Consider the following 113,636-nt stretch of genomic DNA (forward strand, 5'->3'; position numbering starts at 1 on the left):
ATCGTCGTGACGGCGTGGTCGTACGCGGCGCTCGGGCTGATCGTCGGTTTCACCGCGCTGCCGCTGCTGGTCGTGTGCCTCTTCGCATCGTTGCGCAGGCCCGTTCGTTAGGGTCTCCCGGTGCGCATCACCATGTTCCGCAAACTCATGGCGGGGGAGTTCGGCCAGGTCAGGGCCGAGATGATCGCCCGTGACCACGTGCTGTCGTCGCTCGGCGGCCGTACCGCCGACGATGCGCTGGAGGCCGGAACCGGGGCCAAGGAAGTCTGGATCGCGGTCTGCGAAGCGTTCGATGTTCCGGGAAATCGCCGCTGAGCAGGCGCCGGGAGTGTCGCGTGTGCTCGAACACGTGTTCGGCTACAGTGGCTCCGACCCCCGGCTTCGCAGAATTGTCAGACCCCGCCAGTAGCGTCAGGTCCAACATGACGAAGCAACGGCAGACGACAAAAGGTGGACCCAAGATGGCACCCGCAGCACCCGACCGGGACAAGGCGCTCGAGCTGGCCCTGGCGCAGATCGACAAGCAGTTCGGCAAGGGCTCCGTGATGCGGCTCGGCGAAGAGGGCCGTGCCCCGATCGCCGTGATCCCGACCGGCGCGATCGCCCTGGACGTGGCGCTCGGCATTGGTGGCCTGCCGCGTGGCCGGGTCGTCGAGATCTACGGTCCGGAGTCGTCGGGTAAGACGACCGTGGCGCTGCACGCCGTGGCGAACGCGCAGAAGGCCGGCGGTATCGCGGCGTTCATCGACGCGGAGCACGCGCTCGACCCCGAGTACGCGAAGAAGCTGGGCGTCGACACCGACGCGCTGCTGGTGTCGCAGCCCGACACCGGTGAGCAGGCGCTCGAGATCGCGGACATGCTGATCCGCTCCGGCGCGCTCGACATCCTGGTCATCGACTCGGTCGCCGCCCTCGTGCCGCGTGCCGAGATCGAGGGCGAGATGGGCGACAACCACGTCGGTCTGCAGGCCCGGTTGATGAGCCAGGCGCTGCGCAAGATCACCGGCGCGCTGAGCTCGTCCGGCACGACCGCGATCTTCATCAACCAGCTGCGCGAGAAGATCGGCGTGATGTTCGGCTCCCCGGAGACCACGACCGGTGGTAAGGCGCTGAAGTTCTACGCCTCCGTGCGTCTGGACGTGCGCCGCATCGAGACCCTGAAGGACGGCGGCGAGCCCGTCGGCAACCGCACCAGGGTCAAGGTCGTGAAGAACAAGGTCGCGCCGCCGTTCAAGCAGGCCGAGTTCGACATCCTCTACGGCAAGGGCATCAGCCGCGAGGGCTCGCTCATCGACATGGGCGTCGACCAGGGCATCCTGCGCAAGTCCGGCGCCTGGTACACCTACGAGGGCGACCAGCTGGGCCAGGGCAAGGAGAACGCCCGCAAGTTCCTGCTGGACAACCCGGACATCGCGAACGAGATCGAGAAGCGGATCAAGGACAAGCTCGGCATCGGCGCCACTCTCGACGCCGACGAGACGGTTCCCGCCGCCCCGGTCGAGTTCTGAGGTCGTGAGGGTTGGACGAGGCTGAAGAGCAGCGCAAAGCGCGGGACATCTGCTATGCGCTGCTCACCGCTCGGGCCCGCTCCCGGCAGGAGCTGCACGACGCCCTGCTGCGCAAGGGGATCAGCGCCGGCGCCGCCGAGGTCGTCCTCGGCAAGTTCGACCGCGCCGGCCTGATCGACGACGCGCAGTTCGCCGAGATGTGGGTGCGTTCCCGGCACACGTACAACGGCCTGGGCCGCCGCGCCCTGGCCATGGAACTGCGCCGCAAGGGCGTGGCGGACGAGGTGGTGGCCGAGGCCGTCGCCGTGGTCGACAGCGAGGCCGAGGAAGAGCGTGCCCGCGAACTGGTCCGTAAACGCCTGCGCACCATGTCCGGCGTGGACGAGACCGCGAAGATCCGCCGGCTCGTGGGTGCGTTGGCGCGCAAGGGTTATGCGGAGGGTCTCGCCTATCGAGTGGTGCGCGACGAGCTGCGTACCGCGGGGGCCGAGGCCTCGGCACTGGACGAGCCCTGGTCGTAGGCCGGGGCCGGTCCCCGTTCGACGTGCCGTAACCGATCACGCCGCTTGGGCGGTTGGCTCCGAGTAGCCTGAAAAGCGTGAGCACTACTCCCGACGCGCCGTCCGCCGTGACCCCCACGGTCTCCGACCTGCTCTGCTTCGACCTCTACACGACGTCGCGAGCGGTCACCGGCTTCTACCGCCCGATCCTCGACAAGGCGGGCATCACCTACCCGCAGTTCCTGGTGATGCTGCTGTTGTGGGAGAAGGACTCGAGGCCGATCCGGGAGCTCGTGCACGAGCTCGACCTGGAGTACAGCACGCTCTCGCCGTTGATCAAGCGGCTCGAGAAGAGCGGTCTGCTGGTGCGCGTCACGCACCCCGACGACGAGCGTTCCGTGCTCGTCCAGCTCACGGACAAGGGCCGTGACCTGCGATGGATCGGCGCCGAAATGTTCAACCAGCTCGGCAAGGCGCTCGGCATGACCCTCGAGGAGATCACCATCCTCCGCAGGGCGTTGAACCGAGTGAGGCACGGCGCCGAGCGTCAGTGAGCTGAAACACATCGCGTGCGAGGTAATCCGTCGGGTAATTTACATCGCGCACGATCTAATTGGGCGCGATGAACCACCTCCCACGGTGGCCGACGAGAGAGTGAGAGACCGATGCGAGTTCGCAAGGTGTTCGCGGTTCTGGGGACGCTCCTGGCGCTGGCCGCCGTTGTTCCGTCCGGTGCCGGTGCGGCGGAGGACACGGAGAAGCAGGGCACCACGAAGCCGACCATCGTGCTGGTGCACGGCGCGTTCGCGGACGCGTCCAGCTGGAACGGTGTCGTGGAACGCCTGCAGCGCAAGGGATTCCCGGTCGTGGCGGTGGCGAACCCGCTCCGGTCCGTCACCGGTGACGCGAACTACCTGCGCCAGGTGCTCGCCTCGATCGAGGGGCCGATCGTCCTCGCCGGACACTCCTACGGCGGCATGGTCCAGTCGGCCGCGGCGCTCGGCAATCCGAACGTGAAGGCGCTCGTCTACGTCGCGGCGTTCGCGCCGGAGAAGGGCGAGAGCGCCCTCGAACTGTCGAACAAGTTCCCCGGCAGCACCCTCGGAGACACGCTGTCCACCATCGACATCGGTGACGGCAGCAAGGATCTGACGATTCAGCAGGACAAGTACTGGCAGCAGTTCGCGGCCGACGTGTCCCGCAGGGACGCGGCGCTGGCGGCGGCGACGCAGCGACCGATCAATGACACCGCGCTGACCGAGAAGGCCGGCGAGCCCGCGTGGCACGCCGTTCCGTCGTACTTCGTGGTGGCGGGCAAGGACAAGAACATCCCGATCGCCGCGCAGAAGTGGATGGCCGAGCGCGCCGACGCCCGTGCGGTCGTCGAGGTCAAGGGAGCCTCGCACTCGGTGGCCGTGTCGCAGCCGGACACCGTGGCCGACCTGATCGTGCGCGCCGCACGGTAGTGAAAGGCCGAGAAAGCCGGGACGCGGGCAGGGGCGTCCCGGCTTTCTCGTGTCCGTGGCCGGCTACGGCTGGGGCTTCGCGATCCGGCAGCCGGGGAGCGTCAGGTCCAGCGTCGTGCGCGGACCGAAGCAGGAGACGAAGCCGAAGGTCTGCTGGCCGTAGTTGGTGCCCCGGCGGACGGTGATCTTGCCGTCGGCGTCGACCTCGCACGGGTTGTTCATCGTGCAGCGGCCGCCGCTCTCGTTGCCGGTGTTGTTGACTCCGACGACCTTGCCGCTCGCGTCGTCGATGATCGGCGAGCCCGACGTGCCGCCGATGGTGTCGCACGACGGCGTGTAACGCAGCGAGTCGTGCCAGGTCCAGCTCGCTTCCTTGACCTGGTGGACGAAACCGTCGAGCTGACACGAGTAGATCTTCGTCCAGTAGCCGGAGACGATCCGGATCTCCGACTTGGCGACGGGCCGCGACGCCGACAGTTCGAGCGCGCGGCCACCGTGCTGCTGCTGGATCTGCTGGTACGTCTTGTCGAGCTGGTAGAGCGCGGCGTCGGTGCCGGTCATCGTCGCGTAGACGAGCTTGGTGCTGTGCAGCGTCGCGATCTCCGCGCCGGATCCGCCGAGCAGCTTGAAGGTGCGATCCACCGGCTGACCGACGAGCACCTGGCCCGGCTTCATGAGCTCGACGCAGTGCCCGTTGGTGAGCACGAGCGCCTTGTCCGCCGGCGCCGAACCGGGCAGGCGGACGACCGAGCCGGAGCAGTTGTTGAGCTTCACCGTGCCGGTGAAGTCGACGGAGGCCTGCGCGGGTGCCGTTGTCACGCCGAGTGCGGCGATCGCTGCCAGCAGGGTTCCGGCGAATCGTCGAGCCATGTACGGATCGTAGTCGCTTAGCTACCTTCGGAAGTCGGCCGACTGGCCGGTCGTAACTCGATCGGGTGGCGCTGATGGTTGGGGCTAACGGGTGAACCGGACCGATCGACGTCGTGGTCACACATCGCAACCGCCAGGAGCCGTGATGACCTTTCCGACGCCGCCCGTCTACGCCCAGCCTCCGGTCGCACCGCCGAAGCCCGCAAAGTTCGGTGCGCTCGCTTGGACAGCGGTGATCCTCGGGATCGTCGGCGTCGTCTGTTCGTGGGTCATCTTCCTGAACATCCTCACCGCCATCGCGGCGTCAGTCGGGATCGTGCTCGGCGTCATCGCGTTGTTCGGCACCCGCAGGATTCTGGCGATCATCGGCGTCGTCCTGTGCGTCGCAGCCATTACCTTCACCGTGATGGCGACGCAGGCCGCGGTCAAGATCCTCGAGGGCAGTACCAACCAAGGACAGGTCGTCGATGCCGGGCAGACCCCGAAACAGGAGGCGCTCGCCCAGAATCCGACCTGGGGCAAGCGGTACTCGTGGGCGAACGGCCTTTCGGTCGACGTCGCCGCGCCGACCGCGTGCACACCCGGTCAGTACTCGGTACCGCAGAGCATCGCCCGTGCGGTGAGGTTCGAGATCACCATCACCAACGGGACGAGCGCCGCGTTCGAGACCGCGTTGATGTCGATCGGCACCGACGCGCAGTTCAACGGGCAGAAGGCCGAGATGGTGTTCGACTCCAGTGGCGGCTGCGACAGCACGTTCGACTCGGCGACCGTCCTGCCGGGCAAGACCTACACCTTCCACGTCGCGTACTCGGTCGGTGCGCAGCCCGGTGAGATGCAGCTCGTGTTCGAGCCGACCTTCAACTCCGACAAGGCGGCGTTCGTCGGCCAGGCGTAAACCGTTCGCTCGCGAGCGAACGGACGGGATACAAATCGGGGCATGTTGCGCAAGTACCCGCGAACGCCCCACCTAGAGGGCTCGCGCCTGCAACCAGGCGACGAGGACCTCGACCAGGTGCCGTTCCGCGCGATCGCGGGGCGGCACCTCGTCGTCGAGGAGAAGCTCGACGGTGCCAACGCGGGCATCAGCTTCGACTCCGGCGGTGTGCTGAAACTCCAGTCACGCGGCCATTTCCTGGCGGGCGGGCCGAGGGAACGCCAGTTCGCGCCGTTGAAGGCGTGGGCCGCGACGCACCAGGGCGTGCTGTGGGAAAGGCTCGGCACGCGGTTCGTGCTCTACGGGGAATGGTTGTACGCCAAGCACACCGTGTTCTACGACGCGCTGCCGCACCACTTCTGCGAGTTCGACCTGCTCGACCGCACGACCGGAGAGTTCCTGTCCACACTGGAACGCCGTCGCCTGCTCTCGGGCACGCCGGTGGTGTCCGTACCGGTGCTGCACGAAGGGCCGTTGCGCCGCTTGAAGGACCTGACGGCGTTGCTCGGCCCGTCCACGTGCCGCACTCTTCGGTGGCGCGACGAGCTGGTCGACGCGGCGCGGGCGGCGGGGCAGAACCCGGAAGTCGTTGTCGCGGAGACGGATTCGGACGACGACATGGAAGGCCTCTACATCAAGGTGGAGGAGGACGGGCGCACCGTCGAGCGCTACAAGTGGGTGCGGCCGACGTTCCACACCGCCGTGCTGGACTCGGGCAGCCACTGGCAGGACCGCCCGATCCTGCCGAACCAGGTGGTGGCCCGTGTTTGAGCAACTCTGCCCGACTGGTCCAGAGTGGACTCTCGACTGGGACGCCGTGCGCTCGGCGTTCCCGTGGGTGCGCGCACTCGAAGGCGTGCCGCAGGACCCTGTGCACCACGCAGAGGGTGACGTCGCCACGCACACCCGGATGGCGTGCGAGGCCCTGGTGTCGCTGCCCGAATGGCGGTCGCGTCCCGAGGCGGATCGAGTGCGCCTGTTCGCGACAGTGCTGCTGCACGACGCCGCGAAGCCGTTCCACACGCAGATCGCCGACGGCCGAGTCACCGCCCACGGCCACTCCCGCGCCGGAGACCTGCTGGCGCGCAAGCTGTTGTGGGAGATGGGACGCCCGATCGCCTGGCGAGAGTACGTCGCCGCGCTGGTGCGCCACCACCAGGTACCGTTCTGGGCGCTGGAACGCCCCGACCTCGACCGCATCGCGTTCCGGGTGAGCCTGCTCGCGCGCAACGACGACCTGGCGACGCTCGCCCGCGCCGACATCCTCGGCCGGATCTGCGGCGACGCGGACTCGGTGCTGGAGAACATCGCGCTGTTCGAGGAGTACTGCCGCGAACGCGACTGCCTGGACCGGCCGCGTGCCTTCCCGTCCGACCACGCCCGGTTCCAGTACTTCCGCACGCCCGGCCGGGACCCCGGCTACGCCGCTTACGACGACACGCGTGTCGAGGTGACGGTGCTATCCGGCCTGCCGGGCGTCGGTAAGGACCACTGGATCGCCGCCCACCGGCCGGGCTGGCCGGTGGTGAGCCTCGACGCGGTGCGCTCAAGACTGGGCATCGCGCCCGACGGCGACCAGCGCGCCGTCGCCGCCGCCGCGTTCGAGGAAGCCCGAACACTGTTGCGGGCGGGGGAGCGGTTCGTCTGGAACGCGACCAACATCTCCCAGCAACTGCGCGAGCGCTGCATCGGACTCGCTGCCGACTACCGCGCCCGCATCACCCTGGTCGGACTCGAAGCGCCGAAGAACGTGATCCACGCTCGCAACCGCGCCCGCCCGGAGCCTGTGCCGGCCGCCGTGATCGACCGGCTCGTCGGCAAGTGGGAGGCGGTGGACCTCACCGAGGCGCATGTCGTCGAACGGGTGGACACCGCACTGCCCTCAACCCGTTCTTGACTCAAGATCCATATATCAGTTCAGCCGGCCTTGAGCAGGCCCGCGATCAGCGCCGTGGTTCCTGCGTCATCTGACGCAAGCCGCGGCGTGCTCGCGCGTTCGCCTTCGTTATGTCAACCCGACATCGTGCTGACCAGCGGTTTAGCAATGACTCTTTTGACGACGTCGTCAAAAGAGTCATTGCCAAGGGGCCAGGAACTCGCCCGGCGGGCTGCGGAGGGCCCGTCGGGCGCTGATATATCGGTTGGCGAGGGCGGCAGCCGATATGTCGGTGGGCAAGGGTCAGCGGCGGTGTTCTCCGTGGTGGCCGACTGCGCGGACCAGCCAGAGGGTGCCCGCGCCGGCGACCACCAGGACGGCGATGCCGGTGAGGAAGCCGATGCTCGTGGACGAGTCGTCGGGTTGCGGTGGAGGGCTGCTGTTGGACTTTTGCTGGGTGAGAGCCGGGATGTCGGTCATCTGCAGCGAGTTCGCCTTCACGAGGCCGGTGCTCTCCAGCAGGAGCATGTGCTTGAGCAGGATGGTCAGGGCGGTCTGGGCGGCGATGCGCGCGGGGACGTTCTTGGTCGTCGCGCGGGCGTGGGCGACCTGGCTGACGAGCGAGCCGTCGGCCGCGCGTGACAGGTTCGCGTACATGCTGTCGAGTTCCTCGCCCGAGCTGGACGAGATGGCGTTCGCCCACGACTTCTGTTCCGTCGTCGGTTCGGAGGGCAGGTCCACGCCGATCTGGCGGGCGGCCTCCGTGACCGCCTGAGCCAGCTGGGTGTGCTCGGCGGCGAGCTGGCCCGCGACCTTGCGGACCTTCGCTTCGCGGGCTCGGTTGGAGCTTTCTCGGCTGGCCGGTTTCTGCCACAGCGAATGCTGGGTGAGCAGTACGAGCAATTCCCGGTCCGACGGTTCGATGTTCTGGCCGATGACGCGGACCGCGTTCACCTGTGCCTTGGCTGTCACCAGTTCGAACGCGGACGGGTCGGCCTTGCCGGTGTTCTCCAGGACCGTCATTGTACGAATCAGCATTTGCGAGGCCTGGTGCGCGAGCGTTCGAATTGTGGTGTTCTGCGTTGTCGCTCGCGTTTGCACGGCCATTACGAGAAGCCCGCCCTGTGCCTGCCGGACGATCGTCGCGTAGGCGCGGTCGTGGTTGTCCCCGGTGCGTCCTGCCATCTCATCGATGAGTGACTGGTGTTCACTGCTGACGTCGTTCGGCAGGACCACTCCCAGTCCTTCGGCGGATTTCAGCAGATCGATGTCGAGTCGTGAATGCCCTTCGAATACGTCCCGTCCGGCATTGCTTGTGCCGACGTCCGTGGAACGTGCGGGAGCTTCTTTGCTCACCGGCACCAACCAAGAGTTTGCTTGCCTCAGAGAAACCATGAACGAACGGTCTGACGGTTGTACTTCTGTCGATTGCGCATTAGCCGGGACGGCTCCGATGAAAGCCCCCAGAAATACGACAGACAGGATGGTGAACAGCGCTACGTGCTGTCCCAGCGTGTCCAATCGGTGACGCATAGTGCCCGTTCCCTCCCGCGATCGAGCTGCCTTCGAAGGTGATACGCGCAGGTAGGGTCGGGGTTCACCGGGCATGCCCAGATGTGTATGTGACGTGGATCACACAACAATTCGCGAACCATTTGGTCCTGATTTACGTACCCGAGAGGTTTTCGTGTTCGCGATGTAGGATCTGGGCGATTCCGTGCTCGGCCACCGAGTCGCTAGGACTGCCGCCCGAAGCGAACCTGTCGCCGATACCTGGGGAGGTTGTCAGCTTCGTGGTTGATCAGGGCAAGGTCGCACAAGCCCACCAGGACGAAGAATTGCTCACGTTGCTCTACGGGCAGTTCCAGCGGATGTTGTTCTCGCAGGTCCTGTGCCTGACCAACTACGACCGCCAGTGGACGGAAGATGTGGTCCAGGAGACGTTGATCAGGGCTTGGCAGAACTCCGCGCATCTCGTTCGCGAGCCGGGTATGTTGCGCGGCTGGCTTTGTACTGTGGCTCGTCGCATTGTGATCGACGGATGGCGGAGCCGTCAGGCGCGCCCGCAGGAAGTTGAATTGCTGCGTCCGGACATCGCTGAATCCCCGGACGACACGGAACAGACACTTTCAGTAATGGTCATTACTGAGGTAGTACGCCAATTGAGTGATGAACACCGTTCGGCGATCTACGAAACGTATGTCATGGGGCGAACGGTGAGGGAGGCCGCGATCGTTCTGGGTGTCCCGGAAGGAACCGTCAAGTCCCGGTTGTACAAGGCGATGCACACGATCCGCCGGGCGCTGCAGGACAGGAGCTAGTGATGGTGACCCATCAACCACATCACGAGCACGCGGGAGCAGGAGCAGACCAAGATCAGGACGACGAAAACCGCACGAGCCCGGAAGGGCCGTGCGGTGATGTGGCGGCGTATGTGCTGGGCGTGCTCGACCCGGCGCAGCACGTCAGCTTCTCCCGGCACCTAGCCGGGTGTGAGACCTGCCGGCTTGATGCGGCCGACTTCGGCGTGTTCGTTCCGGTGTTGCGGCCGGTGTTGACCGAAAGTCCACCCGGCATGCGCGAGCCGTGCGCTGTCGCCCGCAGCATCCTGCTGGTGGCGGCGGGCGTCGTCGTCGCCATCGCCGCGGTGCTGTCGGTTGTGGACTCGCTGGCCTCGCACGCCGACAACCCCGTCGACGTCGGCACTCTCACGCGCGCGGAACCTGTCCACGCCGAGAGGTTTCCGCTGGTGGGACCCTTGTGAATCCTGGCGGGAACCGATGAGCAGACAGGCGAGGCGGAACCACCCGCGCACCAGCCTGGCGAAGATCATCGCGCTGTACCCGCTCACCACTGCGAACAGCTCACAGTTCCGTTGGTCGTTACCTGTGGGTAAGTTTGCCCGACGGCGAAGCGCAGGTCTCTACGGTCGGCACCGAAGGAACACCGAAACCTTCGACCTGCGGTCCTCTCGGTACCGAAGGCAGGGGTGAACAGAGGTGACATCTCCACTACTCGGCCGGGACTCGGAACTCGCGACTCTCGGACGTTTGCTGGACGACGCGGTCCAGGGAACTGGCTCGTGCGTCGTCGTCACCGGTGGGTTCGGCATCGGCAAGACGGCGGTCCTCGACGCGCTCGCCGCCGACGCCCGCCAACGCGGGTTCACCGTTCGCCTGGCCAAGAGCGCCCGCCTGGAGAGCCACCTCCCCGGCGCGGTGGTGCGGCAGCTCGCACCGTGTCTCGCGAACGAGCACGACCTGGAAGAGCTGTACGCGCGCGCCGCGAACTCCGCACGCAAGTCGCCGATCCTGATGGTCATCGACGACGTGCATGTCGCCGACACCTTCTCCAAGCGCGCGCTCGCGTACCTGCGGCCACGGCTGCAGGAGATGCCGGTCGTCATCGCGCTCGGCGCGTCCCAGGGCTACCTCGCCACGGACGAGGTCACGCTGCCCGAGATCGCCGGCGCCCACCCGAACCGCCTCGACCTCGCCGGCCTCGACGTCACCGCCGTCGAAAGCCTCACCGAGAAGTTCCCGGGCCGGGACGCGAAGCGCTGCCACGAGCTCACCGGCGGCAACCCCTATCTGCTACAAGCGTTGCTACGCGAGGAAGGCGAGGGTTCGGCCGCGGTCGGCGAGATGATCGGCATGCGGCTGCGCGAGTACACCGGCGCCGCCGAGGTCGCCCGGTCCGCGGCGGTCCTGGACGGTGACGCCGGCCTCGAACTGCTCTCCGCGCTCACCGGTTTCGACGCGCTGCCCGCCGTCGACATGCTCGTCCGCCTGGGCGTGCTCGCGGACACCGACCCGCTGACGTTCCGGTATCCCTTCGTGCGCAACAGCATCCTCGCCGACATGCCGATCGCGGTCCGTTCCGCCGCGCACTCCCGCGCCGCCTGGCTGCTGTTCGAGTCGGACGCTCCGGACGAGCGCGTCGCCGAGCACGTGCTGAAGGCCAGGTCCGTGCGCTTACCGTGGTCCGTCGACCTGCTGCGCGAGGTCGGCGGCGTCGAGCACCTGGAACGGGCGCTCGAAGAGCACCTGTCCGACGAGGACCGTTTGGCGATCGAGGTCGAACTCGGACACACGGAACACCTGCAGGACAACGCACTGGGCCGCGACCGGGTCCGTGACGCGCTGGTGCGGTGCGAGGATCCGAACCTCGCCGCGAACGTCGCGCTGGCGTTGATCCAGCGCATGTGCACGGGTTCGGACGCTCACTTCGCCGTCTCTCTCGCGATCATGGTCGTCGCCCGGTTGCTGCCGGAGGACCGCGACAAGGTCTGGAACCTCGTCTGCACCACCTATCTCCTGGCCGCCAACCGCGACGCGCGCATGGCCAACTGCGCGGGCAAGTACTTCGAGGACCTTGTCGGTGACATCCCGCAGGCCCCGAACCTCAAACGCGCCCGGTCGGCACTGCTCGCGGTCGGCAACGCGCGCAGCGGCGACTCGTACACCGAGGCCGTCGAGTACGCGCTGGAGGCACTCGAAGGTGAGTGGATCGACGTCTTCGGCGCGTCCTACATCTTCACGTTCCTCGTGCCGGTGCTCGGCGACAATCCCGAGCACATCAACAAGTTCTGGCTCTCGCACAGCACCGCGCCGGTCTCGCACGACCCGCACCTGCGCCGCGGGATGCTCAGCATGATCGCCCGCGCCTGCGCCTTCCACAACAGCGGAGACCTGGCGCGCGCGTACACGTTCCTGACGCCGCCGGTCTCGACGGGCAACAGGGAGTGCCCGGCCGTCGTGCTCGCGACCGCAAAGCTCGCCGAGGTCTGCATCGAGATGGGCCAGTTCGACGAGGCGGCCCCGCTCGTCGCGGAAGACGGCAACCTGTTGCAACACATCAACATCGTCTACGCCCGCGGCCGGCTCAAGCTCGCGTCGTGCCACGCGGAGGGTGCGCTGGAGGACCTGCTGGAAGCGGGCCGCCGGCTCACCGCACGCGAGATGCCCAACCCCGCGCTCATCGCGTGGCGGCATCACGCCGTGCGCGCATACCTGGCGCTGGGCAACCGTGACGATGCTGCCCGGCTCGCGCACGAGGAACTCGACCTGGCCAAGCGGTGGGGGTCGACGAGGGTGATCGGCACGGCGTTGATGAGCGTCGGCATGAGCACCGACGACATCGACATCCTCACCGAGGCCGAACAACTTTTCGCCTCGTCACCGCACCGCCTGCTGCACGCCCAGTCGTTGTACTGGCTCGGCCACCATCTGCGCCGCAAGGGCCGGGCCGACGAGGCCGCGGACCGCCTGCGGAGGTCGTTCGAACTGGCCCGCCAGCTGAGCGCGCACCCGCTGGCCAAACTCGCGGGCAACGAGGTCCGCGACGAGGACGACCAGGTGCAGGGCCTGACCAAGCAGGAGAACCGGGTCGCGCGGATGGCGGCGCAGGGCCTGACGAACCGGCAGATCGCCGAAGACCTGCACCTCACCCGGCGCACGGTGGAACTGCACCTGTCGAGCGCCTACCGCAAGCTCGGCATCACGGGACGAGCTGAGCTCGTCGCCGCTTTGTGGTCCTGACGGCGACCAGCAGGCCCGTGTGCCGGTCTTGTGATTGAGCCGAACTTCCGGTCCGTGATCTGGGTTATCCGAGTTGTGAAGCCTCGCGCGCAAGGGCCTCGATGCGGTCCCAGTCGCCCTGCACGAGCGCGTCCTTGGGAGCCAGCCACGAGCCGCCGACGCAACCGACGTTCGGCAGCGCGAGGTAGTTCGGCGCGGTCTGCGGGGTGATGCCGCCGGTCGGGCAGAACCGCACGTGCGGGACCGGACCGCCGATCGACTTCAGGTAGTCGACCCCGCCCGCCGCCTCGGCCGGGAAGAACTTCAGCGCGGTCAGCCCGCGCTCGGCCAGCCGCAGCACCTCGGACACCGTCGCCGCGCCCGGCAGGTACGGCAGCCCGGTCGCGTCCGCCGCGTCGAGCACCCGGTCGGTCGTGCCGGGAGTGACGAGGAACGCCGCGCCGGCCTTCGCCGCCTGCTCCGCGTGCTCCGGTGCCGTGACGGTGCCCGCGCCGATCACGATCTCCGGGACTTCGCGCGCGACGTTCTCGATCGCGGCCAGCGCGGCAGGGGTGCGCAGCGTGAGCTCGATGACGCGAACGCCACCGCGCAGCAGTGCCTGAGCGAGCGGCACCGCGTGGTCGGCGTCGTCGACCACGACGACGGGGATGACGGGCGACAGACCGAGGAGGTCCGCGCCGGTGGTCACCCGAAGATTGTCACCGTTGGTCACTGCTGCTCTCCTTGCCGAACTGGGCCGAATCTGGGGCCGGGTGTGGAACTGAAACCGATATATCGCATATCAGTCTGCCTGTCGTCCCTTGCGGACTGCCCTCACGCCCGCCGTCCTTACACCTGCTGCTCCTAGCCGGATGCAAAAAACGTTTGCGGACGAAGTCAAAAGACTCATTGCAATGGCATCCGGGCAGGTGGCAGGGCGGTTGCGGACGGGCTGGGCGGTGAGGTCGGCGCGGTCTGCGGACGAGTTGGCGGGCTGGGTTTGGCCGGGCTTCGCCGCGCCTTTGCAATGGGTCTTTTGACGACGAAGTCCAAAGAGTCATTGCTAAGGCGCAGGTCAGCTGTGGTGTTAGGGCCAATATATTGGTGGTGCGGGAGTGGGACGGCTAGTGGTGGGTGACCGGGGCGAAGTGGTCGGCGGTGATCGGGCCGAACACCGTCGCACCGCGGTCGGCCGGTCCGACGCTACGGCGCAGGGCGGCGAAGAGTTCGCGGCCCGTGCCCATCCACTCGCGGCTGGTCGGCGGGAAGTCCACCAGCGGGCGGGTCGCCAGCTCCTCCGCGGGCACCCGGACCTCCAGGGTTCCGGCGGTGGCGTCCAGACGCACGACGTCGCCGTCGCGGACCCGGCCGAGCGGACCGCCGACCGCGGCTTCCGGGGTCAGCTGGATGGCGGCCGGGATCTTGCCCGAGGCGCCGGACATGCGGCCGTCGGTCACTAGGGCGACCTTGTAGCCGCGGTCCATCAGGACGCCGAGCGGTGGGGTGAGCTTGTGGAGTTCGGGCATGCCGTTGGCCTGGGGGCCCTGCTGGCGGACCACCACGACGACGTCGCGGTCCAGTTCGCCCGCCTTGAAGGCCTCCTGGAACGCCTCCTGCGTGGTGAAGACGCGGGCCGGGGCCTCGACGACGTGGTTCTCCGTCGCCACGGCCGAGACCTTGATGACGGCGCGGCCCAGGTTGCCGGCGAGCATGCGCAGGCCGCCGTCCGAGGCGAACGGGTCGGAGGCCGGGCGCAGGACCTCTAGGTCCAGGGAGCGGCCGGGGCCGTCGACCCAGATCAGTTCGCCGTCGGCCAGCATCGGCTCCTGGCGGTAGCGGTCCAGGCCGTGGCCGGCGACGGTGTTGACGTCGGCGTGCAGGAGGCCGGAGTCCAGCAGCGTGCCCACGACGAACTGGACGCCGCCCGCCGCCTGGAAGTGGTTGATGTCGGCGCCGCCGTTCGGGTAGACCCGCGCGATCAGCGGCACCACCGAGGACAGGTCGGAAAAGTCGTCCCAGCTCAGCTCGATGCCCGCGGCGGCCGCGATGGCGACCAGGTGCATCGTGTGGTTCGTCGAGCCGCCGGTCGCCAACAGGGCGACGACGCCGTTGATCACGGCCTTCTCGTCGACGACGTGTGCGATCGGGGTGTAGCCCTCGCCCTTGGCCATCTCGACGGCGCGGCGGCCCGCGTGCTCGGTCAGGGCGCGGCGGAGCGTTGTGCCGGGCGGTACGAACGAGGCGCCCGGCAGGTGCAGGCCCATGACCTCGACGACCATCTGGTTCGAGTTCGCGGTGCCGTAGAACGTGCAGGTGCCGGGGGAGTGGTACGAGGCGGCCTCGGCCTCCAGCAAGTCTTCGCGGGACGCCTTGCCCTCCGCGTACAGCTGCCGGACGCGGGCCTTCTCCTTGTTCGACAGGCCGGACGACATGGGGCCCGCGGGCACCAGGATCGACGGCAGGTGCCCGAACGACAGCGCGCCGATCAGCAGGCCCGGCACGATCTTGTCGCACACGCCGAGCAGCACCGCGGCGTCGAACATCTCGTGCGACAGGGCCACGCCGGTCGACATCGCGATGACGTCGCGGCTGAACAGCGACAGCTCCATGCCCTCGCGGCCCTGGGTGATGCCGTCGCACATCGCGGGTACGCCGCCCGCGAACTGGGACACGCCGCCGACAGAGCGGACCGCGTCCTTGATCCAGGACGGGTACTCCTGGAACGGCTGGTGGGCCGACAGCATGTCGTTGTAGGACGACACGATCGCGACGTTGGACTTGCGCAGTGCGCGCAGCGCGGCCTTGTCGCCGCCGGTGATTCCGGCGAAGCCGTGCGCGAGGTTGCTGCAGGCGAAGCCGGACCGGGACGTTCCGTCCTGCGCGGCGGCGGCCACGCGCTCGAGGTACGCACGGCGTGAATCGGCGCTTCGGGCGGCGATCCGGCGTGTCACCTCTGTCAGAACAGGATGCAGTTCGGTCATGGGGATCTCCGGGGTCATCACGGGCCGTGGTGGGGCCCTTACGAGACGACAACGGTGGCGTCCCACAGACGGGCGTGACGCCACACACAGTAAGTCATGGCTGGTCGCGGACACAAAAACGATTCAGTAGATGGGAGGCGACCAGTTTCGAATCTTGGCGTGTGGTGCTTGTCACATGGCTTGAGATTGGGCAGAGTGCGGGGCACGACCTTGAACGGAGGTGTCCCATGAACTCCACGGAGATCGTCGAGCTGCGCCGGGTCATCGGCCAGATGCGGCATGCCGTCAGCAACCTGCGCACCAGGTACGGCGACGTGGCAGCCGTGCAACGCCTGGCCAACGACGTGGAACGCATGGACATCGACGCCACCGAACTCGTCGACCTGAGCACCCCGAGGCAGCGCGAAGCGCCTCAAGTGGAACGCGAGGTCGTGGTCGTGCCAGACACGCCTTACGACGAGTCGCTCTGGAAGGACGCGGACGACGAAGGACTCGGTGGGTACCGGAACCGGACCTGACCCAGTCCCTACTTACGGCCCTCGCAGACCGCGGGGGCCGTTACGCGTTTCCTCCACAACGACGTGGACCCCCAGAAAGGTGAGTAATGGCGAGGGCAGAGATCGCCGCCAGGACTCTGCGCACGGACCGATGGTGGTTGCCGCCGCTGACGACATTCGTCGGCTTGCTGCTCATCTCGATCTACGCGGCGTTCCGCACGTTCCAGGGGGACTACTACTGGGTCGACCAGTACCACTACCTCACACCGATGTACTCGCCGTGTCTCACCGAGGAGTGCGTCCCCGCGGCCTCGCACTTCGGTCAGTGGTTCCCGGCGCTGCCAGGCTTCCTGACCCCGCCGCTGCTGATCATCCCGTTCCTGCTGGGATTCCGCATCACCTGCTACTACTACCGCAAGGCTTACTACCGCGCTGCCTGGGCGTCGCCGCCCGCGTGCGCGGTGGCCGAGCCGCACAGCAAGTACACCGGTGAGACCAGGTTCCCGCTGATCGCGCAGAACCTGCACCGCTACTTCTTCTACGCGGCGTCGCTCCTGTTGCTGATCAACATCTACGACGCGGTCCTCGCGTTCGGCACCGGCGTCGGCCTGGGCAACATCATCCTGCTGGCCAACGTGAGCCTGCTGGCCGCGTACACGCTGTCGTGCCACTCGTGCCGGCACATCGCGGGCGGGCGGCTCAAGCACTTCTCCAAGCACCCGGTCCGGTACTGGATGTGGACGCAGATCTCGAAGCTGAACAACCGGCACATGCAACTCGCCTGGGCCTCGCTGATCTTCGTCTGCCTGACGGACCTGTACGTCGCGCTGGTCGCCTCGGGAACGATCTCCGACCTCCGCTTCATCAACTAAGGAGTGGTTTTGCCCGAGCTGGAAAGGCATTCGTTCGACGTTCTCGTGATCGGCGCGGGTGGTGCCGGTCTGCGAGCCGCGATCGAGGCCCGTGAGCACGGCCTGCGCACCGCCGTCCTCTGCAAGTCGTTGTTCGGCAAGGCCCACACCGTCATGGCCGAGGGCGGTATCGCCGCCGCCATGGGCAACGCCAACGAGAGCGACAACTGGCAGGTCCACTTCCGCGACACCATGCGCGGCGGCAAGTTCCTCAACAACTGGCGCATGGCCGAACTGCACGCCCAGGAAGCGCCGCAACGGGTCTGGGAACTGGAGACCTACGGCGCGCTGTTCGACCGCACCAAGGACGGCCGGATCTCGCAGCGCAACTTCGGTGGCCACGAGTACCCGCGGCTCGCGCACGTCGGCGACCGCACCGGCCTCGAACTGATCCGCACGCTGCAGCAGAAGATCGTGTCGTTGCAGCAGGACGACTTCAAGGAGTTCGGCGACTACGAGGAACGCCTGCGGGTGTTCCAGGAGTTCACCGTCACCGAGCTCGTCAAGGACGGCGAAAGGATCTCCGGCGCGTTCGGCTACTGGCGCGAGTCCGGCCGGTTCGTGCTGTTCGAGGCACCGGCGGTGATCCTCGCGACCGGCGGCATCGGCAAGTCGTTCAAGGTCACCTCGAACTCCTGGGAGTACACCGGCGACGGCCACGCGCTCGCGATGCGCGCCGGTGCCTCGCTGATCAACATGGAGTTCATCCAGTTCCACCCCACCGGGATGGTCTGGCCGCCGTCCGTCAAGGGCATCCTCGTCACCGAGTCCGTCCGCGGTGACGGTGGCGTGCTGCGGAACTCCGACGGCAAGCGGTTCATGTTCGACTACATCCCCGAGGTGTTCAAGGACAAGTACGCCGACAACGAGGAAGAAGCCGACCGCTGGTACACCGACCAGGCGAACAACCGTCGCCCACCGGAACTGCTGCCGCGTGACGAGGTCGCCCGCGCGATCAACTCGGAGGTCAAGGCAGGGCGCGGATCGCCACACGGTGGCGTCTTCCTCGACGTGTCGACGCGTCTGCCCGCCGAGGAGATCCGCCGCCGGCTGCCGTCCATGCACCACCAGTTCAAGGAACTGGCCGATGTGGACATCACCGCGCAGCCGATGGAGGTCGGCCCGACCTGTCACTACGTGATGGGCGGCGTCGAGGTGGAGCCCGACACCGGATCCTCTTCGGTACCAGGGCTCTTCGCGGCCGGTGAGGTCTCCGGCGGCATGCACGGTTCGAACCGGCTGGGCGGCAACTCGTTGTCGGACCTGCTCGTCTTCGGGCGCAGGGCCGGTGCGGGTGCCGCGGAGTACGTGCGGGCGATGGCCGAACGCCCTGTCGTGGCGGAGGACATCGTCACCGAGGCGCGGGCCACGGCACTCAAGCCCTTCCAGCAGGAAGGCGGCGAGAACCCGTACACCCTGCACATGGAACTGCAGCAGTCCATGAACGACCTCGTCGGCATCATCCGGAAAGCCGGTGAGATGGAAGAGGCGTTGCAGCGGCTGGAGAAGCTCAAGGAACGCTCGCAGGCGCTGACCGTCGAGGGCCACCAGCAGTTCAACCCCGGCTGGCACCTCGCCCTCGACCTGCGCAACATGCTGCTGGTGTCGGAGTGCGTGGCGAAGGCGGCGTTGCTGCGCACCGAGTCCCGCGGCGGTCACACCCGCGACGACCACCCGTCGATGGACGCCGAGTGGCGCCGGAAGCTGTTGGTGTGCAAAGCCGACGGTGACGGGGCAGAAGTGACGGAGAAGCCGCAGATCCCGATCCGGCACGACCTGCTGGACCTGTTCGACCGCAGCGAGCTGGAGAAGTACCTCACCGCCGAGGAGTTGGCATGAGCTACCAGGGGAAGTTCCGGGTGTGGCGCGGCGACGACTCCGGCGGTGGGCTGGAGGACTTCACCGTCGAGGTCAACGAGGGTGAGGTCGTCCTCGACATCATCCACCGGCTGCAGGCCACGCAGACGCCGGACCTCGCGGTGCGGTGGAACTGCAAGGCGGGCAAGTGCGGCTCGTGCTCGGCGGAGATCAACGGCCGGCCGCGGCTGCTCTGCATGACCCGGATGTCGATCTTCGACGAGTCGGAGACGATCACGGTCACGCCGATGCGGACGTTCCCGATCATCCGCGACCTCGTGACCGACGTGTCCTTCAACTACACCAAGGCACGCGAGGTCCCGTCGTTCACGCCGCCGAAGGACCTGGCACCGGGCGAGTACCGGATGCAGCAGGTCGACGTCGAGCGCTCGCAGGAGTTCCGCAAGTGCATCGAGTGCTTCCTGTGTCAGAACACCTGCCACGTGGTGCGTGACCACGAGGAGAACAAGGAGGCGTTCTCGGGGCCGCGGTTCCTCATGCGGGTCGCCGAACTGGAGATGCACCCGCTCGACACCGCGGACCGCGTCGACCAGGCGCAGGACGACCACGGGCTCGGTCTCTGCAACATCACCAAATGCTGCAGCGAGGTGTGTCCCGAGCACATCCACATCACCGACAACGCGCTCATCCCCATGAAGGAGCGCGTCGCCGACCGCAAGTACGACCCGATCGTCTGGCTCGGCAACAAGCTGTTCAAGCGGTCCTAGCGACGGCCTGCGGTATGACCAGCCCGGACTCGTAGGCCATCACCACAGCCTGCGCCCGGCTGGTCAGCCGCAGTTTCGTCATCACGCGGTTGAGGTGCGTCTTCACCGTGCCCTCCGTGACCGTCAGCCTGGCCGCGATCGCCGTGTTCGTCAGCCCGGTGCCGACCAGCCGCAGCACCTCGCGCTCGCGGTCCGTCAGCTCGTCCAGACCCGCCGAACTCCGCGGCGACACAGCCGAATCGCCCCTCAGGTACGCCGCCACGAGCCTGCGCATCACCGTGGGACCGAACTGCATCTCGCCCGAGGCGACGGCGGTGATGGCGGCGATCAGGCGCGCCGGCTCCGACTCCTTCAGCACGAACCCTGCCGCGCCCAGCCGCAACGCCTCGTGGACGTACTCGTCCAGGTCGAAGGTGGTCAGCACCAGCACCCGCGCGGACGCCGCGACGCGTTTGAGCGCGGCCAGCCCCGGCAGGCGGATATCGAGCAGGATCACGTCCGGTCTCGACGACTCGGCCAGTGCGGACGCGGTGACACCGTCCCCTGCCTCGCCGACGACGGTCAGATCAGCTGAAGCGTTCAGCAACGCGACCAGGCCGGCCCTGAACAACGGCTGGTCGTCCACTACAAGCACGCGCGTCACAATGCCCCTCACTCATGTGACGTCACCGCGGTAGATCCCCCACCACGAGCGTACCGCGAAAGTTGACGGGAGATCCACTCTTCGTGAGACGCCCCGGTTCCGTTCGCGCCGATACGTTCCGGACCATGCGCACCGCATCCGCCGACCTGCACGCCGTCCGCACGATCACCGTCGACGGCTCGGACGTCTACCTCCGGGTCACGGCCAGTCCGGTCGACCTGCGGATCCGGTGGTTCCGTGACGGCGACCACCGGGTGGCGGGCAGCCCCGTGCTGTTCCCGGCGGGTGACCGCTCGCGCCGGCTGCTCGGCACGAACTTCCGTGCCGGCACCACGTTCTGCCTCGACGTCGTAGGGGAAGCGAGGCAGGACTGGCGCGGTGTCGTCGACTGGAACGTCTGACCTTCCGAAGGTCTTCGGAAACAGCGAACGGGGCGCGTCCGATGTGGACACGCCCCGTTCCGCTGGTGCTCCGTCAGCCGGAGGCCGAGGCGTCCATCAGGACGGGCTTCTCCGCCTCGGGGTTGTCGGTCTTGATGACCTTCTTGCTGCGGCGGTTGCGCTTCTCCAGGTACGTCGCGAGCCACGTCAGCAACAGGCACAGTCCGATGTAGACCAGGGCGACCACGATCATCACCGAGATCATCGGGCGGCCGAAGTTGACCGCGTCACCACCGATGCGCGTACCCCACCGCAGCAGCTCCTCGAAGGTGATGAGGAAGCCGAGCGCGGTGTCCTTCAGCAGCACGACGAGCTGGCTGATGATGGTCGGCAGCATGGCCCGCAACGCCTGCGGCAGCAGCACGAACGTCATCACCTGCGTCTTGCGCATGCCCAGCGCGTACGCGGCCTCGCTCTGGCCCTTCGGCAGCGAGTTGATGCCCGCGCGGAAGATCTCCGCGAGCACCGAGCCGTTGTACAGCATCAGGCTGATCACGACGGCCGTGAACGCGCTCAGCTTCACCCCGACCACGGGAAGGCCGTAGTAGAAGAAGAACATCATGATGACGAGCGGGATCGCGCGGAAGATCTCGACGATCACCGCCGCGGGAGCGCGCACCCACGCGTGGTCGGACAGTCGCGCCGCCGCGAAGATCGCGCCGAACACCAGTGCCAGCACCGCGCCGACGGCGAACGCGCTGAGCGTGTTGCCGATCGCCTCGACCAGCGAGAGCTGGATCTGCTTGTAGTTGATCCAGTCGAGCCTGCGGGCGGTGAACTGGTCGGTGACGATGAACCGCATCACCACGTACACCAGCGCCGCGATCACCGCCGCGATGCCGATGACGGCCATGATCTTGTGACGGACGCGGGCCTTCGGACCCGGGACGTCGAACAGCACCATGCTCATCGGGCCACGCTCCACCGCTTCTCGAAGACCTGCTGGACGTACGTCAGGGGCATCACCAGGATGACGAACCCGAGTGCGACCCACAGGAGTCCGATGAGGACGTTGTCACCCTGATCCGCCAGCTGCTCGCGGATGTTGCCCGCCTGCACGACGGCGAAGCCGGATGCGACCGTCGTGTTCTTCAGCAGCGCGATCATGGTGCTCGTCATCGGCGGCACGACCGAGCGCAACGCCTGCGGCAGCACCACGTTGCCGAGCATCTGCGTGAACGTGAGACCCAGCGCGCGGGAGGCCTCGGCCTGCCCGACCGGCACCGTGTTGATGCCCGATCGCACGACCTCGCAGACGAATGCCGCCGTGTAGAGCGACAGCGACACCACCGCGGCGGTGTACGGCTCGATCCTCATGATGTCCAGCAACGGGTACGCGAACACGAAGAACACGAAGACCAGCGTCAGGGGCGTGTTGCGCACGACCGTCACGTACGCCGTGCCGACGCCGCGGAACACCGGCACCGGGCTGACCCTCAGCGCCGCGAGGAGCGTGCCCAGCACCAGCGACAGCACCGCGGAGACCGCGAAGAGCTGGAGCGTCTGGCCGAAAGCGCGCAGGAAGAGATCTAGGTTGTTGGTGAGGACGCTCATCGGTTTCCTTGCCGTCCGTCCGCCTTCAAAGGAACGGCCGGCGGACCCACGTGGGATCCACCGGCCACGTGAGGAACCGTCAGTACCTGTCGATCTTCGGCTTCTCGGCGGACGAGCCGGACTTGCCCAGCGTGCCGTCGTAGATCTTCTGCCACGCGCCGTCGTCCAGCGAGGTCTGCAGGATGTCGTTCACCTTGTCGCGCAGGGCCTTGTCGTCCTTCGGCAGGCCGATGCCGTACGGCTCGCTGGAGAACGTCTTGCCGACGACCTTCAGCTTGCCCTCCTCGGCGGCGGCGTAGCCCTTGAGGATCGCGTCGTCGGTGGTGACCGCGTCGACCTCACCGTTGAGCAGCTTGGTGACGCACTGCGAGTAGCCCTGGAACTCGAGGACGTTGCCCGGCTCGGTCAGGCCCTGCTCCTTGATGAGCTTGGCCGGCGTGGAGCCGGTCACCGAGCACACCTTCTTGCCCTTGAGGGTGTCCTTGCCGGTGATCGAGGTGTCGTCGGCCTTGATCAGGAGGTCCTGGCCGGCGACGAAGTACGGTCCGGCGAACGAGACCTTCTCCTTGCGGCCGGCGTTGATCGTGTAGGTGCCGACGTAGTAGTCGACGTCACCGTTGATCAGCGCCTGCTCGCGGGCGGCGGACTGGATCGTCTTGAACTGGATCTGCGTCTCCGGGTCGAAGCCCAGCTTCGCGGCGATCAGGCGAGCGATGTCGATGTCGAAACCGCTGTACTTGTTCGTCGTCGGGTCCTTGTAGCCCAGACCCGGCTGGTCTTCCTTGACGCCGACGACGAGCGAGCCGCGGGCCTTGATCTTCTCGAACGAGGGCGAGCCCTCGACCTTGACGTCCTTGGCGACCTCGAAGAGGCCGGCGGGCGCCGGCTGGTCGGTCGGGCTGCCCTCCTTGCCACACGCGGTCAGGGCCAGTGCGCCCGTCAGCAGCACCGCCGCAAGGGTGCGAACCCTCATCGTCCTTCTCCTGCCATTCGTTCGAAAGTGGGCTGACTACTAGTGAGTCAGGATCTTGCCAAGGAAGTCCTTCGCGCGGTTGGACTTCGGGGCCGAGAAGAACTCTTCGGGTGTCGAGTCCTCGACCACCTCGCCGTCGGACATGAAGATCACCCGGTCCGCGGCCTTGCGGGCGAAGCCCATCTCGTGCGTGACGACCAGCATGGTCATCCCGTCCTTGGCCAGGCCCGTCATGACGTCCAGGACCTCCTGGACCATCTCCGGGTCGAGCGCCGAGGTCGGCTCGTCGAACAGCATCACCTTGGGCTTCATCGCGAGCGCGCGGGCGATCGCCGCACGCTGCTGCTGCCCACCGGAGAGCTGCGCGGGGAACTTGTCGGCCTGGTTCGCGATCCCGACCCGCTCCAGCAGCTCCATCGCGGTCTTGCGCGCCTCGGCGGCGGGCGTCCTGCGCACCTTCACCGGAGCGAGCATGACGTTCTCGACGATGGTCTTGTGCGCGAAAAGGTTGAAGGACTGGAACACCATGCCGACGTCGGCACGAAGGCGGGCCAGTTCTTTTCCTTCGGCGGGAAGCGGCTGCCCGTCGACCTCGATGATGCCGGAATCGATCGGCTCGAGGCGGTTGATGGTCCGGCACAGGGTCGACTTACCGGAACCCGACGGCCCCAGCACGACCACGACCTGCCCCTTCGGCACTTCCAGCTGCACGTTCTTGAGCACGTGCAACGGGCCGAAGAACTTGTCCACACCCGCCACACGAATCATCGGCGGTGCAGAGGCGGCAGTCATCCAGTCCTCCATTTGGGGGTCGTCGGCGTTGGCGGAAACCTAGGTGTCCGCCACCACACCAGTCCAGGACATTGAGCAAGACTTAGGGTCTCAACTCTGTCACAGGCAGACATCGGTTGCCCGGGAGGTAGCGAAAGTGCGCGTGCTGCTCGTCGAGGACGACGACAGGGTCGCCGAGGCCTTGGTCCCAGCCCTGACCAGACGGGGTTTCCAAGTGGACCGGCAGGCCACGGGCCGTGGCACGCTCGACCGCCTCGCAGGCGTCGACGTGGTGCTGCTCGACCTCGGCCTGCCCGACATGGACGGCGTGACGCTGTGCCGTGCCATCAGGGCCGCTTCGGACGTCGCGATCATCGTGGTGTCCGCGAGAGGAGAGATCGACGACCGGATCCTCGGCCTGCACGCCGGGGCCGACGACTACCTGGTCAAGCCTTACGACGTGGGAGAACTGGTCGCGCGCGTGCATGCCGTCCGGCGTCGTCGCGGTGCGGATCCGGTCGGTGTGGGCGCGGTGTCCACGGAGGTGTTCGAGACCGGTGACGTGCGCGTCGACCTGGGGCGCCACGAGGTCACGGTCGCGGGGGAGTCGGTCGCCCTGTCCCGCAAGGAGTTCCAGGTGCTCGCGCTGGTGATGGCCGCGGGTGGCGCGGTGTGCACGCGCGAGCGGATCCTCGCCGAGGTGTGGGGCCGCACGTGGTCCGGTGCCAACCGGACGCTGGACGTGCACGTCGCCACGCTGAGGACGAAGCTCGGCAGGCCCGCGTTGCTGGAGACCGTGCGCGGCGTCGGATACCGGCTGGGGCAGGTGTGATCTCGATTGTGTGATTTTTCGTCGGCGTGTCGCGGCCGGGTGGGGTGACGGGCTGTGAGGTCCCGACTGCTGGGCGTGGTGCTCGCCCTGATCGTGCTGGTGCTCGTGGGCCTCGGCGTGCCGCTGGGCCGCAACGTGGCGGCCGCGGAACAGCAGGAGATGTTCCTCGACCGGCTCACCGACACCAGCCGGTTCGCGTCGCTGGCGCAACGGCCGTTGATCGACGACAGCCCGCACCTGCTGCGGGCCGAGCTGGAGCGCTACGACGAGCTGTACGACATCGGCGTGGCCGTGGTGGGCCGCGACGCGCCGACCGTGCCGCTGGTGGCCTCGCGCAACGACCTCGCGCTCGGTGACCCGGTCGTGCAGGACCTGGTCAGCAAGGCGCTGGCCGGGCGCCTGCCGGTCGCACCGGAGTTGTTCGCACCGTGGAGCGCCTCCAAGGTCGTGCTCGCCGAACCGGTGCTGGTCGACGGCGAGGTGCGCGGCGCGGTGATCACGTTCTCGCCGACGGCCAAGACCCGCTTCGAGGTGCTCGCGTGGTGGGCCTTGCTGCTCGCGGGAAGCCTGCTGATGCTGGCGCTCGCCGTGCTGCTGGCACTGCCGGTGGTGCGCTGGACGTTGCGGCCGGTGCAGGCGCTGGACGAGGCGACCGGCAAGCTCCTCGCCGCGGTCGTCTCGGGCCGGCCGGTGCCACCGGTGGGCGCGGAGTCCGGGCCCCCGGAACTGCGTCAGCTCTCGCGGTCGTTCGACCAGATGGCCGCGAACGTGAGCGATGTGCTTGCTGCGCAACGGGCCTTCGTCGCCGACGCGTCACATCAGCTGCGCAACCCGTTGACGGCGCTGAAACTCCGGCTGTCCAACCTGGAGGGTCACGTCGACTCGGAGGCGGAGGTGCACCAGGTCGAGGCGCTGAGCGAGACCGACCGGCTCAACCGCATCCTCGACGAACTGCTCTCCATGGCGCGTGCCGAGTCCAGTTCCGTGGACCCGGTTCCGGTCGACGTCGACAAGTCCGTGGCGGCGCGGTTGTCCGCGTGGTCGTCGGCCGCGGCGGCGAAGGAGGTCCATCTCGTGCTCGACGGGGAACGGGTCGGCATGGCCCTCGTCCCGCCGCGCGGTGTCGAGACGATCCTGGACGCGCTGCTCGACAACGCCCTGAAGTTCACCGCCGAAGGCACGCTGATCGTGGTCGACGCCCGCAAGTCCGGCGGCGTCATCCGGCTCTCCGTCGCCGACCACGGGCCCGGCCTGCAGCCGGACGAGCTGGAGCGGGCCACCGACCGGTTCTGGCGCAGCCCTGCTCACCAGAACGTGCCGGGCTCCGGGCTGGGGCTCTCGATCGTGCGGCTGCTGGTCGAACGCGTCGACGGCACCGTCGCCCTCGAATCCCCGCAGGACGGCGGCCTGAAGGTCGTGATCACGCTCCCCGCGGCCTAGACCTTCGCGTCGCGGTAGTAACGCATGGCGCCGTTGTGCAACGGCACCGGCGACGTCTCGATGGCCGACCGCTGTTCGATCGTGCGGGCCGCCGAGTGCGCCTTCACCAGCTCGGGCTGGGCCTCGAACAGCTGCCGCAGGAGCGCTTCGGCCACGTCGTCGGGCATCGACTCGTGGACGAGCAGGAAGTTGCGCACCACCAGCGTGATGACCGGCCCGGACTGCAGGTTGTAGATCGAGGCCGGCAGCGTCGCGGACCCGTACACCGGGAACTGCTGGCGGAACTGCGGCAGCTCGTCCTTCAGGTCGAGCATCCGCACGCCGAGGCCCTTGGTGAGGGCGGTGATCCTGCTCGTCGGCAGGCCGCCCGACCAGAAGAACGCGTCGAGCTTGCCCTCCTGCATCTGCTGGGCGGAGTCGTCGAGGCCCAGGTTCACCGCCTGGGGCGTGACGTTCTCCGCCTGCAGCAGCCGGCTCGCGATGATCTCGACGCCCGACCCGGTCGCGCCGATCGACACGCGCAGTCCCGACAGCTCGCGCAGCTTCGTCACCGGCAGGTCGGCGCGGACGATGATCTGCAGGTAGTCGTCGTGCATGCGGGCCAGCGCGCGCAATCGGTAGGCGCCTTCGACGCCCTCCAGAGCGTCTGCCTGCGAGAAGCCGACCTGAGCCTGGTCGTTGACGAGCCGCCGGACGTTGTCCTTGGACCCGTCCGTGCGGACGACCTGGGGCCGGACGATGCCGAGCCGCCCGCTCCAGATGTCCGCGAGGCCGTTGCCGAGCGAGTAGTAGACGCCGCCCTCGCTGCCGGTGGCCATCGTGATCTTGGCGTCCGACACTGTGCTGCTACAGCCCGTCAGGACCGTTGCGGCGGTCAGCAGGCTCACGGCGGCATGCAGTCGTCCCAGCACCAGCGCATCGTGCCACGGGGCAGGCGGGCCCTTGCACCCGACGAAGGTCCTGCCTGGTCAGCGCGCGGATGGAGCCGGCTTTGTGCGGTCCGCTCACGGAGGGCCACTGACCAGGGTTTATCGTGTCGGTGTGAGTACCGCGCAGGTTCGCAAGAGCTTCCAGATCCGCACGTTCGGGTGCCAGATGAACGTGCATGACTCCGAGCGGCTCGCCGGTCTGCTCGAAGACGCGGGATACGAGCGGGCCACCGAGGCCGAGCAGCCCGACGTCGTCGTCTTCAACACCTGCGCGGTCCGCGAGAACGCCGACAACAAGCTGTACGGCACGCTCGGCCATCTCGCCCCGCAGAAGACGGCGAACCCGGGCATGCAGATCGCGGTCGGCGGCTGCCTCGCGCAGAAGGACCGCAGCGAGATCGTCCGGCGCGCGCCGTGGGTGGACGTCGTGTTCGGCACGCACAACATCGGGTCGCTGCCGGTGCTGCTCGAACGCGCCCGCCACAACTCCGAGGCGCAGGTCGAGATCCTCGACGCGCTGGAGACGTTCCCGTCGTCGCTGCCGGCCGCGCGTGACTCCGCCTACTCGGGCTGGGTGTCGATCTCGGTGGGCTGCAACAACACCTGCACGTTCTGCATCGTGCCGTCGTTGCGCGGCAAGGAGAAGGACCGCCGTCCCGGCGACGTGCTCGCCGAGGTGCAGACGCTCGTGGACGAGGGCGTGCTGGAGGTGACGTTGCTGGGGCAGAACGTCAACTCCTACGGCGTCGAGTTCGGCGACCGGCTCGCGTTCGGTAAGCTGCTGCGCGCCTGCGGCGGGATCGACGGACTGGAGCGCGTGCGCTTCACCTCACCGCACCCCAAGGACTTCACCGACGACGTCATCGCCGCCATGGCCGAGACGCCGGCGGTGTGCCACAGCCTGCACATGCCGCTGCAGTCCGGCTCGGACCGCCTGCTCAAGGCGATGCGCCGCTCGTACCGCACCGAGAAGTACCTGGGGATCATCGAGAAGGTCCGCGCCGCCATGCCGGACGCCGCGATCACCACGGACATCATCGTCGGCTTCCCCGGTGAGACCGAAGAGGACTTCCAGGGCACGCTCGACGTGGTGCGCCAGGCCCGTTTCTCGTCGGCGTTCACGTTCCAGTACTCGAAGCGCCCCGGCACCCCGGCCGCCGAGCTGCCGGACCAGTTGCCCAAGGCCGTCGTGCAGGAGCGCTTCGAGCGGCTCGTGGCGCTGCAGAACGAGATGACGCACTCGCTGAACATCGAGCAGGTCGGCCGCACGGTCGAGGTCCTCGTCGCCACCGGCGAGGGCAAGCGTGACGCCGAGACGCACCGCATGAGCGGCCGTGCGCGCGACGGCCGTCTCGTGCACTTCGCGCCGGGGACGACGGTTCCGCGTCCCGGCGACGTCGTCGAGACGGTCGTGACGTACGGGGCCCCGCACTACCTCGTCGCGGACGGCGAACCGCTGTCGTGGCGCCGCACCAAGGCCGGTGACCGTTCCGAGGCCGGCATCAAGCCCAAGACCGCTGGCATCGGCCTCGGTCTGCCGTCGTTCGGAACGCCCGAGCCGCTGCCCGCCGTGTCCGGGTGCGCAGCCCAGTGAGTGATGAGGACTTCTTGCGCGAGGAGATCGACGCGGTCGAGCATCAGGCGGCCAAGCGGATCGACCCCGGTACCGGCGCGCTGACGATCTCGATCGCCGTGCTCGCGTTGCTGGTGTCGCTGATCCTGCCGTGGGTCGGGGAGCACACGGGGCTGGCGGTCGTGCTCGGCGAGTCGGAACTGTTCCTGCCACGGCTGTTCTCGTACCTCGCGCTGGGCGTCGGCGTGCTCGGTTCCGGCATCACGCTCGCCGTGCGGCGCTGGGGTCTCGCGTGGGTGTGCTCGCTGGGCCTGTTCGCGGGGTCGATCATCGGCGTGCTGTCGATCTGGACGCAGCAGACGACGACGAGCAACAAGACGGTCGGTCCCGGCCCTGGCATCGGGTTGATCATCGCGGCCATCGCGGTCATCGTCCTGCTGGTGAAATGGGTGAAGATCGCGGCTTCGCGGCCGCCCCAGTTGTGACGCATGCCGGCCAGAAGTGCCGCATTGCCCGCTAGAAACGCCTGAGGGCCCCTCTCCGCACGGGAGAGGGGCCCTCAGCGCGTCACGAACTAGCGGGTCGCCAGCGCCTGCTCAGCGGCGGCGAGCCACTCGCGCCACTGGGCGGCCTGCGCCTCGGCCTGCTCGATGCGGCGCTTGTCGCCCGCGGCACGTGCCTTCGCGGCCTGCGCCTCGAACTGCTCCACGCGCTCGCGGAACTGCGCCACCCTGGCCTCGGCCTCGGGGTCGGACCGGCGCCACTGGGCGTCGACGGCGCCGCGGACCCTCTCCTCGATGGCGCGGAGCTTGCCCTCGAGCTCGCGGATGCGCTCGCGCGGCACCTTGCCGATCGCGTCCCAGCGCTCCTGGATCTTGTAGAGCTGGTTGCGCGCCGTCTCGAGGTCGCCCGCCGGGTCGATGCCCTCGGCCTCGGCGAGCAGCTCCTCCTTCAGCTTCGCGTTGGCCGTGAACTCGGCGTCCCGCTCGCTGAACGCCTCGGAACGCTTCTGGAAGAAGGCGTCCTGCGCGGCCCGGAAACGCTGCCACAGCGCGTCGTCGGCCTCCTTGGGCGCACGCCCGGCGGCCTTCCACTCGACCATGAGCTCCTTGTAGCGACCGGCCGTGGTGCCCCAGTCGTCGGAGTCGACGAGCTTCTCGGCCTCCTCGACCAGCGACTGCTTGGAGGTCTTCGCCACCGAACGCTGGCGGTCGAGGTCCGCGAAGTGCGAGCCGCGACGGCGGTTGAACGCGTCGCGCGCCTTCGAGAACCGGCGCCACAGCTGCTCGTCGGTCTTGCGGTCGACGCCGCGGATGGTCTTCCACTCGTCGAGGATCTGGCGCAGCCGGTCGCCCGCGACCTTCCACTGGGTCGACTCGTTCGCGATCGACTCGGCCTCGTCGACCAGCGCCTGCTTGCGCGCCACGGACTGGGCTCGGGCGGCCTCCTTGGCCTCCTTCGCCTTCTCCATGCCGGCCTCTGCCTGGACCAGCACGTGCTCGACGCGGGCGGCCAGCGCCTTGAGGTCACCGACGACGGCGGCCTCGGCGAGCTGCTCCTTGACGTGCTTCGCGCTGGTCAGGGCATGCTTGGGGTCGCCGGCGCCGGACTTGAGCCGCGACACGAGCAGCTCGACCTCGGTGCGGAGGTCGTCGAAGCGCCGCGCGAAGTGCGCGAGACCCTCGACCGGCTCACCGGCCTGCCACGACCCGACAGCACGTTCGCCGTCCTCGGTCTTCACGTACACGGTGCCGTCGGCGTCCACGCGCCCCCAGCGGTCAGGGTGGTCCGACGCCACGGGGACGGCCGGAGGCGTCGCCTGCGCGGTCTCCTTCGGCGTTTCCTCGACCACACCCTCGGCTGCAACCTCCACGGGGGTGGCCATGGCCACGGCCTCCGGTGTGCTGTCCTGCTCCGACATCGCCGGTTCCTCCCATCTGACGCCCGTGCCTGCCACGGGCGCCCCGCCGTTGGCGGGGCCGATGCAATACGGGCGCTGGAGGGTCTCCCGTCCCCAGTGCCCCGCGCGCATTCAAACAGGTCAGAGCTCGACTCGGTACTGGGAGTCCACGATAGGTAGCCTCGTTCGTTGTGATCACCCGCGCTGTGGTGGTGCCGCACCCACCCCTTCTGGTGCCAGAACTGGTCGTGGGAGCCGCCGCCGAGACCGAGCCCGTGCGTGCCGCAACCCTTGCCGCAGCAGGAAAACTGCCCGGTCCGTGGGTCGCGGTGGCGGTGGGTGACGGCGGTCGTGCTACGTACGTGCCACCGTTGTCGGGAACTTTTCTCGGTTATGGGGTCGATTTGCCTGTGTCACTCGGCGGTGCCCTGCCGCCGGACGCCCGCATTCCGTTGCCGGTGCTGATCACCGCGTGGCTTCGGGAACGCTGCGCGGTCGAGGTGTCACGCGTTGAACTCGTCCCCCGTGACCTGCCTGCTGCCGACTGTGTCTCGTTTGGACAACAACTCGCGGCGGAGGAGTGCGGGTTGCTGGTCCTCGGCGACGGCTCCACCCGCCACGGACCCCGCTCGCCCGGTTCCGACGACGAGCGTTCGGGACCTTTCGACTCTTCGGTCCACAGTGCGCTGGCCGCCGCCGATGTGGACGGCCTGCTCGGCCTCGACCTCGAACTCGCCCGCGAACTGGGCGCGCAGGGCCGTGCGGCGTGGCAGGTCCTCGCCGGCGTGCCCGGACCGTGGCGCTGCTCCGGAGCCGAGTTCTTCGCACCGTTCGGCGTGGGCTACCACGTCGCTGTCTGGGAGCGCCCTTGATCACGCCCATCGCCGTCGTCGGACCCACCGCGACCGGCAAGTCCGACCTGGCCGTCGCGCTCGCGGAGCGGTTCGGGGGAGAGGTCGTCAACGCCGACGCCATGCAGCTCTACCGCGGCATGGACATCGGCACGGCGAAGATGCCCGTGTCCGAGCGCCGGGGCGTGCCGCACCATCTGTTCGACGTCCTGTCCGTCACCGAGACCGCGTCCGTGGCCGCCTACCAGCGGGAGACGCGGGCCGTCATCGAGGACCTGCTCGCGTCCGGACGGCCGCCGATCCTCGTCGGGGGTTCGGGGCTTTACGTGCAGGCGGTGCTCGACGACCTCAAGTTCCCCGGCACCGACGACGCCGTGCGCCTGCGTTTCGAGGCCGAACTGGCTGCCGCGGGATCCGAGGCGTTGCACCGGCGCCTGCAGGAACTCGACCCCGCCGCCGCGATCGCGATCCTGCCGTCCAACGGCCGTCGCATCGTGCGAGCGCTGGAGGTCATCGAGCTGACGGGACAGCCGTTCTCGGCGAACCTCCCCAAGCCCGGCCCCGCGCGCTACGGCACCGTCCAGATCGGCGTCGACCGCGAGGTGTCCGAACTGGACGCGCGGGTCGACCTGCGAGTCGACCAGATGTTCGCCGGTGGTCTGGAGGCCGAGGTGCGCGCACTGGTCCGGATCGGCCTGCGCGACGGCAAGACCGCTTCGCGCGCCCTGGGCTACCAGCAGGTGCTGTCCGCAATGGACGGAGCGTGCACGATCGACTTCGCCGCGGAGGAGACCAAACGCGCCACCCGCCGGTTCGTGCGGCGGCAGCGGTCGTGGTTCCGGCGTGACCAGCGCATCACCTGGCTCGACGGTGCTCGCCCTGATCTTTTGGAAGCCGCCGGTAATCTGGTCCCGTGGAGTTCGTGAAGGGGCACGGCACGGAGAACGACTTCGTCGTCCTGCCCGACCTCGATGACCAGCTGGACCTGACCGTCGCCCGCGTGCAGGCGCTGTGCGACCGGCAGCGCGGCCTGGGCGCGGACGGCGTGCTGCGCGTCGTGCGGGCCGGTGGCGAGTCCGGGGCCGAGTGGTTCATGGACTACCGCAACGCCGACGGTTCCATCGCCGAAATGTGCGGCAACGGCCTGCGCGTCTTCGCCCGCTACCTGGTCGACGCGGGCCACCAGCCGCAGGGCTCGTTCGTCGTCGCCACCCGCGCGGGCAACAAGACGGTCACCACGCACCCGGACGGCTCCGTCACGAACGACATGGGTCCCGCACGGGTCACCGGCACGTCCATCGCCGCGGTCGGCGGCGCGGGCATCGGCGGCTTCGCGGTCGACGTCGGCAACCCGCACCTGGCGTGCGTCACCGACATCCCGGTCGACAGCTTCGACCTGACCGTGCCGCCCGGCTTCGACCCGGTGATGTTCCCGCACGGCGTGAACGTCGAGCTCATCAACGTGATCGATCCCGAGTCGCCTCGCGGTGGCGCGCTGCGCATGCGCGTCTACGAGCGAGGCGTCGGCGAGACCCGCTCGTGCGGCACCGGCACTGTCGCGTCCGTCGCCTCCTGGCTCTCGGGCCAGGGCAGGACCACCGGCTCGGCGACGGTCGACGTCCTCGGCGGCCAGGTCTTCGTGACCATCGATCCGACGACGTCGACGCTCACCGGACCTGCCGTGCTCGTCGCCCGCGGCGAACTCGACAAGTCCTGGTGGGACGCCCTCGCGTGAACTGATATCCGATATATCAGTTCAGTTCAGCTTGTAGATCTCGATCTTCCCGAGCCTGTCCGGCTTGACCACGCGCGGATTCGAATCCGGTGCCGTCAGGCACACGAGATGGTCGTCGACGACCGCGACGGCGAACACCGTCTGCGTGGTCTCGACCCGATGCGTGATCTTGCCGCCCTCGGTCACCCGGAACGCCGCCGGTTGCAACGCCGCCGCCACCCACACGCCGTCCCCGTCGCCCGCGATCCCGTCCGGCGCGATCCCGAACTCCTTCACATCAGCCCACACCCTGCGGTTTTGCAACGATCCGTTGCGGTCAACCGAAAACGAAGTGAGTCTGAATGCAATGGTCTCGGCCGCAACCAATATATTGCCGCTCTCGGACTCGCCCGTCGGGTCGGGCAGCAGCGCCATGCCGTTCGGGAACTTGAGGTCCTCGGCGACCACGCTGACGGAGCCGTCGGGCTGGACGAGCGCCAGCGCGGCGCCCTGCGGGTCGAAGTCCGGTTCGAGCAGTCGCTGGATGCCGATGTCGTCGATCAGGCCGTGCAGGTCGAAGCCGAAGTTGCCGACGTACGCGCGGCCCTCGCCGTCGACGAGCATGTCGTTGGCGTGGAAGGTCGCGATATCCGATATATCGGCATGCAGGACCAATGCCCTGTTTTCCGGGTCGTCCCCTTCGAGGCGGCGGACCGTCCGGTCGAGCATCGACACGATGAGCAGACGTCCGTCGGGCAGCCAGCCGAGGCCCGAGGGCTGGCCGTCGAACGCGACGACGACCTCGTCCTCACCTGTCGTCAGGTCGAGGGCGTGCACTTCGCCCGCGTAGAAGTCGGAGTAGAAGAGGCGGCCGTCGGGGCCGCGCCGCGGTCCCTCGCCGAAGTGGAGACCGTCCCGCAGCACCGTGGTACTTGCTTTTTGTGCCTCAGCCATGGGCCTCGACGCTAGACGTGGTCGGCAGGTCCCGCATAGACCGCAACGGCGAGAACAGCACCCACCCCATCCCGGCCACGGAGCCGATGAGCGAGACCCACAGCGTCGGCACGATCCCGATCCACGAGCCGAGCCCGCCGCCGAGCAGCGCGCCCAGCGGAGTCGCGCCCCACACCACCCAGCGGATCGAGGCGTTCATCCGGCCCAGCAGGTGGTCGGGGCAGATCGCCTGCCGGTAGCTCACCTGGCCGACGTTGTAGACGACCACGCCGAACGCGCTGACCGCGAGCCCCGCCATGGCGAACGCGACGCCCCAGCCCGGCTTGGCGAACGGCATCAGCAACACGAACGGCCAGGTCAGCACCGGTACGAGCCAGATCAGCCTGGCCTGTCCGATCAGCACGCCGAGCCGGTGCGCGACCATCGCGCCGAGCACGCCGCCGACACCGCTCGCGCTGAAGACCAGGCCCGCCGTGCCCTCGTTCAGCCCGGCGACCCGCAGCAGGAACAGCACGCTGACGGCGTTCTGGATGCCGTGGAAGAAGTTCGACGTGCCGGTGCAGGCCACGATCTTGCGCAGGGTGGCGTTGCCGAAGACGAACCGCAGCCCCTCCATGATCTCGCGGCGCAGGTGCGGGTCGGGGTGGCGTTCCGGCACGGACTCGATGTTCCTGATCCGGAAGAGGAAGAACGCGGAGCTCAGGTAGCCGAGGCCGGTCGCGAGCACGCCGTTGGCCGCGCCGAGGAACTGCGCCACGTAGCCGCCGATCGCCGGCCCCGACACGTCGGCCACGGACAGGCTGGCCTGCAGTTTCGAGTTGCCTTCGACGAGTTGGTCGCGTCCCACCAGTGACGGCAGATAGGACTGGTAGGCGACGTCGAAGAAGACCGTGCACACACCGATCGCGAGGCTCACGACGATGAGCTGCGGCAGGTCGAGGACCCCCATCCACCACGCGAGGGGCACGCTCAGCATCAGCGCGGCGCGGACGACGTCCATCGCGATCATCAGGGGCTTGCGGCGCATCCGGTCTACCCAGACGCCCGCGGGCAGTCCGATCAGCAGGAACGCCACCGTGCTCGCCGCCGCGAGCATGCCCATCTCGAACGGTGTCGCGTTCAGCACACCGGCCGCGAGCAGCGGTATGACCGTGATGCCCACGCTCGCGCCGAACTGGCTGATGGTGTCGCCGATCCACAGCCGGCGGAAGTCGTGATGCCCCCAAAGCGTCATGCCGGGGAGTCTGCGCTGAGTGATTGGAAACTGTCAATCACTTAGACTGGGCGCGTGCCACTCTCCCGGAAGCGACGTCCCGCGACGAGCGAGGAAGCCGCGGCTCTGAGCTCTGACCTGCGGCTGCGGATGATCCGCATGACCTTCGACCGCCCGCTCACCAACAAGGAGCTGGCGCAGCGGCTGGGCAAGGATCCCGCCACGACGCTGCACCACGTGCGCAAGCTCGTCGCCGCCGGATTCCTGGAGGCGATGCCGTCCCGCGCGGGCAACCGGGGGGCCAAGGAGATCCCCTATCGGTCGACAGGGCTGTCCTGGCAGCTCGACAACAGCGAAAATGCGGTCGCCGTCGGCGAGGCGATGCTGCACGCTTTCCTCGGCGAGGTCGCCGACATCGGGCTCAGTGACGTGGATCAGAGCCGTCTGGTCGTTACTGTCGACCCCGAGGAACTAAAGCAGCGGCTCGCGTCGTTGATGGATGAGCTGGCCGCGCAACCGGTCAAGCCGGATGTTCCCCGTGTGGCGATCTACCTCGCGGTGTATCCGGGGGACTAACTGTCCGTGGGACGATGAAGGGCAAATGACGGAAAACATCCAGAGCACAGAGTTCGACCCGGAGTTCGACGGCACCTGGGAAGAGGAGGACTTCTCCACAGGTGACTACGAACGCGTCGAGCGCGCCGCACTGCGTCGTGTCGCGGGCCTGTCCACCGAGCTCGAGGACATCACCGAGGTCGAGTACCGGCAGCTCCGCCTGGAGCGGGTCGTGCTCGTCGGGGTGTGGACCGAGGGCACCGCCGCGGACTCCGACGCGTCGATGGCCGAACTGGCCCGCCTCGCCGAAACCGCAGGTTCCGAGGTGCTCGAAGGCGTCGTGCAGCGGCGGGACAAGCCCGACGCGGCGACGTACATCGGCTCCGGCAAGGTCGCCGAGCTGCGTGACGTCGTGCAGTCGACCGGCGCGGACACGGTGATCTGCGACGGTGAGCTCTCTCCCGGCCAGCTGCGTCAGCTGGAGGAGAAGCTGAAGGTCAAGGTCATCGACCGCACCGCGCTCATCCTGGACATCTTCGCGCAGCACGCGCGGTCCAAGGAGGGCAAGGCGCAGGTCGAGCTGGCCCAGCTGCAGTACCTGATGCCGCGCCTGCGCGGCTGGGGTGAGACGTTGTCCCGGCAGGCCGGTGGTCGTGCCGGTGGCGGCAACGGCGGTGTGGGTCTGCGCGGTCCCGGTGAGACCAAGATCGAGACCGACCGTCGCCGGATCCGTGCGCGCATCTCCAAGCTGCGCCGCGAGATCGCCGCGATCGGCGTCATCCGCGAGACCAAGCGGGGCCGCCGCACGGCGAACGAGATCCCGAGCATCGCGATCGCGGGCTACACGAACGCGGGCAAGTCGTCGCTGCTCAACGCGCTGACGGGCGCCGGTGTCCTGGTGGAGGACGCGCTGTTCGCCACCCTCGACCCGACGACGCGCCGAGCGCTGACGCCCGATGGCCTGGCGTACACGCTGACGGACACGGTCGGCTTCGTCCGGCACCTGCCGCACCAGCTGGTCGAGGCGTTCCGCTCGACGCTGGAGGAGGTCGGCCAGTCCGATCTGCTCGTGCACGTGGTCGACGGCGCCGACGGCATGCCGGAGAAGCAGGTCAAGGCCGTGCGCGAGGTCCTCGCCGAGATCAACGACGAGTCCGGCACGCCGATGCCGCGCGAGCTGCTCGTCGTCAACAAGATCGACGCCGTGGGCGACCTGGGCATGGCCCGGTTGCGGCACCTGTTCCCGGACGCGTCGTTCGTGTCGGCGAACTCGGGCCTCGGCATCGAGGAGCTGCGGGTCCGCATCGCCGAGTTGATGCCACGTCCTGAGGTCGTGGTCGAGGCTCTCGTGCCGTACGCGCGCGGCGAGGTCGTCGCCCGCGTGCACCGCGACGGCGAAGTGCTGTCCGAGAAGCACACGGAGTCGGGCACGCTGCTCAACGCCCGCGTGCGCCCGGACCTCGCCGGCGTGCTCGAGGAGTTCGCGACGAACGGGACGCCTGCTTGATCCTCCCACCTCCACCGGTGGACGTGTGCCCGGTAGCCATGCAGGAGCTCTCCGGGCTCACGTCTGACGGAAAACAGCTCTTCGCCGTCAGCGACAGCGACAACGGCACGCTGCGCATCCAGGTCATGGGCCGTGACTGCGTGGTGACGCGCACGATCACGGCGCCCGTCGACCCGTACGACGTCGAAGACCTGGCGATGACGCCGGACGGCACCCTCTGGGCGTCCGACACCGGCGACAACAACAAGTCCCGCTCCACGGTCGCCTTGCACAAGGTCTCGCCAACAGGTGCCGTGGAGCGGTTCCGCGTCACGTACCCGGACGGCAAGCACGACGCCGAGGCGTTGTTCATCGACAAGGCCGGAACGCCGTACATCATCACCAAGGAACCCCTCGGTTCCGCACTGGTATATCGCCCGACGGCCCCGCTCCGAACTGATATATCGGTGCCGTTGGAGCAGGTCGCACGCGTGTCGCTGGCGACGACGGACACCCCCGGCGGCCCGCTGGAAGGCACCCTCGACTCGCGCCTGGTGACCGGAGCCGCCTCGACCGCCGACGGCTCCGTCATCGCCCTGCGCACCTACACCGACGCCTACCTGTACCCGGTCCCCGACGGCGACGTCGTGAAGGCCCTGTCCGGCGACCCGGTCCGCGTTCCGCTGCCGAACGAACCCCAGGGCGAGGCCATCGCCTTCGACCCGGACGGCACCCTGCTCTCCGCCTCCGAAGGCGCCGGAACCCCGATCCGCGCCGTCGCGGGCGCCGCGGCCCTGGCCCAGCCACCCCCGCCGACGACCACGACGCCACCGCCCGCCGCAGACCAGTCCGAGGCGGCCCCGCCGGCGTCGTCGTCCTGGCAGAACTGGCCCCTGGCGCTGACCCTGGGCGGCATCGTGCTGATCGCCGCCCTGGTCATCGGCCTGCGTCTCCGCCGCCGCGCCTGACGGTCAGTCCCAGGCGACGGGCATCCGTTCCAGGCCGCCGATCACCACACTCGCTCGATGCGGCAACTCGCTCTCGGGAACGGCCAGCCGCAGCTTCGGGAACCGGGTGAAGAGGCCGGGAAAGGCGATCTTCAACTCGATCCGCGCGAGGTGCTGCCCGATGCACTGGTGGATGCCGTGCCCGAACGCGAGATGCCCGATCGCTCCCCGAGCCAGGTCGAGAACGTCCGGATCGGCATAGCGTGCCGGATCCCGGTTCGCCGACCCCAGTTCGACGAATACGGTGTCGCCCGCGCGCACGACGACGCCGTCGACCTCGACGTCCTCCAACGCGGTACGCGCCGTAGCGGGCGTCAAACTGATATATCGGAGTAACTCCTCGACGGCCGCACCGGGATCGGCGAGCATCGCCTCCACCCGAGCCGGCTCGCGAAGCAGTTCCAACGCGCCGAGCGACAACATGTTCGTGGTCGTGTCGAGCCCACCCCCGAGCAACGCCATGCCCATCGCCGCCATCTCGTCGTCGGTGAGCGGTGCCCCGCCCGCCTCCGAGTGGACCAGGTCGCTCAGCACGTCGTCCGTCGGCTCAGCACGCTTGGCCGCGACCATCTCCAGCATGAACTCCTGCAGCCTTCCGAACGCCGCGAACATCGCCTCGGCCTCGTCGGCCTCCGCGCCGCTCGCCCCGGTCAGCACCATCGCGTCCTGCTGGAACTCGGTTCGCCGCTCGTACGGAACGCCGAGCAACTCGCAGATCATCAGCCCCGGCACGGGCACCGCGAAGTGCTCGACCAGATCAGCGGGAGATCCCTGATCGGCCAGCGCGTCGAGATGCTCAGCCGTGATCACCTCGAGCCGCTCGGTGAGCAGCCGCATCCGCCGCACCGTGAACTGACCGGTCAGCCTGCTCCGGTACCTGGTGTGGTCCGGCGGGTCGTGATCGGTGAACGCACCGGGCGGCGACGGCGGCGCGTCCCCAGGGCTGCCCGGCCCGAAGGGGTTGTGCATCAGATCCGGCCGGATGCTGAACCGGTCGTCCGCGAGCACCGCGCGCACAGTCGCGTGATCGTGCGCCCGCCAGCCGACGTGCCCGTCCGGGTACGTCATCGGACTCAGTGGCATTGTCTCCCCCTTGCAACGAGGATCTTTCCTCTACCTGCAAGCTAAAAACGTTTGCGGACGAAGTCAAAAGACTCATTGCAATGGCTTGAAGCGCAAGGCACCATGGTGTCGTGCCTGGTAAGCGGCTAGACGAAGAAGAACGGCAGCTCATCGCCCAGTTCCTCTGGGACGGGCTGGGGTACTCCGAAATCGGGAGGCGGTTGCAAAGGCCTGCCTCCACGATCCAGCGCGAGGTGGCCCGCAACGGCGGCCACAACAGTTACCGGCCGGGCGCCGCGCACCGTGCGGCGAGCGAACGAGCCATGCGCCGGATGCCCGCTGTCGACGACCTCGACGTCGACGAGGAGGCGTACTCGTTCGACCGGAGTCCGGCGCAGGTGCAGGAGTTCCACCTGAGGCTGGTCGCGGTCTTCCGGCAGACCGGGCTCACGCGTACAGCGGCGCGGATCCTCGCGGAGATCTTCATGACCGACCGGGGCAGCCTGTCCGCGACGGAACTCGTGCTGCGGCTGTCGGTGAGCCCGGGAACGGTCTCGCGGTCGACCGCCTACCTGCAGGAACTGGACCTGCTGCACGCGGAACGCGACGGCAAGCGCATGCGCTACTTCCTGGGCGACGACCTCTGGTACCGGGCATGGCTGTCGAGCGCCCAGCGCAACTCGATCTGGGCGCAGACAGGACTGGATGGTGCCGAGATCTTCGGTCTCGGCACCCCGGTCGGAGCCCGCCTCAAGGACATGGGCCAGTTCTTCGCGTTCGTCGTGGTGGACATGGAAGCCACCAGGGACAAGTGGCTCGACTTCTTCGAGAAGAAGAAGCGGGCCCGCGGGGAAACTACGGGAGACGCCTGAGCACCGTCACGACCTTGCCGAGGATGGTGGCCTCGTCGCCGTTGATCGGCTGGTAGGCCGTGTTGTGCGGCATCAGCCACACGTGGCCGTCCTTGCGCTTGAACGTCTTCACGGTCGCCTCGCCGTCGATCATGGCGGCGACGATCTCGCCCTGGTCGGCGGTGGGCTGCTTGCGGATCACGACCCAGTCGCCGTCGGTGATCGCGGCGTCGATCATCGAGTCACCGACGACGCGCAGCAGGAACAGCTCGCCCTCGCCGACGATCTCGCGCGGCAGCGGGAACACGTCCTCGATCGACTCCTCGGCCAGGATCGGGCCACCGGCCGCGATCCGGCCGAGCATCGGCACGTACGCGGGCGTCGGCTTGGACATCGGGTCGAGGCCCGCGTCGATCTCGTTGGGCAGCATCCCGACCGCGCGCGGGCGGTTCGGGTCGCGGCGCAGGTAGCCCTTTCGCTCCAGCGCGCGCAGCTGGTACGCGACCGACGAGGTCGACGTCAGGCCCACGGCCTCACCGATTTCACGCACGCTCGGCGGGTAACCGAATCGGTCGACCCAATCGCGAATCACGTCGAGCACTTTGCGCTGACGCAAAGTCAGGCCGGCGTTTCCCGCGATCTCACTCACCGCTGCACCCACAAGAGCTGGGTCCGGCTCGATCGTCTTGCCTGCCACGGTCGCTGTCCTCCTCGCCGCCCCCAGTTCGAATGGGATTCCGGCCTCCGTCGATCTTCGTGGTCGACGGTAGTCGTGTTTGCTGCACAGATCAAACACCTGTTCGAGGTATTTGGGCGCGTGTTGTGGCGTCAGGGCGGCGGGTCTGGTAGAAATTCGCACGGACGTTCGATCGAACCCCTGTTCGATCATGGTGGCTGACCTGCGATGGAGGTCGTGATGGCGGTGCTCGTCGAGAAGCGGATGCGGGTAGTCGAAGACGCGGACGTCGCAGCGGGACGTCCACTCCGTTCGGGTCCTCGTGTCATGCCGCGCAGGCCGGCGACCAAGCCGCGTCCACTCGTGGTGCCCTCGTCGCGCGAGTCGAGCTCGTGTGAGGTCCGGCCGAAGCGCGAGTCGCTGTTCGAACTCATCGCGGTCGGTGTCCTGAGCGCACTGACGGTGGTCGCGCTCGGCGTGCTCTACCTACAGCAGGCGGGGGTCAGCCCGTAGGCCTGCCCCTACATCTTGTGTTTCGGTGCCCGCCGTGACGTGAACGCTCCGTCACCGGCGGGTTTTTTTGCGTAATCGCCGCTGATCGGCACAACGTTCCCCCGTTCGAGTGGTGTGTCGAGTTGCGTTGCCGTCCGCTGCGATCTAGGTTCAACCCCTACATCTAGTGGTTACACCGTCGTAAGTAGTCCACAGGTTGTGGGTAACCCGACCAGTGAGGCTGCTGGGATAGGTGCTGCGCTGAGAAGGGGGAAGTGGCGTGCGGTGTCCGTTCTGCCGTCATTCGGACTCACGGGTGGTCGACTCCCGTGAAGTCGACGAGGGACAGGTGATCCGTCGTCGCCGCTCCTGCAACAGCTGCAGCCGCAGGTTCACCACGGTCGAAGAAGCGGTTCTCGCCGTGGTCAAGCGCTCCGGGGTGACGGAGCCGTTCAGCCGCGACAAGGTGGTCGTCGGCGTGCGCAGGGCGTGTCAGGGCCGCCCGGTCGACGAGGACGCGTTCCAGCAACTCGCCCAGCGGGTGGAAGAGTCGATCCGGTCGACCGGATGCGCGGAAATCGCCAGTCACGAGGTGGGCCTCGCCATTCTCGGCCCCCTGCGTGAACTCGACGAGGTCGCTTATCTGCGCTTCGCGAGCGTGTATCGCTCCTTCTCGTCGGTAGAGGACTTCGAGAAGGAAATCCTTGATCTTCGTACTGCCCGCGCCGAGGACTCACCGGCCGAGCAGTGATCCGCGTGCGCCCAAGCGCGCGCAACCACCATCTTTCTAAGCACCAGTACGAGGGAGATCCACCGTGACCGAGACCGTCGGCGGCTCAGCCAAGAAGACAGCCGCACGGGCGGCTGCCAAGCCTGCCGCGCTGAAGATCCAGCGCGTCTACACCACCGAAGGCCGCCACCCCTATGACGAGGTCACGTGGGAGCGCCGCGACGTCGTCATGACGAACTGGCGCGACGGCTCGGTGAACTTCGAGCAGCGCGGTGTCGAGTTCCCCGAGTTCTGGTCGGTGAACGCCACGAACATCGTCACCAGCAAGTACTTCCGCGGTGCCGTCGGCAGTGAGAAGCGCGAGCAGTCGCTGCGTCAGCTGATCGACCGCGTCGTGAAGACCTATGTGGGCGCCGGCAAGGAACATGGCTACTTCGTGGGCGAGCAGGACGCCGAGATCTTCGAGCACGAGCTCACCTACATGCTTCTGCACCAGGTGTTCAGCTTCAACTCGCCGGTGTGGTTCAACGTCGGCACGACCTCGCCGCAGCAGGTCAGCGCGTGCTTCATCCTCGCGGTCGACGACACGATGGAGTCGATCCTCAACTGGTACCGCGAGGAGGGCCTGATCTTCAAGGGCGGCTCCGGTGCCGGCCTGAACCTCTCGCGCATCCGTTCGTCGAAGGAGCTGCTGTCCTCCGGCGGCACCGCCTCGGGCCCGGTGTCGTTCATGCGTGGCGCCGACGCGTCCGCGGGCACCATCAAGTCCGGTGGCGCCACCCGCCGCGCGGCCAAGATGGTCGTCCTCGACGTCGACCACCCGGACGTCGAGGAGTTCATCGAGACCAAGGCGAAGGAAGAGAACAAGATCCGCGCGCTGCGCGACGCCGGGTTCGACATGGACCTCGGCGGCGCGGACATCGTGTCGGTGCAGTACCAGAACGCGAACAACTCGATCCGCGTGTCGGACGAGTTCATGCACGCCTACGAGAGCGGCGGCGACTTCGGCCTGCGCGCGCGTCAGACCGGTGAGGTCATCGAGCGCGTCGACGCCAAGTCGCTGTTCGGCAAGCTCGCCCAGGCGGCGTGGGCCTGCGCCGACCCCGGCATCCAGTACGACGACACGATCAACGACTGGCACACCTGCCCCGAGTCGGGCCGCATCACCGCGTCCAACCCGTGTTCCGAGTACATGCACCTCGACAACTCGAGCTGCAACCTCGCGTCGCTGAACCTGATGAAGTTCCTCGGTGACGACGGCCGCTTCGACGCCGTCACGTTCGCCAAGGCCGTCGAGCTGATCATCACCGCGATGGACATCTCGATCTGCTTCGCGGACTTCCCGACCGAGCCGATCGCGGACACCACCCGCAAGTTCCGCCAGCTCGGCATCGGCTACGCCAACCTCGGCGCGCTGCTCATGGCCACCGGCCACGCGTACGACTCCGAGGGCGGCCGCGCGCTCGCCGCGACCATCACCTCGCTGATGACCGGTGTCTCGTACCGCCGTTCCGCTGAGCTCGCGGGCATGGTCGGCGCGTACGACGGCTACAAGCGCAACGCCACGGCCCACCAGCGCGTCATGCGCAAGCACGCCGCCGCCAACGATCTGATCCGCACCTACGGCGGAAACGACGCCGCCACGCACAAGGTCGCGACCGAGGCGTGGCAGCAGTCGCTGGAGATCGGCGCGAAGAACGGCTGGCGCAACGCCCAGGCGTCCGTGCTGGCCCCCACCGGCACCATCGGCCTGATGATGGACTGCGACACCACCGGTATCGAGCCGGACCTGGCCCTGGTCAAGTTCAAGAAGCTCGTTGGCGGCGGCTCGATGCAGATCGTCAACCAGACGGTGCCGCGCGCCCTGAAGTCGCTGGGCTACCAGGACGAGCAGATCGAGGCGATCGTCGAGTTCATCGGCGAGCACGGCCACGTCGTCGACGCTCCGGGCCTGCGCCGCGAGCACTACGAGGTCTTCGACTGCGCCATGGGCGAGCGTTCCATCGCGCCCATGGGCCACGTGCGGATGATGGCGGCCACGCAGCCGTTCCTGTCCGGTGCGATCTCCAAGACGGTCAACATGCCGGAGGCGGCGACCGTCGAGGAAGTCGAGGAGATCTACTACCAGGGCTGGAAGCTCGGCCTGAAGGCGCTCGCGATCTACCGCGACAACTGCAAGGTCGGCCAGCCGCTGTCCGCCGGCAAGGGCGCGAACAAGGGCGCCGAGGCCAAGACCGAGACGGTCGTCGAGTACCGCCCGGTCCGCAAGCGCCTGCCGAAGAAGCGCCCGTCGCAGACGGTGTCGTTCACGGTCGGTGGCGCCGAGGGCTACCTGCACGCCGGTTCCTACCCGGACAACGGCTTGGGCGAGATCTTCGTCAAGCTGGGCAAGCAGGGCTCCACGCTCGCCGGCGTGATGGACGCGTTCTCGATGTCCATCTCGGTGGGCCTGCAGTACGGCATCCCGCTGGAGTTCTACGTCTCGAAGTTCCAGAACCTGCGCTTCGAGCCGGCGGGCATGACCGACGACCCGGACGTGCGCATCGCGACGTCGGTGCTGGACTACCTGTTCCGCCGCCTGGCGCTGGACTACCTGTCCTACGACAAGCGCGCGCAGCTCGGCATCTTCACCGCCGACGAGCGTTCGGCGCAGGTGGCCGGTGAGTACGGCGCGCCTTCGTCCGATGTGGACCTCGAGGGTCTGCGCGGATCGGTGGAGGCCGCTCCGAAGCAGGTCGAGGCCGCAGTCGAGGCGCCGAGGCAGGTGGGCAGCTCGACCGAGCTGCTGGAGCTGCACCTGGGCAAGGCCGCGGACGCGCCACTGTGCATGACCTGCGGCACGAAGATGCGTCCGGCCGGCTCGTGCTACCTGTGCGAGGGCTGCGGCAGCACGTCCGGCTGCAGCTGACCCGCTGGTAGATCTGTACGGCGGACCGTCACGGCAACTCGATGCCGTGGCGGTCCGCCAGCTTCTTCTCGATCTCCGCGATCACACACGCGATCGTCGACGGGTTGAGCCGCCCCTCCCCGAAGTGAACGACGGTCTTCGCGAACTCGTCCGCCGCCAGCGCCCGGCACTCGGCGTCCAACGAGCGGTGGTCGACCGGCGCTTCCTTGAAACACTCCAGAGGCTTGCGGCCGAAGATGACCTCGAACTCCTCCCACCCGCGCAACGTCCAGTACGTCTCGTTGGCCGAGGAGGACGTCGCCCGCAGCCAGCGCCACAGGTACTGCGGGTCCTGGTGGCTCGGTGCCTCGCCGACGCACCGTCCGCACAGCAGCACTAGGTTGTCCGCGGCGCCGGTGCCGCCCATCGACGCGGGCACGACAGGGCATTGCTTCAGTGAGGACCTGTAACCGCAGCGCCAGCATCGTTCGTGAGCTGTGCTCCAGTCGATGACGAGCTCGACCTCGTGCTCGACCCAGTACGCGACGATCTGCCGGTTGCTGACGCTCATGTGAACCTTCCCCAGTTGTTGCCTCCCCTGTCGGTCATGAAGGCGATTCCGTTTCGCCCACCCGCAACTGATAGAACATCTCGCATTAAGGGGGAGAGATGCCTTCGTTCGACGACTTACGCCGGTACCTGCTCGGTCAGCTCAACGCGGCTGTCCGGCGTCCCGGCATGTACGGCGGTGAGGCGGTGATCCTCACCCTGCTCGACGCGCTGGCGTTCGCCGACGACCGCACGGATCGGTGGCAGATCGAGCTCGAGGCGTTGGTCAAGCGCGGCGCGGCGAACGCGGCGATGGTCAGCGGCGCGGTGCACGAGGCGCTCGGGCACCGCAGCGAGGACGTCATGGCGTCGGTGTACGCGGACCTCGCGCACCGGCAGGGCTGGCTGTCGCTCGACGCCGACAGCCGGATCCCCGGCGTGCTGGGGGAGCGGGACTGCCTGCTCGACGACGTGATCGCCGAGTACGGCGAGCCGCCGTTGTGGCTGGGCGGCACGAATCCCAAGTACTCGAAGACGCTCGGCTACCCGGACCGGTCGGGTGCGCTGGTGTTCTTCCACTTCATGCCGGAGATGCGGCTGATGGCCACGCGGCGTGGTGAAGGTGGCTTCCGCGACAGCTTCGTCTTCACGCCTGCCGGGCTGTCCCGATGAACTCCTCGATCAACGGCGTGTGCCGGTGCGCGGCCCACGTGGAACACCGTCCAAATCCAGGTGCCCAGGGCAGGCCGAACCGGTAAAATCGCAGGTGATGCGCATAGTTCTGCACACTCGTGCGCGCCTGGACCTCGCATACGCCTCGCTCGACGGGCTCTCCGTCGGCGACGCTCTGGGCGCTCAGTTCTTCATGGTCGGCCGCTCGTTGCCCGACCTCGTGGCCGGCAAGCCGCCACGGGGTCCGTGGGAGTGGACCGACGACACCGAAATGGCCTGCAACCTCGTCGCCGAGCTCCGTGACCACGGCGACGTCGACCGAACCCGGCTCGCGGCGACGTTCGCCGATCGGTGCGAGCCCAATCGCGGTTACGGCGCAGGGGCTTTCACCATCCTGCGCAAGATTCGCCAAGGCACGCCGTGGAAAGAGGCGGCCTCCAGCGCGTTCGACGGTCAAGGCTCGTGCGGCAACGGGGCGGCGATGCGGATCGCACCTCTGGGCGCGTACTTCGCCGACGACCCACGAACCGTTACGGCGCAAGCGATCCGGGCCAGCGAGGTGACGCACCAGCATCCTGAGGGCATCATGGGCGGCCTCGCGGTGGCACACGCGGCGGCCGTCGCGGCCAAAGCGCGGCTGACGGGCACACCGCCGCAAGATTTGCTCGGGACGGTGCTCGAGCACCTCGAGGACTCGTTCGTGCGCAAGGGGATCGACAAGGCGCGCAAGATCGGCAACGTCGAAGAGGCCGCGTACGTCCTCGGCAACGGCTCGCGGGTGACGGCGCAGGACACCGTGCCGTTCACCCTCTGGGTCGCTGCTCACCACCTCGACGACTACCGCGCCGCCATCACGGCGTGCGTGAGGGCGGGTGGTGACGCCGACACGACGGCCGCGATCGTCGGCGGCATCGTCGCGAGCGCGCCGGAGGAGTGGCGGCGTGAGCGCGAGCCCCTCCCGGACTGGGTTGAGCGCTCTGATCAGGAGATTTCATCCTGACGGCGTGATTTATTCATCACGTGTTGAGTTTTTGGCCGGATGCTCGTAGCCTCCTCTTCAGGCGGAACCTGGAGGGGTGACCATGACGCTCACCATCGGCTTCAAGTCCATCGACGGCACGATGCTCACCACCGTGGGCGGCAAGGCCGCGAACCTCGGCGAGCTCACCAGGGCCGGCTTCCCGGTGCCGCAGGGTTTCTGCGTCACCACCGACGCCTACCGCGCCGTCGCGCGGGCCGGCGAACTCGCGAGCACCACTCCGGAGAACGCCCGCAGGACGCTGCTGGAAACCGCTGTGCCGCAGGAGATCCGGGACGCGATCGTCGCCGAGTACCGCGAACTCGGCGACGGTGGCGGCCTCGGCGTCCCGGTCGCGGTGCGGTCCAGCGCGACGGCCGAGGACCTGCCGTTCGCGAGCTTCGCGGGCCAGCAGGACACGTTCCTCAACGTCGTCGGCGAGGACGAGGTCGTCGATGCCGTGCGCCGGTGCTGGGCGTCGCTGTGGACGGACCGCGCGGTCAGCTACCGCGACACCAACGGCATCGACCACACCGCGACCTACCTGGCCGTTGTCGTGCAACGGATGGTGCAGTCCGCGGTGTCCGGCGTGATGTTCACGGCGAACCCGGTCACCGGCACCCGCGACCAGATCGTCATCGACGCGAGCCCCGGTCTCGGCGAGGCCGTGGTGTCCGGCGCCGTCAACCCCGACCACTTCGTCGTCGACGGCAGTGAGATCGCCGAGAAACGACTGGGGGACAAGAAACTCGTCGTTCGCTCGCTGCCGGGAGGCGGCACCGAACACGTCGAGGTCGGCGAGAGCGGCGACCAGTGCCTCACCGACGGGCAGATCCACGGGCTCGCCGTCCTCGGCCGCAAGGTGCAGCGGCACTACGGCTCGCCGCAGGACATCGAGTGGGCGATCGACGACGACGGGGAGCTGCACCTCACCCAGGCGCGGCCGATCACGACGCTGTTCCCGTTGCCGGACAACCCGGACGGCAACGCGCACGCCTACTTCTGTTTCAGCCTCGCGCAGGGGCTCGAACGCCCGATCACGCCGATGGGGCGCGCGGCGTTCCGGGAGATATCCAAGTCCGCCTTGGAGATCGTGATCGGCGATCCGAAGAGTAAGTCCTACGTGGAGAACGGCGAGCGCATCTTCTTCGACGTCACCAAGGTGTTGCAGAGCAAGGTTGGTCGCGAGTTCGTCACGCGCCTGCTCGGTGTGATGGAGGCGCGCTCCTCCGAGGTGTTGCGCGGCCTGTTCGACGACCCCAGGTTCGCGATCAGGAACTCCTCGCCGACGCCCGCGTTGAAGCGCGTTCTCAGGCTGGCCCGCCGCTTCCACGTGCCCGTGACGGCGATGAAGGCGCTGGCGAACCCCGAAAAGGCCGTGCGCGACGCGTTGCGGTTGGAACGCGAGATCCTGGAGAAGTCCGCGACACTCTCGATCGAGCAGGCGCTGCAGCAGTGTGTCGTGCCGGTGCTGCCCCGCCTCGCGCCGACCGCGCTGGTCGGGTTCGCGATGCTCGGCCTGGTCGGCAAGATCGTGAGGACCGGGCCGGGGGAGTTGCAGACCGTGCTGCGCGGCCTGCCGAACAACATCACCACCGAGATGGACATGGCGATGTGGGATCTCGCGCAGGAGATCCGGCACGATCCCGTCGCGCTGCGGCAGTTCCAGAACGGCGAACGCCCGGCTGTGCTCGACCGCTTCCTCGCGCGGTGGGGCCACCGCGCCGTCGCCGAGATCGACCTGGGCCTGCCGCGGTGGTCCGACGACCCGGCGCACGTCATCGGCGTCATCAAGAACTTCCTGCGCCTGGAAGGAGACCAGGGCCACCCCGACGCGGTCTTCGCACGCGGTGCCGCCGAAGCCGATGCGATGATCGACACGCTCGCCCGCCGCGCCCGAGGCCGCGGCTGGTTCGTGCGCTTCGCGTTGCGCCGCACCAGGATGCTCGCCGGCCTGCGGGAGTACCCGAAGTACCTGATCATCACGTTGTTCGGCGCGTTGCGGAAGCGCGTCGCCGGCGTCGGTGCCGAACTCGTCGCGGCCGGTCAGCTGGACGTCGCGGACGACGTGTTCTTCCTGAACTTCGAGGAAATGCGCTCCCCGCAAGGAGATCTGCGTCCGATCGTGGCCGGGCGCCGCGAGGTCTACGGCCGCGAGATGCGACGCAGGCACATCCCGCGCGTGCTGCTGTCGGACGGCACGGAACCCGAAGCCGTGCACCACGGCGCCCCCGCGGAGGGCGACCTCGTCGGCACACCGGCGTCGGCGGGCATCATCACCGGCATCGCGCGCGTCGTCATGGACCCGGTCGGCGCGCACCTCGAACCGGGCGAGATTCTCGTGGCGCCGTCGACGGACCCTGGTTGGACGCCGCTGTTCCTGACGGCGGGCGGCCTCGTGATGGAGATGGGCGGCGCGAACTCGCACGGCGCGGTCGTGGCGCGGGAGTACGGCATTCCGGCGGTCGTGGGGGTGCGCGAGGCCGTGACGCGGATCAGGACCGGCGAGCGGATCACCGTGGACGGCAGCACGGGCGCAGTGACCACGCTGGAGTCGCCGGTTGAGCTCTCAGAGCGTGGGCCGGACGCGTAATGTCGGGTTCGTGGCTGAGTCCAAGGGTGAGCTGAACAAGGCCCAGCAGGGCATCGCCGACTACCTGCTGCGCGCCGGCGTCGACGGCTTCGGGCCGTTCAAGAGCGCCCGCGAGGCGGCGTCCGACGCCCTCGTCAAGAAGGGCGACGAGACCGACGCGATCAAGCACCTCGTCCGCACGCACGTGGCGCTGGCGGGCGCGCAGGGCTTCATCACGAACCTCGGCGGCCTGATCACGCTGCCGATCTCGCTGCCGTCCAACGTCGCGGCCACCTACGTCATCCAGACGCACCTCATCGCGTCCATCGCGTCGCTGCGAGGCCACGACGTGGACAGCGATGAGGTGCAGATGGCCATCCTGCTGTGCCTTCTCGGCAATGCCGGAACCGAGCTGTTCAAGAAAGTCGGCATCAAGCAGTTCACCAAGAAGGCAGCGTCGGCACTTATCACAAAATACGGTACAAAGAAAATCGGCACCGTCGTGGCGAAGGGCGTTCCGCTGCTGGGCGGCGTCATCGGCGGTGGCGTCGACGCCGCGTCCACCAGGGCGGTCGGCGCATTCGCGAATCGTTACTTCACTCACACGGACGCATTGCCGAAGTTCATCGACGGCGAGGTGCTGTCCGTCCAGATCGAGGAAGCGGACGGAACGACCGATCCGCGTTAGCTCAGCCGGTCCAGCGCGGAACTGAACGCGTCCGGCGGGATGAGCACACCGCCGCTGAACGGGTTCTGCAACTGGTAGATCGCGAACAGCAGCAGGACGAGCGTCGAGCTCAGCGTGATCGTGATCAGCAGCTGCGAGGTCAGGGTCGGCCCGCCGAACAGGTACGGGAACAGCAGCGAGAGACCGGTGCCGATCAGCAGCGCGAGCCACACGACCGGGTTGACCCCGTTGTCCGCCGCGTCCAGCCTTTCCTGCCTGGCCTGGTAGACCTCCCACAACTGGTTCGCCGCCTCGGCCTTGCGGTCCTCCTGCCAGCCGCCGTCGGGCGCCGCCGTCGAGATCGTTTCCCTGAGCTGGTTCAACGTGGTCCAGCCCTGGTTGCCGACCTCTTCGCCCTCACGCATGCGGGCCCATTCGTCGTCGACGACGGTCGACACGTAGTCGCGGATCAGCTGGTCGACCTTCGACTTCGCGGGCTCGGGCAGGGAGTCCGACGACCAGGTGACGGCGACCAGCGCGTTGGCCTCCTTCTGCACCTGTTCCTCGGCGCCGTTCGCCGAGTCGAACAGGGAGATGAGGATGAACGCGGCGAGAACCGCGTGCAGGCCGGCGACGATGCTGAACACCGACCCGCCCGCGCCGAGGTTTTTCTCGTTCACTTCCGCCGAGCCGAACCGGCGGGTGATGACGACGAGAACGGCGGAGATGGCGGCGGCACCGAGAACCCAGAGCGTGCCGCTGAGGTAAATGCTCAATTCGGCTCCTTTCTGGTGTGGGATTAGACCACGGTCTACTGTGACCGGTACAGCAAGGTCTGGTTAACGAGTAATGGTCAGGTGGGAATGCTCGGCAACAGCACAAATACCCGGTTGTCGTATTGGGTTACTCCATACCGGTGGCGGCGGGATTCGCTCGCGTTGAGCGCGGTCTCGTCGCTGTTGGTGCTTTCCACGCCGTTCACCAGCGCCGTTGCTCAAACCGCGCCGCCGAACTGTGACGCTTATCAAGTACGTTCATCCCATCGTGGAGACTTCTCGACGTTCACCAAAGTGGACGCGTCATCCGGTGGAGTGGCGGAAGTGGCCCGCCTGGACTACGCGGTGAACGCACTGGGGTACTCGTCGGCGCTGGGCCGTCTGGTTGGACTTACGTCCAAGGGCCACCGCTGGTGGAAAAACCCGTCGCACGTCGTGCTGATCGACACCAAGGGAGTGGTCAACGACCTCGGACCCGTTGACGCACACTGGTTCCGCACCGACGACGTGTCGGCGGGCGCGGTCGTCGGCACCACGTTCTATGTGCGCGACCACGCCCGGCTGCACGCCATCGACATCGACCCGGAGAGCCCGTCGTATCTCAAGATCGTGCGCACCGTGGTGCTGGACTGGCCCGCCCTGACGCTCGACGACTTCGCCGTCGATCCGTCGAGCGGGAAGCTGACCGGGGTGTCGGCCGCGGGCTGGGGGCCGGGTGAGGTCGTGTCGTTCGACCCGGCGACCGGGCGGGTGCTGAGCAAGGCGGAGATCGCCAACCTGCCCGGCAGGTCCACGTACGGCGCCGTGCTGATCGACGCTGCCGGCACGGTCTACGCCATCAACAACGGCTACAAGGGCCACAGCCGCGTCTACCGCGTCACGGGCACTACGGCCACCGAACTCTCGACTGGCCCGCAGATGGGCATGATCGACGCGGCGGGCTGCCTGCCGAACCCGATGCCGCCGCGCGTCGAACCTCCCGCACCCCGCCCCGAGGTGCCGCCGCCCCCGCCGCCGCCCGCTCCTCTCGCGCCGACCCCGGCTCCGGCGCCCGCACCGGTCGTGCCGCCGCCTTCGCCCACCACGGCCACGCCGCCGCCCGTTCCGCCGCAGCAACCCGTGCCGGTGCGTGCCGCACGTCAGAGGCCCGAGCCCCGCAAGGATCTTCCGCTCGACCCTGAGACCACGCCGATGACCAAGTCCCGCAAGTGGGCGATGGTCACCGTCATCCTCGTGATGCTCGGCGCCGGCGCGGCCGCCGCACGGACCCGGGGTTAGAACTCGGCTTAATTCGGTTGGCACCAGGCGGCAGCGTCGCTAACGTTGCGGACATGCTCTTCATCTGATGAAGCCCCGCAGCGCTCTCGACGCTGCCCCTTCGCGACCTCGTCGTCGCGCGCGTCTCCGGTGACCCATGCGCGGGTCCATCTCTCACGGCCGTCTTTCGCCGTGCCCTTTGCACGCCCTCTTCGCGAGGAGGCTTTCGCATGCCTGACACCACCCAACCCCAGCCCGAGCCGGGCAACCGTGCTGCGCGACGTGCGCAGAAGCGGGGCAAGCAGGACCAGAACTCGCATTTCCAGCTGCCGCAGCAGCGTGTGCCGATGGTCCATCCGCGCCAGTTCGCGACCCGTCGCCGCGGAGGATCCGCGTAGCCGACGCCGAACCGGGCGCGACACCAGCAGAGGACGTGGCCGAACGGTCACGTCCTCTGCTCCCTTCGTGGGCTTGGCCTCCCGTTCTGTCCGAATCCGATCTAGCCTGAGTTGCTACCGGACCGACAGGATCGGAGGCGCCAGGTGAGGATCGCTGACGTTTTGCGGACCAAGGGATCGGCGGTCGCGACAATCGACCCGGACGTACCGGTGTCCGAACTGCTCAGAGCGCTCGCCGAACACAACATCGGCGCGATCGTCGTCGTCGGTTCTTCCGGCGTGGCGGGGATCGTGTCGGAGCGCGACGTGGTGCGCCGGCTGCACGAGGTCGGTGTCAGCCTGCTGTCTTCACCCGTGTCGGCGATCATGACCGCCGACGTCTTCACCTGTTCGCCGTCGGACACGGTGGACAGCCTCACGGTCGTGATGACCGAGCGGCGCTTCCGCCACGTACCCGTGCTGTCCGACGGGCAACTGGTCGGGATCGTCAGCATCGGCGACGTGGTGAAGAGCCGGATCGGACAGCTCGAGCAATCGCAGGACCAGCTGCAGGCCTACATCGCCCAAGGCTGACCGGCGGCGGACACGGAACCCCTCAGTACGCTGGATCGGGTGAAACCTTCTCCTGACCGGCCCGAACTCCTCCCGGAACTGGTGGAGGTCGCACCAGGGGTCCACGCCTACATCCAGCCCGACGGGTCCTGGATGATCAACAACACCGGCGTCGTCGTCGGCTCGGACGACACGCTGCTGCTCGTGGACACCACGTCCACCGAGGCACGCAATCGCGCGTTGCTCGCCTCGGTGACGTCGGTGTGTCCCGCAGCCCCGAGCTACGTGATCAACACCCACCACCACGGTGACCACACCTTCGGCAACTGGCTCGTGCCGCCCTCGACCGTGATCGTCGGCCACGAGGCATGCCGCGAAGAGGTGCTCGCCGCCGGCCTGCTCGCCGCGCAGGTCCTGACCGGCCCGGACTACGGCCACATCGAGGTCCGCCCGCCGTCGCTCACCTACAGCACCTCGCTGACGCTGCACCTGGGCACGCGCGTGGTCGAACTGCACCACCCCGGACCGGCGCACACCCGCGGCGACACCGTCGCGTGGCTCCCGGCCGAGCGCGTCCTGTTCACCGGCGACCTGGTCTTCGCGGGCGGCCAGCCGTTCCTCGCCGAGGGCAGCATCCACGGCTACCTGTCAGCACTCGAGTTCCTGCGTTCGTTCGACGCCGACGTGGTCGTCCCCGGCCACGGTCCGCTACTGCGGGGTCCCGAGATCGCTCGTGTTCTCGACGACCTGGTCGCCTACACGACCTACCTCTCGGAACTGGCCACGTCCGGCCACGCCTCCGGCAAGACCCCGATGGAAGCCGTCCGGGAGGCGGGAGAGTCGCGCTTCTCGTCGTGGCAGGAGTCCGAACGCCTGGTCGGCAACCTCCACCGTGCCTACCACGAGCTCGACGGCAAGCCGCTCTCCGAACGCCTCGAACTGCCTCGCGTGTGGATGGACATGATGGAGCTGCACGGCGGCCCCATCGCCTGCCACGCCTGACGCCAACCAATATATTGCGGCTCATGGCTGTCGACGACGCACCTCGGCCGCGTGGCCAGAACCCGCTACCTGCTGCTTCACGACCTCAAGGCCTATAAGTTCGAATCATGCTGCACGACGTCGCCGACGCCACGCACCGATATATTAGTTTGCTCGCCGCTGACCAGCGCGAACACGCGATTCGTGCGGTCACCGACGACGACCTGAGGCACCGCTGGGCGTATACGCCCGGTACACGCCCCGGACTCGCGCTAGGTGAGCTTCAGCGAAACCAGCGCAAGGCCGTGCACGGCATGCTTGCGACCGTGCTCAGCCCACACGCTTATGCGCAGGCAGCAGCGGTGATGGCATTGGAAGACGTGCTCGACGACCGCGAAGGCGGGACCCGCGATCGGCACAACGGCGACTTCTGGACGGTGCTCTTCGGCACGCCCGGCGGCGACGACCCGTGGGGTTGGCGCGTCGAAGGACACCACCTGTCGGTGAACGTCGTCGTCGCCGACGGCCGCGTCTCGGCGACACCGTTCTTCCTGGGCGCGAACCCGGCCCGCGTCACCTACCGCGGCCGTGTCGTAGGTCAGCCACTGCGACTGGAAGAGGAACTCGCCCGCGAACTCCTGGACCGGATGGGCCCGACCGCCCGCCGCCTGGCCGTCGTCTCGGACACCGCTCCCGACGACATCCGCAGCGGCAACTCGCCGCGAATCAACCCGTCCGAACCGATCGGCGTGACGCCGGCCCAACTCGGCAAACCCGCTGCGGAGCTGCTCGTCGACATCGTCCGCTTCTACCTCGACCGGCTCTCCTACGAACTGGCCGACGAGGAGTTCGCCCGGATCGACCCGGAGCGCCTGCACTTCTCGTGGGAAGGCTCGCTACGCCGAGGCGAAGGCCACTACTACCGCGTCCAGGGTCCGGACCTGCTCATCGAGTACGACAACACGGCCAACGAGGCCAACCACGTCCACACGGTCTGGCGTCGCCATTCAGGTGACTTCGGCGACGACCTGCTCGCCGCCCACTACGACGAGTCACGGCACACTGTCGTCCGTGGAGTGGCCCAGAACGGTTGACGACGCTGTCGCGATGCAAGAACGCCTGCGCAGCCAGGTGATCACCACAAGTGCCCCTGACCTGCGCATAGACACCGTCGCAGGCTTGGACGTCGGCTACCGTAGCAATGACTCGGTTGCGGGCGTCTGCGTGGTGTTCGATGCAAAGACGCTGGTCGTCCTCGACGAGGTGGTGGTCGAGGACACGACGGACTTTCCCTACATCGCCGGGCTGTTCGCGTTCCGCGAGATGCCAGTCCTGCTGCGAGCCCTCGATCAGGTGACCGTCGCGCCCGACCTGTTGGTCGCGGACGGTCAGGGCCTCGCGCATCCCCGCCGGTTCGGTCTGGCGTGCCATCTCGGTGTGCACACGGGCATCCCGAGCATCGGTGTCGCGAAGAACCCGATGGGCACGTTCGAGCAGCCCGGCCACGCCCGCGGGTCGATGAGCGACCTTGTCATGGACGGTGACGACGGCGACGAGGTCGTCGGCAGGGCCCTGCGCACGCAGGACGGCGTGAAGCCAGTCTTCGTGTCGGTCGGCCACAAGATCGACTTGGACCGTGCGTGCGCCGAAGTGCTGCGTCTGGCCCCGCGCTACCGGCTGCCCGAGACGACCCGCCGCGCCGACACGCTCACTCGGCAGGTTGCTTCGTCGGGGTGAAGCTCAGCAGCACGAGCAGGATCGCGCCGCAGACCAGCGCGATGTCCGCGACGTTGCCGACGAACCAGCCGTTGTAGTCGAGGAAGTCGACGACGTGCCCGCGCGCGAAGCCCGGCGGCCGGAACAGCCGGTCGAGCAGGTGTGTCGTCGCACCGCCCAGCATCAACGCGAGCGCGGACGCCCGCAGCCTCGTCTGCGGCTGCATGCCGTACCGCGCGAGCAGTACGACCGCGACGGCCGCGACGATGGTGAAGATCCACGTCGACCCCGCGCCGATCGAGAACGCGGCACCGGGGTTGTAGAGGAGCCTGAGCTGCAGGAACTCCCCGAGCACGGGAATGGGCGCGCGGCCGGTCAGCGCGCTCTCGGCCCAGAACTTCGTGGCCTGGTCCAGCAGCAGCACGGGCACGGCGATGCCCATGACGAGCGGCACGCGGCGAGAGGTGGTGGTGTCCATTTGCGGACGAGCGTAGTTAAGAACACCACCACTCGGCATCAGACCCTCGTCACTTCGTGAAACGCTTCGACGTCGTCAACGTCGATCGCCGCGTGAAACTCCTCGTCCAGCGTCGCTGATCGCTCGTCCGTGTCGTAGTCGACGCAGATGCGCCACCGTTCGTCCGTGCGTCGCGAATATGTGTGGAAGCGGCCATAGAACGTGCGCCCGTCGCCATCCATGATCACCGAGCTGCCTCGGTCAGCGAGCTCGCCGAACCACTTCTCCGTCTGGCCCGCGAACTCGGCGAACCCGAGCACCTGCTTCGCCGGGCCGCGCGCGGATCAGCTCCGGCGAGTGCAGGCCCAGGAAAGCCGGTGCATCCAGCCGCGCGAAGGCGTGCCGGAACGGGTGCCAGACATCGCCGTTGAGCTGCCACAGCAGGTTGGTGTCCACGACCTCAGCACGTAGCGCGGAAGACTCCGGACAGGAGCGGATGCGCGTCGACGATCTTGCGGGCGATGCTCACGGAGTCGACGAGCGGATGCAGCGCCAACGCTTTCACCGCATGTGCGCGCTCACCGCTGATGGCGGCCTTGATGGTGGCGCGTTCGACGACCTTGAGCGCGGTCACGAGTCCGACGCCCTCGTCCGGCACCTGGCTGACCGAGACGGGCCGCGCGCCGTTCGCGTCGACAAGGCTCGGCACCTCGATGATGGCGTCCGCGTCCAGACACGCCAACGTCGTCTTGTTGGGCACGTTGAGGATCAAGGTGGCTCGATTGTCGGACGCGATGGCGTGCATCAGGTCGAGGGCGACCCGCTCGTAACCTCCGCCGTCGAGGTCGTCGCTGTCGCGCTCGTCCTCGCGGGTCTCGGCCATGTACGTCTGCTCGCGTTCGAGACGGGTCTGCTCCCAGCTCTTCCACGAAGGAGCCGAGTAGAACCGCTTCTGCTGTTCCAGGAGGAACGCCCCGCGCGACACGCCGGACTCCACTGCCTCACGTGTGAAGTAGTAGTAGTGCAGGTACTCGTTCGGAATGGCACCCAACGCCCGCAGCCACTCCGAGCCGAAGAGCTTGCCCTCCTCGAACGACTCGAGCCGCTCGGTGTCCGCGAGCAGATCCGGCAGCACGTCCCGCCCGTGCACGTGGACACCCCGCAGCCAGCCGAGATGATTGAGGCCGGCGTAGTCGAGCCACGCGTCCGCGAGATCGGCGCCGACCGCCCGCACGACCCGCTTGCCGAGGCCGACGGGTGAGTCGCAGATGCCGATGACGCGACTGCCGAGGTGTGCCGCCATCGCCTCGGTGACCATGCCGGCGGGATTCGTGAAGTTGATGACCCATGCGTCCGGCGCGTGCACGGATATACGGCGCGCGATGTCGAGCGCGACGGGCACGGTACGCAGACCGTATGCAACGCCGCCTGCGCCGACTGTCTCCTGCCCGAGCACACCGCAGCCCGCCGCGACGCTCTCGTCGGCCGCGCGCCCGTCGAGCCCACCGACGCGGATGGCGGAGAACACGAAGTCCGCCCCGCGCAACGCCTCGTCGAGGTCGGTCGACGCCGTCACGGTCGGCGCATCCGATATATCAGTCGCGAGTTCGGCGAGAACGCCTCCGATCGCGGACAACCGGGCAGCGTCAAGATCGTGCAGCACGACCTCCGTCACGCGACCGGGCGAGCGATCGGCGAGCAACGCGCGATAGACGAGCGGCACGCGGAAGCCGCCCCCGCCCAGGATGACCAGCTTCATGCCTTCACCACATCCATTCAGGCCTCTTCCGCAGTGGTGGCCGCTTCGCTGAAGCCTACATTTCCAGATGCGGTCGACGACGAATTACCGGACGTTCGGCAGTCGAACCGCTGGCGGGCGGATGTAGAGCCTGTGACCACTGGTCGAGCCCGCTGACCAGGCCGATCGCCTTTGTCGCGGGCTCTCGCAAAGGGTGCCGCGCACGACTGAAGTGTGATATAAAGAATGGCTTTGGATTTACGGAATGAATTTTCCGTGGCGATAGAAAGATTGTATCACAGGGGGCAAGGTGTTGGCGAGCGAACAGGCACGAATCACCTCTCTGTATGAAAGGCTCGACAAAGAACGGAACAAAGCGGCCGCCGACCTTGCGGCCGCGCTGCGGGACGCCGTCACCCCGCGACTGGACCGCGAGGCCGCCGTCGAGGTGCTGACCAGGGAAGTGGGGAAGTACCGCGCGGCGGAGGCAGGGCTGTGCTTCGGCCGCATCGACTCGGAGAAGGGCGACTGCACCTACATCGGACGAGTCGGGCTGTTCGACGACGACTTCGAACCGTTGCTGCTGGACTGGCGAGCGCCCGCGGCGCGTCCGTTCTACACGGCGACCGCCGCGAACCCGGAAGGTGTCGTACTGCGGCGGCACTTCCGTGTTCGTGACCGGGAGCTGTGCGACTTCCACGACGACGAACTGCTGACCGACGCGACCGCACTGCTCGACGCCCTCAACGCGCCGCGGACCGCGACGATGCGCGACATCGTCTCGACCATCCAGGCCGAGCAGGACGAGATCATCCGCTACTCGGGCCCCAGCGTGCTGGTGATCGAAGGTGGTCCGGGCACGGGCAAGACCGCCGTGGCCCTGCATCGAGTGGCATACCTGCTGTATACGCGCCGTGAACGCCTGTCGCGCCACGGAGTGCTGATCGTCGGCCCGAACACCGGCTTCCTCCACTACGTCGGCGACGTCCTGCCGTCGCTGGGGGAGACCGACGTCGTGTTCGCGACACCCGGCGAGCTGTATCCCGGCATCGTCACCGACGTCGAGGACACCCCGGCGTTGCAACGGCTGAAAGGCGATATATCAGTTCTGGATCTGCTGGCCGTCGCCGTCGCCGACCGGCAGGAACTTCCCGACGAGCCCATCGAGATCGAGCTGGAGGACGTCGTCGTCCCGCTCGACGCGCACGTCGCCGCCGTCGCGCGGGAGAAGACGCGCTATTACGGGCTGCCGCACAACGCCGCGCGCAAGTACTTCTTCCTCGCGCTCGCCGAGGAACTCGTCGCGCCGGCGATGCGGCTGATCGGCGTCGACTGGCCGGAGATCGAGGAGGACGTCCGCCACGAACTCCGCCGCAGCCCCGCGTTGCGCGCCGCCGTCGACAGGCTGTGGCCGCTGCTCACACCGGAACAGTTGCTCGCCGACCTGTACGGCGGCCGCTGCTTCCGGATCGGCGCACCGGAACTGCACCGGCCCGATGCCGGAGCGTGGACGGTCTCCGACGTGCCGTTGCTGGACGAGCTCGCCGACCTGCTCGGGTCCGACGGAGCCGCGGAGCGCGCGGCGAGGAGAGAAGAGGAGGAACAGCTCGAGTACGCGCGCGGCGTCATGGACGTCCTGTCGATCGACAGGCGCGCGGACTCCGACGAGTACATCGTCACGGACTTCGTCAACGCCGAGATGCTGGCCGCCCGGCACGAGGTCCGCGACCAGCGCACCCTCGCCGAACGCGCCGCCGACGACCGCACGTGGACCTTTGGTCACCTCGTCGTGGACGAGGCACAGGAACTGTCCGCGATGGACTGGCGTGTGCTCCTGCGCCGGTGCCCGAACAGGTCCATGACCGTCGTCGGAGACCTGGCCCAGCGCCAGGCCGCGGGCGGCGTCCGAAGCTGGGGATCGGTGTTCGACCGCTTCACCTACCGCAGGCTGGAGGTCAACTACCGCACCCCCGGCGAGATCATGGCCATCGCCACCCCGGTCCTGAAGCTCGTCGACCCCGACGCTTCGGCGCCGGTGTCGGTGCGCAAGGCCGGAGTACGGCCGTGGGCCCGCCGCGTAACTGATATATCGGCGGCCGTACGCGACGAACTCGACGCGCACGCCGATGCGTGCAACGAACGCACGATCGCCGTCATCGGCGAAGGCTGGATGCCGCCACGAGCGGCGAAGGGCCTGGAGTTCGACGTCGTCCTCGTCGTCGAACCTCAACGCATGTCGCCCAGCGAGCTGTACGTGGCGCTGACGAGGGCGACGCAACGGCTCGGCGTCCTGCACACCGAGCCGTTGCCACGTCACCTACGAGGTCTCCTCTGAGACCCATGTGAGGTAGTCGTCGTTGCCCCCGACCACGGGGGTGACGACGACCTCTGGCACCTCGTAGTTGTGATTCGCCTTGATGTGCGCGACCAGTTCGTCCACGCGGATGGCAGACGTCTTCACGACGCACTGCCATTCGTCGTCGACGCGCACCTCGCCGTCCCACCGGTAGACGCTGCGGATCGGCACGATCTGCACGCACGCGCCAAGCCGCGCCTCGACGATGCCTCTCGCCAGGGCCTCGGCAGCCCCGGCGGAGTCGACCGTCGTCGTCACCACGCTCGCATCGTTCACAGGGCGTTGATCTCCTTCAGCAGCAGGTCCTTCAGTTCGGCGGGCGCGTACGACGCCCGCACGCCCGCCCGTGCGAGGCCGGCGAGTTCGTCGCGGCCGAACCCGAACCGCTCGTGGCACAGCAGGTACTCGCGGTCGAGATCAGTGTGGAACATGCCGGGGTCGTCGGTGCTGATCGCCACCGGCACGCCGGCCTCCACGAGCCGCGGCAACGGATGCTGGTCCAGCGACATCACCGCACCCGTGCGGATGTTCGACGTCGGGCACACCTCCACCACGACGCCCTCGTCGGCGAGATGCCGCACCAGGTCCGGGTCCTGCACCGCGCTGACGCCGTGCCCGATTCGTTCGGCACGCAGGTCGCGCAGCGCGGCCCAGATCTCGCTGGGCGGCGTCGTCTCACCGGCGTGCGGCACCATGTGCAGCCCGGCGTCGCGTGCCATCGCGAACGCCTCGCGGAACTTCGTCCTCGGCGAGTCCGACTCGAATCCGCCCAGCCCGAACCCGACCAGCCCCTCCGGCTGGTACTCGGTCGCGAACCGAGCGCTCGTCATGCCCCAGTCACCGTCCCAGGTGCCGGGAACGTCGAAGATCCACTGCAGCGTCACACCGTGCACGGCGAGCGCCTCGTCGCGGCCTGCCTTCAACGCCTCGACGAGTTCGTCGGGTGCGATCCCCGCCCGCAGGTGGCTGGTCGCGCTGATCGTCAGCTCTGCGTATCGGATATTGGTTCGTGCGGCGTCACGCGCGTATCCAACGATGAGCGTGCGGACGTCCTCGCCGGTGGTGACGAGGTCGTTGACAATGCCGTACACGGTGATGAAGTGGCGGAAGTCCCTGAACTCGTAGAACTTCCGCAAAGCGGCCTCGCCGGTCGGTACTCGCCCGCCTGGGTGGTTGCGCGCGAGCGCGAGAACGGTGTCGACGGAGGCCGCGCCCACGAGGTGGACGTGCAGTTCGGCCTTCGGCAACGCGTGGACGAAGTCGGAAATGTGCACGGTCCATGCTCTCAGGTCAAGGGCCGTTCGACGGGTGACATGTCTTGCAGTCAAAGGAGAGGGTGCAGGGCGATCCCTGTCTCTGGCTTCCGCATTGGGGGTGCCTCGTGAGGGGCGCACGAAGAGTTGCACTGCTGACAGCGGTGCTGGTTCTGCCATTCCTGCCCACGACGGCCCAAGCCGCCGAAGGGCCGGTGTTCAAGGACGGCGAGGCGCAACCCGTCTTCGATCCGAAGGACGTGGTCAAGGAGAGCCTCTGGGTCCGGGCGCCGGTCGACAGCGACCGCGACGGCAAGGACGACGAGGTCTACACCGAGGTCGTCCGGCCACGCGCCACCGAACGCGGTCTCAAGGTCCCCGTCGTCTACATGGTCAGCCCGTACTTCTCCGGCGGTAACGACGTTGCCAACCACAACGTCGACGTCGAGTTGTACGTGCCGGACAAGCGCAACGGCCGTTTGCTCAAGGCCTCCTCCGACGAACGCATCACCGCCGCCCTCGGCCCGAACCCGATCACGTCGGGTCGTTACGAGGCCTACTTCATCGCACGTGGATACGCCGTCGTCTACGCCGAGTCGCTCGGCACCGGCAAGTCGACGGGCTGCCCGACGACGGGCGACGTCAACGAAACGATCGGTGCGCGTGTCGTCGTCGACTGGCTCAACGGCCGTGCGACCGCACGCACCGCCACGGGCGAATCCATCAAGGCGACCTGGTCGACCGGCAAGACCGGAATGATGGGTGTTTCCTACAACGGAACGCTGCCCAACGCCGTCGCCTCGACCGGTGTGCGCGGCCTCGAAGCCATCGTGCCGATCGCCGCGATCTCCAGTTGGTACGACTACTACCGCGCGGACGGCGCCGTCGTCGCACCCGGCACGTACCAGGGCGAGGACGCCGACGTGCTCGCCGAGTACGTCTACACGCGCGCGGACCGGGAGATCTGTAAGCCGATCATCGCCGAGATTGCGAAGGACCAGGACCGCGTCACCGGCGACTACAGCCGGTTCTGGGACGAGCGCAATTACATGAACGACGTCCACAAGGTCCGCGCGGCAGTGCTGGCGGTGCACGGGCTCAACGACTGGAACGTCAAGATGACGCACGTCGAGCAGTGGTACTCGGCGTTGAAGAAAGTCGGTGCGCCGCACAAGATCTGGCTGCACCAGTCCGGGCACACGGACGCCGACACGCTGCGTTCGGTCGAGTGGCGGCGCACGCTGAACCGCTGGTTCACCCAGTACCTGTGGGGTCACCGCAACGGCGTCGACAAGGAGCCGAAGGCGACGCTGCAGCGCGAGGACAAGACGTGGGTCGACGAGAAGGACTGGCCGGCTCCCGGCACGTCCGACGTGCGGCTGAGGCTGTCCGCGGGCGGGTCCGCCAAGGGTGGCCTCGGAGTCCTGCCGGGCCGCGGTGTCGAGAAGCTGACCGACGACGCGACGAAGACTGCTGAGTCGTTGATCGACCTGGCGACCTCGCCGAACCGTCTCTCCTACACGTCGGAGCCGGCGAAGAAGCCGGTGCGGTTGTCGGGCAAGTCGACGGCGAACCTGCGGGTCGCGTTCGACCGGCCGGCAGCGAACGTGACGACGCTGCTCGTCGACCGTGCGCCGGATGGCAGATCGCACGTCATCACGCGTGGTTCGACCGACCCGCAGAACCGGGAACGGCCGGACAAGACGTCGCCGATCAAGCCCGGCAAGTTCTACGACGTCGAGGTGCCGATCGTGCCGGACGACTACGTCCTGCAGGCCGGTCACCGGCTCGAGTTCGTCCTGATCTCCAGCGACTACGACTACACGCTGCGCCCGCAGCCGGGTGCCGGCCTGTCGCTGGACCTCACCCGGACGTCGGTGGAACTGCCGGTCGTCGGCGGCTGGCGCTCCGTTTTCCAGTCGTTCTGACGTGTCGCCGCGCTTCGGTCCCAGGGGCCGGAGCGCGGCAACCTAGCACCAACCCCCGACAGAACCCCGCTCGCGAGCACTCCAAGATCTCAACCTGTCCACAACCCCTGAGTTGTCCACAACCTCGCGGCCGGCCCGGCTCACCACCCGGCCCACCCTCCACAGTGGGCCCATGCCCTCAACCCTCCCGAAGCCGATCCGAGTCCGTGACGCCGGCGATCTCTACGCCGCGATTCCGCACCTGATGGGGTTCCATCCGGCCGACTCGCTGGTAGTGCTGGTACTGAAGGACCATCTGGTCAGCATGACCATGCGCGTCGACCTTCCACGCCCACGACATAGGGGCCTGCTCGCGGCCCAGCTGGAAGGTCCGCTGCAAGAACACGGCGCGTCGGAAGTGATCCTCGTCGTCGTATGCGCGCCGTCCGAGCACATGCCCGAGCAACTGCCGCACGAGCCATTGGTCACCGCCCTCAGACACCGGTTGGGCGGTGTGGGCATCGAGGTCGTCGAAGCCGTGTGGCTGCCGTCGTGCCAGAAAGACGCGCAGTGGCTGTGCTATCTCGACATCGACTGTCACGGCACGTTGCCGGATCCTCAGCTGTCCGCTGTCGCCGCCGCGTCGGCACATGAGGGCAACGTGACGTTCGAGTCGCGTGCTGCCATGGCAGCGATTCTCACGCTGGATCCACCTGAGGCTCTGGAACGCAGATCCATGCTGCTCGACGAGCTCATGACGAGCTCGTCCGACGCTGATCCGTGCACCGAACTGCGCCGGGTGAGCGACGCGATCGACGCTGTGGAGCACCGCAAGGGATCGTTGCCGGACAAGGAGATCGTCGCTCTCTCGAAGGCACTGGCGGTGCCCGAGGTGCGCGACGCGAGCATGGGGTTCGCGGCGCAGCCCAGGTCCAGGCTGGCCGAACGCCTGTGGCTCGAGCTCACCAGGGCCTGCCCGGCACCGGAACGAGCCGAGCCCGCGTGCCTGCTCGCGTTCTACGCCTACCAGCGCGGCGACGGCGGGATCGCGTCCATCGCGCTCGACGTGGCCGAGGAAGCCTGCCCCGGCCACGCGCTCAGCAAGCTCGTCCGAGCCGTCGTCAGTGCCGCGTTCCCACCGTCGGAGATCCGGGAGCTGTCCGTCAAGTACATGGACAGCGCCCGTGAGCTGCTCGCCGGCACTCAGAGCAGTTCGGGCCGCTCCCAGTCCTGATCCAGGACGTGCTCGGCCAGGAACGCCCACACCGTCTCGTACCAGACCCGAGAGTTCCCGGGGGTGAGGATCCAGTGGTTTTCGGTTGGGTAGTAAAGGTATTTCGCATTGACCCCGTGGCGGACGAGGTCGAAGTACAGGCGATGCCCCTCGCCGATGGGAACCCGGTAGTCCTTGTCCCCGTGGATGACCAGCATCGGGGTCTTGATGTCAGCTACCCGCAGGTGCGGGGAGTTCGCCAGGATCCGCTCCGGCTGGGTGAGGGGATCGCCCATCTCCCGCATCCAGAAGTACGAGCTGTCGGTGGCACCCGAGAAGGCGTCGAGGTGCCACAAGGACGCGTGGGTGACGATCGCGCGGAACCGGTCGGTCTGGGTGGCGATCCAGTTGGCCATGTAGCCACCGAACGACCCGCCCATCGCGGCGGTCCGGGACGCGTCGATGTCGGCCCGCTCGACCGCGACATCCGTGATGGCCATGAGGTCGGTGTATGGCTCAGCGCCCCAGCGGCCCCAGCCGGCCTTGATGAAGTCGGGCCCGTAACCGGTCGACAGAGCGGGATCGGGCAGCAGGATGGCGTAGCCCCGCGCGGCCATCAGCCACGGATTCCAGCGCCAGGTCCAGCCGTTCCAGCTCATGACCGGTCCGCCGTGGACCCACAGGACCAGCGGGGCTGGGGACTCGGCGGAGGCGCCTTCCGGCAGCACCAGCCAGGAACGGACGGTCCTGCCGTCGGCGACGACCGTGGAGATCTCCGTGAGGGTGCCGGGCACGGACGGGATGGCGCCGGGTGCGCGCAGCCGTTCCGGGTCCTGATCGGCTCCGGTGGCGGCGAGCCGTACTGGCTGCGGCGGGTGGTCGACCGAGTTGCGCAGCGCGTACAGCGTCTTGCTGTCCGGGCTCACGACCAGATCGCTGTAGTAACCGGAGACCGTCAGCTTCGTGATCTCGCCGGTCCCCAGGTCCAGCCGCCACAGCGGCTGGTGGCCGAGGTGGCTCGCGGTGAAGAAGACCGCCGAGCCGTCCGGGCTCACCACCGGGTGGTCCGGTTCCTCCTGGAAGCCGGGCGCCAGTGGCGTGATCGAGTCGCCGGCCAGCTCGACGCGCACCAGGTCGCGCCGATGTGGGGAGTCCGGAGTGGACTCACGGAACCGGATCGCGATCACGGCGGAGGAGTCGTGCGTGAACGTGGCGCCGTGGAAGGAGAAACCCTCCTCGGAGGCGATCGCCCTCGACGCACCACCGCTCGTGGCCACGATCCGCAGTTCGGTCCTGCGGCCGTAGGAAGCGCTGACGTCCACGGTGTGGCCGTAGACGGCCCACTTCCCGTCTGGGCTGAGCGCGACGTCCTCGTCGCTGAGCCTGTTCTCGGAGTCCTGGGTCAGGTCGGTGACCGTCTCGGCGGTGACGTCCGCGAGAGGGGCCGCCAGCAGCCGCGGGTAGGCCGGACCGAGGTCCGCGTCCCAGTACCGGATCGGGTACGACTCGTGCAGGATCGCTGTCACGCCGGCGTCCTCGCGGGCCTTGCGCTTGGCGTTGTCGTCGTCGCCGAACTCCGTGAAGCGGTACGCCGACGACGTGAACAGCACCGTCTCACCGGCGGCACGCACCTGACCGACTCCAGCACCCGGTCGCAGCACCTCGGCGGCCTCACCGCGGACCGGAAGCCGCCACAGCGCCTTCTTCTCCTTGGACTCGCCCGGCTTCGCGAGCGGGTCCGGGCGGGCCGAGAGGAAGAGCAGCGACCCGTCCGGCGCGAACACGGGGGAGGAGTCGCCCTTGGCGGAGCGGGTGAGCCGGACGGCCTCCCGCTCCCCGGTGGGGTCGACCTCCCAGAGAGCGCCCTGCCACGTCTTGCCGTCCGGCGCGAGCGTGGACACGACCGTGACGAGCCGGGTGCCGTCCGGGGACAGCGCGAGCGACGCGAGCCGCGCGGTGGCGTTGTAGCTCTCGAAGGACGCGAAGTCGGTCATCCCGGCTCAGGCTCCGTGCCGGGCGCGGGTGAAATCCCACGCGTCGCGGACGATGCCGGTGATGCCGGCGCGCTCGGGCTTCCAGCCGAGATCGGCGCGAGCCCGCTCGGCGGAGGCGACCAGCACGGCCGGATCGCCGGCGCGCCTGGGGGCGACGACGGCGGGGATCGGGTGGCCGGTGACCTCGCGGCAGGTGTCGATGACCTGCTTGACCGAGAAACCGGTGCCGTTGCCCAGGTTGTAGATCCGGTGCTCGCCCGCGGTGGCGTTCTCGAGCGCGAGGAGATGGGCGTCGGCGAGGTCCAGGACGTGGATGTAGTCGCGGACGCAGGTGCCGTCCTCGGTGGGCCAGTCCTCGCCGTAGATCGAGATGTGCTCACGCTGCCCGAGCGCGACCTGCAGCACGAGCGGGATGAGATGGGTCTCGGTCGCGTGCCGCTCGCCGATGCTGCCGTAGGCGCCGGCGACGTTGAAGTACCGAAGGCTCGTCGCCGCCAGGCCGTGCGCGGCGGCGTACGACGTGATCGCGTGGTCGATGGCCAGCTTGGTGGCGCCGTAGGTGTTGGTCGGGGCGGTCGGGGCGGTCTCGGGGATCGGCACCTCCCGCGGCTCGCCGTACGTCGCGGCAGTCGAGGAGAAGACGAGCTTCGGCGTGCCGTGATCCTTCATCGCGTCGAGGAGACGAATCGCGGTAAGGACGTTGCCCGTCCAATACTTGCCTGGGTCCTGCATGGATTCGCCCACGAGGGACTTCGCCGCGAAGTGCAGAACGCCGTCGAACCCTTCCGGGGTGACATCGCCGATCACCTCGGCGATGTCACCCCGGATGAAGCGCGCTCCCGCGGGGACGGCGTCCTCGTGGCCGGTGGAGAGGTCGTCGAGGACGACCACCTCGTGCCCGGCCTCGAGCAACCTGGCAGCGCACACACTGCCGACGTATCCGGCCCCGCCCGTGACGAGCAGCTTCACCACAGTCCTCGCATTCCTGATCAAGATCGTTCTTGGCTACCGGTCCCTGCCCGCGCCCGCGGACGGAACCGCCGTGAAGAGCCTCGGCCGCGTGAGCGAGCGCGAGGCGAAGCCGGCGAGCACGGACCGTTCGACCTCGTCGTGCCGTTCGACGGGCACGAGGGCGATGGCCGAGCCACCGAAACCGCCGCCGACCATCCGGGCGCCCAGGGCGCCGGCCGCCATCGCGGAGTCGACGGCGATGTCGAGCTCGAGGCACGAGACCCGGTAGTCGTCCCGGAGGCTGGCGTGGGAGCCCGACAGGAGAGGCCCGACCTCGGCGAGCCGGCCCGAACGGAGCAGCTCGACGGTGCGCAGGACCCTGTCGTTCTCGGTCACGACGTGCCGCACCAGCGGACGCAGCTCTTCGGGCAGCCGGACGAGCGTCTGGTCGAGCTCGGCGATGTCGACGTCGCGCAGCGCGGGGATGCCGAGGATGCCGGCGGCGCGCTCGCACCCGGCTCGCCGGGCGCCGTAGCCGCCGTCGACGAGGGCGTGGCTGGCGCGGGTGTCGATGACGAGAACCTCGAGCCCGCTGGCAGCCGCGTCGAACGCGACCTGCTCGGGCTTGCCGGAGCGCACGTCGTAAAACAGGGCGTGCGCTTCGATGCAGCACAGCGATGCCGTCTGGTCCAGGATGCCGGTCGGTGCGCCCACGAAGTCGTTCTCGGAGCGCTGCACCCAGCGCGCGATGTCCGGCCTCTCGGCGTCGACACCGGCGAGGCCGAGCAGCGCGAGCGCGACAGCGCACTCGAGGGCGTGCGAGGAGGACAGACCGGCGCCGGCGGGCACATCGCCGGCGATGACGAGGTCCGCCCCGCCGGTGACGGCGATCCCCTGCTCGCGGAGGGCCCAGGCGACGCCACCGGGGTACGCGGCCCACCCCTTGACGGTGCCGGGGACTAGGTCGGCGACCACGACCGGGTCCGCTTCCTGCAGCCCGCCGTCGTCGCCCATCGTGCTGACGGTCATGACGCCGTCGGCACGGGGCGACGCCGCTACCGCGATGCGGTGGGGCAACGCGAACGGCAGCACGTAGCCGTCGTTGTAGTCGGTGTGCTCACCGATGAGGTTGACGCGGCCAGGGGCCGACCAGACCCCATCGGGCGCGCGTCCGTGCAGGCGCTGGAACGCCTCGGCCGCCTTTGCCGCCGGTGTAGTCGCCTGGGTCACCGGGCGAGCACCATGACGGCGTGGGCGACCGCGGGGTCGAGTTCTGCCGTGGTGCCGTTACCGCCGCGCACCTGGATGACCTTGGCACCACCGAGCGCCTCGACCTCCACGGTGCCGCCCGGTACGACGCCGGCGGCTTTCAGTTCGGCCATGAGGTCCGGGTCGAGCTGGACGTGTTCGGCGATGCGGCGCACCTCGACGCGGCCGCCACCGCGGCGGGCCACCTCGTCCACGCGCACCAGGTCCGCCTCGGCGGGCGGGGCGGGCTCGCCGTCGCCCAGCTTGTCGAGGCCGGGGATCGGGTTGCCGTAGGGCGAGGTGGTGGGATTGCCGAGCAGCTTGATCAGCTTGCGCTCGACCGCCTCGCTCATCACGTGCTCCCAGCGGCATGCCTCGCTGTGCACGTGCTCCCACTCGAGCCCGATGATGTCCACGAGGAGGCGTTCGGCGAGCCGGTGCTTGCGCATGACGGCGATCGCGAGGTTGCGGCCCTGCTCGGTGAGCTCGAGGTGGCGGTCCTCCGCCACGATCACCAGGCCGTCGCGTTCCATGCGGCCGACGGTCTGGCTCACCGTCGGTCCACTTTGGCCGAGACGCTCGGCGATGCGGGCGCGCAGAGGCACCACGCCCTCTTCTTCGAGCTCGTAGATCGTGCGGAGATACATCTCCGTGGTGTCGATGAGGTCGTTCACACCCGCTCCCCTTCGTATGGTGTCGATGGTAGTCGTGCCGGGGGACACAGGTGTCCGCGCGGGTGCAGGATGTGAGCCGTGCATCCCTTGATCACTCCTGAGGCCCTCGCCGATGCGCTGAGTGCGCGTTCGGCCACCGTCGTGCTGGACGTCCGGTGGCGTCTCGGCGGACCACCCGGACGTCAAGACTACGAGGTCAGCCACGTCCCCGGCGCGGTGTACTTGGATCTGGACACCGAGCTGTCCGCTCCGCCCGGTGCGGGGGGCCGTCATCCGCTGCCGGAACCGGAGCGGCTGCAGGAGGTACTGCGCGCTGCGGGCGTGCGCGAGGGTGCCCAGGTCGTGGCGTACGACGCGGGGGACGGGTCGGTCGCCGCACGGGTCTGGTGGCTGCTGCGGTGGGCAGGGTTCGCGGAGGTCGCGGTGCTGGACGGCGGGTTCGCCGCGTGGGAGGCCGCCGGGCTGCCGGTGACCGCGGAGGTGCCGGCGCCGCTGACGGGGGATGCCGCCGGTGACGTGGTGGTGCGGCCTGGGCAGATGCCCGTGCTCGACGCGGACGAGGCGGAGGCGCTCGCTCGGGAGGGAGTGCTGCTCGACGCTCGCGCGGCGGCCCGGTACCGCGGCGAGACCGAGCCGGTGGATCCCAAGGCCGGTCACATTCCGGGCGCGCTCAACGCGCCGACCACCGGGCATGTCGGAGAGGACGGGCGGTGGCTCGGGCCGGAGGGGCTGGCCGCGCGGTTCGCCGGGCTCGGGGTGTCGGGTGATGTGGCTGTCGGCGCGTACTGCGGCTCGGGGGTGACCGCCTCGTCCGTGGTGCTCGCGCTGGAGGTCGCGGGGATCACGTCGGCCGAGAAGCCAGCGGCGTTGTACGCCGGGTCCTGGTCCAACTGGTGTGCGTTGGACCGAGAGGTCGCGACCGGCGGCTGACGGGCCAGGCCGGGGCCGGACGCTCGCGTCAGGCGCCGGGGATTCGGTTGAAGCCCTCGGTGGCGAGCTTGAGGGCCGTCGCGCAGGTGTCCAGTTCCTCGATCGCGAGGACGCTCACCGAGAAGGCTGGGGTGATGGCGCTCGGGTCGTCGGTCAGCATGACGGTGACCTGGCAGTCCTCCTTGGAGGCGCTGACCTGCCACGCGGTGTTGCCTCCGATCTCGATCTGCTTCTTCTCGCCTTCCTGGTCCGCCACGTCGGGGACGGTGACCATCTGGGTGATGACGGTCGACGGACCCGTGGTCGTGTGGATGCAGCCGCCGTCCGCCGAGGACTTGCCGCCGGTAGCCGCCTCGATGTCCGCCGTCTTGAGGACGCCGCAGGTCTCGAGGCCGGTGGCCTTCTTCTTGGTGGCGATCTTCACATCGCCCTGCTTCTGGGTGGTGGGGCTCGCAGGCTTCGAGGTCGCGGTGCTGGCTGGCGGCTTCTTCGACGTCGTGGTGGGGTCCGCGGCTTCTTGGATCGCGTTGGCGTCCGCCCGGGCCTGACCCTTGACCTGTTCGGCGCAGCCCGAGACGGCGGCGAGGGTCAAGCCCAGTGCGAGGAGGACGGCCGCTGGTCGCAGGTGCATGTCGCCTCTGACCCCTGTTCGGTGAGATCGGTTCCGGGCTCGCGACTGTAGGTTGCTGGGCATGGGTAAGCCAGCCGCTGTTGTCTGGGACAGGTCCTTCCTGGGGTACGACCTCGGTGGCGACCATCCGCTGAATCCGGTTCGGCTCGATCTGACCATCAGGCTCGCCACGGCGCTCGGGGTGCTGGACGGTGTGGAGTTGCGGGTGCCCGAGCCGGCCGTCGATGACGAGATCGAGCTGGTGCACAAGCCGGGCTATCTGAGCGCCGTGCAGGCGGCTCCCACGGCTGGGTGGGACGTCGGGCACGGGCTGGGGACGCCGGACAATCCCGTATTCGAGCGGATGCACGAGGCTTCGGCGTTGGTGGTCGGCGGGTCGCTGGTGGCGGCTCGGGCCATCGCGTCGGGTGAGGCGGATCGGGCCGTCAACATCGCCGGCGGGCTGCACCACGCGATGCCGGACAGCGCGGCCGGGTTCTGCGTCTACAACGACTGCGCGGTGGCCATCGAGTGGTTGCTGCGCAGCGGGGTCGAGCGCATCGCTTACGTCGATGTCGACGTGCATCACGGAGACGGGGTGCAGACGGCGTTCTGGGACGACCCGCGGGTGCTGACGATCTCGTTGCACCAGCATCCGATGAGCCTGTGGCCGGGCACCGGGTGGGCCGGTGAGGTCGGCGGCGCCGGGGCCGAGGGGAGTGCGGTCAACGTGCCGCTGCCCGCCGGGACGCGTGACGGCGCGTGGATGCGGGCATTCCAGGCGACGGTGCCGTCGTTGTTGCGGGCGTTCCGGCCGCAGGTGCTGGTCACGCAGTGCGGTGTCGACACGCACAAGGAGGACCCGCTCGCCGACCTGTCGTTGAGCGTGGATGGGCATCGGGCGATCTATCAGGCGTTCCGGGACCTGGTCACCGAGCACGGGTACAAGTGGCTCGCACTCGGTGGCGGTGGGTACGAGCTGCTCAGGGTGGTGCCGCGGTCGTGGACGCACCTGCTGGCCACGGTGCTGGACCGCGATGTCGACCCGAACCGGCCGTTGCCCGCGGACTGGGTGGCTCATGCGACACGGATCGCACCTGAATGGCCTTTGCCTGCGTCCATGACCGATGGATGCGACGCTGGGTACCAGCCGTGGGGCGGGGACGCGGAGGAGCCGGTGGACAAGGCGATCCGTGAGACCCGGCGCGCGGTGTTCCCGTTGCATGGCCTCGATCCCGACGACCCCAGGGACTGACCAAAGTGCCGGACAACGTGCCTGAAGCAGTGCCAGGCAGAGATCCGTTCGACTTCCCGAGGAGCTGGGAGGCGGACGTCGTCCTCAGCGACGGCGGCACCGTCCACCTGCGGCCGATCACGCCGGACGACGGCGAGAAGCTGCGGGAGTTCCACGGGCGGCTGTCCGAGCGCACCCGGTACTTCCGGTACTTCGGGCCGTATCCGCGGATCCCGCAGCGCGACCTGGAGCGGTTCAGCACCGTTGACCACCATGACCGGGTGGCGCTCATCGCGCTCTTGGGCGACGACATCGTCGCCGTCGGCCGGTTCGACCGGCTCCACGGCGACAACCACGGGGACGACCAGAGGGGTGACAGCGCCGAGGTCGCGTTCGTTGTCGAGGACGGACATCAGGGGCGCGGGGTGGGCAGCATCCTGCTCGAACACCTCGCCGCCGCGGCCAAGGAGGTCGGGCTGGCCCGGTTCGAGGCCGAGGTGCTCGCCGAGAACGGGCAGATGGTGCGGGTGTTCCGCGACGCCGGCTACCAGGTCAGCAGGGCGTTCGAGGAGGGCGTGCTGCACCTGGAGTTCGCGATCGACCCCACAGACGAGTCCGTCGCCGTCGCCCGGGCCCGCGAGCAGGCCGCCGAGGCCCGCAGCGTGCACAACCTGTTGCACCCGCGCAGCATCGCCGTCATCGGCGCGTCCACCGACCCGACCAAGATCGGGCACGCGGTCCTCAAGAACCTCCTCGAAGCCGACTTCAACGGGCCCGTCTACCCCGTCAACGCAGAGCACCGGGCGGTCCGCGGCGTCCGGGCCTACCCGACCGTGCTCGACATCCCCGACGACGTCGACCTCGCCGTCGTCGCCGTGCCCGCGGCCAGCGTCGACGAGGTCATGGACGGGTGTCTCGCCAAGGGCGTGAAGGCGCTCGTCGTCGTCAGTTCGGGCTACGGCGAGACGGGACCTGACGGGCTGTCGGCCGAACGCAGGCTCGCGGCGGAGGCGAGAGCGCACGGCATGCGCGTCGTTGGTCCGAACGCACTGGGCGTGATCAACCTCGACCCCAAGATCCGCCTCAACGCGAGCCTCGCCCCGAAGCTGCCCGCACGGGGCCGCGCGGGCTTTTTCTGCCAGTCCGGCGCCCTCGGCACGGCCATCCTCGCCAACGCCGCGGGCTGGGGTCTCGGCCTGTCCACGTTCGTCTCGGCCGGCAACCGCGCCGACGTCTCCGGCAACGACCTGCTGCAGTACTGGGAGACCGACCCCGCCACCGACGTCGTCCTGCTCTATCTGGAGTCGTTCGGCAACCCCCGCAAGTTCGCGCGGCTCGCCCGCAGGCTCGGCCGCACCAAGCCCATCGTCGCGGTGAAGTCCGGCCGGCACGCCGTCGTTCCCGGCCTCGCCGCCACCGGCGCGAAGGTCGACGAGGCGAGCGTCCAGGCCCTGTTCGAGCAGGCCGGCGTGATCCGGGTCGACTCGCTGGCGCAACTGTTCGACACCGCGCTCCTGCTGGCCCACCAGCCACTGCCCAAGGGCAAGCGCGTCGCCGTCGTCGGGAACTCCACCGCGATCGGCCTGCTCGCCGCCGACACACTGCTCGCCCAGGACCTCGACCTCGCGGGGTATCCCGTCGACGTCGGGGCCCAGGCCACCCCCGAGGAGTTCGCGAAGGCCGTTCAGGAGGCCCTGGACCGCTCCGACACCGACGCCCTCGTCGTCGTGTTCGTGCCTCCGATCGCGGTCCCCGGCGCCGCCTACGCCCGCGCGCTCAAGGAAGCCGCGCACGGCTCGAAACCGATCGTCTCCACGTTCCTCGCGGTCGAGGGCATTCCAGACGAGCTGAAGATGCCCGGGAAGGGCTCGATTCCCAGCTACGCCAGTCCCGAACGCGCCGTGCTCGCCCTGGCCCGCACCGTCCGCTACGCCCGCTGGCGCGCCGCACCGCAGGGCAACTTCACCCGGCCCGGCGGCATCGACCTCGACCGGGCGCGATCCATTGTGGACAACCCTGGCAGCGAGCTCCGCCTCGACGACCGCAAAGCCGTCGATCTGCTGGAGTGCTACGGCATCGACGTCGTTCCGTTCCGCATCGCCCACAGCGCGGACGAGGCTGTCGAAGCGGCGGACGAGCTCGGCTACCCCGTCGCGATGAAGGCCACCAGCGAACGCCTCCGCCACCGCACCGACCTGGTCGGCGTCAGGCTCGACATCGCCCAGCGCGAATCGGTCAAGGCCGCCTACCACGACCTCGCCGCGCTCTCCGGAAAACCGGACGTGTACGTGCAACGCATGGCGCCCAAGGGAGTCAGCTGTGTCCTGGGCCTGCAGGACGACCCGAGCTTCGGCACGCTGATCTGGTTCGGACTGTCGGGTCTGGTCAGCGACCTCCTCGGTGACCGGGCCTACCGGGCGGTACCCCTCACCGACACCGACGCGGCGGAACTCGTTGCCGCACCGAAAGCAGCGCCTCTGCTCACCGGGTACCGCGGCGACGAACCCGCGGACCTGAAAGCACTTCAGGATCTGGTACTCCGTTTGGCGGCACTGGCCGAGGACCTTCCGGAGGTGCGTTCGCTGAAGCTCGAACCCGTTCTTGCTTCTGCCGCAGGGGCTTTCGTGAGCAGCGCCCGCATCGTCATCGGCCCGCCTCCGTCCCTGCACGACGCCGGTCCACGCCGTCTGCGGTGACCGCGGAACTGATGAGTTACCGCAACGATTCCGATGTTTCGTTCGCTCGCAGCTATGGACATGCGTCCTTTGGGCGCTTAGGTTTCCCGCATCACCGGGCAGCGCCGAACGAGGTGGGCAGGCGCATGCCCGTGGAATACGCGTTGTAGTTGATGACCGCTGTAAGAGGGACGAATGACGCCGAGAGCACTTCTCCGCCTGGTGGCGACAACATGTGCGGCCGTGCTCCTGCTCGCCTCGTGTGCCGGCGGCGACGGGTCCGGCATGGCCAGCAAGGTCAGCTCGAGCGACCGCATGGTCATCGCCGTGTCGTACGACCAGCCGGGACTGGCGGTGCGCAGGCTCGACGGCAGCTACCGCGGGTTCGACGTCGACGTCGCCAAGTACATCGCGAACGAACTGGGCGTCAAGGAGCAGGACATCACCTGGAAGGAAGCGCAGCCGGGCAACCGGGAGACGCTCCTGACCAGCGGTGAGGCCGACATGGTCGTCTCCACCTACTCGATCACGGACAAGCGCAAGCAGATCGTCGACTTCGTCGGCCCGTACTTCGTCGCCGGCCAGGACCTGCTGGTGCGCATGAACGAGACCCGCATCGAGGGCCCGAAGTCGCTCAACGCCACTCTCCGCCTGTGTTCCACCGCCGGCTCCACGTCCGCCGAGTACGTCCGCGACCAGTTCGCGAAGGACGTGAAGATGGTCGAGTACGCGAAGTTCAGCGACTGCGTCACGGCGCTGCTCGCGGAGAACGTCGACGCCGTCACCACCGACGACGTGCTGCTCGCGGGCTACGCCGCCCAGAACCCGGAGCTCCTGCGGGTCGTCGGCGACCCGTTCAGCAAGGAGGAGTACGGCGTCGGCCTGCACCGCGACGACCCGAGCAGCAAGGCCAAGGTCCAGGCCGCGTTGCAGAAGATGATCGACACGGGTGCCTGGCGCAAGTCGCTCGAGGTCAACATCGGATCTTCCGGCTACAAGATTCCCGACCCGCCGAAGCTGGCCCCGTGATCACACTGGGCGTCACGTAGGCTCACGCCACGTGAACCGCGTCCCGCCGCACCGCGCTGATCGACCCGTTCGCGCGGGCATTCCAGAACACGGCCGAGTCCCGCGTTACTACGCGGTCAAGGCCGAACTGTTCGACCTCGTCGAGAACCTCGGTGAAGGCACCGTCCTGCCGTCCGAACGCGAGCTCGCCGAACGGTTCTCCGTGTCGCGCGTCACGCTGCGCCAGGCCGTCAGCGAACTCGTGCTCGAAGGCAAGCTGATCCGCCGCCAGGGCAGCGGCACATTCGTCGCGCCACCGAAGCTCGTGCAGCCGTTGTCGCTGGTCAGCTACACCGAGGGCATGCGCCGTCAGGGTGTGGAGCCGAACCGCACGGTGATCACGGTCGAGGAACTGGGCGCCGACGACGGCCTGGCCCGCGACCTGATGCTCGAACCGGGCGACCCGATCGTGCACCTCGAACGCGTCCTGCTCGCCGACGACGAACGCATCGGCCTCGAGTCGACCTACCTGAGCCTCGGCCGCTTCCCGGACCTGCTGGAGAAGCTCGACCCCGCCGGATCGCTCTACGCGTGCCTGACCGAACGGCTCGGCGTGCGGTTCGCCGAGGCCGAGGAACGTGTCGAGACGGTGCTCGCCACGCCCCGTGAGGCGCTGCTGATCGGCACGAACCCGGCGCTGCCCATGCTGCTGCTGCACCGCGTCTCCTACGACGTCGACGGCCACCCGATCGAACGCGCCCGATCGCTCTACCGCGGTGACCGGTTCAGCTTCGTCGCGAGGCTGCACGCGGACCGTTAGTGCGATTCATCCAGCATGGAACACCGGCGGTCCCCGAAGCGCCTGAAGATCATGGCGCTGGAACCGGAGATCGGGCTCGTCGGCAGGGACGACATCACCGCACTGGTGGCGTCCCTGGTGGAACGCCGCGCGAAACACCCCCTGCCGGTGATCGTCGCGTTCGGCCCCGGCGGCAGCGGCAAGACGTCGTGGTGCTGCTCGTGTTGTACGGCGCGGCTTTCTACCTTCAGCACAGCACCCACTGCCTGCGTTACGGCATTCTCGAACCCGTCGAGCTGGTCGCGGACCTCCGGCGAACGCACGCGAATGTCCAAGATGGACGGAGCGCAGTCCGGTGAAGACGTCAAACGATTCGCCGACGGCAGGCTCTACTTCAAGACGTTCGCGTGGACGCCGGGCCGCGAGCCGGTTCCCCAGCCGACGCAACAGTTCTTCACCACGCACGAGGTCGCTCAGAAGAAGCACACGCAGGGCATTCCTTTCGGGCCCCAACGGACTCGTTCCGCTCGCCTATGGCGCCGTCAGCGTTGTCGCGCGGCAACCCCCGTTGGGGCGTCACGAGAAAACGTCTACGACGAGCTGCGCACTTTGCGTGACTTCCCGGGCGCGTCCGGGAGGCTGACGTTCGACCGGACCGGCGCGAGCGGCACGTCCGGCGCCGACCCGGTCGACAAGCTTGTCGTGAGCCAGATCGTCAAGTTGGACAACGGTTTCCTCGCGTCGCATTACGTCTCCCACGAAGGAACGTGACCACCAGGTGACGTGACTGCGGGTCACCGGACCCCGTGCGGGCGCAGGAAGATACCGCCCGTTCGCACTCGTTTCCCGCCAGAGCAGCGGAGGTACTGTTGTTGTCACGAACTTCAGGACGTCCGCAACGGTGCGGAGGAGCGGGGGTGTGCCGTGTCCTTCAAGGCGGAGTTCCTCGCAGAACTCGAGGACTGTCTGCGCGGTTACGGCGCGGTCCCGGTGAGCAATCCCGACGCACTCGCGTTGTTCATCGAGTTCGTGCGAGCTCTTCCGGCGACCGACCAGAGGCTGCGGTGTCTCGAAGGCGTCGACCAGGGGTCCGGATCGTTCTGGAACAACCCGGCGGTGTGGTGGGAGCAGGTGCCGAGGTTCGGCGCGGGACTGTCGCGTTGCGGGTCGGCGGAGTGCCGCAAGTTGCTGGACGACATGCTGGACGAGGCGATCAGCGACGAGATCGACGTCCTCGAGATGGAGATCCGCGAGCTGCCCAGCTGATCCGGACATGCCTGCCGGCGCCGCCACCTGTTACGGCCACGGCGCCGGGGCTTCCAGCACTATTTGACGGCGACCAGCGACTTGAAGAGTTCCCGATAGCGGTGGAGAGCCAGTCGCAGGTCCTCGGTCTGTGGATCACTGTTTCCCTCGAGTTGCTTGGTGAGGGAACGGTGCCGGGTGTTCAGTTCCTCGAGCGCGCGCGTCACGAGGTCGTCTGCCTTGCGGACGGCCGACTTCGGGTCGTCGACGAACTCGTACTGCACCGCCTGCCACTCGTCCTCGAGCTTGCTGGACGGTCGCTGCCCGGTGCGGTCGTGTTCGCCGCGCTGCGGTTCCGTGCGCTGGTGTTCAGTTCGCTGTGCTTCGGCATGCTGAACGTCGGCCCGCTGGCCGTCAGTCCGTTGCGCGTCGGTGCGCTGTGGCTGCTGCGGCATGCGCTCGGTCTGCGGGGTGTGCTCTGTCTGTTGCGGCCGAGCCGGAATGGGAACCCCAGCGGCGTGAGTCGGTGCCTCAGACATCGGTCTTCTCCTTCCGCACGGCTTCCCTGGCCTTGCGCGGTGCCGCACCGTGTTCGAGCAGATCGGTGAAGAGTTCGCGGTAGTGCACCATCGCGGTGCGCAGGTCCTCGGTGCTCGCCTCGCCGATCTCCTGGCGCTCCGAGATGTCGTGTGCCTTGCGGTAGTGCTCCAGCGTCTTCGCGTGTTCGACGGACAGAACGCTCAGCTGCGCCTCGTACCCCTCGGTGGGGTAACCGCGCTCGGCCATCAGATCCGTCACGAGCCGGTCCGCGTCAGCGATGGCGCTCTGCGGCGAGTCGACGAACTTCGCCTGCACGTTCGCCCAGTGCCGGCGGTAACTCTCCTGCGCCGTCTGGGAAAGCGGCTTCAGGTCGAACTCGCTGTGGCGATGCTCGCGCTCGGCGAGTTCCTTCTCCGCGGTCGTTCTGCTGTCGCTCTCGGTGACCGCGCGGTCATATTCGGGGCCGAAGCGGTCGCGTAGCTTCTTGCGCTGCATGGCGGGCCTCAACACGAACGCGAGGACCACCAGCACCACGAGAACCGCGACCACCAGGCCGATGATGGCGCCCGTTGACATGGAAAAACCTCCAAGACAGGCAAAAAAGACTCTGCTGTCCCGGAGGCTTTCCCCTACGCACCAAAGGGAAACATCAACCCTTGATGCAAACGACCTGCTTGAGCTTGGCGACCACCTCGACCAGGTCGGACTGGTTCGCCATCACGGTGTCGATGTCCTTGTAGGCGCCCGGAATCTCGTCCACCACACCGGAGTCCTTGCGGCACTCGACACCACTTGTCTGAGCGGCGAGATCCTGCGTCGTGAACGTCTTGCGGGCCTTGTTGCGCGACATCCTCCGGCCGGCGCCGTGTGACGCCGACTCGAACGAGTCGGGGTTTCCGAGCCCGCGCACGATGTACGAACCGGTGCCCATGGAACCCGGGATGATGCCCAGCTCACCACGGCCGGCGCGGATCGCACCCTTGCGCGTCACCAGCACGTCCTCGCCGAAGTGGTTCTCCTCCGAGACGTAGTTGTGGTGGCAGCTGATCGGCTCCTCGAACGCGATCTGCGGGAACTCGGCGCGCAACACGTCGCAGACCAGGCGCAGCATCACCGCGCGGTTGCGTCGCGCATAGTCCTGAGCCCAGTACAGGTCGTGACGGTACGCCGCCATCTCGGGCGTGCCCGCGAGGAACACGGCGAGGTCCGGGTCCGGCAGTTCGGAGTTGTGCGCGAGCGCGCGCGCCACCGAGATGTGGTGCTGCGCAAGCTCGTTGCCGATGCCACGCGATCCGGAGTGCAGCATGACCCACACCCGCTGGTCGGTGTCCAGGCAGACCTCAAGGAAGTGGTTGCCACCGCCGAGCGTGCCCATCTGGTGCATCGCCTTGTCGGCGCGCGCCTTCACGACCGGCGTCAGGTCGTCGAACTTCCTCCAGAACGTGCCCCAGTCGGACGCGTCCCTCTCGGTGAACGCGGTCGCCTTGTGCTGGCCGAAACCGACGGGAACCACGGCCTCCATGCGGGACCGCAACCCGCGCAGCGTCTCCGGCAGGTCGTTGGCCGTGAGCGAGGTGCGCACGGCGGCCATGCCGCAGCCGATGTCCACGCCGACCGCCGCGGGGGAGACGGCGTCGCGCAGCGCGATCACCGAGCCCACCGTGGCGCCCTTTCCGTAATGCACGTCGGGCATGACCGCGATGTTCTTCACGGCCCACGGCAGCGCGGAGATGTTCTGGAGCTGTCGCATGGCGAACTCCTCGACCTCGTCCGGTCGAGTCCACATTCGGATGTCCACGTTCTGGCCGCGGACCACAGTTGCTGCCATGACTACGAGGTTAGGCCGCGTTTTGCTTGTTCCACAAAGGATTTTCCTCGGCGCTGACGAACTCCCAGGTGCCCTTGCGCACCTTCGCCTTGCGGATGTCGCCGCCGATGCCGGTGACGAACGCCCGCACAGTCGGCAGGTCGTCGACGTCCGCGATGAGGATCGCCTTGTTGTGCAACGTGACGCTGCCGCCGCCGAGCTTCTCGCGCGCGATCGCGTCCGCGAGAAGGCCTTCGCGGACCTGCGTCGCGGTGATGCCGTCGACCTCGACCTGGACGGCGTCGACCTTCGGCGAGTTCGCGGGCAGGAAGCGGAACGTGAGCACCGACTCCTGCCGGAACTGCTTGCTGATCGTGGACGCGGTGTGGCGCAGGCTTTCCTCGTCGAGGGTGACGTCGAACTTGCGGGACCGCTCGAACGTCGTCTGCTGCAGTTCGCTCGACCAGAACACGCCGTCGAGCAGAGTCGAACGGGTGGTGAGGCCACCGTTGGCGCGCACGATGCCGCGCACCTCGCGGTCGAACCGCACCAGTCCGTCCCGCAACCGCGGGTCGGCGGGGTCGGTGATGATCGCGGTGTTGTTCGTCGCGAAGATCTCCGGGCACGGCAGCGGCGCGCCCGCCGCCGTGCCGGTGGAGACCGCGAACGCCAGTACCGACGTGACTGCCACGAGAAGATTTCGCATGGGCCACAACGTATTGGGAGCGACCCCGTCTGGCACACCCCGTTCCACTCAGCGGGCTACCGCGCGTTTGTGCTTTGAGCCCGGCGACGAGCGCCTCGCCCGATCTGGCAGCTTTGTTCGTTCCAACCGTGTCCGGTGATTGACAGCCACTCCGAACGTGAAAATACTTCGGTCGCATGGAACGCGTGTGCGTCATCGGTGCGGGGTCGTCCGGCATCGCCGCTTGTCAGGTGCTCGGCGCCCGCGGCATCGAGTTCGACTGCTTCGAGACCGGGTCGGAGATCGGCGGCAACTGGCGCTACCTCAACGACAACGGCATGTCGTCGGCCTACCGGTCCCTCCACATCAACACCTCGCGGCAGATGATGGAGTTCAAGTCCTTCCCGATGCCCGCGCGGCTGCCCGCGTACCCCTCCCACTTCCAGATCGCCGAGTACTTCGACGACTTCGTGAAGCACCACGGGTTCCGCGACCGCATCCGCTTCCGGACCGAGGTCACGTCGGTTTCCGTCGCGCCGGGAGGTTATTCCGTCACGACGCGCGATCGCGACACGGGCGAGGAGATGTCGGGTGTCTACCGTTCGGTGATCGTCGCGAACGGGCACCACTGGTCGCCGCGGATGCCCGAGCCCGCGTTCCCCGGCTCATTCGACGGCGAACAGATGCACGCGCATTTCTACAAGACGCCCGAACGATTCGCGGACAAGAAGGTTCTGGTCCTCGGCATCGGCAACTCGGCCTGCGACATCGCGGTCGAGACATCGCGCGTCTCGTCGCGGACGTTCCTGGCCATGCGCCGCGGAGCGCACATCATGCCCAAGTACCTCTTCGGCATGCCCACCGACCACCTGACCACCTCGCCGCTCGCCCGCTTCGCCCCAGCATGGCTGCAGGCGCTGTCCGTGCGGATGATGCTTCGGCTGGCGCGAGGCAAGCTCTCCGACTACGGCCTCCCCGAACCGTCGCACGGCATCCTCGCCGCACATCCGACGGTGTCCGACGATCTGCTCACCCGGCTCGGGCACGGCGACATCACCGTGAAGCCGAACCTGACGCGGCTGGACGGGTCCGGCGTCGTGTTCGCCGACGGGTCGCGCGAGGACGTCGACGTGATCGTCTGCTGCACTGGTTACAAGGTGGAGTTCCCGTTCCTCTCCGCCGCCGAGTTCCCCGCGGTGTCGTCTGCCGACAACGACGTGTCGCTCTATCGGCGGGTCGTGGATCCGGCACATCCCGGGCTGTACTTCCTCGGGCTGATCCAGCCGCTGGGGGCGATCATGCCGCTGGCCGAGGCCCAGTCTGAGTGGGTCGCCGACCTGATCTCCGGGCGCGGGGTGCTGCCTCCGGTGCCGGAGATGAAGGCCGAGATCACCGCTTACCGGGAGAGGCTGCGGCGCCGGTATGTGAAGTCGAAGCGGCACACGCTGGAGGTCGACTTCCTGGGGTATCAGCGGGAGCTGCAGCAGGAACGGCGAGCCGGCGCCGCCCGCCGCTGACTGTTCCGGCCGCGCCGCCGTAGCGCCTGCGCCACCCCGGAGATGTCGATCTTTGCAATGAGTCTTTTGACTTCGTCCGCAAACGTTTTTTGCATGCGGCGTGTGCAGTATGCGATATATCAGTTGGCGGAGGGGCGTGAGCTGCGCCTTAGCAATGGGTCTTTTGACGACGTCGTCAAAAGACCCATTGCCAAGGCGGTGGCGGGTGGGAAATGAGCGGTGAGGACGAGGGCGTCTGGGTACGGTCGGGGTGTGTCGGCGAGTACTCAGGTGATCGTTCTCAACGGTGGGTCCAGCTCGGGCAAGTCGGGGATCGCGCGGTGTCTGCAGGCGGTGTTGCCGCAGGCGTGGCTGGCGATCGGGGTCGACACGTTGATCGACGTGATGCCCGCGCGGTTGCGGCTCGGCTCGGAGGGGATCGGGTTCGCGGGTGACGGCGAGGTCAGCGTCGGAGCCGAGTTCCGGATGCTGGAAGACGCGTGGATGGCCGGGGTCGCCTCGATGGTGCGCGCGGGGGCGCGGGTGATCGTGGACGATGTGTTCCTCGGTGGCGTCGAGTCTCGGCGTCGGTGGGAGAAGGCGCTCGACGGGCTGGGCGTGGTGTGGGTCGGGGTGCGGTGTGATGCCGCCGTCGCCGCCGGGCGGGAGCTTTCCCGTGGTGACCGGGTCGCCGGGATGGCCGAGGCGCAGGCCGAGCTGGTGCATCGCGGGATGAGGTACGACGTCGAGGTCGACAGCGCGAAGTCCGAGGCGGTCGAGTGCGCCAGGGTGATCGCCGCGAGGGTCGCCTGGCTCTCGGCAACTGAGTGATCAGCCGCCGATCAGGAACGCCTCCTCACCAGATCCACAAGTTCGGAACGGGCTTCGCCCCCCACACCCCCACGGCGCCCACGTCCGGTACATGAAGTTGTACGCCCGGCGACCGAGCATCCCATGTCCTCCCAACGACAACGGGGCCGCCGACAAGTGTCAGCGGCCCCGTTCATCCGGATGTCCTCTCAGTGCACGCCGAGCACACCGTCCACCCGGCGCGGAATGCCAAGCGGGTTCGCGTCCTTCAACTCCGCCGGCAGCAACGCGTCCGGCCACGACTGGTACGTCACCGGCGCGATCCAGCGGCGGATCGACGTGGCACCCACCGACGTGTGCAGCGGGTTCGTCGTCGACGGCCACGGTCCACCGTGGTGCTGACCCCACGCCACCGCGACACCGGTCGGCCACGCGTTGAAGATGATCCGGCCCGCCACGTGCCGCAGGACCTCGGCGACCTCACCGGCCTGCGCGTGGTCCGACTCGGCGGCGTGCACCGTGCCGGTCAGCGTGCCGGGCAGCTTCGCCAGCACCGAGTGCAGCTCCTCCGGCGACGAGTACGTCACGACCAGCGCGGCCGGGCCGAAGTGCTCCTCGGTCAGCTTCTCGAGGTTCTCCTCGAACACCTTCACCGAGGTGCTGAACAGCAACGGCGCCACGGCCCACGCCTCGTCCGGGCGGGCACCCGTCGACACGACGGAGACGAGGTCCGACGCGGCCAGCGCGTCTGTGCCCGCCTTGTAGGAGTCGCACATCCGCTCGTTCAGCATCGCGCCACCCGACGATGCGGCGACCGCCTCGCCCAGCGCCTCCACGATCGACTCCGGCGCGAACACCAGACCTGGGTTCGTGCAGAACTGCCCGACACCCATCACCAGCGACTGTGCGAAACCGGCGGCGATCTCCGGGGTGGCCGCGCCGGGCAGGATCACCGTCGGGTTCACGCTGCCGAGCTCGCCGTAGAACGGGATCGGGTCCGGCCGGCCCTGCGCCAGGTCGAACAGCGCCCGGCCGCCACCGGTGGAGCCGGTGAAACCGACTGCCCGCACGGCGGAGTGCTTCACCAGCGCGACACCGGACTCGGTGCCGTAGACGATGCCGAACACACCCTCGGGCGCACCGGCCTCACGCAACGCGTCGATCACCACCCGGGCGGTCTCGCGCGACGTCGACGGGTGCGCCGAATGTGCCTTCACCACAACGGAACAACCGGACGCCAGCGCGGAAGCCGTGTCACCACCGGCGACCGAGAACGCGAACGGGAAGTTGGACGCGGAGAACACCGCGACCGTCCCCAAAGGACGGAGAACGCGCCTCAGCACCGGGCGTGGCGGGATGATGTCCGGGTTCGCCGTGTCCAAAGTGGCCTCGACGTAGCTCCCCTCGCGCAGCACCTCGCCGAACAGCCGCAGCTGGTTCGTCGTGCGCTTGAGCTCGGTCGTCAGCCGCGGCACGCCCAGCGCCGTCTCGCCGTCCGCCGTCTCCACGAGCAACGCAGACTCGGCGTCCAGCGCGTCCGCGACCTTCTCCAGCACCACGGCACGATCCGCCGCCGGAACGACCGACCACGCCGAGAACGCGATGGCCGCGGCTGACGCGATGCGGTCGACCTCGCTGTCGGGGGTCTTCGCAACCGGTTCGCCGAACGGCTGACCGGTGCGCGGGTTGTATCCCTGCACGACGTGGCTCAACGCCCTGCCTCCTTGACTGCCGTGTCGAAATCGGGGCCGCACCAGGCCCCGCCCACGTACTTCGCCGCGGGTGACGAGGGGTCGAGCTCACCGTGCTGCTCCAGCACGGCGGCCGCGTACTCCTCGGAGTCGTCCTGCGGCTCGTAACCCAGCGCGCGGGCCTCGTCCAGCGAGAACCAGCCGCGCTTGTTGCCGGAAACGCCCCACACGACCCGGAATCCCGGTGACGGAGCGGAAAGACACGCCTCGAACAGGCGCGCGCCGTCGTCCGGTGACATCCACGTCGACAACATTCGCACGTCACGCGGCTTCTCGAAACACGAGCCGATGCGGATCGCGATCACGTCCATGCCGTAGCGATCGGCGTACAGCGATCCCAACGCCTCCAGCGCCACCTTGGACACGCCGTAGTAGGTGTCCGGGCGTGGGAACGCGTAGTCGCCCGCCTCACCGTCGGCCCGCTCCAGGTAGCCGACGGCGTGGTTCGAGCTGGCCAGGACGACACGGCGGACGCCGCAACGCCGCGCGGCCTCCAGCAGCGTGTGCGTGCCGTCGATGTTGACGCGCAGGATCTTGTCCCACGACTCCTCGAGGCTGTGACCACCGAGGTGGATCACCGCGTCGACGTCCTTCATCGCGGCTTCCATCGCGGCCATGTCGGTCACCGACGCCTCGACGAGCTCGACGTTCTCGCCGTCGGCGGCCGCGGGCAGTTCCGCGATGTCCAGCAGCCTCAGGACGCGGCCCTCAGTGGCGAGGCGGGTGCGCATGAGCGTGCCCACCCCGCCGCCGGCGCCGGTGATCAGGATGCGTGCGGTCACGGGTTGGACCCCTCCGTCTTGTTCAGGTGTTTCCGTCAAAGCTCAGCGACCGAACTGGCGGAGGAGCTCGGTGATCGTCCGGGCGGCGTCGAGCAGGGCCGAGATGACCTGCCGCTCGTGCTCCGGAGTCAGTCTGCCCAGCGGGACCGAGCAACTCATGGCGTCCAGCACGGGATTGCGGTACGGCAGCGCCACCGCGAAACAGCCCAGGCCGGGCGTATTCTCCTCGCGTTCGTGGGCGTACCCGACGTTGCGGAACCCGGCGAGCTGCTCGTGCAACGCCGCCCGATCGATCACGGTTTTCGGGGTCAGCGGCGCCAGGTCATGGGGGAGGATCAGGTCGACCTCCTCCGGCGTGCGCGTCGAGAGCACGGCCTTGCCCAGCGACGTCGAGTGCGCGGGCAGCCGGCGGCCGACGCGCGAGACGACGCGCAGGTGGTGCTCGGACTCGCGGCTCGCCAGGTAGACGACGTCCGCGCCGTCCAAACGGGCAAGGTGGACGGTCTCGTTGATGTCCTGGCGGACCTGTTCCATCACGCGGATCGCGGCCCGCACGACCGGGTCGTGGTCCAAATAGGACGTACCGACGAGCAGTGCGCGCACGCCGATGCCGTACGTGCCCCTGTCCGAGTCGACCTCCACCCAGCCACGTGCCACGAGCGTCTGCAACAGCATGTAGAGGCTGGACTTGGGATAGCTGAGCTCGCGGTGCAGCTCCGTGAGCGTCAGCCTGCGGTCTGACGCGGACAGCACTTCAAGCAGCTCCACCGTGCGGTCGGCGGACTTCACCGCACCCGGACGAACTGTGCCCTTGTCGATCGGCGACGCCACCTGGCCTCCTCGTAACAGGAAAGCAACTTGCCCTTGACACGTTGCTGTGCCGATTCTTACAGTCCTGCACCAGGTTCACAAGTACGACCCAGGTTCATGTATCTGAACACGAAGGGCTCCGACGATGCGCCGTAGAACTGCCACAACACTTGCCACGCTGGGCGTGGCCGCGCTGCTCGCGGGTTGCAGCAGCGGTGGCACCACGGCCGCATCGAGCAAAGACCCGAACAAGCCCCTCGAGGTGTGGACCCGCTCGACGGAGGCAACCGCGAAGGTCTACGAGAAGATCTTCAAGTCGTTCACCGAGAAGACCGGTGTGCAGGTCGACTACAAGCCGATCTTCAACGACTTCGACAAGCAGGTGCAGCAGCGCGCCGCGTCGAAGGACCTCCCCGACGTCGTCATCACCGACACCGGTTCGCTCGGCAACTTCGTCAAGCAGGGCTGGACGACCGAGGTCAGCAAGAACGACATCGCGGGCAGCGGCGACATCGTCGACCGCGCGTGGAACAACGGGAAGGGCGCGGACGGCAAGTTCTACGCCATTCCCTACTCCACCCAGGCGATGGTCACGCTGATCCGCAAGGACTGGCGCGAGAAGCTCGGCAAGCCGATCCCCACCACGTGGGAGGAGCTCGACGACCTCGCGAGGGCCTTCACCCGCGAGGACCCCGACGGCAACGGGCAGAACGACACCTACGGCATGCTCGTGCCGGGCACGACCGACCGCGGCTACCTCGGCTGGTGGGCGGCCAGCTACATCTGGCAGGGCGGCGGCGACATCCTCGAGGACGAGGGCGACGGCAAGTTCCGCGTCGGCATCGACTCGCCGGAGTCGACCAAGGCCGTCGAACGGCTGCGCAAGCTCTTCTGCGAGGACAAGGTCATGCAGCCCGGCTCGCTGACCCTCGGCACGAACGACGCGCACCCGCTGTTCGAGTCGGGCAAGAGCGGCATCTACCTCACCGGCCCGTACATGATCGGCCGCTTCGACAAGTCGCTCGGCAAGGACAAGTACGAGGTCGTCGCGTCCCCGAAGGGTCCGGCCGGCGCCACGGTGCTCGGTGAGGGCGAGAACATCTACCAGATGGCCGGCTCCGCCAAGACCGCCGACCAGAAGAAGCTCGCCGAGTACCTGATCACGCCCGAGGCGCAGCAGGCCGGCATGAAGGGTGACCCGCAGCCGGTCGTCCGCCTCCCCGTCAACAAGACCGTCGACGTCAACGCGACGTACAAGGACCCGCGCTGGGCGACCGTGGCGGGCGTGTACTCCAGCGAGGCCCGGCCGTTCCCCAGCGTTCCGAACTTCGCGCCGTTCCGGCAGAAGACCTCGGAGACCCTGAACTCCATCTTCGCGAAGTGCCCCGCTGACTCCTCGGCCGAGCTGAAGACGCTCGCGGAAGCGCTCAAGAAGGAACTCGAGAACCAGAAGGCGTCGAAGTGACCGCTGTTCAATCACTCGGCGACACCCAAGACGTGGGCTCGACGGCTAGTGGCGGCGGTGCCGTCGAAACCCACCCCGTGAGGCGACGCCGCCGGCGTCGCCTCACGGGAGCCACTTTCATCCCGTGGCTCTTTCTCTTCCCCGCCGCGCTGATCTTCCTGGTCTTCAAGTTCATCCCGATGGCAGAGGGCATCCGGCTCTCGCTGTTCGAGGTCCGGCCGTTCCTCGGCGACATCTTCGTCGGCTTCAAGAACTACGCGACGATCCTGCAGGACGAGAAGTTCCTGACCGCCAGCTGGCACACCCTCGTGCTGGCCGGCGGTCAGACGGTCGGCGCGATGGTGATCGGCTTCTTCCTGGCGTTGCTGCTGGAAGGCCACACCAAGTCGTTGTGGTTCGTGCGGTCCGCGGTGTTCCTGCCCGTCGTGGCGGCCACCGCGGTCATCGGTGAGATCTGGCGGTTGTTCTTCTACCCGGCGCCCGAAGGCTTCCTCAACGAGCTCATCTCGTGGGTCGGCCTCGGGCCCTGGGAGTACATCCACAGCACGGACACCTCGCTGGTGTCGGTCATGTTCGTCAGCATCTGGAAGCACGCGCCGTACGACATGGTGCTGATCCTCGCCGGGCTCGCGGGCATCGACCGCCAGCAGTACGAGGCCGCCGCGATCGACGGCGCCACGACGCGGCAGCGGATCTGGAACGTCACGCTTCCCGCGCTGCGGCCCGTCATCACGATCCTGCTGACGCTGGCGGCGATCCGCGGCCTGCGCGTCTTCACCGAGGTGTACGTGCTCACCGGCGGTGGTCCCGCCGGGTCGACCGACGTGTGGATGACCCGCGTCTACACCACGGCGTTCGAGCAGTCCGAAGCCGGACTCGCATCCGCTGGTTCCGTGCTCTTGTTCCTGGTTACCTTGATTTTGACGGTCAGCGTGCAGTGGTACCGCCGGTGGAAGGAGGCGCGATGAGCGTCAACTCAAGTCGCTTCGACAGTGCCATCGGCTGGTCCGCCCGCCCGGACGCGTGGGTCAGCAGGGGCATCCGGTTCCTTTTCAGCGCCCTCGCTGTAATCCTTTTCTGTGGTCCACTGCTGGTCATCTTCTCCGGCGCGTTCGACCACAACCCGGACCCGACCAAGCTGTCGGTGATCCCGGAGAACCCGTCGCTGATCAACTTCCAGGTCGCGGCGGAGAACAAGATCTGGCACTACCTGATGAACTCGTTGATCATCGCCGGTGGTGCGCTGCTGCTGCAGCTGTCGGTGAGCGTTTTCGCCGCATACGCGTTGGCGCGCAAGAAGTTCCGCGGTCAGGCCATCGCCCTGTTGGTCATTCTCGCCACGATGATGTTGCCTGAGGAGGTCATCGCGATCCCGCTGTCGCTGGTGATCGGAGACCTGCCTCTGGTGCACGTGAGTCTCAAGGGCACCCTGCTCGGCGTCATCCTCCCGTTGGGGGCTTGGGGTTTCTCCATCTTCGTCATGACGGAGTTCATGAAGGAGATCCCCAACGAACTGGAGGAGGCGGCCAAAGTGGACGGTGCCGGAGAGCTGCGCCTCTTCGCGCAGATCATTCTCCCGCTGTGCAAGCCCGCGCTCGGCGTCATCGCCGTGTTCGGCTTCAACATGATTTGGGAGCAGTACCTGCTCCCCCTGATCGTCGCCGCTGACCCCTCCGATTACACGCTCACGGTCGCACTCCTCGCGCTTCGATCCGACGACATGGTCGGAACGGGCATCGTGCTGGCCGGTGCGTTGCTGGCGCTGGTACCGAGCTTGGTCGTGTACCTGTCGCTGCAGAAGTCCTTCCTGCGTGGGATCACCACCGGAGCGATCAAGGGATGAGTCTGGTTATGCAACTCGATGGTGTGCTGTTCTTTCCGGTGACTCCGTTCGACAGCGAGGGGAACATCGCGTACGACGTGCTCGCCGAGCACGTCAAGCACGGTGTCTCCGCCGGGCCGGGCGCGGTGTTCGCCGCCTGCGGCACGGGCGAGTTCCACGCGTTGGAACTGGGCGAGTTCGAGCGCGCGGTGGCGGTCGCGGTCGAGGCGACCGCGGGCAAGGTGCCGGTGTTCGCCGGAGCGGGCGGTTCGGTCGCGGCGACCAAGCAGTTCGTGCAGGCGGCGGAACGCGCCGGTGCCAACGGCATCCTGCTGCTGCCGCCGTACCTGGTGTCCAACCCGGCCGCCGGTCTCCTGCGGTACGTGGCCGAGGTCGCCGGTGCCACCGAACTGCCGATCATCGTGTACCAGCGCAACAACGCGCGGTTCACGCCGGAGACCGCGATCGAGGTCGCGCGCATCCCGAACGTCGTGGGCCTGAAGGACGGCCTCGGCGACCTCGACCAGATGCAGCGGATCGTGCTGTCCGTCCGTGCCAACGTTGACAAGCCGTTCCAGTTCTTCAACGGCCTGCCGACCGCGGAGATGACGCAGCTCGCGTACCGGGCCATCGGCGTCGAGCTCTACTCGTCGGCGGTGTTCTGCTTCGCGCCGGAGATCTCGCTCGGCTTCTACAACGCCGTGCAGTCCGGCGACACCGAGCTCGTGAACCGGTTCCTCTTCGAGTTCTACAAGCCACTGGTCGAGCTGCGCGACAAGGTTCCCGGCTACGCGGTCTCCCTGGTGAAGGCCGCGGTGCGCGCGAACGGTCTCGAGGTCGGCGGCGTGCGGCCGCCGTTGATCGACCCGCTCGACGAGCACGTGGCCGCTCTCGACAAGATCATCGCCGCGGGCAAGGCCCTGCTGAGCTGAGAGGGCGTTCGGAATGAAGATCACCGAGATTGTCCTGACACCGATCGCGTTCCGGGACCCGCCGCTGCTCAACTCGGCCGGCGTGCACGAGCCGTGGGCGCTGCGCACGATCGTCGAGGTGCACACCGACGAAGGTATTTCGGGACTGGGGGAGACCTACGGCGACCTCGGGCACCTGGAGCGCTCACGGTCCGTTGTGGACACTTTGATCGGCCTTGACGTCTTCGCGTTGAACGAGATGCACGCGCGGGTCGCCGCCGTGCTCGGCGGCAAGGCGGGGCCGGACAAGCACGGCCTGACCGGCAAGATCACGGCGGAGAGCACCGTCGACCGCGTGTACTCGCCGTTCGAGGTCGCGTGCCTGGACATCCAGGGCAAGGCGCTGGGACGCCCGGTGCACGACCTGCTGGGCGGCGCGGTCCGTTCCGCCGTGCCGTACTCGGCCTACCTGTTCTACAAGTGGGACGGGCACCCCGGCGCCGAGCCGGACGAGTGGGGCGAGGCTGTCGACCCCGCCGGCATCGTGGCCCAGGCCGCCAAGATGATCGAGCGGTACGGCTTCGGGTCGATCAAGCTCAAGGGCGGTGTCTTCCCTCCGGAGCAGGAGATCGAGGCGATCCGCGCTCTGCGCGAGGCGTTCCCGGACCGCCCGCTGCGGCTGGATCCGAATGCGGCCTGGTCGACGGCGACGTCGCTGAAGGTCGCGGCGGAGCTCGACGGCGTCCTGGAGTACCTGGAGGATCCGACGCCGGAGATCTCCGGGATGGCGGAGGTGGCCGCGAAGGCACCGATGCCGTTGGCCACCAACATGTGCGTGGTCGCGTTCGAGCACCTCAAGCCGTCCGTGGAACAGGACGCCGTGCAGGTGCTGCTGTCCGACCACCACTACTGGGGCGGACTGCAGCGGTCGCGTCAGCTGGGGATGATCTGCCAGACGTTCGGCATCGGCCTGTCGATGCACTCGAACTCGCACCTCGGCATCTCGCTGGCCGCGATGACGCACCTGGCCGCGGCGACGCCGAACCTGAACTACGCCTGCGACACGCACTACCCCTGGAACGCTCAGGACGAGGTCGTGGAACCGGGTGTGCTGTTCTTTGTGGATGGAGCGTTGCAGGTTCCCGTGACGCCGGGACTCGGTGTGTCGCTGGATCGTGACGCGTTGGCACGCATGGCCGAGAACTACGTTCGTTGCGGCATCACGGCTCGCGACGACACGGGCTACATGCAGAAGTTCGACCCGAGTTACGAAAGGAAGCGCCCCCGGTGGTGAAGTCGGTTGTCCACGCCTATCCGTGGGACCTGATCGGAGACCCTGACGCCGTCGCGCGGTATCAGGACCTCGGGGTCGACGCGATCGCCCTCGCGGCGTCGTATCACACCGTGCGGGCCGCGACGCCGCTTCATCCGTCGCATCGGATGGTCGATGCGCGGCACGCGGCGTTCTACCTGCCGGTGCGTGAGTCGAACTACGGGCGCCTGGTGCCCGCCGAACCGTCCTGGGTGGACGGTTCGGACTCGTTCGGTGCCGCGGCGGCTCTGGTCCGTGCCGCCGGTCTGCCGGTGTACGCGTGGACCGTGCTGACGCACAACTCGCGCCTCGGTGACCTCCACCCCGATGTGACCGTGGTGAACGCGTTCGGGGATCGCTACCCGTACGCGTTGTGCACCGCGCAGCCCGACGTCGTCGAGTACACGTCGGTGCTGGTGTCCGAGGTGCTGGAGCTCGGCGCGCCGGACGGGATCATCCTGGAGGCCTGCGGGCCGCTGGGGTTCTTCCACGGCGGGCACCACGAGAAGACCGACGGCACGGACTGGAACGCGGTGCAGCAGAAGCTGTTGTCGCTGTGCTTCTGCTCTGCCTGCACCGCCCTGTACGCCGACCCGGATGCCCTGCGTGAAGCGGTCCGGGCCGGGGTCGATCGCGGGGCGTCCAGCGTCGAGGAGGCGCTGGGCGCGCTCGCGGAAGACGTTCAAGCGGTGCGCACCGGCGTGGTGCGGTCGTTGCGGCAGAGGCTGGTGTCGGAGATTCGCGCTGCCGCGCCCTCGATCCGGGTCGGCATGCACGTGACGGCGGACCCTTGGGGCACCGGGCCGTTCGCGACCGTGGCCGGTGGTGTCGACGCCGACGTCGATGTACTGACGACGATGTGCTGGCCCGGCCCGGAGATCGCTGTTCCCGGCATCGAGGCCCTTCGTGCTGCCGCCCCGGACACGCGGATCGCCGCGTACGTGCTGGGGTTGCCGCCGAAACCGGCCGACGGTGCGGCGTTGTCGAAGGAGTGGCTCGCGTACCTGGACGCCGGCGTGGAGGAGTTCCACCTCTACCACGGTGGTCTCGCGTCCGCGGCACGGTTGGAAGCTTTGCGAGAGGCTGTAACCGCCGTCAGCCGCTAACTGTGAAGAGAAGTCCCTGAGAGAAGTTGCTGCAACCCGTTGTGAGCGCGGTTCCGTCCTCTTCACATGAGGCACATAGGAACCGTAGTTGGCACTGGCGTCCTGCTGCTGGTCATCTCGGCCTGTGGCAGCGCGCAGAACGCGGGCGCCGGAGCAGGTGGCGGTCAGGAGTTGCCGACCGCCACCTCGACCTCCGAGGTGCCCCCGAACGTCGCCCCCGGAGAAGTGCCGCCGGACGGCAAACCCGTGACGAAGCTCGACGCCAACGCGCTGCCGCCGGATCAGCCGCGCACCGCGTGGACGCAGGGTGACGGGAAGACCGTCGGAGTCGTGGCCCAAGAGGGCGGATGTGGCAAGGCGAGCGCGTCCGTGCTGGAGCAGAACGCTTCCACCGTGAAGATCGAACTGCTCGAGACGCTGCCGCTGACCAAGGAGATGTGCACTATGGACATCCGCTTCCCTCCGTTGACGGTGCAGCTGTCCGAGCCCCTTGGTGAGCGCACGGTCGTGCTGACGTCGCGGCAGGAACAGAAGTAGACCTTCCTCCCCACGGTGCCCGGTCGGCATCTGCCCCGCCGGCCGGGCATCTCTACTTCCGGAGCTACTTCCGGTGGCTCGTCCGAGAACATTCGACCGGACAGGTCGCAGGACATTTAACAGGGACTTCTTGTCCCGGTTTGCGAGGATGGTGCGCATGAGAAACGCCGTCGCTGCCGTTGCTCTCGCCGTCGTGCTCGCCGGCTGTTCGTCCGGCACGCAATCGAGCGCGCCAGGCTCCGGATCGTCGGGTACCACGCCTGCGGGCACCACCGCGCCCGGCTCGAGCGGCACCCCCGGCTCGTCCGGCGCGAACCCCACCGCGCCCGTCCAGCCTCCGGTCTCGATCTCGGAGGACAAGCCGGTCGTCCCGCCCAACGTCACGCCCGTGGCGAAGGACAAGGTCGACACGACATCGTTGTCAGACACCTACCGCGACGAGGCCTACGTCTTCGGCGACGGCCGTGACCTCGAGGTCTTCGGCGTTGGCGGCGGATGCAAGGAGGCCCGCGCCGAGGTCACCGGCCAGTCCGCCGACGTCGTCCAGGTCACGCTGGTCACGATCACCAAGCAGCCCGCGGGCACCATGTGCACCCAGGAGATCCGTCAGGTGCCACTGACGGTCCGCCTGGACGCCCCCCTCGGCAACCGCCGCCTGGTCCTCGAGGCCCGCGAGGAAATGGGCTGATAGATCGCATATCGCCGATTCGCTCGGCGTCTTGAAGGTCGCGGTGGCCGGACACTCCGGCGGCGCACCACACGCCCTCGCGTGCGCCGCCCTGTTGCCCGGCCTCGCGCAACCGCTGGCTCGCCTCCCGGATCCCCGGCGCGGAGGTATGGCTGACTCTGGACGATGGATGCCACGAAGCCGCCCAGGCCCCGCCGATGGCGGGCGAGACCTGGACGGCTTGGTGAAGGGGTCTAACGGCGGAAACTGACCTGCAGGGTCGGCGTCGACGTCTCCGCGAAGAAGTCGTTGCCCTTGTCATCGACCACGACGAAGGCCGGGAAGTCCTCGACCTCGATCTTCCACACCGCCTCCATACCCAGTTCGGGGTACTCGAGCACCTCGACCTTGCGGATGCAGTCCTGCGCCAGCCGCGCCGCCGGGCCACCGATCGAGCCCAGGTAGAAGCCGCCGTGCGACGAGCAGGCGTTGGTCACCTGCTTGGAGCGGTTGCCCTTGGCGAGCATCACCAGCGAGCCGCCCGCGGCCTGGAACTGCTCCACGTAGGAGTCCATGCGGCCGGCGGTGGTCGGCCCGAACGAACCGGAGGCGTAGCCCTCGGGTGTCTTGGCCGGGCCGGCGTAGTAGACCGGGTGGTCCTTGAGGTACTGCGGCATCTCCTCGCCGGCGTCGAGGCGTTCCTTGATCTTGGCGTGCGCGATGTCGCGTGCCACGACCAGCGGGCCGGTCAGGGAGACCCGGGTCTTCACCGGGAGCTTGGTGAGGATGTCGCGGATCTCCGGCATGGGGCGGGTGAGGTCGATCTGGACGACCTCGTCGGACAGGTCCTCGCCCTCGATCTCGGGCAGGAACCGTGCCGGGTCGCGCTCCATCTGCTCCAGGAACACGCCCTCGGCCGTGATGCGCGCCTTGGTCTGGCGGTCTGCCGAGCACGAGACCGCGATGCCGACCGGGAGGGACGCGCCGTGGCGGGGGAGACGGATGACGCGCACGTCGTGGCAGAAGTACTTGCCGCCGAACTGGGCGCCGATGCCGAAGTTGCGGGTGAGTTCGAGGACCTGCTGCTCGAGGTCCGTGTCGCGGAACGCGTGGCCCGCCGGTGAACCCTCGGTCGGCAGGGTGTCGAGGTAGCGGGCTGAGGCGAGCTTCGCGACCTTGAGGTTCTGCTCGGCGGACAGGCCGCCGACGACGACCGCGAGGTGATACGGCGGGCACGCCGCCGTGCCGAGCGAACGCAGCTTCTCGTCCAGGAACGACGCGAGGCGCTTCGGGTTCAGCACCGCCTTCGTCTCCTGGTAGAGGAACGTCTTGTTCGCGCTGCCGCCGCCCTTGGCCATGAACAGGAACTCGTACACGGGCTCCTGGCCGGGCTTGTGGAAAAGCTCGATCTGCGCGGGCAGGTTCGTGCCGGTGTTCTTCTCGTCCCAGAACGTCACCGGGGCCATCTGCGAGTAGCGCAGATTGAGCTCCTGGTAAGCCTCGTAGACGCCGCGGGCCAGGGCCTGTTCGTCGTCGCCGCCGGTCAGGACGGTCTCCGAACGCTTGCCCATGATGATCGCCGTGCCGGTGTCCTGGCACATCGGCAGCACACCGCCGGACGAGATGGCGGCGTTGCGCAGCAGGTCCATGGCGACGAAGCGGTCGTTGCCGGAGGCCTCCGGGTCGTCGATGATCTTGCGCAGCTGGGCGAGGTGCGACGGGCGCAGCAGGTGCTGGATGTCCCGGATCGCCTCCTTCGCGAGCAGCGTCAGCGTCTCGGGAGCGATCTCCAGGAACTTGCGGTCACCGGCCTCGATGAGCTTGACCCCGTCGGACGTGACGAGGCGGTACTCGGTCTCGGTGTCCTTCGCGAGCGGGAGGACGTCGGTGTACTCGAATGTGGTGGGCACGGGGTACACAACTCCAACGGTGTGCAGTTCGGATCAGAAAACCGTACCGCCATCAAAGGGACGTACTGGTCCCCGTCCACCGTGTTCTTCACTACCCGTGTTCCTGGCAAGGGCCGTAGACGCGGAAGGCCGGGGCGGCCCCCGGCCGTCCCGACCTTCCTTCGCGTGCGAAACCCGACTCACGACGGGCGTCGCGTGGCTCTGGTAACGCCCGACCGTGCCGTGAGTTGAGTCACAAGTCAATACTGCCGGACAGGTGAAACCCGACCGTGACGACTCCGGCCTACGAGGCGTAGGCCCGCAGCTTCGCGGCGCGTTCGCCCTGGCGGAGCTTCGACATGACCTCGCGCTCGATCTGACGGACCCGCTCGCGCGACAACCCGAAGCGCTTGCCGATCTGGTCGAGCGTGCGCGGCTGGCCGTCCTCCAGGCCGTAGCGCAGCCGGATCACGGCCTGCTCGCGCGGCTCCAGCGTCGCGAGAACGCGGCGCAGGTCGTCCTGCAGCAGCCCGGAGATGACGGCGCTCTCGGCGTCGGTCGCGTCCGAGTCCTCGATGAAGTCACCGAGGGGAGCGTCCTCCTCCGTGCCGACCGGCATGTCGAGCGATACCGGGTCACGAGCGTGGTCGAGCAGGTCAGCGACCTTGTCGGCCTTGAGGCCCGCTTCCTTCGCGAGTTCCTCGTTCGTCGCCTCGCGGCCGAGCGTCTGGTGCAGGTCGCGCTTGATCCGCGCGAGCTTGTTCACCTGCTCGACGAGGTGGACGGGGAGGCGGATGGTGCGGCCCTGGTCGGCCATGCCGCGGGTGATCGCCTGGCGGATCCACCACGTCGCGTAGGTCGAGAACTTGAAGCCCTTGGTGTAGTCGAACTTCTCGACCGCGCGGATCAGGCCCAGGTTACCTTCCTGGATCAGGTCCAGCAGCGGCATGCCGCGGCCGGTGTAGCGCTTGGCCAGCGACACGACGAGGCGCAGGTTGGCCTTGAGCAGGTGGTCCTTGGCGCGGCGGCCGTCGCGGACGAGCTGTCCCATCTCGTCGCGACGGGTGGGGGTGAGGCGCTTGGCCGTGTCCAGGACGTGCTGCGCGAACACACCTGCCTCGATGCGCTTGGCGAGCTCCACCTCCTCTTCGGCGGTGAGGAGCGCGGTCTTGCCGATTCCGTTCAGGTAGACTCGAACGAGGTCGGCTGCTGGTCCCTGCGCGTCGAGTTCGTGCTCGACGACGGCGGGCGTGTTCTCTCCGACTTCACGGTCGGAGATCCTCGTGACGGTCATGGATCTCCCTCCCCCTGGTGCGGGCGACGCTGCTGTCGGTCAGGACAGTCGCGCGTGGCGGTCAAGGCGGCGCGGCGCTGCGCCCTGGTTGCCGGTTGCGGCGGGCCCGCTCGGGATCCCATCGCTAGCTGGCTGATACCTGGGTAACGAAGACGATTCCGAATTCGTTCCCGACTTCCATGACCTGAAGACGTCACCGCAGTCACAGCGGTTGCGCGACTAATCTGAGGATTGCCTGAGAACCGTTTAGTCAGAGGTCGACGATCACCGTGAACGGACCGTCGTTCACGCTCCGTACCTTCATCTCCGCTCTGAATCGTCCTGTTTCGACGCGAGCGCCCTTTTGGCGTAGTTCCTGCACGACGGTGTTCACCAACGGTTCCGCATGCTCGGGCCGGGCGGCCGCCGTCCAGGACGGACGGCGGCCCTTGCGCGTGTCCCCGTAGAGGGTGAACTGGCTGACGACCAGCAGCGGAGCACCGGTCGACTCGCACGACTGCTCGTCGTCGAGGATGCGCAGACCATGCAGCTTCTGCGCCATTTTGCGGGCGTGCTCGGCCGTGTCGTCGTGGTGGACGCCGAGCAGCACCAGCAATCCGGGCTCGCCGATCGCGCCCACGATCTCGCCTTCGACTTCGACACTCGCTTCTGTGACGCGCGCCACAACTGCTTTCACGCGGGAATCAACATTCCGTGCCGGATGAGATCACGAACGATCGGCAAGGCCGCTTCTGCATCGATTTCTCCGTAAGCGAACTCGAGCAGTGCGAGCAGGTCCTCCAGCGGCAGAGCGCCGTTGCATCCGGCGATGAGCTTGGCGGTCGCCTCGTCGACCTCGTGCTGCCAGCCGGGCCCGTCGGTGCGGTGCAGCCGGGCGACGACCTTGCGCCAGCCCTCGTCGCCCGGCTCGGACACCTCTTCGAGCAGCACGGTGTCGGCGACCCGGAACCGCCGGCTCAGCAGATCGGGGTTCGCGCGCAGCCACGCGATGTTGTCGAGCCAGCGCGCCGCCTCCGGGCCCAGCGGGTCGTCATAGGCGTGGCGCAGGTCTTCGCAGATGACCTGGGAGTGCATCTCGTCGGTGCGCCGCAGCGTCACGTAACCGAAGCCGACGCCCTGGACGTCGTTCTGCTCGAACCAGTCCAGCCACGCCGCGGCCTTCTGCCGGCCCTCGGGGCTACGCGGGTCGACGCCCGCGTCCCTGAGCCACGTGCCGACGTACAGGGCGGGCTCGGCGATGTCGCGCTGCACGAACCACGCGTCGATGCCGCCACGCGGGAGCCAGCCGGAGACGCGCTCCTCCCAGTCCTCGCCCTTGCGGTGCACCCACGACGCGAGCAGCTGGCCGACGCCGCCCTCGTTGAGGAAGGCGGGCAGCTGCCGGATGACCAGCGCCGACGCGTCGTCGCCACCGAGACCGGAGTCGCGGTAGACGAAGTCCACCCGCGGCGGGCCTACGACGAACGGCGGGTTGCACACGACCTGGTCGAACCGCCGGTTGCGGACCGGCCCGAACCACTCGCCCTGCAGCGTCTCCACGTTGAGCTCGTTCATGCGGAACGTGCCCTTCGCGAGCCTCAGCGCGCGCTCGGACAGGTCGGTCGCGGTGATCTTTTGAGCGTGCGTGGCGGCGTGCAACGCCTGGACGCCGCAGCCGGTACCGAGATCGAGCAACGTGCCGACGGGCGTGCGCTTGGTCGCGCGGGCCAGGCTGATGGACGCGTGGCCGACGCCGAGCACGTGGTCCTCGGGGACGGCGCTGCCGCGCAGGTCGGAGTCGAGGTCGGCGACCACCCACCAGTTGTCCTCGTACGGCCTGACGTCGAGCCCGGCCTTCAGGCTGTTCGCACTGGGAACGGGGGACAGGATCTCGTTCTTGACGGCGTCGTCGATGTCGACACCGTCCAGCGCCTTGCGGACGTCCTGCTCGGGCTCGTGGTCGCCGAGCAGGAACATCCGGATCAGCGTGCCGAGCGACCCGGCGTCCTTGCTCGCGCGGCGGGCCGGCTCTGGCTCGCCGCGGCCGAGCGCGGCGTGGGCCTGCAGGCCGAGCGCCTCGACGACGCCGTCCGCCGTGTAGCCGGTGTTCAGGAAGGCCTCGCGCAAACGGGCGCACAGTTCAACGGAAAGATCGGGGTGCACGGGTGGAGATGCTTTCACGCCCCGTGATTCAGCGCGTGATCTGGAGGGCGATGGCCATCGCGAGACGCTGGTCGGGATCGTCGAGGGGGAGTGGGGTCACCTCGGACATCTTCTGCATGCGATACCGCAACGTGTTCGGGTGCACGTTGAGCTCCCTGGCCGCCGCCCGCACGTCCCCCTGAGCCGTCAGCCACGCCCTCAACGTCGTCGCGTACTGCGTCCCGTACTCGGCGTCGTGTCGCAATATATTGGATATCGGTCCACGGGTCGGCAGTCGTCCGGCCTCGGCGACGGCGGCGAGCCGGTGCAGCAGGACCTGCGCCCACGCGTCGTCGTATACAACCGGTACACCGGTGGAAAGCGCGAGGCATTCATCCGCCTCCTGCCGTGACGTGGGCAGCTGCGTCGCCTCGGCCGGCCCCCCGATGCCTGCCAGCACCGTCGCCTCGGCGGGCAGTTCGCGCACCAGCGAGCGCACCCACGCGACAGCGTCGTCGGCGGCCGGGATGATGGTGTAGAGGACGTTGCCGAACAACGCGCTGCGCCCTGGCCGCGACCAGCCGAAGCCGGCCGTGGCCCGCTGAAACGCGAGCACCGCCGCGCCGTGCTCACCCTCACCCGCGTGGGCCTGCACCGCGATCACCCGCAGATCGGCGGACGGCAGCCCGAGGCGCGCGACGTCGGCGGACTCGGGCTGGTCGAGCAGCCTGATCACCAGATCGGCCTCGGCCTGCCGTTCGAGGTCCGTCGACGCTCGCGACCGCAACAGGTGCAACGCCGCCGTGCGCGCGCCGTCGACCAACGCGGCACTCCGAGCAGCGTCCACCGGCCCCGTCACCTCGACCCACACGGACCCCAGCAGCTCACGACCCGCCCGCACCGCGGCGACGAGCCGGTTGCCCAGCTGGGGGGTCAGCTTGGGCACGAAGATCGGCTCGTCCGACGACGCGAGGTGCGTGAACACGCCGAACTCGTCCAGCGCCCGCCGGGCCTCCTCCGGCACCCGCCGCCCGAGGATGGTCTGCACGCGCACGGGGTCGACATCCTCCTGCCGGTAGGAGTACGCGAGCACGCGGGACTGCTGGTCCTCGATCGTCACCGGCCCGCCCACCACTCCCGCGATCACGTCGGCCAGCCCGAACAGGTCCCCGGTCCGCGTACCGCCGTTGACCAGCGTCTGCGTGACGTTCGCGAGCTGACTCCACGGCACAGACGGATCCACGAGCAACACGGCGGCACCGGACTTCCTGGCCGCGGCGACCACCCGCTCGTCGAGCGGCGGCTTGCCGTGCAGAACCACCGCGGACGCCACCGTGGAAGACACGAGCCGCACCGCCGCCGCGACCGACGGCGTACCCAGCCCGAGAAGCACGTCACCCGCGGCCGCCGGCGTGTTTTCCGCCGGATCATGGAGGGCAACCCCACGGAGTTCGGCGTCACGTCCCCTCGGCGCGCAGGCCAGATGCGTGCCGAGGCTGCCGAGCACGTCCACGAGGCGATCAAGGGCGACCACCCGCGGATGTTAACCGCCAACCGGGCGTCCCTGGCGTCACTCGGACGTGGGACTATGGACGCGCAGCCGATGGAAGTTGGACGAGGTGGTGTCGTGAGCAGTCCCGACCGGACCGACACCCCGGTGTTGATCACCGAGGCGGCTCCCTCCTACGAAGAGCAGCACGCCGCCCGGCGCCGGAAGTACGCGATCATGATGAGCCTGCGCTTCCCGTGCCTCATCCTCGCGGCGCTGTTCGCCCACATCTGGTGGCTGGCCCTGTTCTTCATCGTGCTGTCCGTGCCGCTGCCGTGGATGGCCGTGCTGATCGCGAACGACCGGCCGCCGCGCAAGGCCGAGAAGGCCAACCGCTACGAGGTCGAGCGCCGCGCCATCGCCCCGAAGAACACCACCGTCATCGACGGCTGACCCACCCGCCGAACCCGCACGAATCGGACAGCGGCCCGACGCCGTTCGCGTCATTGCAATGAGTCTTTTGACTTCGTCCGCAAACGTTTTTTGCATCCGGTGGGGCGGAGCAGCACTGCCGAACCTGGTGCGGGCGAGTGGCGAGCTGGTCTTGAGCCTTTGACCAGGACGGCGAGGGGTGCGGGGCGACTGGGGGCAACCGATATATCAGTTCGAACTGATATATCGGTTGAGCCAAAGACCTAACGGGGCGGTTGGGCGCCCACGACACTGACCGCCCGAGAGCCCGCGCGGATGCCGCCAAGAAGAGCGTCGCGCTTCGACGCACCGGACAGCCAAGCCGCGAGGAAGCCCGCGTCGAACGCGTCACCGGCGCCCGTCGAGTCGATGCACTCGGTGACTTCAGCGGGAACTGAGATCAGCTCGTCGGCATCGACCCACGTGGCCCCTTCGGGGCCCGAGGTCACCACTACGGCACCGACGTGGGAGAGCAGCGACTTCGCCGACGACGGTTCCGAGGAGCCGGTGAGGGCGAGGAGTTCGTCGGCGTTGGGGAGCAGGAAGTCGACGCCGCGCACGTCCGCCAGGAACGCCTCGGGCGAGTGGATCAGGACGGCCGCCTGGGGGTCCACGGACGTCGTCCAGCCGGCGGCGCGGGCGGCCTCGAGCACGGCCAGGCCGGCGGGACGTGAGGTGGCGTCGAGCAGCACGTAGCCGGAGAGGTGCAGGTGGCCGTGGGGCTCGGCGAGCAGGCCCGGGGCGAGGTCGGCGGGGGAGAAGCGGGCGTTCGCGCCGCGGTCGGGGAGCATCGAGCGCTGGCCGTCCTCGTCGACCAGGACGACCACGCAGCAGGTGGCCAGGTCCTGGTCGACCGCGAAGGCGCACTGGACGCCTGCCGTGGTCAGTTCGGAGTGGACCTGGCGGCCTGCCGAGTCGGCGCCCACGCGGGCCACCAGGACCGGCGAGGCGCCGCAGGCCGCGAGCCAGACCGCCGTGTTGGCGCCGGCGCCGCCCGGCTCGATGGTCACCTTGGCGCGGACGTCGCCGCCGTGGGCGATGGGGCCGGCGTGGCGGGCCACCACGTCGAGGCCCGCGTCACCGACCACGACCACCGGCCTCACTGGAACAGCTCGACGGCGACGGCGGCGGCCACGGAGACGTTGCTGACGACGAGTTCCTCGTTGGCGTCGAGGCTGACGCCGGCGCTCGCGGTGTGGAAGTGCTCCAGCAGGACGGGGGTGACGTCCTTGCCGCGCACGTCCTGGTCGACGAGCTTCTGCAGGCCCTCGGCGAGCAGGCGGTCGTGCAGCGCGGAGTCCATCTCGAAGGCGGCGGGGATCGGGTTGGCCAGGACCATGCCGCGACCACCGGCCGCGAACACGGCCGCGGCCTCGGCGGCGGTGTCGACCCGCCACGACAGGTCGAACTCCGACTCGCGGCGGTAGAAGGCAGGGAAGCGCGAGGTCCGGTAGCCGACAACCGGCACCGAGCGGGTCTCGAAGACCTCCAGGGTCGCGCCCATGTCCAGGATCGACTTCACGCCCGAGCAGACGATGAGCACCGGCGTCGTCGCCACCACGTCGAGGTCGGCGGACACGTCCCACGTCTCGCGCGCGCCGCGGTGCACGCCGCCGAGACCGCCGGTCCCGAAGACGCGGATGCCCGCCTGGTGGGCCAGGGCCGTCGTGGAGGCCACGGTCGTCGCACCGCTGCGGCCCAGGGCGTAGGCGGGGCCGAGGTCGCGCAGCGAGAGTTTCACGAGGTCGCCCGCGTTGCAGACGCGGTCGAGCTCGGACGAGGAGAGACCGATGCGCGGTACGCCGTCGAGCACGGCGATCGTCGCGGGGACCGCGCCGGCCTCCCGCACCACCTTCTCCAGGCGTGCGGCGACCGTCAGATTGCGTGGCGCGGGCAGGCCGTGGGACAGGATGGTGCTCTCGAGAGCGACGACGGGCCGGTTCTCGGCCAGTGCGGTGGCAACTTCATCGGCGATGTGCAGCGTGGTCACGAGGGGACATCATCCCAGGTACCCTGGGCGGGTGAGCACCCAGACTCTTCCCGAGGTCGACGTACGGCCGGATGAGACCGACCAGTCTTCGGACGACACGCCGAAGATGTTCCACTACGTGCGCAAGGCGAAGATCGCCGAGAGCGCCGTGATGGGCACGCACGTGGTCGCGCTGTGTGGCGAGGTCTTCCCGGTCACGCGGTCGCCGAAGCCCGGTTCCCCGGTGTGCCCGGACTGCAAGAATATCTACGAGAACCTTCCTCCCGGCAGCGACGGCGACTAGTCACACCCAGGCCCTTCCGGCGTCCGCCGCCTCGAGCTGAGTCGAGGCGGCGGATGTTGCTGTCTCGAGAATTTCCGAGCGGGAACTACGAGGTGACGGCTGACTAGCCTCGCTGCTTCTCTTCCTCCGCGTGCGCCCGCTGCTCCTGGATCTCGAGCGGCATCGTCAGCTGCGTGTCCGCGGGGGAGGGCGCCGAGTAACCCGTGTTGTTCTCCTGCTTGGGCGCGGCGGCCTCGGAACGGATGCGGGACGCCGCGCGCTCCATCTCGAGCCTGCGCCAGCGGCGGCGCTGGCGGCGGGTCATGCGGGCCGGCCACATGTCCTGGACGGCGCTGTTGAAGTACGCGCCGATCGTGATCGCCAGGCCGATGAAGAACACGAACAGCAGGAACGCGATCGGCGTCGCCAGCGCACCGTAGGTGTAGCCGGTGGTGGTGATCCACTTGATGTACAGGCGCAGGCCGATGGACGACAGGATGAAGAACGCCATCGCGAGGATCGCGCCGGGCAGCACGCGGTGGTACGGCAGCCTTCGTGGCAGCGCGACCTTGTAGAGCAGCGACAGCGAGAGCACCAGCAGCAGCGCCACGCCGGGGTAGTAGAACCGGCCGACCCACGTCGTGATGTACGGCTGCCAGGACGCCGGGAAGAACTGCGGCAGGACGTCCGGGCCCAGCGCCAGCACCGGCAGACCGATCACCAGCGCCACCAGTGACACCAGGTAGAGCAGCAAAGCGAAGAACCGTTGCCACACCTCGTTGCGCACGCCGTACTGGCCGTGGGCGACCGTGATCGCGTCGACGAACGACGACATGGCCGACGACCCCGCCCACAGCGAGATCAGGAAACCGATGGAGACGATCTCGCCCTTGCCGCTCGACAGGATCTCCGCGACGGTCGGCTGGATCACGTCGTTGACGATGTCCGCGCTGAAGATCGTCCGGGTGAACCCGATGATCTTCCCCTGGACGGCCAGGACGACCTCGGGGCCGAACCAGGTGCCGATCCAGCCCATCGAACCCAGCACGCCGAGCAGCAGCGGTGGGAACGACAGCGTCTGCCAGAACGCGGCTTCGGCCGCTTCTGAGAAGATGTTGCCCTGCCACGCCTTCGACAGCGTGCGCGCGAGTAGACGCAGCGGCCCTTTGCGGCCGGACCTGCGTGCGTCGTTGTCGGAAGGCGAACCCATCGCAGTGACAAGCATGGTGCATACCGCCACGTTTCGCGGCATCGACGCCCGGAACAGGTAGGGTCGTAATGCCCTCGGCCACGGTCTGCCTGAGGGTATTGCCATGTTTGACCTGCATAAATGAGGAGAAACACGTCTGTGACAGCGACAGCAGCAATGCGACCGCTGCGGGCATGGCAGCGGCGCGCGCTGACCAAGTACCTCGCCGTCAAACCCAAGGACTTCCTCGCCGTCGCGACGCCGGGTGCGGGCAAGACGACCTTCGGGCTCCGCGTTGCCGCCGAGTTGCTGGCCGACAGGACGATCGAGGCCGTCACGATCGTCACGCCCACCGAGCACCTCAAGCACCAGTGGGCGAAGGCGGCTGCCGAGCAGGGCATCCATATCGACTCGAACTTCCGCAACACCAACGCGGTGACCTCCCGCGACTACCACGGTGTGGCCGTCACGTACGCACAGGTCGCCGCCCATCCGACGCTGCACCGGGTGCGCACCGAGAACCGCAAGACGCTTGTGCTGCTCGACGAGGTGCACCACGGCGGTGATGCCAAGTCGTGGGGTGATGCGATCCGTGAGGCGTTCACGCCCGCGGTGCGCCGTCTGTGCCTCACCGGCACGCCGTTCCGCTCCGACGACTCGCCGATCCCGTTCGTGCAGTACGAGGAGAGCAACGGCGGCTTCAAGACGTCCAAGGCGGATCACACGTACGGGTACTCCGACGCGCTGCGCGACGGCGTGGTGCGGCCCGTGCTCTTCCTGGCGTACTCGGGCGAGGCGTCGTGGCGGACCAGTGCGGGCGAGGAGTTCACCGCGCGCCTGGGCGAGCCGCTGACGCAGGAACAGACCGCGCGGGCGTGGCGCACCGCCCTGGACCCGGCCGGCGACTGGGTGGCGTCCGTCCTGCGTGCCGCCGATCAAAGACTCACGCAGAAGCGCGAGAACGGCCTGCCCGACGCGGGCGGCCTGGTGATCGCCACCGACCAGACCGTCGCGAAGGCCTACGCGCAGGTGCTCCAGCGCGTCACGGGCCACATCCCCACGCTCGTCCTCTCGGACGACCCGAAGGCGTCCGGCAAGATCGCCGAGTTCGCCGCGACGAACGAACGCTGGATGATCGCCGTCCGCATGGTGTCCGAGGGCGTCGACGTGCCGAGGCTCGCCGTCGGCGTGTACGCGACGTCGTCGTCGACCCCGCTGTTCTTCGCCCAGGCCATCGGCCGCTTCGTGCGCAACCGGAAGCCCGGCGAGACCGCCTCGGTGTTCCTGCCCTCGGTGCCGGTGCTGCTGGCGCTCGCGTCCGAACTGGAGGCCGAGCGCGACCACGTCCTGGGCAAGCCGCACCGCGAGAAGGACGGCTGGGACGACGAGCTGATGGCCGCGGCCAACGCGGTCAAGGACGAACCGGGCGAGGACGAACGCGCCTTCACGGCACTGGGCACCACCGCCGAGCTCGACCAGGTGATCTTCGACGGCTCGTCGTTCGGCGCCCCGACCCTCGCGGGCTCCGTGGAGGAGCAGGAGTACCTCGGCCTGCCCGGGCTGCTCGAACCGGACCAGGTGCGCACCCTGCTGCTGCAGCGGCAGGAGGAGCAGATGGCGACCGCCGCCAAACGCCCCAAGCCCGAGGTCGCGGTGCGCGAGGCACGGCCCGTGGGCGTGCAGGAACGCCTCACGTCGCTGCGCAAGGAGCTCAACACCCTTGTCGCGATGCACCACCACCGCACGAAGAAGCCGCACGGCAAGATCCACAATCAGCTGCGCGAGTACTGCGGTGGGCCGCCGACCGCGATGGCCACCATCGAGCAGCTCGAAGAACGGATCGCGACCCTGCGGTCCTGGTAGCGATATCCGATATATCAGTTACGCGTGACGGCGACGGCGAGCGTCCTGTAGCGCATGGTGAACCGGCCGCCGATCGCGTCGATCGCACTGCCGATGCCGGACGTGAGCCCGGTGATCTGCTCAGAGCTGAGCAGGGCCATCGGGCTCATGGTGAGCGTGAGGTCGAGGAACTCGGCTGTCGTGAAGGTCTGTTCCCAGTCGGCTGACCACTGCTCGGCGTCGGAGAACTCTCCCGTGCGGGCGATCGCGTCGGCCGTGCGCACACAGCCCTCCTGATACGACTTGAACGCCTCGTCGTAGGAGTGACCGACGCGGTACGGGACCTGCGGCGCCACCTTGTCGTAGGCCGCGACGAAGGCCTCGGAGATCGGCTCCGGCGTCCCGAACACGTGCCAGAGCGCCACGAACACGCCGCCGGGCCGCAACACCCGCGCCGCCTGCGCCAGGCCTGCCTCGGCGTCGACCCAGTGCCACGACTGCCCGGCGACGACGGCGTCGAACTCCCGGCCGGCCGAATCCCAGGTCTCGAACTTCGCCACCTCGACGGTGACCCCCGTGGCGCGGGCGAACTCGGCCATCCGCTCGTCGTGCTCCACCCCGAGTACGTCCAGCCCGGCCGCCTGGAGCTGCCGCGACAGGACACCGGTGCCGCAGCCCACCTCCGCGACCCGTGGTCCCGGACTGGCGGCGACGAGCTTCGCGATCAGGGCGCCGGGATAGGCGGGCCGGGTGCGGTCGTAGCGGGCCGCCTCGGCACCGAACGAGATCGCCAGCCTTTCGGCGGCTTCCTTGTCGACGGTCATGCACCCAACCTAGGGGTGTCCGGGAGGGGACCGGCGAGCGTTCACCGCGGGCGATATCCGATATATCACCGTTGAAACCAGTAGCGCGGTGGTAACGCTCTCACAACTCTCGGTGACCAGATTTCGCCAGGGTTACCGCATCGTTGCGACTTAATCGATTCAGTGTGGTTCCGGTCACGCATATGTCCGGCATACGTTGTGCGCCACAACATTCTCTGTGACACAGCGCAGTGAAAGGGATGGCGGATGCGCAGCAAGACTCTCGCTTCCATCGCCGTTACCGCGGGCCTCGCCCTGGCGGTCTCGGCGTGCGGCGCCAACACGTCCTCCGGCACCGGAGGCAGCACCGACACGAACTCTGGCAGCGGCAATGGCGCGAAGGTCGGCGTGATCCTTCCTGAGACCGCCACCTCCGCTCGCTGGGAGGGCTTCGACAAGCCGCTCCTCGAGGCCGCTCTGAAGGCCGAGGGCCTCGTCCCCGACATTCAGAACGCCCAGGGCGACGTGCAGAAGTTCAGCACCCTGGCCGACGGCATGATCAACGCCGGCGTCAAGGTCCTGATCATCGCCACGCCCAACAGCGAGGTCGGTGCCTCTGTCGCCAAGAAGGCGCAGGCCCAGGGCATCCAGGTCATCGACTACGACCGCCTGAACACCGGCGGCTCCTCGTCCTACTACGTGTCGTTCGACAACGTGAAGGTCGGCGAGCTGCAGGGCCAGGGTCTGGCCGACGCGCTCAAGGACAAGCCGCAGGGCGCCAACGTCATCGAGATCGAGGGCGCGCCGACGGACAACAACGCGACGCTCTTCGCGCAGGGCCAGAAGAAGGTCCTGCAGCCGCTCTACGACTCGGGCAAGCTCAAGCTGGTCCAGTCCCAGCCGATCGACAACTGGGACAACCAGAAGGGTGGCCAGGTCTTCGAGCAGATCCTGACCAGTAACGGCGGCAAGGTGGACGGCGTCGTCGCCGCGAACGACGGCCTCGCCGGCGCTGTGATCACGATCCTGAAGAAGGTCGGCCTGAACGGCAAGGTTCCGGTCACCGGTCAGGACGCCACCCCGGACGGCCTGCAGGCCGTGCTCCGCGGTGACCAGTACATGACGGTCTTCAAGCCGATCAAGGAAGAGGCCGAGGCCGCCGCGAAGCTCGCCGGTCTGCTGGCCAAGGGCGACACCGCCGGTGCCGACAAGCTGGCGTCGGGCACGACCAAGGACGACAAGGGCAACCGCGACGTCAAGTCCGTGCTGCTCACGTCTCAGCTGATCACCAAGGACAAGGTCAAGAGCGTCGTCGACGCGGGCTTCGTCAAGGCCTCTGAGATCTGTGTGGCCGACACCCAGGCCATCTGCACCGAGCTCGGCATCAAGTAGGACCACTCGCGACGAGGGCGGGGTGCGCGACTGTCGCGCCCCGCCTCTCGCCGCGTGGTAACCACGGAGGAAACCCAGTGAGCGAGCCGATTCTCGAGCTGCGCGGCATCAACAAGAGCTTCGGTCCCGTGCACGTCCTGCACGACATCGACCTCGACGTCAACCCCGGCGAGGTCACCGCCCTCGTCGGCGACAACGGCGCGGGCAAGTCGACGCTGGTCAAGTGCATCGCGGGCATTCACCCGACCGACTCGGGCGAGGTCCTGTTCGCCGGCGAGCCGGTGCACATCAAGGGCCCGCGCGACGCCGCGGAACTCGGGATCGAGGTCGTCTACCAGGACCTCGCACTGGCCGACAACCTCGACATCGTCCAGAACATGTTCCTCGGCCGTGAGCGCACCAAGGGTGGTCTGCTCGACGAGACGGACATGGAGCAGGCGGCGCGCAAGACCCTCGCGTCGCTGTCCGTGCGCACGGTCAAGTCGGTGCGTACCCAGGTCTCGTCGCTGTCCGGTGGCCAGCGCCAGACCGTCGCGATCGCCAAGGCCGTGCTGTGGAACAGCAAGGTCGTCCTGCTCGACGAACCCACCGCCGCACTCGGCGTCGCGCAGACGCGCCAGGTGCTCGACCTGGTCCGCAGGCTCGCGGAGCAGGGACTGGGAGTCGTGCTGATCAGCCACAACATGAACGACGTCTTCGAGGTCGCCGACAAGATCGCGTGCCTCTACCTCGGCCGCATGGCCGCCGTCGTGGGGTCCAAGGACGTCACGCACGGCCAGGTCGTCGAGCTGATCACCGCCGGTCGTTCCGGTGACCTGGGCATCGCCCGCCCCGAGGCGGCGACGATCTGATGAGTTCCGAAGAGGCGGGCATGACCGACACCACCGAAACGCACGAGCCCGAGACCCCCCAGCAGGGCGCGATCTCCGACTTCGGCATCGACACCACGTCCCAGTCCACGGGCGAAGCGGTACGCGACTACTGGGCCAGGGTCCGCGGCGGCGAGCTCGGCTCGCTGCCCGCGCTGCTCGGGCTCGTGGTGCTGCTCATCGTGTTCAGCGCGCTGTCCGACACGTTCTTCACCCTCGGCAACCTCGCCAACCTGCTCCAGCAGGGCGCCAGCATCACCATCATCGCGATGGGTCTGGTGTTCGTGCTGCTGCTCGGTGAGATCGACCTGGCCGCCGGTACCGCGTCCGGTGTGACCGCGTCGGTCATGGCCCTGCACCTGATCCACAACGGCAACCTGCTCGGCGGCATGGGCGACACGGTGTTCTACGTGTTCTGCGGCCTGCTGGTGCTCGCGATCGTCCTCGCGGTGCTGATGAAGATCTGGGCCGGCGCGGCGCTCTCCGCCATCGCGCTGGTCATCGCCGCGGTCGGCATTCCCGCCAATCCATGGCTGGAGATGCTGCTCGCGGTCTGCGTCGGCGCGGCCATCGGCTGCGTCACGGGCTTCCTGGTCGCGAAGGTCGGCATCCCGTCGTTCGTCGTGACCCTGGCGCTGTTCCTCGTGTGGGGCGGTGTCGTACTGCAGCTCATCGGCCAAGGCGGCACTCTCGGCCTGCGTGACGACACGATCTTCAACGTCGCCAACGGCAACCTGAACTTCGTGGGCTCGTGGGCGCTGTTCATCATCGCTGTCGGCGGCTACGCGGCCATCGTGCTCACCCGGCACTTCTCGCGGCTGCGCAAGGGACTCGTCGCCCAGCCGACGTCGCTTGTGCTGACCAAGATCGGTGCCCTGGCGCTGCTGGCCGCCGTCATCACCTACGCGCTCTCGCTGAACCGCGCGCCGACCGACCTCATCGTCATCGAGGGCGTGCCGTACGTCGTTCCCATCGTGCTCGTCCTGCTTGTGATCGGCACGTTCGTGCTCGACCGCACCTCCTACGGCCGCCACATCTACGCGGTGGGCGGCAACAAGGAGGCCGCGCGCCGCGCGGGTATCAACGTCGAGCGCATCCGGATGAGCGTGTTCGTGATCGCCTCCTCGGCGGCCGCGATCGGCGCGATCGTGTACTCGTCCAAGGTCGGTTCGGTCGACCCGAACGCCGGTGGCGGCAACACGCTGCTGCTCTCGGTCGGTGCGGCCGTCATCGGTGGCACGTCGCTGTTCGGCGGCAAGGGCCGGCTGCGCGACGCGGTCATCGGTGGCGCGGTGCTCGCGATCATCCAGAACGGCATGGGCCTGCTCAGGCAGCCCGCCGCTGTCGTGTTCATCGTGACCGGTCTGGTCCTGCTGCTCGCCGCGAGCGTCGACGCGTTGTCCCGCCGCCGGGCGGCCACCGCGGCTCGATGACGCGGTGACCGGCCCCACGTCCGGCACCCGTCCCGACGAGATCCGCAGGCACAACCGGACGGCGCTGCTGCGCCGCCTGCACATCGACGGACCGTCCACCAGGGCGTCGCTCGCGGCTGAGCTCGGCCTCAACCGCAGCACGATCAAGGCCCTGGTGGACGGCCTCGCCGAAGCCGGTGTCGTCGCCGAACGCGTGCCCGCTCTGCGCAGCGGAGCGGGCCGCCCGTCCCTGCTCGTCCTGCCCCAGCCGAACGCCGCCGTAGTCATCGCGATCGACGTGCGCGTCGAGCACGTCGCGATGGGGTTCGTCGGCCTCGGCGGGGAAATCCTCGGACGGGACAGTTGGAACCTGCACCGGACGCGTGATCCGGGGGAGGTCATCACGCACATCGTCGAGTCGGCGCGTCTCATGGCCGACGACCTCGACGCCACCGCGGTCGGGGTGGGGGTCTCGGTGCCCGGCGTCGTGCGACGCGCCGACGGGCACGTCCACGAGGCACCCAACCTGCACTGGACCGGTGTCGCGCTCGGCAAACGCCTGGAGGCGGTGCTGAAGCTGCCGGTCCAGGTAGGCAACGACGCGGAGCTCGGTGCTCTGGCCGAGCACGTGCGCGGCGCGGCCCGCGAGTCCTCGGACATGGTCTACATCTCCGCGGACGTCGGCGTCGGCGGAGGCGTGATCCTGTCCGGGCAGCCGTTGCGCGGCTCCGGCGGTTACGTCGGCGAACTCGGGCACATGGTGGTCAACCCGGCCGGACGGCGGTGCTACTGCGGCTGCGACGGCTGCTGGGAGACCGAGGTGGGCGAACCGGCGCTGTGCCGGGCGCTGGGCCTTCCCGACGACGCTCCGCGCGGCGCCGTCGTCGCGGCGTTGCGGGCGTTGGACGACCCGTCGGTGCTCGACGAGTTCGCCGGCTGGCTCGCGCTGGGGCTCGCGAACATCGTCAACATCCTCGGCCCGGAACTGGTCGTGCTCGGCGACCTCTACACCGCACTGCCGGCGTCCGTCGTCGACGCGGTGAGCTCCGCCGTGCAGGTCCGCAGTCTCGTCTCCCGCGCGGTCGGCGGGACCCAGGTCGTCACGTCACCCCTGGGCCGCGACGCGAAGCTCATCGGAGCGGCTGAGCTGGCCTTCGAACCCGTGCTGGACGCCATCTAGAAAGCGAAGGGGGCGGAGACCCAGAAGGGTCCCCGCCCCGAGCGGCTAGGTGGGGTGGAAGTCAGCCCTGCTGAATTTCAGCAGCGAGCTCGCGCAGCTTTTCGCTGTGTGCGCGGGAGTGGTGCCCGCAGAACAGCAGCTCGCCCCCGGACGGGAGAACGGCGCGAACCTGGGCAGCAGCCCCGCAGCGGTCGCAGCGGTCGGCAGCGGTCAACTCGGGGCGGGTGAGTGCTGCAGTCATGATGGATCTCCCTCCGTCCCAGCACCGGAAACGGTGTGTTTCGGTGCCCTCTTACCAA

General features: G+C 68.2%; 112 protein-coding genes (1 of these 112 running past the window's edge). 68 read left to right on the forward strand and 44 right to left on the reverse strand.

Annotated features, from left to right (window positions below; genetic code table 11):
• The 6 genes from IG04_RS0101500 to IG04_RS0101525 all read left to right on the forward strand — a co-directional run.
• Positions 1-111, forward strand: partial view of an MFS transporter gene (locus IG04_RS0101500; protein ID WP_030474659.1) — the 3' end only. 1,152 nt of this gene lie to the left of the window's left edge; only the last 111 of its 1,263 coding nucleotides appear in the window; its start codon lies off the left edge, out of view; it ends in the stop codon at positions 109-111.
• A 9-nt stretch (positions 112-120) separates the two neighbouring features.
• The gene (locus IG04_RS0101505) at positions 121-315 is read left to right on the forward strand and encodes a DUF3046 domain-containing protein (protein ID WP_030474660.1); all 195 of its coding nucleotides are present in this window, start codon (positions 121-123) and stop codon (positions 313-315) included.
• Positions 316-461: 146 nt separating this feature from the next.
• Complete coding sequence (gene recA, locus IG04_RS0101510) at positions 462-1,508, forward strand: recombinase RecA (RefSeq protein WP_030474661.1); 1,047 nt, start codon at positions 462-464, stop codon at positions 1,506-1,508.
• Between the two features lie 11 nt (positions 1,509-1,519).
• Complete coding sequence (locus tag IG04_RS0101515; protein WP_030474662.1) at positions 1,520-2,029, forward strand: regulatory protein RecX; 510 nt, start codon at positions 1,520-1,522, stop codon at positions 2,027-2,029.
• Positions 2,030-2,106: 77 nt separating this feature from the next.
• Positions 2,107-2,562 carry a MarR family winged helix-turn-helix transcriptional regulator gene (locus tag IG04_RS0101520; RefSeq protein WP_173849999.1) on the forward strand — a complete coding sequence of 152 codons (456 nt, stop codon included), beginning with the start codon at positions 2,107-2,109 and terminating at the stop codon, positions 2,560-2,562.
• Between the two features lie 111 nt (positions 2,563-2,673).
• Positions 2,674-3,474, forward strand: a complete 801-nt coding sequence (locus tag IG04_RS0101525) for an alpha/beta fold hydrolase (RefSeq protein ID WP_030474664.1) — start codon at positions 2,674-2,676, stop codon at positions 3,472-3,474.
• A 63-nt stretch (positions 3,475-3,537) separates the two neighbouring features.
• Here IG04_RS0101525 and IG04_RS0101530 read toward each other — a convergent pair whose 3' ends face one another.
• A complete protein-coding gene (locus IG04_RS0101530; protein WP_030474665.1) occupies positions 3,538-4,344 on the reverse strand; it encodes a S1 family peptidase in 807 nt (268 codons plus the stop codon).
• Positions 4,345-4,489: 145 nt separating this feature from the next.
• On the opposite strand from IG04_RS0101530, the gene IG04_RS43640 reads away from it, so the two are divergent.
• From IG04_RS43640 to IG04_RS0101545, 3 genes are read left to right on the forward strand one after another with little or no spacing between them, the layout of a single operon-like run.
• Positions 4,490-5,242: a hypothetical protein gene (locus tag IG04_RS43640; RefSeq protein WP_030474666.1), complete on the forward strand. Its 753-nt coding sequence runs from the start codon at positions 4,490-4,492 to the stop codon at positions 5,240-5,242.
• A 42-nt stretch (positions 5,243-5,284) separates the two neighbouring features.
• The gene (locus IG04_RS0101540; protein ID WP_030474667.1) at positions 5,285-6,052 is read left to right on the forward strand and encodes an RNA ligase family protein; all 768 of its coding nucleotides are present in this window, start codon (positions 5,285-5,287) and stop codon (positions 6,050-6,052) included.
• Positions 6,045-7,178 (forward strand): AAA family ATPase, encoded by a 1,134-nt coding sequence (locus IG04_RS0101545; protein ID WP_030474668.1) that lies wholly within the window; start codon positions 6,045-6,047, stop codon positions 7,176-7,178. Before IG04_RS0101540 ends, IG04_RS0101545 begins: the two co-directional genes overlap by 8 nt.
• A 282-nt stretch (positions 7,179-7,460) precedes the next feature.
• Here IG04_RS0101545 and IG04_RS43645 read toward each other — a convergent pair whose 3' ends face one another.
• On the reverse strand, positions 7,461-8,678 hold the full coding sequence (locus IG04_RS43645; RefSeq protein ID WP_159460486.1) for a DUF4142 domain-containing protein: 1,218 nt from the start codon (positions 8,676-8,678) through the stop codon (positions 7,461-7,463).
• A gap of 272 nt (positions 8,679-8,950) precedes the next feature.
• Here IG04_RS43645 and IG04_RS0101555 point away from each other — a divergent pair, with 272 nt between their 5' ends.
• The 3 genes from IG04_RS0101555 to IG04_RS0101565 all read left to right on the forward strand — a co-directional run bounded on the left by IG04_RS0101555 (position 8,951) and on the right by IG04_RS0101565 (position 12,697).
• The gene (locus IG04_RS0101555) at positions 8,951-9,478 is read left to right on the forward strand and encodes a sigma-70 family RNA polymerase sigma factor (protein ID WP_030474670.1); all 528 of its coding nucleotides are present in this window, start codon (positions 8,951-8,953) and stop codon (positions 9,476-9,478) included.
• A gap of 2 nt (positions 9,479-9,480) precedes the next feature.
• Positions 9,481-9,921, forward strand: coding sequence for a zf-HC2 domain-containing protein (locus IG04_RS0101560; protein ID WP_084401727.1), 441 nt, complete (start codon positions 9,481-9,483; stop codon positions 9,919-9,921).
• A gap of 235 nt (positions 9,922-10,156) precedes the next feature.
• The gene (locus tag IG04_RS0101565) at positions 10,157-12,697 is read left to right on the forward strand and encodes a helix-turn-helix transcriptional regulator (protein WP_051768639.1); all 2,541 of its coding nucleotides are present in this window, start codon (positions 10,157-10,159) and stop codon (positions 12,695-12,697) included.
• Between the two features lie 64 nt (positions 12,698-12,761).
• Here IG04_RS0101565 and eda read toward each other — a convergent pair whose 3' ends face one another.
• Positions 12,762-13,385: a bifunctional 4-hydroxy-2-oxoglutarate aldolase/2-dehydro-3-deoxy-phosphogluconate aldolase gene (gene eda / locus IG04_RS0101570; protein WP_030474673.1), complete on the reverse strand. Its 624-nt coding sequence runs from the start codon at positions 13,383-13,385 to the stop codon at positions 12,762-12,764.
• Positions 13,386-13,800: 415 nt separating this feature from the next.
• On the reverse strand, positions 13,801-15,657 hold the full coding sequence (edd, locus tag IG04_RS0101575) for a phosphogluconate dehydratase (protein WP_030474674.1): 1,857 nt from the start codon (positions 15,655-15,657) through the stop codon (positions 13,801-13,803).
• Between the two features lie 227 nt (positions 15,658-15,884).
• On the opposite strand from edd, the gene IG04_RS0101580 reads away from it, so the two are divergent.
• The 4 genes from IG04_RS0101580 to IG04_RS0101595 all read left to right on the forward strand — a co-directional run bounded on the left by IG04_RS0101580 (position 15,885) and on the right by IG04_RS0101595 (position 19,650).
• On the forward strand, positions 15,885-16,175 hold the full coding sequence (locus IG04_RS0101580) for a hypothetical protein (protein ID WP_030474675.1): 291 nt from the start codon (positions 15,885-15,887) through the stop codon (positions 16,173-16,175).
• Between the two features lie 86 nt (positions 16,176-16,261).
• Complete coding sequence (locus IG04_RS0101585; protein WP_030474676.1) at positions 16,262-17,026, forward strand: hypothetical protein; 765 nt, start codon at positions 16,262-16,264, stop codon at positions 17,024-17,026.
• Between the two features lie 9 nt (positions 17,027-17,035).
• Positions 17,036-18,904, forward strand: coding sequence for a fumarate reductase/succinate dehydrogenase flavoprotein subunit (locus IG04_RS0101590; protein ID WP_030474677.1), 1,869 nt, complete (start codon positions 17,036-17,038; stop codon positions 18,902-18,904).
• Positions 18,901-19,650: a succinate dehydrogenase/fumarate reductase iron-sulfur subunit gene (locus IG04_RS0101595; RefSeq protein WP_030474678.1), complete on the forward strand. Its 750-nt coding sequence runs from the start codon at positions 18,901-18,903 to the stop codon at positions 19,648-19,650. Before IG04_RS0101590 ends, IG04_RS0101595 begins: the two co-directional genes overlap by 4 nt.
• Here the strand turns inward: IG04_RS0101595 and IG04_RS0101600 are convergent.
• Positions 19,637-20,293 carry a response regulator gene (locus IG04_RS0101600; RefSeq protein WP_030474679.1) on the reverse strand — a complete coding sequence of 219 codons (657 nt, stop codon included), beginning with the start codon at positions 20,291-20,293 and terminating at the stop codon, positions 19,637-19,639. The two genes, IG04_RS0101595 and IG04_RS0101600, sit on opposite strands and share 14 nt — an antisense overlap.
• Positions 20,294-20,418: 125 nt before the next feature.
• On the opposite strand from IG04_RS0101600, the gene IG04_RS0101605 reads away from it, so the two are divergent.
• Positions 20,419-20,694, forward strand: coding sequence for a hypothetical protein (locus IG04_RS0101605; RefSeq protein WP_030474680.1), 276 nt, complete (start codon positions 20,419-20,421; stop codon positions 20,692-20,694).
• Positions 20,695-20,767: 73 nt separating this feature from the next.
• Here the strand turns inward: IG04_RS0101605 and IG04_RS0101610 are convergent, their stop codons facing one another.
• The 4 genes from IG04_RS0101610 to IG04_RS0101625 all read right to left on the reverse strand — a co-directional run bounded on the left by IG04_RS0101610 (position 20,768) and on the right by IG04_RS0101625 (position 24,028).
• A complete protein-coding gene (locus tag IG04_RS0101610) occupies positions 20,768-21,643 on the reverse strand; it encodes an amino acid ABC transporter permease (protein WP_030474681.1) in 876 nt (291 codons plus the stop codon).
• A complete protein-coding gene (locus tag IG04_RS0101615) occupies positions 21,640-22,287 on the reverse strand; it encodes an amino acid ABC transporter permease (protein WP_030474682.1) in 648 nt (215 codons plus the stop codon). Before IG04_RS0101615 ends, IG04_RS0101610 begins: the two co-directional genes overlap by 4 nt.
• Before the next feature lie 79 nt (positions 22,288-22,366).
• Complete coding sequence (locus tag IG04_RS0101620; RefSeq protein ID WP_030474683.1) at positions 22,367-23,260, reverse strand: glutamate ABC transporter substrate-binding protein; 894 nt, start codon at positions 23,258-23,260, stop codon at positions 22,367-22,369.
• A 39-nt stretch (positions 23,261-23,299) separates the two neighbouring features.
• Entirely contained in the window at positions 23,300-24,028 is a 729-nt protein-coding gene (locus IG04_RS0101625) for an amino acid ABC transporter ATP-binding protein (RefSeq protein WP_173850002.1), read from the reverse strand.
• Positions 24,029-24,188: 160 nt separating this feature from the next.
• On the opposite strand from IG04_RS0101625, the gene IG04_RS0101630 reads away from it, so the two are divergent.
• The gene (locus IG04_RS0101630) at positions 24,189-24,863 is read left to right on the forward strand and encodes a response regulator transcription factor (protein ID WP_030474685.1); all 675 of its coding nucleotides are present in this window, start codon (positions 24,189-24,191) and stop codon (positions 24,861-24,863) included.
• A gap of 54 nt (positions 24,864-24,917) precedes the next feature.
• Positions 24,918-26,303, forward strand: coding sequence for a sensor histidine kinase (locus IG04_RS0101635; protein WP_030474686.1), 1,386 nt, complete (start codon positions 24,918-24,920; stop codon positions 26,301-26,303).
• Here the strand turns inward: IG04_RS0101635 and IG04_RS0101640 are convergent.
• Entirely contained in the window at positions 26,300-27,214 is a 915-nt protein-coding gene (locus IG04_RS0101640) for a TAXI family TRAP transporter solute-binding subunit (protein WP_245816388.1), read from the reverse strand. The genes IG04_RS0101635 and IG04_RS0101640 overlap by 4 nt on opposite strands.
• Before the next feature lie 130 nt (positions 27,215-27,344).
• Here IG04_RS0101640 and miaB point away from each other — a divergent pair, with 130 nt between their 5' ends.
• Together miaB and IG04_RS0101650 are read left to right on the forward strand one after the other, a co-directional pair.
• Positions 27,345-28,826 (forward strand): tRNA (N6-isopentenyl adenosine(37)-C2)-methylthiotransferase MiaB, encoded by a 1,482-nt coding sequence (miaB, locus tag IG04_RS0101645; protein ID WP_030474688.1) that lies wholly within the window; start codon positions 27,345-27,347, stop codon positions 28,824-28,826.
• On the forward strand, positions 28,823-29,290 hold the full coding sequence (locus IG04_RS0101650) for an Rv2732c family membrane protein (RefSeq protein ID WP_030474689.1): 468 nt from the start codon (positions 28,823-28,825) through the stop codon (positions 29,288-29,290). Before miaB ends, IG04_RS0101650 begins: the two co-directional genes overlap by 4 nt.
• Before the next feature lie 89 nt (positions 29,291-29,379).
• Here the strand turns inward: IG04_RS0101650 and IG04_RS0101655 are convergent, their stop codons facing one another.
• Positions 29,380-30,726: a DUF349 domain-containing protein gene (locus tag IG04_RS0101655; protein WP_030474690.1), complete on the reverse strand. Its 1,347-nt coding sequence runs from the start codon at positions 30,724-30,726 to the stop codon at positions 29,380-29,382.
• A gap of 170 nt (positions 30,727-30,896) precedes the next feature.
• On the opposite strand from IG04_RS0101655, the gene IG04_RS0101660 reads away from it, so the two are divergent.
• From IG04_RS0101660 to dapF, 3 genes are read left to right on the forward strand one after another with little or no spacing between them, the layout of a single operon-like run.
• Positions 30,897-31,577, forward strand: coding sequence for a class III extradiol ring-cleavage dioxygenase family protein (locus IG04_RS0101660; RefSeq protein WP_030474691.1), 681 nt, complete (start codon positions 30,897-30,899; stop codon positions 31,575-31,577).
• Entirely contained in the window at positions 31,574-32,482 is a 909-nt protein-coding gene (gene miaA, locus IG04_RS0101665) for a tRNA (adenosine(37)-N6)-dimethylallyltransferase MiaA (protein ID WP_173849998.1), read from the forward strand. Before IG04_RS0101660 ends, miaA begins: the two co-directional genes overlap by 4 nt.
• Positions 32,470-33,291, forward strand: a complete 822-nt coding sequence (gene dapF, locus IG04_RS0101670) for a diaminopimelate epimerase (RefSeq protein ID WP_030474693.1) — start codon at positions 32,470-32,472, stop codon at positions 33,289-33,291. The genes miaA and dapF overlap by 13 nt, the downstream gene beginning before the upstream one ends.
• 21 nt (positions 33,292-33,312) lie before the next feature.
• On the opposite strand, the gene IG04_RS0101675 is transcribed toward dapF, so the two are convergent.
• Together IG04_RS0101675 and IG04_RS0101680 are read right to left on the reverse strand one after the other, a co-directional pair.
• Entirely contained in the window at positions 33,313-34,224 is a 912-nt protein-coding gene (locus IG04_RS0101675) for an SMP-30/gluconolactonase/LRE family protein (RefSeq protein ID WP_030474694.1), read from the reverse strand.
• Positions 34,217-35,458, reverse strand: coding sequence for an MFS transporter (locus tag IG04_RS0101680; RefSeq protein ID WP_030474695.1), 1,242 nt, complete (start codon positions 35,456-35,458; stop codon positions 34,217-34,219). Before IG04_RS0101680 ends, IG04_RS0101675 begins: the two co-directional genes overlap by 8 nt.
• Positions 35,459-35,512: 54 nt before the next feature.
• Between IG04_RS0101680 and IG04_RS0101685 the strand changes: the two genes are divergently transcribed.
• From IG04_RS0101685 to IG04_RS42185, 3 genes are read left to right on the forward strand one after another with little or no spacing between them, the layout of a single operon-like run.
• Positions 35,513-36,013, forward strand: coding sequence for an ArsR/SmtB family transcription factor (locus IG04_RS0101685; RefSeq protein WP_030474696.1), 501 nt, complete (start codon positions 35,513-35,515; stop codon positions 36,011-36,013).
• Positions 36,014-36,038: 25 nt separating this feature from the next.
• Positions 36,039-37,499, forward strand: a complete 1,461-nt coding sequence (hflX, locus tag IG04_RS0101690) for a GTPase HflX (RefSeq protein WP_030474697.1) — start codon at positions 36,039-36,041, stop codon at positions 37,497-37,499.
• Positions 37,496-38,446: an SdiA-regulated/phytase-like domain-containing protein gene (locus IG04_RS42185; protein ID WP_144065479.1), complete on the forward strand. Its 951-nt coding sequence runs from the start codon at positions 37,496-37,498 to the stop codon at positions 38,444-38,446. Before hflX ends, IG04_RS42185 begins: the two co-directional genes overlap by 4 nt.
• Positions 38,447-38,449: 3 nt before the next feature.
• Here the strand turns inward: IG04_RS42185 and IG04_RS0101700 are convergent, their stop codons facing one another.
• Positions 38,450-39,568, reverse strand: coding sequence for a cytochrome P450 (locus IG04_RS0101700; RefSeq protein ID WP_245816386.1), 1,119 nt, complete (start codon positions 39,566-39,568; stop codon positions 38,450-38,452).
• Between the two features lie 110 nt (positions 39,569-39,678).
• On the opposite strand from IG04_RS0101700, the gene IG04_RS0101705 reads away from it, so the two are divergent.
• The gene (locus IG04_RS0101705; RefSeq protein ID WP_030474700.1) at positions 39,679-40,419 is read left to right on the forward strand and encodes a GbsR/MarR family transcriptional regulator; all 741 of its coding nucleotides are present in this window, start codon (positions 39,679-39,681) and stop codon (positions 40,417-40,419) included.
• Here IG04_RS0101705 and lexA read toward each other — a convergent pair.
• The gene (gene lexA, locus IG04_RS0101710) at positions 40,403-41,080 is read right to left on the reverse strand and encodes a transcriptional repressor LexA (protein ID WP_051768689.1); all 678 of its coding nucleotides are present in this window, start codon (positions 41,078-41,080) and stop codon (positions 40,403-40,405) included. The genes IG04_RS0101705 and lexA overlap by 17 nt on opposite strands.
• A gap of 222 nt (positions 41,081-41,302) precedes the next feature.
• Here lexA and IG04_RS0101715 point away from each other — a divergent pair, with 222 nt between their 5' ends.
• The 3 genes from IG04_RS0101715 to IG04_RS0101725 all read left to right on the forward strand — a co-directional run bounded on the left by IG04_RS0101715 (position 41,303) and on the right by IG04_RS0101725 (position 45,204).
• Positions 41,303-41,587: a hypothetical protein gene (locus IG04_RS0101715; protein WP_030474702.1), complete on the forward strand. Its 285-nt coding sequence runs from the start codon at positions 41,303-41,305 to the stop codon at positions 41,585-41,587.
• 259 nt (positions 41,588-41,846) lie between these two features.
• Positions 41,847-42,317: a transcriptional regulator NrdR gene (gene nrdR, locus IG04_RS0101720; RefSeq protein ID WP_030474703.1), complete on the forward strand. Its 471-nt coding sequence runs from the start codon at positions 41,847-41,849 to the stop codon at positions 42,315-42,317.
• Positions 42,318-42,381: 64 nt separating this feature from the next.
• Positions 42,382-45,204 carry a vitamin B12-dependent ribonucleotide reductase gene (locus tag IG04_RS0101725; protein ID WP_030474704.1) on the forward strand — a complete coding sequence of 941 codons (2,823 nt, stop codon included), beginning with the start codon at positions 42,382-42,384 and terminating at the stop codon, positions 45,202-45,204.
• A gap of 28 nt (positions 45,205-45,232) precedes the next feature.
• On the opposite strand, the gene IG04_RS0101730 is transcribed toward IG04_RS0101725, so the two are convergent.
• Entirely contained in the window at positions 45,233-45,754 is a 522-nt protein-coding gene (locus IG04_RS0101730; protein ID WP_036013220.1) for an HNH endonuclease, read from the reverse strand.
• 98 nt (positions 45,755-45,852) lie between these two features.
• On the opposite strand from IG04_RS0101730, the gene IG04_RS0101735 reads away from it, so the two are divergent.
• From IG04_RS0101735 to IG04_RS0101750, 4 genes are all read left to right on the forward strand, one after another.
• A complete protein-coding gene (locus IG04_RS0101735; RefSeq protein ID WP_030474706.1) occupies positions 45,853-46,404 on the forward strand; it encodes a hypothetical protein in 552 nt (183 codons plus the stop codon).
• 97 nt (positions 46,405-46,501) lie between these two features.
• Positions 46,502-47,404, forward strand: a complete 903-nt coding sequence (locus tag IG04_RS0101740; protein ID WP_030474707.1) for an ADP-ribosylglycohydrolase family protein — start codon at positions 46,502-46,504, stop codon at positions 47,402-47,404.
• A gap of 82 nt (positions 47,405-47,486) precedes the next feature.
• On the forward strand, positions 47,487-50,015 hold the full coding sequence (locus IG04_RS0101745; protein WP_030474708.1) for a PEP/pyruvate-binding domain-containing protein: 2,529 nt from the start codon (positions 47,487-47,489) through the stop codon (positions 50,013-50,015).
• Positions 50,016-50,025: 10 nt separating this feature from the next.
• A complete protein-coding gene (locus IG04_RS0101750) occupies positions 50,026-50,682 on the forward strand; it encodes an EcsC family protein (protein WP_051768691.1) in 657 nt (218 codons plus the stop codon).
• Here the strand turns inward: IG04_RS0101750 and IG04_RS0101755 are convergent.
• Positions 50,679-51,437: a bestrophin-like domain gene (locus IG04_RS0101755; RefSeq protein WP_030474710.1), complete on the reverse strand. Its 759-nt coding sequence runs from the start codon at positions 51,435-51,437 to the stop codon at positions 50,679-50,681. The two genes, IG04_RS0101750 and IG04_RS0101755, sit on opposite strands and share 4 nt — an antisense overlap.
• 294 nt (positions 51,438-51,731) lie before the next feature.
• Between IG04_RS0101755 and IG04_RS47585 the strand changes: the two genes are divergently transcribed.
• The 6 genes from IG04_RS47585 (at position 51,732) to IG04_RS0101785 (ending at position 56,362) form a co-directional block, all read left to right on the forward strand.
• Positions 51,732-52,715 carry a DUF6923 family protein gene (locus IG04_RS47585; RefSeq protein ID WP_144065478.1) on the forward strand — a complete coding sequence of 328 codons (984 nt, stop codon included), beginning with the start codon at positions 51,732-51,734 and terminating at the stop codon, positions 52,713-52,715.
• Between the two features lie 209 nt (positions 52,716-52,924).
• Positions 52,925-53,092, forward strand: a complete 168-nt coding sequence (locus IG04_RS46185; RefSeq protein ID WP_157512845.1) for a hypothetical protein — start codon at positions 52,925-52,927, stop codon at positions 53,090-53,092.
• A 144-nt stretch (positions 53,093-53,236) separates the two neighbouring features.
• Entirely contained in the window at positions 53,237-53,665 is a 429-nt protein-coding gene (locus IG04_RS0101770; RefSeq protein WP_030474712.1) for a CBS domain-containing protein, read from the forward strand.
• A 39-nt stretch (positions 53,666-53,704) separates the two neighbouring features.
• Positions 53,705-54,646 carry an MBL fold metallo-hydrolase gene (locus tag IG04_RS0101775; RefSeq protein ID WP_051768647.1) on the forward strand — a complete coding sequence of 314 codons (942 nt, stop codon included), beginning with the start codon at positions 53,705-53,707 and terminating at the stop codon, positions 54,644-54,646.
• A 107-nt stretch (positions 54,647-54,753) separates the two neighbouring features.
• The gene (locus IG04_RS0101780; protein WP_030474714.1) at positions 54,754-55,719 is read left to right on the forward strand and encodes a DUF3500 domain-containing protein; all 966 of its coding nucleotides are present in this window, start codon (positions 54,754-54,756) and stop codon (positions 55,717-55,719) included.
• 13 nt (positions 55,720-55,732) lie between these two features.
• Positions 55,733-56,362, forward strand: coding sequence for an endonuclease V (locus IG04_RS0101785; RefSeq protein ID WP_051768649.1), 630 nt, complete (start codon positions 55,733-55,735; stop codon positions 56,360-56,362).
• Here IG04_RS0101785 and lspA read toward each other — a convergent pair.
• From lspA to IG04_RS0101800, 3 genes are all read right to left on the reverse strand, one after another.
• A complete protein-coding gene (gene lspA, locus IG04_RS0101790; protein WP_030474716.1) occupies positions 56,334-56,819 on the reverse strand; it encodes a signal peptidase II in 486 nt (161 codons plus the stop codon). The genes IG04_RS0101785 and lspA overlap by 29 nt on opposite strands.
• Before the next feature lie 38 nt (positions 56,820-56,857).
• Entirely contained in the window at positions 56,858-57,118 is a 261-nt protein-coding gene (locus tag IG04_RS0101795; RefSeq protein WP_030474717.1) for a hypothetical protein, read from the reverse strand.
• Positions 57,119-57,258: 140 nt separating this feature from the next.
• Positions 57,259-58,557: a 6-phospho-beta-glucosidase gene (locus IG04_RS0101800; RefSeq protein ID WP_030474718.1), complete on the reverse strand. Its 1,299-nt coding sequence runs from the start codon at positions 58,555-58,557 to the stop codon at positions 57,259-57,261.
• A 289-nt stretch (positions 58,558-58,846) separates the two neighbouring features.
• Between IG04_RS0101800 and IG04_RS0101805 the strand changes: the two genes are divergently transcribed.
• The gene (locus IG04_RS0101805) at positions 58,847-60,871 is read left to right on the forward strand and encodes a helicase domain-containing protein (protein ID WP_276326635.1); all 2,025 of its coding nucleotides are present in this window, start codon (positions 58,847-58,849) and stop codon (positions 60,869-60,871) included.
• On the opposite strand, the gene cutA is transcribed toward IG04_RS0101805, so the two are convergent.
• Positions 60,854-61,168, reverse strand: a complete 315-nt coding sequence (gene cutA / locus IG04_RS0101810) for a divalent-cation tolerance protein CutA (RefSeq protein WP_245816384.1) — start codon at positions 61,166-61,168, stop codon at positions 60,854-60,856. The two genes, IG04_RS0101805 and cutA, sit on opposite strands and share 18 nt — an antisense overlap.
• Positions 61,165-62,166 carry an adenosine deaminase gene (add, locus tag IG04_RS0101815; protein ID WP_030474721.1) on the reverse strand — a complete coding sequence of 334 codons (1,002 nt, stop codon included), beginning with the start codon at positions 62,164-62,166 and terminating at the stop codon, positions 61,165-61,167. The genes cutA and add overlap by 4 nt, the downstream gene beginning before the upstream one ends.
• Before the next feature lie 107 nt (positions 62,167-62,273).
• Here add and IG04_RS0101820 point away from each other — a divergent pair, with 107 nt between their 5' ends.
• Together IG04_RS0101820 and IG04_RS0101825 are read left to right on the forward strand one after the other, a co-directional pair.
• A complete protein-coding gene (locus IG04_RS0101820) occupies positions 62,274-64,073 on the forward strand; it encodes a Xaa-Pro dipeptidyl-peptidase (protein WP_030474722.1) in 1,800 nt (599 codons plus the stop codon).
• A 172-nt stretch (positions 64,074-64,245) separates the two neighbouring features.
• Positions 64,246-65,286, forward strand: a complete 1,041-nt coding sequence (locus IG04_RS0101825; RefSeq protein WP_084401718.1) for a DUF4192 domain-containing protein — start codon at positions 64,246-64,248, stop codon at positions 65,284-65,286.
• Here the strand turns inward: IG04_RS0101825 and IG04_RS0101830 are convergent.
• Genes IG04_RS0101830 through IG04_RS0101845 form a run of 4 tightly spaced genes read right to left on the reverse strand, consistent with a single transcriptional unit; the run spans position 65,256 to position 70,132 of the window.
• Positions 65,256-67,259, reverse strand: coding sequence for a S9 family peptidase (locus tag IG04_RS0101830; RefSeq protein ID WP_030474724.1), 2,004 nt, complete (start codon positions 67,257-67,259; stop codon positions 65,256-65,258). The two genes, IG04_RS0101825 and IG04_RS0101830, sit on opposite strands and share 31 nt — an antisense overlap.
• A 6-nt stretch (positions 67,260-67,265) precedes the next feature.
• Positions 67,266-68,228, reverse strand: coding sequence for a UDP-glucose 4-epimerase GalE (gene galE, locus IG04_RS0101835; RefSeq protein ID WP_030474725.1), 963 nt, complete (start codon positions 68,226-68,228; stop codon positions 67,266-67,268).
• A 36-nt stretch (positions 68,229-68,264) separates the two neighbouring features.
• Positions 68,265-69,440 carry a galactokinase gene (gene galK, locus IG04_RS0101840; RefSeq protein WP_030474726.1) on the reverse strand — a complete coding sequence of 392 codons (1,176 nt, stop codon included), beginning with the start codon at positions 69,438-69,440 and terminating at the stop codon, positions 68,265-68,267.
• On the reverse strand, positions 69,437-70,132 hold the full coding sequence (locus tag IG04_RS0101845; protein WP_030474727.1) for an iron-dependent transcriptional repressor DtxR: 696 nt from the start codon (positions 70,130-70,132) through the stop codon (positions 69,437-69,439). Before IG04_RS0101845 ends, galK begins: the two co-directional genes overlap by 4 nt.
• A gap of 78 nt (positions 70,133-70,210) precedes the next feature.
• Between IG04_RS0101845 and IG04_RS0101850 the strand changes: the two genes are divergently transcribed.
• Positions 70,211-71,062 carry a sulfurtransferase gene (locus IG04_RS0101850; RefSeq protein ID WP_030474728.1) on the forward strand — a complete coding sequence of 284 codons (852 nt, stop codon included), beginning with the start codon at positions 70,211-70,213 and terminating at the stop codon, positions 71,060-71,062.
• 28 nt (positions 71,063-71,090) lie between these two features.
• Here the strand turns inward: IG04_RS0101850 and IG04_RS0101855 are convergent, their stop codons facing one another.
• The gene (locus IG04_RS0101855) at positions 71,091-71,693 is read right to left on the reverse strand and encodes a hypothetical protein (protein WP_030474729.1); all 603 of its coding nucleotides are present in this window, start codon (positions 71,691-71,693) and stop codon (positions 71,091-71,093) included.
• 61 nt (positions 71,694-71,754) lie between these two features.
• Here IG04_RS0101855 and IG04_RS0101860 point away from each other — a divergent pair, with 61 nt between their 5' ends.
• The 6 genes from IG04_RS0101860 to IG04_RS0101885 all read left to right on the forward strand — a co-directional run bounded on the left by IG04_RS0101860 (position 71,755) and on the right by IG04_RS0101885 (position 78,654).
• Complete coding sequence (locus IG04_RS0101860; protein ID WP_030474730.1) at positions 71,755-72,927, forward strand: acetoin utilization protein AcuC; 1,173 nt, start codon at positions 71,755-71,757, stop codon at positions 72,925-72,927.
• A 17-nt stretch (positions 72,928-72,944) separates the two neighbouring features.
• Entirely contained in the window at positions 72,945-75,602 is a 2,658-nt protein-coding gene (locus tag IG04_RS0101865) for a bifunctional acetate--CoA ligase family protein/GNAT family N-acetyltransferase (protein ID WP_030474731.1), read from the forward strand.
• 222 nt (positions 75,603-75,824) lie between these two features.
• Positions 75,825-76,610, forward strand: a complete 786-nt coding sequence (locus IG04_RS0101870) for a glutamate ABC transporter substrate-binding protein (protein WP_245816381.1) — start codon at positions 75,825-75,827, stop codon at positions 76,608-76,610.
• 31 nt (positions 76,611-76,641) lie between these two features.
• Complete coding sequence (locus IG04_RS0101875) at positions 76,642-77,409, forward strand: GntR family transcriptional regulator (RefSeq protein ID WP_030474733.1); 768 nt, start codon at positions 76,642-76,644, stop codon at positions 77,407-77,409.
• Between the two features lie 15 nt (positions 77,410-77,424).
• Entirely contained in the window at positions 77,425-78,159 is a 735-nt protein-coding gene (locus IG04_RS0101880; RefSeq protein ID WP_030474734.1) for a P-loop NTPase family protein, read from the forward strand.
• Between the two features lie 153 nt (positions 78,160-78,312).
• Positions 78,313-78,654, forward strand: a complete 342-nt coding sequence (locus tag IG04_RS0101885) for a hypothetical protein (protein ID WP_030474735.1) — start codon at positions 78,313-78,315, stop codon at positions 78,652-78,654.
• Positions 78,655-78,713: 59 nt separating this feature from the next.
• Here IG04_RS0101885 and IG04_RS43655 read toward each other — a convergent pair whose 3' ends face one another.
• The 4 genes from IG04_RS43655 to IG04_RS0101905 all read right to left on the reverse strand — a co-directional run bounded on the left by IG04_RS43655 (position 78,714) and on the right by IG04_RS0101905 (position 81,686).
• A complete protein-coding gene (locus IG04_RS43655) occupies positions 78,714-79,172 on the reverse strand; it encodes a hypothetical protein (protein ID WP_144065477.1) in 459 nt (152 codons plus the stop codon).
• On the reverse strand, positions 79,165-79,749 hold the full coding sequence (locus tag IG04_RS0101895) for a hypothetical protein (protein WP_030474737.1): 585 nt from the start codon (positions 79,747-79,749) through the stop codon (positions 79,165-79,167). Before IG04_RS0101895 ends, IG04_RS43655 begins: the two co-directional genes overlap by 8 nt.
• Before the next feature lie 73 nt (positions 79,750-79,822).
• Positions 79,823-81,001 (reverse strand): RtcB family protein, encoded by a 1,179-nt coding sequence (locus IG04_RS0101900; protein ID WP_030474738.1) that lies wholly within the window; start codon positions 80,999-81,001, stop codon positions 79,823-79,825.
• A gap of 10 nt (positions 81,002-81,011) precedes the next feature.
• Entirely contained in the window at positions 81,012-81,686 is a 675-nt protein-coding gene (locus IG04_RS0101905) for a hypothetical protein (protein ID WP_051768657.1), read from the reverse strand.
• A 176-nt stretch (positions 81,687-81,862) separates the two neighbouring features.
• Between IG04_RS0101905 and IG04_RS0101910 the strand changes: the two genes are divergently transcribed.
• Together IG04_RS0101910 and cpt are read left to right on the forward strand one after the other, a co-directional pair.
• Entirely contained in the window at positions 81,863-83,182 is a 1,320-nt protein-coding gene (locus IG04_RS0101910) for an NAD(P)-binding domain-containing protein (RefSeq protein WP_036013228.1), read from the forward strand.
• Between the two features lie 252 nt (positions 83,183-83,434).
• Positions 83,435-83,992, forward strand: coding sequence for a chloramphenicol phosphotransferase CPT (gene cpt, locus IG04_RS0101915; RefSeq protein WP_245816379.1), 558 nt, complete (start codon positions 83,435-83,437; stop codon positions 83,990-83,992).
• Between the two features lie 188 nt (positions 83,993-84,180).
• On the opposite strand, the gene IG04_RS0101920 is transcribed toward cpt, so the two are convergent.
• From IG04_RS0101920 to IG04_RS0101930, 3 genes are read right to left on the reverse strand one after another with little or no spacing between them, the layout of a single operon-like run.
• Entirely contained in the window at positions 84,181-85,683 is a 1,503-nt protein-coding gene (locus tag IG04_RS0101920; protein WP_030474742.1) for an aldehyde dehydrogenase (NADP(+)), read from the reverse strand.
• A complete protein-coding gene (locus tag IG04_RS0101925) occupies positions 85,680-86,504 on the reverse strand; it encodes an NAD-dependent epimerase/dehydratase family protein (RefSeq protein WP_030474743.1) in 825 nt (274 codons plus the stop codon). The genes IG04_RS0101920 and IG04_RS0101925 overlap by 4 nt, the downstream gene beginning before the upstream one ends.
• A gap of 42 nt (positions 86,505-86,546) precedes the next feature.
• Positions 86,547-87,335 (reverse strand): IclR family transcriptional regulator, encoded by a 789-nt coding sequence (locus IG04_RS0101930; protein ID WP_211257639.1) that lies wholly within the window; start codon positions 87,333-87,335, stop codon positions 86,547-86,549.
• A gap of 124 nt (positions 87,336-87,459) precedes the next feature.
• Between IG04_RS0101930 and IG04_RS0101935 the strand changes: the two genes are divergently transcribed.
• The 8 genes from IG04_RS0101935 to IG04_RS44870 all read left to right on the forward strand — a co-directional run bounded on the left by IG04_RS0101935 (position 87,460) and on the right by IG04_RS44870 (position 95,155).
• Complete coding sequence (locus IG04_RS0101935) at positions 87,460-88,779, forward strand: sugar ABC transporter substrate-binding protein (RefSeq protein WP_030474745.1); 1,320 nt, start codon at positions 87,460-87,462, stop codon at positions 88,777-88,779.
• Positions 88,780-88,856: 77 nt separating this feature from the next.
• Entirely contained in the window at positions 88,857-89,747 is an 891-nt protein-coding gene (locus IG04_RS0101940) for a carbohydrate ABC transporter permease (RefSeq protein ID WP_030474746.1), read from the forward strand.
• Positions 89,744-90,622 carry a carbohydrate ABC transporter permease gene (locus IG04_RS0101945; protein ID WP_030474747.1) on the forward strand — a complete coding sequence of 293 codons (879 nt, stop codon included), beginning with the start codon at positions 89,744-89,746 and terminating at the stop codon, positions 90,620-90,622. Before IG04_RS0101940 ends, IG04_RS0101945 begins: the two co-directional genes overlap by 4 nt.
• An 8-nt stretch (positions 90,623-90,630) precedes the next feature.
• Positions 90,631-91,533: a 5-dehydro-4-deoxyglucarate dehydratase gene (locus IG04_RS0101950; RefSeq protein ID WP_030474748.1), complete on the forward strand. Its 903-nt coding sequence runs from the start codon at positions 90,631-90,633 to the stop codon at positions 91,531-91,533.
• 13 nt (positions 91,534-91,546) lie between these two features.
• The gene (locus IG04_RS0101955) at positions 91,547-92,806 is read left to right on the forward strand and encodes a glucarate dehydratase family protein (protein WP_030474749.1); all 1,260 of its coding nucleotides are present in this window, start codon (positions 91,547-91,549) and stop codon (positions 92,804-92,806) included.
• Entirely contained in the window at positions 92,800-93,930 is a 1,131-nt protein-coding gene (locus IG04_RS0101960) for a hypothetical protein (protein WP_030474750.1), read from the forward strand. Before IG04_RS0101955 ends, IG04_RS0101960 begins: the two co-directional genes overlap by 7 nt.
• Before the next feature lie 66 nt (positions 93,931-93,996).
• A complete protein-coding gene (locus tag IG04_RS0101965) occupies positions 93,997-94,467 on the forward strand; it encodes a hypothetical protein (protein WP_030474751.1) in 471 nt (156 codons plus the stop codon).
• A 157-nt stretch (positions 94,468-94,624) separates the two neighbouring features.
• On the forward strand, positions 94,625-95,155 hold the full coding sequence (locus tag IG04_RS44870; RefSeq protein WP_051768661.1) for a hypothetical protein: 531 nt from the start codon (positions 94,625-94,627) through the stop codon (positions 95,153-95,155).
• Positions 95,156-95,388: 233 nt separating this feature from the next.
• On the opposite strand, the gene IG04_RS0101975 is transcribed toward IG04_RS44870, so the two are convergent.
• The 5 genes from IG04_RS0101975 to IG04_RS0101995 form a co-directional block, all read right to left on the reverse strand.
• Positions 95,389-97,053, reverse strand: a complete 1,665-nt coding sequence (locus IG04_RS0101975) for a fumarate hydratase (protein ID WP_030474753.1) — start codon at positions 97,051-97,053, stop codon at positions 95,389-95,391.
• A gap of 274 nt (positions 97,054-97,327) precedes the next feature.
• Positions 97,328-98,317 carry a sigma-70 family RNA polymerase sigma factor gene (locus tag IG04_RS0101980; RefSeq protein WP_030474754.1) on the reverse strand — a complete coding sequence of 330 codons (990 nt, stop codon included), beginning with the start codon at positions 98,315-98,317 and terminating at the stop codon, positions 97,328-97,330.
• A gap of 250 nt (positions 98,318-98,567) precedes the next feature.
• A complete protein-coding gene (gene dtd, locus IG04_RS0101985) occupies positions 98,568-98,993 on the reverse strand; it encodes a D-aminoacyl-tRNA deacylase (RefSeq protein WP_030474755.1) in 426 nt (141 codons plus the stop codon).
• The gene (locus IG04_RS0101990) at positions 98,990-100,459 is read right to left on the reverse strand and encodes a DUF7782 domain-containing protein (RefSeq protein WP_030474756.1); all 1,470 of its coding nucleotides are present in this window, start codon (positions 100,457-100,459) and stop codon (positions 98,990-98,992) included. The genes dtd and IG04_RS0101990 overlap by 4 nt, the downstream gene beginning before the upstream one ends.
• A gap of 28 nt (positions 100,460-100,487) precedes the next feature.
• Entirely contained in the window at positions 100,488-101,972 is a 1,485-nt protein-coding gene (locus tag IG04_RS0101995) for a PucR family transcriptional regulator (protein WP_030474757.1), read from the reverse strand.
• Between the two features lie 69 nt (positions 101,973-102,041).
• Here IG04_RS0101995 and IG04_RS0102000 point away from each other — a divergent pair, with 69 nt between their 5' ends.
• On the forward strand, positions 102,042-102,380 hold the full coding sequence (locus IG04_RS0102000; protein WP_051768697.1) for a DUF3099 domain-containing protein: 339 nt from the start codon (positions 102,042-102,044) through the stop codon (positions 102,378-102,380).
• A gap of 242 nt (positions 102,381-102,622) precedes the next feature.
• Here IG04_RS0102000 and IG04_RS0102005 read toward each other — a convergent pair whose 3' ends face one another.
• Together IG04_RS0102005 and IG04_RS0102010 are read right to left on the reverse strand one after the other, a co-directional pair.
• Positions 102,623-103,501, reverse strand: coding sequence for a carbohydrate kinase family protein (locus tag IG04_RS0102005; RefSeq protein WP_030474759.1), 879 nt, complete (start codon positions 103,499-103,501; stop codon positions 102,623-102,625).
• Complete coding sequence (locus IG04_RS0102010) at positions 103,498-104,388, reverse strand: pseudouridine-5'-phosphate glycosidase (protein ID WP_030474760.1); 891 nt, start codon at positions 104,386-104,388, stop codon at positions 103,498-103,500. The genes IG04_RS0102005 and IG04_RS0102010 overlap by 4 nt, the downstream gene beginning before the upstream one ends.
• A gap of 31 nt (positions 104,389-104,419) precedes the next feature.
• Here IG04_RS0102010 and IG04_RS0102015 point away from each other — a divergent pair, with 31 nt between their 5' ends.
• Entirely contained in the window at positions 104,420-104,671 is a 252-nt protein-coding gene (locus IG04_RS0102015; RefSeq protein WP_030474761.1) for a DUF3039 domain-containing protein, read from the forward strand.
• Positions 104,672-104,774: 103 nt separating this feature from the next.
• On the opposite strand, the gene IG04_RS0102020 is transcribed toward IG04_RS0102015, so the two are convergent.
• Positions 104,775-105,875 carry a YihY/virulence factor BrkB family protein gene (locus IG04_RS0102020; protein WP_051768666.1) on the reverse strand — a complete coding sequence of 367 codons (1,101 nt, stop codon included), beginning with the start codon at positions 105,873-105,875 and terminating at the stop codon, positions 104,775-104,777.
• 141 nt (positions 105,876-106,016) lie between these two features.
• On the opposite strand from IG04_RS0102020, the gene IG04_RS0102025 reads away from it, so the two are divergent.
• Entirely contained in the window at positions 106,017-107,702 is a 1,686-nt protein-coding gene (locus IG04_RS0102025; protein ID WP_245816412.1) for a DEAD/DEAH box helicase, read from the forward strand.
• A gap of 14 nt (positions 107,703-107,716) precedes the next feature.
• Here IG04_RS0102025 and IG04_RS0102030 read toward each other — a convergent pair whose 3' ends face one another.
• Positions 107,717-108,505, reverse strand: coding sequence for a class I SAM-dependent methyltransferase (locus tag IG04_RS0102030; RefSeq protein ID WP_030474764.1), 789 nt, complete (start codon positions 108,503-108,505; stop codon positions 107,717-107,719).
• A gap of 246 nt (positions 108,506-108,751) precedes the next feature.
• On the opposite strand from IG04_RS0102030, the gene IG04_RS0102035 reads away from it, so the two are divergent.
• From IG04_RS0102035 to IG04_RS0102050, 4 genes are all read left to right on the forward strand, one after another.
• Complete coding sequence (locus tag IG04_RS0102035; RefSeq protein ID WP_030474765.1) at positions 108,752-109,876, forward strand: sugar ABC transporter substrate-binding protein; 1,125 nt, start codon at positions 108,752-108,754, stop codon at positions 109,874-109,876.
• A 77-nt stretch (positions 109,877-109,953) separates the two neighbouring features.
• A complete protein-coding gene (locus tag IG04_RS0102040; protein WP_030474766.1) occupies positions 109,954-110,727 on the forward strand; it encodes an ATP-binding cassette domain-containing protein in 774 nt (257 codons plus the stop codon).
• Between the two features lie 20 nt (positions 110,728-110,747).
• Positions 110,748-112,178: a sugar ABC transporter permease gene (locus IG04_RS0102045; protein WP_030474767.1), complete on the forward strand. Its 1,431-nt coding sequence runs from the start codon at positions 110,748-110,750 to the stop codon at positions 112,176-112,178.
• Between the two features lie 4 nt (positions 112,179-112,182).
• Complete coding sequence (locus tag IG04_RS0102050) at positions 112,183-113,337, forward strand: ROK family transcriptional regulator (protein WP_030474768.1); 1,155 nt, start codon at positions 112,183-112,185, stop codon at positions 113,335-113,337.
• Positions 113,338-113,398: 61 nt separating this feature from the next.
• Here IG04_RS0102050 and IG04_RS44880 read toward each other — a convergent pair whose 3' ends face one another.
• Positions 113,399-113,578, reverse strand: a complete 180-nt coding sequence (locus IG04_RS44880) for a DUF7455 domain-containing protein (RefSeq protein WP_030464836.1) — start codon at positions 113,576-113,578, stop codon at positions 113,399-113,401.
• Positions 113,579-113,636: the final 58 nt, after the last annotated feature.

Source organism: Lentzea albidocapillata (genome assembly GCF_000719115.1).
Classification (GTDB): domain Bacteria; phylum Actinomycetota; class Actinomycetes; order Mycobacteriales; family Pseudonocardiaceae; genus Lentzea; species Lentzea albidocapillata.

What these genes read in the sequence shown, in the direction of transcription:
- recA (WP_030474661.1), top strand. Translation starts at nt 462, where the DNA reads ATGGCACCCGCAGCACCCGACCGGGACAAGGCGCTCGAGCTGGCCCTG.
- IG04_RS0101525 (WP_030474664.1), top strand. Translation starts at nt 2,674, where the DNA reads ATGCGAGTTCGCAAGGTGTTCGCGGTTCTGGGGACGCTCCTGGCGCTG.
- IG04_RS0101530 (WP_030474665.1), bottom strand. Translation starts at nt 4,344, where the DNA reads ATGGCTCGACGATTCGCCGGAACCCTGCTGGCAGCGATCGCCGCACTC.
- IG04_RS43640 (WP_030474666.1), top strand. Translation starts at nt 4,490, where the DNA reads ATGACCTTTCCGACGCCGCCCGTCTACGCCCAGCCTCCGGTCGCACCG.
- IG04_RS0101540 (WP_030474667.1), top strand. Translation starts at nt 5,285, where the DNA reads ATGTTGCGCAAGTACCCGCGAACGCCCCACCTAGAGGGCTCGCGCCTG.
- IG04_RS0101560 (WP_084401727.1), top strand. Translation starts at nt 9,481, where the DNA reads ATGGTGACCCATCAACCACATCACGAGCACGCGGGAGCAGGAGCAGAC.
- edd (WP_030474674.1), bottom strand. Translation starts at nt 15,657, where the DNA reads ATGACCGAACTGCATCCTGTTCTGACAGAGGTGACACGCCGGATCGCC.
- IG04_RS0101580 (WP_030474675.1), top strand. Translation starts at nt 15,885, where the DNA reads ATGAACTCCACGGAGATCGTCGAGCTGCGCCGGGTCATCGGCCAGATG.
- IG04_RS0101585 (WP_030474676.1), top strand. Translation starts at nt 16,262, where the DNA reads ATGGCGAGGGCAGAGATCGCCGCCAGGACTCTGCGCACGGACCGATGG.
- IG04_RS0101595 (WP_030474678.1), top strand. Translation starts at nt 18,901, where the DNA reads ATGAGCTACCAGGGGAAGTTCCGGGTGTGGCGCGGCGACGACTCCGGC.
- IG04_RS0101605 (WP_030474680.1), top strand. Translation starts at nt 20,419, where the DNA reads ATGCGCACCGCATCCGCCGACCTGCACGCCGTCCGCACGATCACCGTC.
- IG04_RS0101610 (WP_030474681.1), bottom strand. Translation starts at nt 21,643, where the DNA reads ATGAGCATGGTGCTGTTCGACGTCCCGGGTCCGAAGGCCCGCGTCCGT.
- IG04_RS0101615 (WP_030474682.1), bottom strand. Translation starts at nt 22,287, where the DNA reads ATGAGCGTCCTCACCAACAACCTAGATCTCTTCCTGCGCGCTTTCGGC.
- IG04_RS0101620 (WP_030474683.1), bottom strand. Translation starts at nt 23,260, where the DNA reads ATGAGGGTTCGCACCCTTGCGGCGGTGCTGCTGACGGGCGCACTGGCC.
- IG04_RS0101625 (WP_173850002.1), bottom strand. Translation starts at nt 24,028, where the DNA reads ATGATTCGTGTGGCGGGTGTGGACAAGTTCTTCGGCCCGTTGCACGTG.
- IG04_RS0101655 (WP_030474690.1), bottom strand. Translation starts at nt 30,726, where the DNA reads ATGTCGGAGCAGGACAGCACACCGGAGGCCGTGGCCATGGCCACCCCC.
- IG04_RS0101675 (WP_030474694.1), bottom strand. Translation starts at nt 34,224, where the DNA reads ATGGCTGAGGCACAAAAAGCAAGTACCACGGTGCTGCGGGACGGTCTC.
- IG04_RS0101680 (WP_030474695.1), bottom strand. Translation starts at nt 35,458, where the DNA reads ATGACGCTTTGGGGGCATCACGACTTCCGCCGGCTGTGGATCGGCGAC.
- hflX (WP_030474697.1), top strand. Translation starts at nt 36,039, where the DNA reads ATGACGGAAAACATCCAGAGCACAGAGTTCGACCCGGAGTTCGACGGC.
- IG04_RS0101700 (WP_245816386.1), bottom strand. Translation starts at nt 39,568, where the DNA reads ATGCCACTGAGTCCGATGACGTACCCGGACGGGCACGTCGGCTGGCGG.
- IG04_RS0101715 (WP_030474702.1), top strand. Translation starts at nt 41,303, where the DNA reads ATGGAGGTCGTGATGGCGGTGCTCGTCGAGAAGCGGATGCGGGTAGTC.
- IG04_RS0101730 (WP_036013220.1), bottom strand. Translation starts at nt 45,754, where the DNA reads ATGAGCGTCAGCAACCGGCAGATCGTCGCGTACTGGGTCGAGCACGAG.
- IG04_RS0101735 (WP_030474706.1), top strand. Translation starts at nt 45,853, where the DNA reads ATGCCTTCGTTCGACGACTTACGCCGGTACCTGCTCGGTCAGCTCAAC.
- IG04_RS0101740 (WP_030474707.1), top strand. Translation starts at nt 46,502, where the DNA reads ATGCGCATAGTTCTGCACACTCGTGCGCGCCTGGACCTCGCATACGCC.
- IG04_RS0101745 (WP_030474708.1), top strand. Translation starts at nt 47,487, where the DNA reads ATGACGCTCACCATCGGCTTCAAGTCCATCGACGGCACGATGCTCACC.
- IG04_RS46185 (WP_157512845.1), top strand. Translation starts at nt 52,925, where the DNA reads ATGCCTGACACCACCCAACCCCAGCCCGAGCCGGGCAACCGTGCTGCG.
- IG04_RS0101780 (WP_030474714.1), top strand. Translation starts at nt 54,754, where the DNA reads ATGCTGCACGACGTCGCCGACGCCACGCACCGATATATTAGTTTGCTC.
- IG04_RS0101785 (WP_051768649.1), top strand. Translation starts at nt 55,733, where the DNA reads ATGCAAGAACGCCTGCGCAGCCAGGTGATCACCACAAGTGCCCCTGAC.
- lspA (WP_030474716.1), bottom strand. Translation starts at nt 56,819, where the DNA reads ATGGACACCACCACCTCTCGCCGCGTGCCGCTCGTCATGGGCATCGCC.
- IG04_RS0101800 (WP_030474718.1), bottom strand. Translation starts at nt 58,557, where the DNA reads ATGAAGCTGGTCATCCTGGGCGGGGGCGGCTTCCGCGTGCCGCTCGTC.
- IG04_RS0101825 (WP_084401718.1), top strand. Translation starts at nt 64,246, where the DNA reads ATGCCCTCAACCCTCCCGAAGCCGATCCGAGTCCGTGACGCCGGCGAT.
- IG04_RS0101830 (WP_030474724.1), bottom strand. Translation starts at nt 67,259, where the DNA reads ATGACCGACTTCGCGTCCTTCGAGAGCTACAACGCCACCGCGCGGCTC.
- IG04_RS0101855 (WP_030474729.1), bottom strand. Translation starts at nt 71,693, where the DNA reads ATGCACCTGCGACCAGCGGCCGTCCTCCTCGCACTGGGCTTGACCCTC.
- IG04_RS0101860 (WP_030474730.1), top strand. Translation starts at nt 71,755, where the DNA reads ATGGGTAAGCCAGCCGCTGTTGTCTGGGACAGGTCCTTCCTGGGGTAC.
- IG04_RS0101880 (WP_030474734.1), top strand. Translation starts at nt 77,425, where the DNA reads ATGGAACACCGGCGGTCCCCGAAGCGCCTGAAGATCATGGCGCTGGAA.
- IG04_RS43655 (WP_144065477.1), bottom strand. Translation starts at nt 79,172, where the DNA reads ATGTCTGAGGCACCGACTCACGCCGCTGGGGTTCCCATTCCGGCTCGG.
- IG04_RS0101895 (WP_030474737.1), bottom strand. Translation starts at nt 79,749, where the DNA reads ATGTCAACGGGCGCCATCATCGGCCTGGTGGTCGCGGTTCTCGTGGTG.
- IG04_RS0101900 (WP_030474738.1), bottom strand. Translation starts at nt 81,001, where the DNA reads ATGGCAGCAACTGTGGTCCGCGGCCAGAACGTGGACATCCGAATGTGG.
- IG04_RS0101905 (WP_051768657.1), bottom strand. Translation starts at nt 81,686, where the DNA reads ATGCGAAATCTTCTCGTGGCAGTCACGTCGGTACTGGCGTTCGCGGTC.
- IG04_RS0101910 (WP_036013228.1), top strand. Translation starts at nt 81,863, where the DNA reads ATGGAACGCGTGTGCGTCATCGGTGCGGGGTCGTCCGGCATCGCCGCT.
- IG04_RS0101935 (WP_030474745.1), top strand. Translation starts at nt 87,460, where the DNA reads ATGCGCCGTAGAACTGCCACAACACTTGCCACGCTGGGCGTGGCCGCG.
- IG04_RS0101945 (WP_030474747.1), top strand. Translation starts at nt 89,744, where the DNA reads ATGAGCGTCAACTCAAGTCGCTTCGACAGTGCCATCGGCTGGTCCGCC.
- IG04_RS0101950 (WP_030474748.1), top strand. Translation starts at nt 90,631, where the DNA reads ATGCAACTCGATGGTGTGCTGTTCTTTCCGGTGACTCCGTTCGACAGC.
- IG04_RS0101955 (WP_030474749.1), top strand. Translation starts at nt 91,547, where the DNA reads ATGAAGATCACCGAGATTGTCCTGACACCGATCGCGTTCCGGGACCCG.
- IG04_RS0101965 (WP_030474751.1), top strand. Translation starts at nt 93,997, where the DNA reads ATGAGGCACATAGGAACCGTAGTTGGCACTGGCGTCCTGCTGCTGGTC.
- IG04_RS44870 (WP_051768661.1), top strand. Translation starts at nt 94,625, where the DNA reads ATGAGAAACGCCGTCGCTGCCGTTGCTCTCGCCGTCGTGCTCGCCGGC.
- IG04_RS0101980 (WP_030474754.1), bottom strand. Translation starts at nt 98,317, where the DNA reads ATGACCGTCACGAGGATCTCCGACCGTGAAGTCGGAGAGAACACGCCC.
- IG04_RS0102000 (WP_051768697.1), top strand. Translation starts at nt 102,042, where the DNA reads ATGGAAGTTGGACGAGGTGGTGTCGTGAGCAGTCCCGACCGGACCGAC.
- IG04_RS0102020 (WP_051768666.1), bottom strand. Translation starts at nt 105,875, where the DNA reads ATGCTTGTCACTGCGATGGGTTCGCCTTCCGACAACGACGCACGCAGG.
- IG04_RS0102025 (WP_245816412.1), top strand. Translation starts at nt 106,017, where the DNA reads ATGCGACCGCTGCGGGCATGGCAGCGGCGCGCGCTGACCAAGTACCTC.
- IG04_RS0102030 (WP_030474764.1), bottom strand. Translation starts at nt 108,505, where the DNA reads ATGACCGTCGACAAGGAAGCCGCCGAAAGGCTGGCGATCTCGTTCGGT.
- IG04_RS0102035 (WP_030474765.1), top strand. Translation starts at nt 108,752, where the DNA reads ATGCGCAGCAAGACTCTCGCTTCCATCGCCGTTACCGCGGGCCTCGCC.
- IG04_RS0102045 (WP_030474767.1), top strand. Translation starts at nt 110,748, where the DNA reads ATGACCGACACCACCGAAACGCACGAGCCCGAGACCCCCCAGCAGGGC.
- IG04_RS44880 (WP_030464836.1), bottom strand. Translation starts at nt 113,578, where the DNA reads ATGACTGCAGCACTCACCCGCCCCGAGTTGACCGCTGCCGACCGCTGC.